The organism is Thermus sp. KWY1 (assembly GCF_057547025.1).
The window spans coordinates 1,167-98,604 of record NZ_BAAJPG010000040.1; the positions used below are offsets into that span (position 1 = coordinate 1,167).

The 97,438-nt window shown below is 64.5% G+C and carries 99 protein-coding genes and 2 pseudogenes; 49 read left to right on the forward strand and 52 right to left on the reverse strand.

Annotated elements, in window-relative coordinates; all coding sequences use genetic code 11:
* Positions 1-14: 14 nt before the first annotated feature.
* Genes nadC through bfr form a run of 6 tightly spaced genes read left to right on the forward strand, consistent with a single transcriptional unit; the run spans position 15 to position 4,470 of the window.
* Positions 15-842, forward strand: coding sequence for a carboxylating nicotinate-nucleotide diphosphorylase (nadC, locus tag AC27GT_RS11090; protein WP_487224160.1), 828 nt, complete (start codon positions 15-17; stop codon positions 840-842).
* Between the two features lie 25 nt (positions 843-867).
* Entirely contained in the window at positions 868-1,107 is a 240-nt protein-coding gene (locus AC27GT_RS11095) for a ribbon-helix-helix domain-containing protein (RefSeq protein ID WP_015717122.1), read from the forward strand.
* Positions 1,104-1,517, forward strand: a complete 414-nt coding sequence (locus AC27GT_RS11100; RefSeq protein WP_019550933.1) for a type II toxin-antitoxin system VapC family toxin — start codon at positions 1,104-1,106, stop codon at positions 1,515-1,517. The genes AC27GT_RS11095 and AC27GT_RS11100 overlap by 4 nt, the downstream gene beginning before the upstream one ends.
* Positions 1,518-1,519: 2 nt before the next feature.
* Positions 1,520-2,443, forward strand: a complete 924-nt coding sequence (nadA, locus tag AC27GT_RS11105) for a quinolinate synthase NadA (protein ID WP_015717120.1) — start codon at positions 1,520-1,522, stop codon at positions 2,441-2,443.
* Entirely contained in the window at positions 2,443-3,975 is a 1,533-nt protein-coding gene (locus AC27GT_RS11110) for an L-aspartate oxidase (protein WP_015717119.1), read from the forward strand. Before nadA ends, AC27GT_RS11110 begins: the two co-directional genes overlap by 1 nt.
* Positions 3,976-3,993: 18 nt before the next feature.
* The gene (bfr, locus tag AC27GT_RS11115) at positions 3,994-4,470 is read left to right on the forward strand and encodes a bacterioferritin (protein WP_015717118.1); all 477 of its coding nucleotides are present in this window, start codon (positions 3,994-3,996) and stop codon (positions 4,468-4,470) included.
* A 57-nt stretch (positions 4,471-4,527) separates the two neighbouring features.
* Here bfr and AC27GT_RS11120 read toward each other — a convergent pair whose 3' ends face one another.
* From AC27GT_RS11120 to AC27GT_RS11170, 11 genes are all read right to left on the reverse strand, one after another.
* Positions 4,528-4,854, reverse strand: coding sequence for a winged helix-turn-helix transcriptional regulator (locus AC27GT_RS11120; protein ID WP_026329029.1), 327 nt, complete (start codon positions 4,852-4,854; stop codon positions 4,528-4,530).
* Positions 4,855-4,897: 43 nt separating this feature from the next.
* Positions 4,898-6,907: a phenylacetic acid degradation bifunctional protein PaaZ gene (paaZ, locus tag AC27GT_RS11125; RefSeq protein ID WP_015717116.1), complete on the reverse strand. Its 2,010-nt coding sequence runs from the start codon at positions 6,905-6,907 to the stop codon at positions 4,898-4,900.
* Positions 6,908-6,999: 92 nt separating this feature from the next.
* Positions 7,000-7,455, reverse strand: coding sequence for a 1,2-phenylacetyl-CoA epoxidase subunit PaaD (gene paaD, locus AC27GT_RS11130; protein WP_015717115.1), 456 nt, complete (start codon positions 7,453-7,455; stop codon positions 7,000-7,002).
* Positions 7,449-8,207 (reverse strand): 1,2-phenylacetyl-CoA epoxidase subunit PaaC, encoded by a 759-nt coding sequence (gene paaC / locus AC27GT_RS11135; protein ID WP_487224161.1) that lies wholly within the window; start codon positions 8,205-8,207, stop codon positions 7,449-7,451. Before paaC ends, paaD begins: the two co-directional genes overlap by 7 nt.
* Complete coding sequence (locus tag AC27GT_RS11140; RefSeq protein ID WP_015717113.1) at positions 8,200-8,721, reverse strand: phenylacetic acid degradation protein; 522 nt, start codon at positions 8,719-8,721, stop codon at positions 8,200-8,202. Before AC27GT_RS11140 ends, paaC begins: the two co-directional genes overlap by 8 nt.
* Positions 8,722-8,730: 9 nt before the next feature.
* A complete protein-coding gene (paaA, locus tag AC27GT_RS11145) occupies positions 8,731-9,702 on the reverse strand; it encodes a 1,2-phenylacetyl-CoA epoxidase subunit PaaA (protein WP_015717112.1) in 972 nt (323 codons plus the stop codon).
* A complete protein-coding gene (locus AC27GT_RS11150; RefSeq protein ID WP_015717111.1) occupies positions 9,695-10,282 on the reverse strand; it encodes a TetR/AcrR family transcriptional regulator in 588 nt (195 codons plus the stop codon). Before AC27GT_RS11150 ends, paaA begins: the two co-directional genes overlap by 8 nt.
* 92 nt (positions 10,283-10,374) lie before the next feature.
* Positions 10,375-10,689 (reverse strand): antibiotic biosynthesis monooxygenase family protein, encoded by a 315-nt coding sequence (locus AC27GT_RS11155; protein WP_015717110.1) that lies wholly within the window; start codon positions 10,687-10,689, stop codon positions 10,375-10,377.
* 32 nt (positions 10,690-10,721) lie between these two features.
* The gene (locus AC27GT_RS11160; protein WP_015717109.1) at positions 10,722-11,636 is read right to left on the reverse strand and encodes a tyrosine-type recombinase/integrase; all 915 of its coding nucleotides are present in this window, start codon (positions 11,634-11,636) and stop codon (positions 10,722-10,724) included.
* A gap of 234 nt (positions 11,637-11,870) precedes the next feature.
* On the reverse strand, positions 11,871-13,058 hold the full coding sequence (locus AC27GT_RS11165; protein ID WP_124105784.1) for a DUF1501 domain-containing protein: 1,188 nt from the start codon (positions 13,056-13,058) through the stop codon (positions 11,871-11,873).
* Between the two features lie 9 nt (positions 13,059-13,067).
* Positions 13,068-14,267 carry a DUF1800 domain-containing protein gene (locus tag AC27GT_RS11170; RefSeq protein WP_487224162.1) on the reverse strand — a complete coding sequence of 400 codons (1,200 nt, stop codon included), beginning with the start codon at positions 14,265-14,267 and terminating at the stop codon, positions 13,068-13,070.
* Between the two features lie 58 nt (positions 14,268-14,325).
* On the opposite strand from AC27GT_RS11170, the gene AC27GT_RS11175 reads away from it, so the two are divergent.
* Positions 14,326-14,832, forward strand: a complete 507-nt coding sequence (locus AC27GT_RS11175; protein WP_487224183.1) for an ATP-binding cassette domain-containing protein — start codon at positions 14,326-14,328, stop codon at positions 14,830-14,832.
* 19 nt (positions 14,833-14,851) lie between these two features.
* On the opposite strand, the gene AC27GT_RS11180 is transcribed toward AC27GT_RS11175, so the two are convergent.
* A complete protein-coding gene (locus AC27GT_RS11180; RefSeq protein WP_487224163.1) occupies positions 14,852-15,112 on the reverse strand; it encodes a hypothetical protein in 261 nt (86 codons plus the stop codon).
* 657 nt (positions 15,113-15,769) lie between these two features.
* Positions 15,770-16,513 (reverse strand): nuclear transport factor 2 family protein, encoded by a 744-nt coding sequence (locus AC27GT_RS11185; RefSeq protein WP_487224164.1) that lies wholly within the window; start codon positions 16,511-16,513, stop codon positions 15,770-15,772.
* A 243-nt stretch (positions 16,514-16,756) separates the two neighbouring features.
* Here AC27GT_RS11185 and AC27GT_RS11190 point away from each other — a divergent pair, with 243 nt between their 5' ends.
* Entirely contained in the window at positions 16,757-17,239 is a 483-nt protein-coding gene (locus tag AC27GT_RS11190; RefSeq protein ID WP_487224165.1) for a hypothetical protein, read from the forward strand.
* A 441-nt stretch (positions 17,240-17,680) separates the two neighbouring features.
* Here the strand turns inward: AC27GT_RS11190 and AC27GT_RS11195 are convergent, their stop codons facing one another.
* From AC27GT_RS11195 to AC27GT_RS11225, 7 genes are all read right to left on the reverse strand, one after another.
* Positions 17,681-18,130, reverse strand: coding sequence for a hypothetical protein (locus AC27GT_RS11195; protein WP_487224166.1), 450 nt, complete (start codon positions 18,128-18,130; stop codon positions 17,681-17,683).
* A 107-nt stretch (positions 18,131-18,237) separates the two neighbouring features.
* The gene (locus tag AC27GT_RS11200) at positions 18,238-18,423 is read right to left on the reverse strand and encodes a hypothetical protein (RefSeq protein WP_124105554.1); all 186 of its coding nucleotides are present in this window, start codon (positions 18,421-18,423) and stop codon (positions 18,238-18,240) included.
* Between the two features lie 617 nt (positions 18,424-19,040).
* The gene (locus AC27GT_RS11205; protein ID WP_124105555.1) at positions 19,041-19,490 is read right to left on the reverse strand and encodes an NUDIX domain-containing protein; all 450 of its coding nucleotides are present in this window, start codon (positions 19,488-19,490) and stop codon (positions 19,041-19,043) included.
* Between the two features lie 577 nt (positions 19,491-20,067).
* On the reverse strand, positions 20,068-20,838 hold the full coding sequence (locus tag AC27GT_RS11210; protein ID WP_126218401.1) for a cupin domain-containing protein: 771 nt from the start codon (positions 20,836-20,838) through the stop codon (positions 20,068-20,070).
* Positions 20,839-20,895: 57 nt separating this feature from the next.
* The gene (locus tag AC27GT_RS11215) at positions 20,896-22,305 is read right to left on the reverse strand and encodes a molybdopterin-dependent oxidoreductase (protein ID WP_124105557.1); all 1,410 of its coding nucleotides are present in this window, start codon (positions 22,303-22,305) and stop codon (positions 20,896-20,898) included.
* A 28-nt stretch (positions 22,306-22,333) separates the two neighbouring features.
* Entirely contained in the window at positions 22,334-22,999 is a 666-nt protein-coding gene (locus tag AC27GT_RS11220; protein ID WP_124105558.1) for an anti-sigma factor, read from the reverse strand.
* On the reverse strand, positions 22,996-23,514 hold the full coding sequence (locus AC27GT_RS11225) for a sigma-70 family RNA polymerase sigma factor (RefSeq protein ID WP_252973388.1): 519 nt from the start codon (positions 23,512-23,514) through the stop codon (positions 22,996-22,998). Before AC27GT_RS11225 ends, AC27GT_RS11220 begins: the two co-directional genes overlap by 4 nt.
* A 209-nt stretch (positions 23,515-23,723) precedes the next feature.
* Between AC27GT_RS11225 and AC27GT_RS11230 the strand changes: the two genes are divergently transcribed.
* From AC27GT_RS11230 to AC27GT_RS11370, 29 genes and pseudogenes are all read left to right on the forward strand, one after another.
* Complete coding sequence (locus AC27GT_RS11230) at positions 23,724-24,110, forward strand: YkvA family protein (protein WP_124105788.1); 387 nt, start codon at positions 23,724-23,726, stop codon at positions 24,108-24,110.
* A gap of 489 nt (positions 24,111-24,599) precedes the next feature.
* Positions 24,600-25,796, forward strand: a pseudogene (gene urtA, locus AC27GT_RS11235) (urea ABC transporter substrate-binding protein).
* A gap of 3 nt (positions 25,797-25,799) precedes the next feature.
* Positions 25,800-26,708, forward strand: a complete 909-nt coding sequence (gene urtB / locus AC27GT_RS11240; protein WP_216640914.1) for an urea ABC transporter permease subunit UrtB — start codon at positions 25,800-25,802, stop codon at positions 26,706-26,708.
* Between the two features lies 1 nt (position 26,709).
* Positions 26,710-27,753 carry an urea ABC transporter permease subunit UrtC gene (gene urtC / locus AC27GT_RS11245; protein ID WP_172596985.1) on the forward strand — a complete coding sequence of 348 codons (1,044 nt, stop codon included), beginning with the start codon at positions 26,710-26,712 and terminating at the stop codon, positions 27,751-27,753.
* Positions 27,722-28,468, forward strand: a complete 747-nt coding sequence (locus AC27GT_RS11250; RefSeq protein ID WP_126200251.1) for an ABC transporter ATP-binding protein — start codon at positions 27,722-27,724, stop codon at positions 28,466-28,468. The genes urtC and AC27GT_RS11250 overlap by 32 nt, the downstream gene beginning before the upstream one ends.
* Positions 28,461-29,168 carry an urea ABC transporter ATP-binding subunit UrtE gene (urtE, locus tag AC27GT_RS11255; RefSeq protein ID WP_124105561.1) on the forward strand — a complete coding sequence of 236 codons (708 nt, stop codon included), beginning with the start codon at positions 28,461-28,463 and terminating at the stop codon, positions 29,166-29,168. Before AC27GT_RS11250 ends, urtE begins: the two co-directional genes overlap by 8 nt.
* 11 nt (positions 29,169-29,179) lie before the next feature.
* A complete protein-coding gene (locus AC27GT_RS11260; protein ID WP_124105562.1) occupies positions 29,180-29,479 on the forward strand; it encodes an urease subunit gamma in 300 nt (99 codons plus the stop codon).
* 125 nt (positions 29,480-29,604) lie between these two features.
* Positions 29,605-30,234 carry a hypothetical protein gene (locus AC27GT_RS11265; protein ID WP_124105563.1) on the forward strand — a complete coding sequence of 210 codons (630 nt, stop codon included), beginning with the start codon at positions 29,605-29,607 and terminating at the stop codon, positions 30,232-30,234.
* Positions 30,231-30,587 carry an urease subunit beta gene (locus AC27GT_RS11270; RefSeq protein ID WP_124105564.1) on the forward strand — a complete coding sequence of 119 codons (357 nt, stop codon included), beginning with the start codon at positions 30,231-30,233 and terminating at the stop codon, positions 30,585-30,587. Before AC27GT_RS11265 ends, AC27GT_RS11270 begins: the two co-directional genes overlap by 4 nt.
* Positions 30,584-32,290, forward strand: a complete 1,707-nt coding sequence (gene ureC / locus AC27GT_RS11275; protein ID WP_124105565.1) for an urease subunit alpha — start codon at positions 30,584-30,586, stop codon at positions 32,288-32,290. The genes AC27GT_RS11270 and ureC overlap by 4 nt, the downstream gene beginning before the upstream one ends.
* 9 nt (positions 32,291-32,299) lie before the next feature.
* Complete coding sequence (locus tag AC27GT_RS11280; protein ID WP_126200252.1) at positions 32,300-32,578, forward strand: urease accessory protein UreE; 279 nt, start codon at positions 32,300-32,302, stop codon at positions 32,576-32,578.
* 172 nt (positions 32,579-32,750) lie between these two features.
* Complete coding sequence (locus tag AC27GT_RS11285) at positions 32,751-33,407, forward strand: urease accessory protein UreF (protein WP_487224167.1); 657 nt, start codon at positions 32,751-32,753, stop codon at positions 33,405-33,407.
* 22 nt (positions 33,408-33,429) lie between these two features.
* Positions 33,430-33,927: pseudogene (ureG, locus tag AC27GT_RS11290) on the forward strand (urease accessory protein UreG).
* A 52-nt stretch (positions 33,928-33,979) separates the two neighbouring features.
* Entirely contained in the window at positions 33,980-34,915 is a 936-nt protein-coding gene (locus AC27GT_RS11295) for an urease accessory protein UreD (RefSeq protein WP_172958210.1), read from the forward strand.
* A 53-nt stretch (positions 34,916-34,968) separates the two neighbouring features.
* The gene (locus AC27GT_RS11300) at positions 34,969-35,994 is read left to right on the forward strand and encodes an amino acid ABC transporter substrate-binding protein (RefSeq protein WP_126200255.1); all 1,026 of its coding nucleotides are present in this window, start codon (positions 34,969-34,971) and stop codon (positions 35,992-35,994) included.
* A 3-nt stretch (positions 35,995-35,997) separates the two neighbouring features.
* Positions 35,998-37,101, forward strand: coding sequence for an amino acid ABC transporter permease (locus AC27GT_RS11305; protein WP_126200256.1), 1,104 nt, complete (start codon positions 35,998-36,000; stop codon positions 37,099-37,101).
* The gene (locus AC27GT_RS11310; RefSeq protein ID WP_487224168.1) at positions 37,098-38,060 is read left to right on the forward strand and encodes an amino acid ABC transporter permease; all 963 of its coding nucleotides are present in this window, start codon (positions 37,098-37,100) and stop codon (positions 38,058-38,060) included. Before AC27GT_RS11305 ends, AC27GT_RS11310 begins: the two co-directional genes overlap by 4 nt.
* A 3-nt stretch (positions 38,061-38,063) precedes the next feature.
* Positions 38,064-38,798, forward strand: coding sequence for an amino acid ABC transporter ATP-binding protein (locus AC27GT_RS11315; protein ID WP_126200258.1), 735 nt, complete (start codon positions 38,064-38,066; stop codon positions 38,796-38,798).
* A gap of 484 nt (positions 38,799-39,282) precedes the next feature.
* Positions 39,283-41,037, forward strand: a complete 1,755-nt coding sequence (locus AC27GT_RS11320; protein ID WP_124105574.1) for an alkaline phosphatase — start codon at positions 39,283-39,285, stop codon at positions 41,035-41,037.
* Between the two features lie 27 nt (positions 41,038-41,064).
* A complete protein-coding gene (locus tag AC27GT_RS11325) occupies positions 41,065-41,532 on the forward strand; it encodes a hypothetical protein (RefSeq protein WP_253665199.1) in 468 nt (155 codons plus the stop codon).
* Positions 41,532-42,170 carry an ABC transporter ATP-binding protein gene (locus AC27GT_RS11330; RefSeq protein ID WP_124105575.1) on the forward strand — a complete coding sequence of 213 codons (639 nt, stop codon included), beginning with the start codon at positions 41,532-41,534 and terminating at the stop codon, positions 42,168-42,170. Before AC27GT_RS11325 ends, AC27GT_RS11330 begins: the two co-directional genes overlap by 1 nt.
* A 20-nt stretch (positions 42,171-42,190) precedes the next feature.
* Entirely contained in the window at positions 42,191-43,390 is a 1,200-nt protein-coding gene (locus tag AC27GT_RS11335; RefSeq protein WP_124105576.1) for an ABC transporter permease, read from the forward strand.
* Positions 43,391-43,477: 87 nt separating this feature from the next.
* Positions 43,478-44,227, forward strand: coding sequence for a sugar phosphate isomerase/epimerase family protein (locus AC27GT_RS11340; protein ID WP_015717559.1), 750 nt, complete (start codon positions 43,478-43,480; stop codon positions 44,225-44,227).
* A 13-nt stretch (positions 44,228-44,240) separates the two neighbouring features.
* A complete protein-coding gene (locus AC27GT_RS11345; protein ID WP_015717560.1) occupies positions 44,241-45,149 on the forward strand; it encodes a carbohydrate ABC transporter permease in 909 nt (302 codons plus the stop codon).
* Positions 45,142-45,957 carry a carbohydrate ABC transporter permease gene (locus AC27GT_RS11350; RefSeq protein WP_015717561.1) on the forward strand — a complete coding sequence of 272 codons (816 nt, stop codon included), beginning with the start codon at positions 45,142-45,144 and terminating at the stop codon, positions 45,955-45,957. Before AC27GT_RS11345 ends, AC27GT_RS11350 begins: the two co-directional genes overlap by 8 nt.
* 11 nt (positions 45,958-45,968) lie before the next feature.
* Positions 45,969-47,291 (forward strand): ABC transporter substrate-binding protein, encoded by a 1,323-nt coding sequence (locus tag AC27GT_RS11355; RefSeq protein ID WP_015717562.1) that lies wholly within the window; start codon positions 45,969-45,971, stop codon positions 47,289-47,291.
* Between the two features lie 89 nt (positions 47,292-47,380).
* The gene (surE, locus tag AC27GT_RS11360; RefSeq protein ID WP_015717563.1) at positions 47,381-48,115 is read left to right on the forward strand and encodes a 5'/3'-nucleotidase SurE; all 735 of its coding nucleotides are present in this window, start codon (positions 47,381-47,383) and stop codon (positions 48,113-48,115) included.
* Positions 48,108-48,863: a glycosyltransferase family 2 protein gene (locus AC27GT_RS11365; protein WP_015717564.1), complete on the forward strand. Its 756-nt coding sequence runs from the start codon at positions 48,108-48,110 to the stop codon at positions 48,861-48,863. The genes surE and AC27GT_RS11365 overlap by 8 nt, the downstream gene beginning before the upstream one ends.
* 96 nt (positions 48,864-48,959) lie before the next feature.
* A complete protein-coding gene (locus AC27GT_RS11370) occupies positions 48,960-49,553 on the forward strand; it encodes a hypothetical protein (protein WP_126200308.1) in 594 nt (197 codons plus the stop codon).
* 78 nt (positions 49,554-49,631) lie between these two features.
* On the opposite strand, the gene AC27GT_RS11375 is transcribed toward AC27GT_RS11370, so the two are convergent.
* Positions 49,632-49,775: a hypothetical protein gene (locus AC27GT_RS11375; protein WP_015717566.1), complete on the reverse strand. Its 144-nt coding sequence runs from the start codon at positions 49,773-49,775 to the stop codon at positions 49,632-49,634.
* Positions 49,776-49,805: 30 nt separating this feature from the next.
* Positions 49,806-50,411: a metal ABC transporter substrate-binding protein gene (locus tag AC27GT_RS11380; protein ID WP_158305233.1), complete on the reverse strand. Its 606-nt coding sequence runs from the start codon at positions 50,409-50,411 to the stop codon at positions 49,806-49,808.
* 260 nt (positions 50,412-50,671) lie between these two features.
* On the opposite strand from AC27GT_RS11380, the gene AC27GT_RS11385 reads away from it, so the two are divergent.
* The 11 genes from AC27GT_RS11385 (at position 50,672) to AC27GT_RS11435 (ending at position 62,328) form a co-directional block, all read left to right on the forward strand.
* Positions 50,672-51,967 (forward strand): esterase-like activity of phytase family protein, encoded by a 1,296-nt coding sequence (locus tag AC27GT_RS11385; RefSeq protein ID WP_126188053.1) that lies wholly within the window; start codon positions 50,672-50,674, stop codon positions 51,965-51,967.
* A 169-nt stretch (positions 51,968-52,136) separates the two neighbouring features.
* Entirely contained in the window at positions 52,137-52,940 is an 804-nt protein-coding gene (locus tag AC27GT_RS11390; RefSeq protein ID WP_126188054.1) for a carbohydrate ABC transporter permease, read from the forward strand.
* Positions 52,930-53,787 (forward strand): carbohydrate ABC transporter permease, encoded by an 858-nt coding sequence (locus AC27GT_RS11395; protein WP_126188055.1) that lies wholly within the window; start codon positions 52,930-52,932, stop codon positions 53,785-53,787. The genes AC27GT_RS11390 and AC27GT_RS11395 overlap by 11 nt, the downstream gene beginning before the upstream one ends.
* Positions 53,788-53,807: 20 nt before the next feature.
* The gene (locus AC27GT_RS11400) at positions 53,808-55,085 is read left to right on the forward strand and encodes an ABC transporter substrate-binding protein (RefSeq protein ID WP_172957958.1); all 1,278 of its coding nucleotides are present in this window, start codon (positions 53,808-53,810) and stop codon (positions 55,083-55,085) included.
* A gap of 79 nt (positions 55,086-55,164) precedes the next feature.
* Positions 55,165-56,109, forward strand: coding sequence for an ABC transporter substrate-binding protein (locus AC27GT_RS11405; RefSeq protein WP_126188056.1), 945 nt, complete (start codon positions 55,165-55,167; stop codon positions 56,107-56,109).
* On the forward strand, positions 56,106-57,572 hold the full coding sequence (locus AC27GT_RS11410; protein ID WP_487224169.1) for an ABC transporter permease: 1,467 nt from the start codon (positions 56,106-56,108) through the stop codon (positions 57,570-57,572). The genes AC27GT_RS11405 and AC27GT_RS11410 overlap by 4 nt, the downstream gene beginning before the upstream one ends.
* Positions 57,569-58,507, forward strand: a complete 939-nt coding sequence (locus tag AC27GT_RS11415) for an ABC transporter ATP-binding protein (protein ID WP_487224170.1) — start codon at positions 57,569-57,571, stop codon at positions 58,505-58,507. Before AC27GT_RS11410 ends, AC27GT_RS11415 begins: the two co-directional genes overlap by 4 nt.
* Before the next feature lie 21 nt (positions 58,508-58,528).
* The gene (locus tag AC27GT_RS11420; protein WP_487224171.1) at positions 58,529-59,803 is read left to right on the forward strand and encodes an ABC transporter substrate-binding protein; all 1,275 of its coding nucleotides are present in this window, start codon (positions 58,529-58,531) and stop codon (positions 59,801-59,803) included.
* Entirely contained in the window at positions 59,791-60,699 is a 909-nt protein-coding gene (locus AC27GT_RS11425; RefSeq protein ID WP_487224172.1) for a carbohydrate ABC transporter permease, read from the forward strand. Before AC27GT_RS11420 ends, AC27GT_RS11425 begins: the two co-directional genes overlap by 13 nt.
* Complete coding sequence (locus AC27GT_RS11430) at positions 60,692-61,504, forward strand: carbohydrate ABC transporter permease (protein WP_487224173.1); 813 nt, start codon at positions 60,692-60,694, stop codon at positions 61,502-61,504. Before AC27GT_RS11425 ends, AC27GT_RS11430 begins: the two co-directional genes overlap by 8 nt.
* Positions 61,504-62,328, forward strand: a complete 825-nt coding sequence (locus tag AC27GT_RS11435) for a TIGR00282 family metallophosphoesterase (RefSeq protein ID WP_487224174.1) — start codon at positions 61,504-61,506, stop codon at positions 62,326-62,328. Before AC27GT_RS11430 ends, AC27GT_RS11435 begins: the two co-directional genes overlap by 1 nt.
* A 31-nt stretch (positions 62,329-62,359) precedes the next feature.
* On the opposite strand, the gene AC27GT_RS11440 is transcribed toward AC27GT_RS11435, so the two are convergent.
* From AC27GT_RS11440 to AC27GT_RS11580, 29 genes are all read right to left on the reverse strand, one after another.
* Complete coding sequence (locus AC27GT_RS11440; RefSeq protein WP_487224175.1) at positions 62,360-65,095, reverse strand: DUF4832 domain-containing protein; 2,736 nt, start codon at positions 65,093-65,095, stop codon at positions 62,360-62,362.
* Between the two features lie 666 nt (positions 65,096-65,761).
* Entirely contained in the window at positions 65,762-66,529 is a 768-nt protein-coding gene (locus AC27GT_RS11445; protein WP_370534101.1) for an ABC transporter permease, read from the reverse strand.
* Positions 66,526-67,332: an ABC transporter permease gene (locus AC27GT_RS11450; protein ID WP_370534102.1), complete on the reverse strand. Its 807-nt coding sequence runs from the start codon at positions 67,330-67,332 to the stop codon at positions 66,526-66,528. The genes AC27GT_RS11445 and AC27GT_RS11450 overlap by 4 nt, the downstream gene beginning before the upstream one ends.
* Positions 67,333-67,342: 10 nt before the next feature.
* Positions 67,343-68,449: an extracellular solute-binding protein gene (locus AC27GT_RS11455; protein ID WP_370534103.1), complete on the reverse strand. Its 1,107-nt coding sequence runs from the start codon at positions 68,447-68,449 to the stop codon at positions 67,343-67,345.
* Positions 68,446-69,258: a sugar phosphate isomerase/epimerase family protein gene (locus tag AC27GT_RS11460; protein WP_487224176.1), complete on the reverse strand. Its 813-nt coding sequence runs from the start codon at positions 69,256-69,258 to the stop codon at positions 68,446-68,448. The genes AC27GT_RS11455 and AC27GT_RS11460 overlap by 4 nt, the downstream gene beginning before the upstream one ends.
* On the reverse strand, positions 69,255-70,274 hold the full coding sequence (locus tag AC27GT_RS11465) for an ABC transporter ATP-binding protein (protein ID WP_252973392.1): 1,020 nt from the start codon (positions 70,272-70,274) through the stop codon (positions 69,255-69,257). Before AC27GT_RS11465 ends, AC27GT_RS11460 begins: the two co-directional genes overlap by 4 nt.
* Positions 70,275-70,299: 25 nt before the next feature.
* The gene (locus AC27GT_RS11470; protein WP_487224177.1) at positions 70,300-71,124 is read right to left on the reverse strand and encodes a carbohydrate ABC transporter permease; all 825 of its coding nucleotides are present in this window, start codon (positions 71,122-71,124) and stop codon (positions 70,300-70,302) included.
* A 26-nt stretch (positions 71,125-71,150) separates the two neighbouring features.
* Positions 71,151-72,416: an extracellular solute-binding protein gene (locus AC27GT_RS11475; protein WP_126187447.1), complete on the reverse strand. Its 1,266-nt coding sequence runs from the start codon at positions 72,414-72,416 to the stop codon at positions 71,151-71,153.
* Between the two features lie 19 nt (positions 72,417-72,435).
* Positions 72,436-73,233, reverse strand: a complete 798-nt coding sequence (locus AC27GT_RS11480) for a carbohydrate ABC transporter permease (protein WP_253665263.1) — start codon at positions 73,231-73,233, stop codon at positions 72,436-72,438.
* Position 73,234: 1 nt separating this feature from the next.
* Positions 73,235-74,005 (reverse strand): SDR family NAD(P)-dependent oxidoreductase, encoded by a 771-nt coding sequence (locus AC27GT_RS11485; protein WP_126187445.1) that lies wholly within the window; start codon positions 74,003-74,005, stop codon positions 73,235-73,237.
* Entirely contained in the window at positions 73,998-75,470 is a 1,473-nt protein-coding gene (locus AC27GT_RS11490) for an FGGY-family carbohydrate kinase (RefSeq protein ID WP_253665262.1), read from the reverse strand. Before AC27GT_RS11490 ends, AC27GT_RS11485 begins: the two co-directional genes overlap by 8 nt.
* A complete protein-coding gene (locus tag AC27GT_RS11495; protein ID WP_124105595.1) occupies positions 75,470-76,270 on the reverse strand; it encodes a BtpA/SgcQ family protein in 801 nt (266 codons plus the stop codon). The genes AC27GT_RS11490 and AC27GT_RS11495 overlap by 1 nt, the downstream gene beginning before the upstream one ends.
* A complete protein-coding gene (locus AC27GT_RS11500; protein WP_124105596.1) occupies positions 76,257-76,997 on the reverse strand; it encodes a DeoR/GlpR family DNA-binding transcription regulator in 741 nt (246 codons plus the stop codon). The genes AC27GT_RS11495 and AC27GT_RS11500 overlap by 14 nt, the downstream gene beginning before the upstream one ends.
* Before the next feature lie 166 nt (positions 76,998-77,163).
* Positions 77,164-78,381, reverse strand: a complete 1,218-nt coding sequence (locus AC27GT_RS11505) for an MFS transporter (protein ID WP_172596991.1) — start codon at positions 78,379-78,381, stop codon at positions 77,164-77,166.
* Entirely contained in the window at positions 78,369-79,637 is a 1,269-nt protein-coding gene (locus AC27GT_RS11510) for a TRAP transporter large permease (RefSeq protein WP_126187442.1), read from the reverse strand. The genes AC27GT_RS11505 and AC27GT_RS11510 overlap by 13 nt, the downstream gene beginning before the upstream one ends.
* A 4-nt stretch (positions 79,638-79,641) precedes the next feature.
* The gene (locus tag AC27GT_RS11515) at positions 79,642-80,100 is read right to left on the reverse strand and encodes a TRAP transporter small permease (RefSeq protein WP_126187441.1); all 459 of its coding nucleotides are present in this window, start codon (positions 80,098-80,100) and stop codon (positions 79,642-79,644) included.
* On the reverse strand, positions 80,100-81,146 hold the full coding sequence (locus AC27GT_RS11520) for a DctP family TRAP transporter solute-binding subunit (RefSeq protein ID WP_126187440.1): 1,047 nt from the start codon (positions 81,144-81,146) through the stop codon (positions 80,100-80,102). The genes AC27GT_RS11515 and AC27GT_RS11520 overlap by 1 nt, the downstream gene beginning before the upstream one ends.
* 1 nt (position 81,147) lies before the next feature.
* A complete protein-coding gene (locus AC27GT_RS11525; RefSeq protein ID WP_028494456.1) occupies positions 81,148-81,390 on the reverse strand; it encodes a lipoyl domain-containing protein in 243 nt (80 codons plus the stop codon).
* Positions 81,381-82,361: an alpha-ketoacid dehydrogenase subunit beta gene (locus tag AC27GT_RS11530; RefSeq protein ID WP_126200109.1), complete on the reverse strand. Its 981-nt coding sequence runs from the start codon at positions 82,359-82,361 to the stop codon at positions 81,381-81,383. The genes AC27GT_RS11525 and AC27GT_RS11530 overlap by 10 nt, the downstream gene beginning before the upstream one ends.
* Positions 82,358-83,329: a thiamine pyrophosphate-dependent dehydrogenase E1 component subunit alpha gene (locus AC27GT_RS11535; RefSeq protein WP_126187438.1), complete on the reverse strand. Its 972-nt coding sequence runs from the start codon at positions 83,327-83,329 to the stop codon at positions 82,358-82,360. The genes AC27GT_RS11530 and AC27GT_RS11535 overlap by 4 nt, the downstream gene beginning before the upstream one ends.
* Positions 83,316-84,152 carry a TrmB family transcriptional regulator gene (locus tag AC27GT_RS11540; RefSeq protein ID WP_126187437.1) on the reverse strand — a complete coding sequence of 279 codons (837 nt, stop codon included), beginning with the start codon at positions 84,150-84,152 and terminating at the stop codon, positions 83,316-83,318. The genes AC27GT_RS11535 and AC27GT_RS11540 overlap by 14 nt, the downstream gene beginning before the upstream one ends.
* 446 nt (positions 84,153-84,598) lie before the next feature.
* The gene (locus AC27GT_RS11545; RefSeq protein WP_126200110.1) at positions 84,599-85,543 is read right to left on the reverse strand and encodes a WD40/YVTN/BNR-like repeat-containing protein; all 945 of its coding nucleotides are present in this window, start codon (positions 85,541-85,543) and stop codon (positions 84,599-84,601) included.
* Positions 85,536-85,778 carry a hypothetical protein gene (locus AC27GT_RS11550; RefSeq protein WP_126200111.1) on the reverse strand — a complete coding sequence of 81 codons (243 nt, stop codon included), beginning with the start codon at positions 85,776-85,778 and terminating at the stop codon, positions 85,536-85,538. The genes AC27GT_RS11545 and AC27GT_RS11550 overlap by 8 nt, the downstream gene beginning before the upstream one ends.
* A 25-nt stretch (positions 85,779-85,803) precedes the next feature.
* Positions 85,804-88,779 carry an ATP-binding protein gene (locus AC27GT_RS11555; RefSeq protein WP_487224178.1) on the reverse strand — a complete coding sequence of 992 codons (2,976 nt, stop codon included), beginning with the start codon at positions 88,777-88,779 and terminating at the stop codon, positions 85,804-85,806.
* Positions 88,780-88,898: 119 nt separating this feature from the next.
* Complete coding sequence (locus AC27GT_RS11560) at positions 88,899-89,357, reverse strand: hypothetical protein (protein WP_126208752.1); 459 nt, start codon at positions 89,355-89,357, stop codon at positions 88,899-88,901.
* A 51-nt stretch (positions 89,358-89,408) separates the two neighbouring features.
* Positions 89,409-89,792, reverse strand: coding sequence for a hypothetical protein (locus AC27GT_RS11565; RefSeq protein WP_126199888.1), 384 nt, complete (start codon positions 89,790-89,792; stop codon positions 89,409-89,411).
* Between the two features lie 7 nt (positions 89,793-89,799).
* Positions 89,800-90,444, reverse strand: coding sequence for a hypothetical protein (locus AC27GT_RS11570; RefSeq protein WP_487224179.1), 645 nt, complete (start codon positions 90,442-90,444; stop codon positions 89,800-89,802).
* A gap of 463 nt (positions 90,445-90,907) precedes the next feature.
* Positions 90,908-93,400: a hypothetical protein gene (locus tag AC27GT_RS11575; RefSeq protein WP_487224180.1), complete on the reverse strand. Its 2,493-nt coding sequence runs from the start codon at positions 93,398-93,400 to the stop codon at positions 90,908-90,910.
* The gene (locus AC27GT_RS11580) at positions 93,393-93,635 is read right to left on the reverse strand and encodes a hypothetical protein (RefSeq protein WP_172959913.1); all 243 of its coding nucleotides are present in this window, start codon (positions 93,633-93,635) and stop codon (positions 93,393-93,395) included. The genes AC27GT_RS11575 and AC27GT_RS11580 overlap by 8 nt, the downstream gene beginning before the upstream one ends.
* A 1,497-nt stretch (positions 93,636-95,132) precedes the next feature.
* Here AC27GT_RS11580 and AC27GT_RS11585 point away from each other — a divergent pair.
* Positions 95,133-96,251 carry a hypothetical protein gene (locus tag AC27GT_RS11585; RefSeq protein WP_487224181.1) on the forward strand — a complete coding sequence of 373 codons (1,119 nt, stop codon included), beginning with the start codon at positions 95,133-95,135 and terminating at the stop codon, positions 96,249-96,251.
* A gap of 661 nt (positions 96,252-96,912) precedes the next feature.
* Here the strand turns inward: AC27GT_RS11585 and AC27GT_RS11590 are convergent.
* Complete coding sequence (locus tag AC27GT_RS11590) at positions 96,913-97,077, reverse strand: hypothetical protein (protein WP_487224182.1); 165 nt, start codon at positions 97,075-97,077, stop codon at positions 96,913-96,915.
* Between the last annotated feature and the right edge of the window lie 361 nt (positions 97,078-97,438).

The following is a 97,438-nucleotide window of genomic DNA, read 5'->3' on the forward strand; positions in this document are numbered from 1 at the left end:
CTAGAATAGGGCCCATGGTGCCCTTGGAAACCTTAAAGGCCTGGCTCCTCGAGGACCTCGGCCACGGGGACCTCACCACGGCCCTCACGGTGCCGGAGGACCTCATGGGCGAGGCCGTCATCCTCGCCAAGGAGGAGGGGGTCTTGGCCGGGCTTCCCGTGGCTAGGGAGGTCTTTACCCTAGTAGACCACCGCATCGCCTTCACGCCCCTGGTGGAGGAGGGGACGAAGGTGGACCCCGGCCACGAGGTGGCCCGCCTCGAGGGTCCCCTAAGGGGCATCCTGGCCGGGGAACGTCTTGCCCTAAACCTCCTCCAGCGCCTTTCCGGCATCGCTACCCTCACCCGAGCCTACGTGGAGGCCCTGAAGGGCACCAAGGCCCAGGTCCTGGACACCCGCAAGACCACCCCGGGGCTGAGGGCCCTGGAGAAGTACGCGGTGCGGGTGGGGGAAGGGAAAAACCACCGCTTTGGACTCTTTGACGGCATCCTCATCAAGGAAAACCACATCCGGGCCGCAGGGGGCGTGGCCCAGGCGGTGCGCAAGGCCAAGGCAAAAGCCCCCCACTACCTCAAGGTGGAGGTGGAGGTGACCCGCCTGGCTGAGCTGGAAGAGGCCTTGGAGGCGGGGGCAGACCTGATCCTTTTGGATAACTTCTCCTTGGAGGAGATGCGCGAGGCGGTGCGCCGGGTGGGGGGACGGGTTCCCCTCGAGGCCAGCGGCAACATGACCTTAGAAAGAGCCCGGGCGGCGGCCGAGGCTGGGGTGGACTATGTGAGCGTGGGGGCCCTGACCCACTCCGCCAAGGCCTTGGACCTCTCCCTTCTGGTGGTGCAGCCCTGATGGCATGGTGTGCTACCGTATAGGCATGGTGCGGACCCAGGTGCAGCTCACCGAGGAGCAAGCCCGGCGCCTGAGAGCCCTGGCCCGGGAGGAGGGGGTATCCCTGGCGGAGATGGTACGGCGGGCGGTGGAAGGCTATCTCCAAGAGAAGGAGAATGGGGGCTTTGCCGAGCGGGCAGAGAGGGCCTTAGCCGCAGTGGGCCGGTTCGCCTCGGGCCTTAGGGACGTGAGCCAGGAGCACGACCGCTACCTGGCCATGGAGTGAGGAGAACCTTGGCGGTCTTCGTGGACACCTCAGCCCTCTACGCCCTTTTGGACCGGGACGACGCCCATCACGAAGAGGCCGCGGAAGCGTTTCGCCGCCTTCTTGCCGACCGGGTGCGCCTGGTAACCCATAGCTATGTGGTGGTGGAAAGCGTGGCCCTGGTGCAAAGGCGGCTGGGCCTCGAGGCCGTGCGGGCCCTCTGCCACGACCTTTTGGGGGTGGTCCTGAGCATCCCGGTGGATGGGGATCTACACCAGGTAGCCCTAACCGCCCTGCTGGCCTCTGGGCGAAAGGACATCAGCCTGGTGGACTGGACCAGCTTCTTCTTCATGCAAGGAAAAGGCTTGCGGAAAGCCTTAGCCTTTGACGAGCACTTTTGGGAACAGGGCTTTAGCCCAGCAAGAGCGTGAACATGGAACGGGAGGCGCTTAGAGAAGAGGTGCTCCGCCTTAAAGCGGAGCGGCAGGCGGTCATTCTGGCCCATTCCTACCAACTTCCCGAGGTGCAGGAGGTGGCGGACTTCGTGGGGGACTCCTTGGGCCTGGCCCGGGAGGCCCAGCGAACCCGGGCCAAGGTCATCGTCTTCGCCGGGGTGCACTTTATGGCGGAGACCGCCGCCATCTTGAATCCGGAAAAGACCGTCCTCCTCCCCGATCTGGAGGCGGGCTGCTCCTTGGCGGACAGCATCCGGCCCGAGGACATCCGGGCCTGGAAGGAAGCCCATCCCCACGGGATCGTGGTGGCCTACGTGAACACCAAGGCCGAGGTGAAGGCCCTGGCGGACGTCTGCGTCACCAGCGCCAACGCGGTGGAGGTGGTGGCGCGGCTACCGGAGGGGAGGCCCATCTTCTTCGTGCCCGACATGTTCCTGGGGGCCCATGTGGCCCGGGCAACGGGAAGGAGGCTGGACCTTTTCCCCGGGGAATGCCACGTGCATGCGGGAATCCGGGAGGAGCACCTGAAGGCCCTTATGGAGGCCCATCCAGGGGCGGAGTTCATGATCCACCCGGAGTGCGGTTGTGGCTCCAGTTGCCTCTTCCTCAAACCCGATGCCAAGATGCTCTCCACCGAGGGGATGGTGCGCCACGCCAAAAAGGCCGAGGCCAAGGAGTTCGTGGTGGCCACGGAGGTGGGCATCCTCCACCGCCTCGCTAAGGAAGCCCCGGGGAAGACCTTCATCCCGGTGAAGCCGGACGCCATCTGCGAGTACATGAAGAAGATAACCCTAAAGAAGGTCTACTGGTCCTTGAAGGAGATGCGCCACGTGATCCGGGTGCCCGAGGAGGTGGCCAAGAAGGCCAGGAGGGCCCTCGAGGCCATGGTGGCGGTGGGTTGATGCCAAGGGTTGACCTCCTCATCCTGGGAGCCGGGGTGGCTGGGGTATACGCCGCCTTGGCGGCGGAGGAAAGGGGGGCCAAGGTCCTCCTCTTGAGCAAGGACCCCTTGCCTTCCGGCTCCACCCCCTGGGCCCAAGGGGGGGTGGCCTTTCCCCTTGACGAGGAGGACCTGGAGGCCCATCTCCGGGATACCCTAAGGGCGGGCCGGGGCCTGGTGGAGGAGGCCGTGGCCCGCTCCATCCTCCAGGAAGCCCCCCGCCACCTGGAGAAGCTTCTTTCCCTGGGGCTTCCCTTCCATCCCGAACCCACCCGGGAAGGCGGGCACTCCAGGGCCCGGGTGCGGCACTTGGGCGGGGATAAAAGCGGCCTCCTTCTCCTTAAGGGCTTGCTTTCCCGGCTAAGGGCTCAGGTCCTCGAGGGGTACATGGCGGTGAGCCTCTTGGTGGGCGAGGGGCGGGTGGCGGGGGCCTTGGTCCTTTCGCCCCACGGCTCGGGTCAGCCCGGTAGGGCTAACCTTGTGGAGGTGCGGGCCGGGGCGGTGCTCCTCGCCACCGGGGGCCTCTCGAGGCTTTTCCCCGTGACCACCAACCCCCCCTCGTCCACGGGGGACGGGATGGCCTTGGCCTACCGGGCGGGGGCTACCTTGAGGGATTTGGAGTTCGTCCAGTTCCATCCCACGGCCCTCCCCGATGGCAGCCTGGTGAGCGAGGCCTGCCGGGGGGAGGGGGCCCTCCTCCTCAACGCCCATGGGGAGCGGTTCATGCCCCGCTACGATCCCTTGGCCGAGCTGGCCCCCCGGGACGTGGTGGCCCGCTTCACGCACTGGGAGCGGGAGAGAACCGGGGCCGTTTACCTGGACCTGAGGCCCATCCCCCACCTGGAACGCCGTTTTCCCACGGTGGTGGCCCAAGCCCGGGCCTTGGGGTTGGACCCCTTGAAGGAGCCTGTGCCCGTGGCCCCGGCGGCCCACTACGCCATGGGGGGTGTGAAGACCGACCTTCAAGGCTTTACCGGGATCCCCGGCCTTTATGTCGCTGGGGAGGTGGCCTCCACGGGCTTCCACGGAGCCAACCGCCTGGCCTCCAATAGCCTTCTGGAGGGCCTGGTGATGGGAGAAAGGGCGGCCTTGGCGGCCCTCGAGGACCTGGCCTACCCCAAGGCCTTGGAACCCTTACCCGCTTACCTCCTTGATCCCGTGCACCTTAAGGCGCTACAAGACCGCATGGGCCAGGCGGCGGGGGTGGTGCGCCGGGGAAAGGACCTGGCCCAGGCCTTAGCCCATGTGGCCCATCTACCCCTAGAGGAGGTAACCCCAGGCGCGCTGGAAAGGTCCGGGTGGGGGGCCCACCTGCGCCAGGCCTTGGAAGCTTCGAATCTCGCCCTCCTTGGCCGGCTTCTCCTCAGGATGGCCCTGCTGCGGGAGGAAAGCCGCGGGGCCCACTTCCGCGAGGACTTCCCCCAGGAAGGGAAGGAAGCCTACCATCTGGAGGCACAAGGTTCAGAGCTCCGCCGGGTCCCGACGGTGGTATAATGCCCTTGGAGGTTCTTTATGAAAGGGCACCCGGACGTGATCCAGAGCCTTCAGGAAAGGCTTTCCGAGGAACTGGCCGCCATCTTGCAATACATGGTCCATGCGGAGATGGCGGAGAACTGGGGCTTTAAAGCCCTGGCCCGCCACCTCAAGGCCCACGCCATCACCGAGATGCGCCATGCGGAGAGGCACATCGAGCGCATCCTTTTCCTGGAGGGTTTTCCGGAGGTGAGCCGGATCGGGGAGATCCGGATCGGCAAAAGCGTGGAGGAGATCCTCTTCAAGGACTACGAGGGGGAGCTTCAGGCGGTGAAGGGCTACAACGAAACCATGAACCTGGCCCAAAGCCTGGGGGATAACGGCACCCGGGACATGGTGGCGGAGATCCTCAAGGACGAGGAAGGCCACGTGGACTGGCTGGAGGCCCAGCGGGAACTCCTGAACCAGATGGGGTTGCCCAACTACCTCCAGTACCTGGCCGGGGAAGCGGAATAGGCTCCGTAAAGGGGTTCGGGCTCACGGGCACGCCAGATCGCCCTCGGCCCCGAAACCTCAGCCCACGGGGACCTTGAGGTTCCTGCGGGCCCAGCGGTCTATGGCGGCGATGACCGCCTCCAGCTCCCGCCCGGCCTCGGTGAGGCCGTACCGGGTGCGGGGGGGCATGAAGGATTCCACCTTCTTTTCCACCACGCCGAGATCCACCAGGTGCTCCAGGCGTTGGGAAAGGGTAGCGGGGTTTACCCCCCCGATGGCCCGGGACAGCTCGTTGAACCCCTTGGGGCCTTCCAGGAGAGCCCTGATGATGTGCAGGGTCCACTTCTCCTGGAGGAGGTTCAAGGCGGCATAGACAGGGCAGAAGGCCGGTTCGCGCTCGGCCATACCCCCATGGTAGCACAGGTTAAGAGCAAGCTCCAAAATGTGTTTACCCGGAGGGCAAAGCATCCGTGGGCTTTCGGGCCACCAGGGTAAGGAGGGTATAGGCGGCCACGGTTTGGCCCTCCTGGTTCACCACCTCCACCGCCCACTCCACCACCCCGGATTTCTCGTCCCTGGGCCGCTTGGCCTTCACCGTGAGCCGGGCTTGCAAGGTATCCCCGATGCCCACGGGTTCGGTGAAGCGCAGGCCCTCGAGGCCGTAGTTGGCCAGGACTGGACCCGGGGCTGGATCCACGAAGAGCCCCGCCGCAGCGGAGAGGACGAAGTATCCGTGGGCCACCCGCTTCCCGAAAAGGCTCTTTTGGGCGGCGATCTCGTCGGTGTGGGCGTAGAAGTGGTCCCAGGAAAGGTGGGCGAAGAGGGCGATGTCCGCCTCCGTGACCGTGCGGCGATGGGTCCAGAGGGTTTCCCCAACCTCCAGTTCCTCGTAGTGCTTGCGGAAGGGGTGGGTGCTGGCGGGTTTTTCCGCTCCCCTGGCGTACTCCCCGGTGAGAGCCTGCAGGGTGTGGGGATCGGCCTGGAGGGCCAGGCGGGCCAGGTGCCGCTTTACGGAAAGAAGCCCTCCCAGCTCCTCCCCGCCCCCTGCCCGTCCGGGTCCCCCGTGGAGGAGGCGGGGCAAGGGGGAGCCGTGGCCGGTGGAGCTATGGGCGTTGAAGCGGTTCAGAATGTGGAGCCGGCCCACCTCTCCGGAAAGCCCAAGGAGGTAGAAGCGGGCCTCCTCGGGATCGGGGGTGGCCAGGGTGGCCGCCAGCATCCCTCCTCCCAACCGGGCCAGGCGCAGGGCTTCCTCCCGGTCCCGGTAGGGAAAGAAGGTAGCCACCGGGCCGAAGGGTTCCACCTGGTGGAGGGTTTCCGCCCAGGGATCCTCCGCCAGGAGCAGGGTAGGGGGAAAGAAGGCGCCATCCCGCCTGCCCGGGTGCTGCCAGTACACCCTGGCCCCGGCGGCCAGGAGGGCTTCCACGGCCCTTTCCACCTCCTCCTTTTGCCCTAAGGAGGCCAGGGGCCCCAGGTCCACGCCCTCCTCCCTGGGGTCGCCCAGCTTAAGGCCCTCCAGGTGCTTACGGGTGGCCTCGAGGAGGACCTCGAGGCGGCCTTGGGGTACCAGGACCCGGCGGATGGCCGTGCACCGCTGCCCGGTTTTGATGGAAAGCTCCTGGGCGATCTCCCGGGCCAGCCTCTCCACCTCCTCCTCCCCTACCTTTTCCCCCAGGATGGCGGCGTTTAGGGAGTCGGTTTCGGCATTGAAGAGAACGCCCCGCTCCAGAAAGGCGGGGTGGCGCCTTAACCGGTCTGCCGTGGCCTTGGAACCCGTGAAGTAGACGCTATCCCGGTGGTCCAGGGCCTCCAGGGCATCCCCCAGGCTTCCCGCCACGAACTGGAGGCTTCCCTCCGGCAGAAGCCCGGACTCCACCATGAGGCGCACCAACCCCTCGGCCACGTGGGCGGTGGGGGTGGCCGGCTTGGCCAGGGTGGGCACCCCCGCCAGGAAGGCAGGGGCGAACTTCTCCAAAAGGCCCCAGACCGGGAAGTTGAAGGCGTTGATCTGAACCGTGATCCCGCCCTTGGGACCCAGAAGGTGCCTTCCCTGGAAGGAAAAGTCCTTGCTTAAGGGAAGGCTTTCCTCCTCGGGAAGGAGGTTTCCCTCGGGAAGCGTCCGGGCCAGGGAGCTGTAGGTGAAGAGTACCCCAATACCCCCGTCCACGTCGTACCAGGCATCCCGACGGGTGCCCCCGGTGGTGGCGTAGAGCCGGTAGAGTTCCTCCTTCCGCTCGGAAAGGTACTGTGCCAGGGCCCGAAGCCTTCGGCCCCGCTCCTGGAAGCCCATGGCAAGGAGGGCCTTCCCCCCTACCTCCCTTCCCCAGGCCACCGCCTCCTTGAGGGGCAGGCCCTCCGAGGTCACGTGGCCCAGCACCTCGAGGGTGGCGGCATCCTGCACCGGCACCCCTTCTCCTGCGCCCGTCAACCATTGGCCCATGAGGTAGCTTTTTACCTTCAAGGTGTCCTCCTTGAAACCGATCTGTGTTCGCTCTAGGTCTTCCAGGAAAAAGGCCCGGTACGCCTCCTAGTCCCGGGCCTTATGTTTCCTCTTCAGACGGTCTTAAAGGCCTCAAAAACCTCCCCGCAGGCAGCGCACTGGTAGAGCATCTTGCACAGGGTGGCCCCGAAGGTGTTCTTGAGGACCACCTCCCGGCTTCCGCACCGGGGGCAGGGGGGATCCTTCCCCGCCAGGGGGAGGGGAAGGGGTGGGGCCACGCCGTAACCCAGAAGCTTCCTTCGGGCTTCCTCGGCCATGTCCTCGGTGCTCCAGGGGGTCCTGGCCTCCACCACCTCCACCTCCTTGGCTCCTGCCTCCCGCAGGGCCTTTTCGATCTCCTCGCGGATGAGCCGTAGGGCAGGGCAGCCGGAAAAGGTGGGGCGGAAGCGGACCCTGACCTTTTCCCCTTCCGCCTCCACCCCCAGGACCATCCCCATCTCCACGATGTTGAGGACGGGGATCTCCGGGTCCTTAACCCCTTTTAGGGCTTCCCAGTACCGCTCTACCATGCCTTGGCCTCCGGGTCCCAGCGGGCCACGGACTGCATCTCCGCCAGGAGGGACCAGAAGTACTCCGTGTGCTCCTGGCGGCTTTTGGGCACGTACCCTCCCTCAGGTGGCCTTAGGCCCGAGCGCACCAGGTGGGCGGTCACCTCCTCCAGGTAGGGGGCTTCAAGGGCCTTGAGATCCGGTACCACCCCTGCCTCCACCAGGGCCTCGTCCCCGGGGAGAGGCTGGAAGAGCTGGCGCACGTAGGGGAAGAGGGTTTCCAGGGCCTCCTGCGTCCGGTGGTGGGATTCCTCCGTGCCCTGGCCCAGGCGCTCCACCCAGAGGGAAGAGTGCTTCAGGTGGAACCTTTCCTCCTTCAGGATGCGGCTTGCCGCCTCGGCCAGGGGGGCGTAGACGCTCCGGGTTGCCTCCTTCAGCCAGAGGTTCTCGTAGGCGTCAAAGAGGTACTGCCGCACCATGGTGAAGGCCCAGTCCCCCTTGGGGAGCTCCACCAGGACGGCGTTTTGGAACTCCAGGGGATCGCGGAAGTAGACCAGGCGGTCGGGGTCGGAGCCGTCCAGCTCCTGCCGGAGCTCCAACCAGACCTTGGCATGGCCCAGCTCGTCTTGGGCCAGGTTGGCGATGGCGATATCCTCCTCGAGGATGGGGGCATGCCCCACCCACTCGGAAAGCCGCTGGGCCAGGACCACCTCATCGTCGGCCCAGGCGGTGAGCCGGGCCACCAGGGCGTCCTTCAGGTAGGCCTCAATCATTCTCCACCCCCTTGGCGGTGATGAGCCCGTAGTAGCTTTGCAGCCGGTAGGTCTTCTCCTTGGCCGGGGCAAACCAGCTTTCCACCACTTCCTCCGTGGGCTCGGTCCCCACCACCAAGCGCTCGGGAACCGCCCAGAAGGCCACCCCCTGGGCCTGCAGGAGGGCTTGGGCTATGGCATCCTCCGGGCCTTGCGCCAGGAAGCGGCCCACCAGGTCCCCGTAGACCATGCTCCGGCGGTGGCTCCGCTTGGCGAAGACCCAGTAAGGTTCTTCGCTTCCTCCCTCCCTCCTGGTGGGCTTCAGATCCTTTAGGCCCTCCTGGGAAACGTGAAAGAAGGCCTCGGCCGGGGCCACGAAGAGGGCGTAGGCGGCGGGGCGCCGCACGAACACGTGCCGGGCCACCAAGAGGGCGTGCTCCGGGTCAGCGGCGTGTACCGAACCCACCATCTGCGGGGGGCCATGCTTGGTGTCCTGCTTGATCACCTCAAACCGGGGCCACTCGGTTCCCCACATGGTGCCCTCCTAATCCGCGGCCTGGGCCAGGCGGCGCTTGCCGTAGGCCTCGAGGGCCTCCCGCACCCAGCGTCCCTCCTCGTGGGCCCTCCTTCTGGCCATGAGCCGGTGCCGGTTCATGGGGCCTTCCCCGTTGATCACCTTCCAGAAGTCGTCCCAGGGGATGGGCCCGTGGATCCAGTTGCCCGTCTTCTCGTCGTAGCGGAGGTCGGGGTCGGGGATGGTGAGCCCAGCGTCCAAGAGTTCCGGGACGTGTTCGTTCAGGAACTCCTGGCGCACCTGGTCGTTGGTCTTGGTCTTGATGCCCCACCGCAGAAGGAGGGGGGTGTGGGGGGAGTCGGTGTCGTGGGGCCCGGCCATCATCAGGGTGGGCCACCACCAGCGGTTCAGGGCATCCTGCACCATCTGGCGCTGCTTCTTGGAGCCCCTGGCGTAGAGGAGGACGGCCTCCTTCCCCTGCTTGTGGTGGAAGGTTTCCTCGGCGCAGATGCGCACCATGGCCCGGGAGTAGGGCCCGTAGGAGCACTGGGCCAGCATGGTCTGGTTCTTGATGGCCATCCCGTCCACCAGCCAGCCGATGATGCCCACATCCGCCCAGGTGAGGGTGGGGTAGTTGAAGATGTTGGAGTACTTGGCCTTGCCGGAAAGAAGGGCTTCCACCATCTCCTCCCGGGTGATCCCCAGGGTTTCGGCGGCGTGGTAGAGGTACTGCCCGTGCCCGGCCTCGTCCTGAACCTTGGCCAGCAGGATGAGCTTCCGCCGGATGGAAGGAGCCCGGGTGATCCAGGCACCCTCGGGAAGCATCCCCACCCACTCGCTATGGGCGTGCTGGGAGATCATACGGATGAGCTGGCGCCGGTACTCGGCGGGCATCCAGTCCCCGGGCTCGATCTTTTCCCCCCGGGCAATACGGGCCTCAAACTCCTCTAGCCTCTCCTGGTAGTCGGGATCCTCTGGGTAGCCGAGCTTAAGCTTAACCATCCTCGCCTCCTTTCTCCTCATTAGCCTCTACGCCCAAAGCCCTCAGGATGAGGGTGGCGTAGGCTTCCGAAAGTTCTTCCAAGGAAAGGGGCCCTTCGGGCCGGTACCACTGGTAGGTCCAGTTCAGGGCGGAAAGGACAAAGAGGGTGGCCAGGCGGAGGTTTTCCACCTGGAAAACTCCTTGTTCCATTCCCTCCTGGATCACCGCCTGGACGCCTTCCTCGTAACGGCGCCTTAAGGCCTTGGCCTCCTCCAGAAGGGGAGGGGAGAGGTGTTTCCACTCGTGGAAGAAGACCGTGGCCCGGGGCAGCTCCTGGGCGATGACCTCGAGGTGGCCCCGTACCAAGCCCTTCAGCTTGGCCACGGGGTCGCCCTTAAGTCCCTCCAGAACTTTAAGGAAGCGCTCGGCGGCCTGGCGCACCACCTCAAGGAGGAGCTCCTCCTTGGAGGTAATGTGGGCGTATAGGCTTCCCCCCTGGAGGTTTAGGTGCTTGGCCAGCTCCCGCATGCTGGTGGCGTGGTAGCCCCGCTGGCTGAAGAGGTGGCCTGCTATGGTGAGGATTTGCTCGCGCCGCTCCATGGCTAACGGTCGTTTGTTAGGGTAGCACACCTGAGGCGAAGGGACAAGTGTCCCGCATCACCTTTTGCGGGTCCCGGTAGGTCAAGGGGGGCCTAGCCGGCTTCCGAGTCCAGGAAGGCCGTGAAGGTTTCCAGCTTGCTGGGTCCCAGGAAAGCCTCCTTGGGAAGGGTGCCGCTTCGGGCGTGGCCTTCGCGGAACTCCGGGCTTTCCGTCCAGGCCCGGAAGGCGGCCTCGCTTTCCCAGAAGGTCATCACCACATAGGGGTCTCCTGGGTTCTTTGGACGAAGGACCAGGTTCCGGATGAAGCCCGGCATGCGGTCCACCAGGCGGGCCCGGGTGCGGAAGGCCTCCTCGAACTGGTCGGCGTACTCGGGTTTGACGGGGATGCGGTTCATCACCACAAACATGGGTACCTCCTACGGGAGTCAGTGTACCCGGCTTAAAGCTCGGGCAACCTCGAGGCCGCCTCCCTGAGCCGTTCCCTCGAGGCGTGCAGGTAGATCTGGGTAGTGGCGATGGACTCGTGGCCCAGAAGGTCCTTTACGGCATCCAGCTCCACGCCGTTTTCCACCAGCAGGGTGGCGTAGGCGTGGCGGAGCTTGTGCGGGGTGAAGCGCCTGGGGTCCAGGCCCGCCCTCAGGGCCGCCTCCCGGAACCTGGCCTCCACGTACCGGGCGGAAGGAACACTGCCCCGGTGCCTTCCATGAGTAAACGTGAAAATACTCACATTACCCTGGGGTGGCCCCAACTCTAAAAGAACTTCCCGGGCGGTCCTGGAAAGGGGCACCAGCCTTTCCTTGTTCCCCTTACCCACCACCCGGATGGCCACGGGAACCGAGCCCTCGAGGATCACGTTCCGGCCCTTCAGGGAAAGGGCCTCGGAGATGCGAAGCCCCGTGCCGTAGAGGAACCGGGCCAGGCGGCTGAGGAGCCTGGCCTCCTTTTCGGCTTCCAGGGCCTCGAGGAAACGCCTGAGCTCCTCCGGAGCGGGGTGCAGGGGAAGCCTGCGCCCGGCCTTGGGGCGGCCTATGCCCTCCGTGGGGTCGGACACGGCCTCTCCCTTGACCTGGGACAGGTAGCGGTAGTAGCTGCGGAGGGCCGCCAGGAACCCCTGCACCCTCCTTGGGGCCCAACGCTCCTTGAGGAGGAGCGCCCGGACCGCCTCGGGGCCCGGGGTGAAACCCTCTTCCTGGAGGAAGCGAAACCAGAGGGCCAGGTCCTGAAGGTAGCGGCGCACCCCCCTGGGGGAGTATCCCCGCTCCAAAAGGAGGTATTCGGCATAGGGGGCCAGGGGTTGAAGGGCCTTCTCGGGCTTTTTAATGCCGATGGATTTCCAAATAAGAGCGGGTTCCACGGGGGTAGTATAACATATGCGCGAAATGTACCTTTCGCGAACGAGCGAGCTCACTTGGGCGGGGAGCTGAGTGGCCTCCCTCGGTTGCTTCCCTGCAGTTTTCCAGAGCTCCTTCCCGCTAGTACAACCCGCACCCGTCAAGCATCCTCGCAGTCCAGAGGCGTACAGAATGATGCCCCCGGGTAGCAAGAGCAACCCCCTCTACGGGCCTTCGCCCAAAAGGGACCGGCCGGATCACGACCCTGCGTTCCGCAGGAGCGCCATCGGCGTAAACTCCGCCCCCAGCACGACCCTGGGGTCGGCGCCAATCCACTGCAGGGCCGTGGCGTACACATGGCGGAAGTCTGTTCGGTACTTGAGGGCATTCAGGCTGAGGTCCTCGAGGTCCGGTTCGTCCCCATAGAGCCCCCCGTTTACCCCGGGCCCCAGGGCCAGCATCAGCCCTCCCTCGCCGTGGTCCGTGCCCAGAGAGGCGTTCTCGGCCACCTGGCGGCCGAACTCGCTGAAGATCAGGATCAGCACGTCCCCGCCCCGTCCTATGGCCCGGAGGTCTTCCCGCAAGGCCGCCAGCCCTTGGGCCAACTGCCCCAGAAGCTCCTCATGGCGGGGTGGCTGGTTGGCATGGGTGTCCCATCCGCCCAGGGTGGTGTAGTAGACGCTGCTCTCCAGGCCCCCTGCGATCATCCGGGCGATATCCGCCAGGCTCCGGCCGAAGGCACCCTCCGGGTACTGGGCCCGGTTCTTCACCGTGCGCAGCCGGCCCACGCGGTCCAGCGCCCCCCGGAGGGAAAGCATCGCCCGCCGAACCTCCTCCGCCGTGCCCTGGCGCGGGCGGCGGGCCTCCTCCTCAAAGGCACGCTGGAGGGCCGGGGTGAGCCGCAGGGTGAAGGCATCGATGCTGGCGATGGCCGGGGCGGTACCCCGCTCGCCCCTGAGGGCCAGGGGGGCGGCACCCCCCAGGAAGGTTTCGCAGAAGGGGTCCTCCTGCCCGTCCGCCCAGCGGCCCAGCCAGCCGGTCTGGGCCCGCCGATCAGGGTTAGCGGTGTGCCAGATGGCCGTGGAGATGAAGTGGCTGCGGTTGGGGTTGGGGTACCCCACCTGGGGTATGAGGGCCAGCTCCCCCTTTTCCCACATGGCCATCAAGGGTCGCAAGGCCGGGTGCAGCCCCAGCCATTTGCCCCGCACCCCGAGATCCAGCACCTCTTTCCCCTTCAGGGCCAGGTTGGGCCTGAGGCGATGGTAGAGCTCGTTGCGGTAGGGCACCAGGGTGTTGAGCTGATCGTTGCCCCCGAAGAGATTGACCACCACCAGGATCCTTCCCCGGGTTTGGGCGGCCAGGGCAGTACGCACCAACAGGGAGGGTGCCCCTTGGCCCAGGGCCAGGGCAAGCAGGGATTTTCGCAAAAACTCGCGCCGATCCATCCTCCACCCCTACAAGAGCTGGGCTTCCGGCTTCACCAGATCCGCCAGTACCTTTCCGCCCTCCATGAAGACGGAAAGATCCAGGCTCTTCTCCTGGTTGGCCACCGCGGAGATCAGGTTGAGCCGTGCCAAATAGGGCGTTTCCGCCAGCCAGGCGGGGCCCCCCTCCCACCCCGCCACCGTGGGGGGATCGAAGGGGATCTGGCCCATGGCAGCCAGGGCCTGGTACACCCCCTTCCCTAACGAGGAGTCCGCGGGCAATTCCCTGATCCCGGCGGCGTAAAGGAGCCCCACCAGGTATTCCAGAGGGCCTTTGATCAAGCTATTCCGGAACGAAGGATGGTAAAAGGCCTCGTGGGTGAAAAGCCACCGCAGGAAACCCCTCGTTCCTTCCGATCGCAGAACCCTCGCCCCCTCCTCCACCATAGCCTCCGGGGGCTCCGGGGAAAGATAAAACCGGAGAAGCTTTCGGGAGAGGAAGCGGTAGGTCTGAGGGTGGGCGATAAGCACCTCCAGCACCTCTTCCCCACCCTCAACCCTCTGGCCCAGGAAGGTTTTCGGCCCCGGGTCGTGCCAGGCGGGCCGGACGGTGAACTCCCACGGCACGTTGGCGTCGGCCTCGCGCGGGTTCAGGCCCCCCTTCAGGCGTACAGTCCAGCCGGTAAAGGCCCGGGCCGCCTCGAGGATGTCCGCCTCGGAATAGTGGCCGGGGCCCAGGGTGTAGAGCTCCAGAAGCTCGCGGGCCCAGTTCTGGTTCGGGTGCTCCTTGCGGCTTTCCGCATTGTTCAGGTACAGGAGCATGACGGGATCCCGGGCCACCGCCTTAAGGAGGTCGCCAAAAGTCCCGTACCCTAGCCGCCGGAACATCGCAAACTGATTCCAAAAGTCAACGCCCTGGGCCCCCATGGTGGCTTGGAAGGCGGAGGTGAAATGGCCGTGCCAAAAGAGCACAAGCCGTTCCGCAGCTGGGGTGGGTGTGGTGAGCCAGTGCTCGATCCAGAGCAGGCTGATCTCGCGGTGTTGCTGGGACCGCTGGTTGCGGGCGAAGCGGGTGGCGTAGGGGGGTGCGGGGGCAGGGTCCCTAAGGAGACGATCCACCGCCTCCTCGAGGCCCATGGCCGAAAGCTCCTCCGCTTCCTCCCGGGTCCCCCGGGCCGCTGCCCGGCGCAATAGGTGTTGGGCGTCCGATAAGGAGAGGGGCCGGGACATGTTCTGCCTCCTACTGCCTACTTTAACCCTGGCCCCTGAAGGCCAAATGAAAGCGTGGATGATCCGGGCTTCACTCAGGCATTGCCCGGCAGGGCGCTCCCACGGTTCTTTTTCACGAGCTGATAACGAACGGTCTTCAAACTCCCTTAGTCCCAGGTTCCCTTACCGGGTTCACACCCTGGGTGCCTCGAGGGAAGCCCTGCGTGGTAGGCCTGCTCTCCTGACCGGGAGAGCGCTGGGAATAGGAGTGGCTAGAGGCCCTTTTCCTTCCCTACCCACAGGAGCAGATGGAATATCTTTCACTGTGGAGAGAGGCGAGGCTCTCATCCTAGTGGGACCCAACGGGGCGGGCAAGACCAGCGTGAAATGTCGTTTGGGGTTGCGATATCCTACCTCCTCATCCGAAGGGCAGCCCTACAAACTCGATGGTATAGATCCGGGCAACCTTCGTAGCCCGCCTCATTTCGCCAGGGGTAGGCGGGCCGGCGGAAGGAGGCAGAACCCTCCACTCCGCCGGCCAGCCTATAGCCCCGCACAAAGCGCTCAAAGCCCCAGTGGACGGTGATCGTCACCCAGCGGCCCCCTCACTCTTTTATGCGGGGCATTCCTTTGGGGACGGGCTTGGGGGCAGGGCAGTTCCCCAGGTGCTCCTGGTGGGATACGAAGTAGGCGTGGATGTCGTAGTGGGGAACCTCGTAGCCCTCATGGCCCTTGGGCAAGAACTCCAGGTCCACATGGTCTACAGCATGGCCCGTCAAGGGCTTCAGCGCCTCGGTCCAGGATTTGCCAGCGGCAAAGTCGGCCTGGGAAACCATGATCTCCACGAACACCACCTTCTCCTTCATGACCCCATAGATAGGTCCGAAGGGAAGGTTTTGCGGCTGAGCCCAGTGCTCACCCATGCCCGGTACACATGAACCTACCGGAACCGTGCCTTCTGGCAACCCCAGGACTTTGGCGTGTTCCGCCGGAGGATGCGCCCACACAACCGCCAATACTCCCAATAGCCCAACTACCCATCCGAGAACTGCCATTCTAGCCATCGCTTACCTCCTTACCCAGCTGGCAATCCAGCCAGGCAGGGTCAAGTTAGCAAGGGTAGGATGACCGAAGCGTGACGGGGACGGGTTCAAGGGGCTCCTGAACCGATTGACTCCTTAGCCTCCATGCGTGCCCTTTTGGCAACATGTCTGGGCCGATAGCGCACACCTTGTGCTCCGATGCGCACTTCAGCCAGGGGTTTGGCCTCCGCCGGGTAAACCGGGCCGCCCCAGCTTTGACCCGCCTCCATCCCCGCTCAAAGGGCGGCCAAGGTGCATTACATCGATGCCTGCACCCATGACCGCCCCATCGACGGTCAAGCCGCCACCCTCGAAATCTTGTTACACACCCGACTGCGCCGCAAAGCGCACCGGGGCAACGTCGCATATTGGGCAACGCTGTTCATCGAATGGCGCCCTGGATTTAGGCCATGCGGGGGACCGTCTGAAGGAGTCACCAACCTAACCTTTGACGTAGGAGAACTTCTCCGCTACCTTCCCATCCCGCACACGAAACACATCCACGCCGCGCAGATACCAGGGCCTTCCTTCTTTTGTCTTTCTGTAAATCCATCGAACAACACAGCGATCAGCGACAGCAAACATCTCTTCAACCTCAAAGTGCGCATCTGGGTTGGCCGCAAAGAATCGCTCCCACACAGATCGGACGGCCGCCTGGCCCTCATAGCGTGCGCCATCCGGGGGTGGGTAGGTGTTTTCGAACACACAGTCCTCGGTCATGGCTGCCATCACCGCATCAACGTCGTGCCTATTGATGGCGTCGTTGAAGCGCTGAACCGCCTCGAGGGTGATCTCGGTCAGCGTTTCTTCGGGCACGTCGGCGGGCATCTTGACGATATCTGCCAGCTCGATCAACACGTTCGCTTCATCACCCACTACCCAGGCGTCATGCCCAGGATGCATGATCGCCACGTCCCCCGGACCGAATTCCATCTCGGTACCGTCATCCATCCGGACCCGTTGCCGTCCTGCGAGAAAGATCTTCACATGGAACCGCTGGCAGCTGTTGCCACCCACGACCGGTTTCACGTGCCTGGACCACTGCCAGCCCGGCGCAAGGGTTTCACGGTAGAATGGCAGCCCCCCGACAGTGATCACGTCAATCTTGCCTTTTTCGAACGGCCGCCGGGTTTCATCTGGGGTGTCGAAGCTCTTGCCCGTGATCTTCTCGACTTTCTCTTCCATGTGTATCCTCCTTAAGCTAGACTGGCCCGACAACTACGGCGATGTGCCGCCTTTTTCTTCCCTCCGTGCCCTACCCAGCGGTCAACCCAGCCGGGTAAAGCTAGCCTAGGTAGCCCAAGATGACTCGAGGATGACAGGTTCAGGAGGACTCGATGCGAAGACCAAGTCAAGCTCCTCGAGGCTTCCGTGTAAGACTGGGCAGTGGGGAGTGTGTGCTACGATAACTGCATACCGGGGTAGGAAATGTACAAGTTGCCAGACCAAACCGTGGGCAAGAGGATGATGCTGGAGGTCTCCGGCCCCGTGCTGGGCCTCGGGTTCCGGCTTCCCATGGAGAATCTGGACCGGTACACCAAGAACTACCGGGCGCACAACCCCCAGGAGCCCGCTGCCTTCGGCGAGTTCATCGAGCAGATTCCTCTGGGCGGCCCCGTTTCCGGGGTCGGGGTGGTGTTGAGGGATCTGGGTCGGGGACCCCAAGGGGGCCGTACCGTGGAGGCGCTGGTTTACACAGAAAACTCCTTTGAAGGGGCACGGGCCGAGGCCCTCGAGGCCCTCCTCGCCTACGCGGTGACCCGCACCGCCGAGGCCAGCTCCTACCTCCTCATGGAGGTGCTGCCCCAGGAAGAGGTGGAAAGGATCCGCCGCCTCTTTCGGGAGGAAAGGGAGGAGGAGCTTATGGACCTCATGGAAGCCCTCTTCCAGAAGCACGGCCTCAGCGTCTAAGCCCAATCCTCTTCAGGCCGCCCAGGGTTAAAGCCCAGCCAGCAGACCACGGAGGTGCAGGCGAAGCTGGCATCTTCCGGGTGGGCCGCAAGGAGAGCGTGGGGCTTACCCTCCAGGAAGTGGCGGGCCAGGGCGGTCCTGCCGATCCGACCTCCTCCCGGTGCAGACCACCGCCTGGGACTTCAATCGCCCTTCCTGTGCCTCAAGGGGACCTGCCCACACCAGGAGCGTGTTCCTGGTCGGCAATAGCCCCGAAGTCTCCCCGTGGGGTGGTCGCACAAGGGACTCACTCCTGCGGTTAAGCTCCGCCAGGAATGATCGTGGCGCAGGCCCCTCCAGGGACGGATTACCCTGGAGGTAATCCGTTCAGTACCAGAGGTGAGGACGACAAGCCTGAGCTGGCCTACAGCTCAAGTGCGTACGTTTCCGAATCCACGCGTGTCACGGTTTTATGCGTCCTAGAGCCTTCTTCGCAAGCTTAATGGCCATATCCTTGTTTTGTACCGAGATCATCAGGAGCCCTCCCTTGAATTTGCAGACGAAAAATCCGTAGGTGGGGGACCAAACGGCCCCATCGCCAAGTCCCTTGATGGTTTCGCTCTTCGGCATGGAGGACCAGGAGTTCCACCGTTCCTGAACATCGCTCCGCGTGTAACCAACTGTAACGACCGGAATCTTCAGAATCTCGTCAAGGAGTTTCTCCTTGGTATAGTAGATGCAATTCCCGTACCCTGGCTGGACCTCCACAATATCGATCTTTTGGCCGATAACCTCCTCCACCTCCTCCTTGGTCACAAGATCACAGGCATTGCCCCCGCTACCGGCTTTGCCGAAAGGCAAGAGCACCGGGCACAGGCCTAACGCCAAAGCGACCACGAGCTTTCCTTTCATGCTTCGCACCTCCCGTTATCCCAGACCGGAGCGCGCTCCGAAAATCTCCAAAGCGGCGACCCTAAGCCTGAAAGCCAATGCCTTAAACCTTCCCATCCACCACCCCCTTAGCGGATCCGCCCCGTTGCCAGCTTCGCCAGATGGATGGACAGCTCCTTCTGGTTAGCCCTGAACCCATGGTCGATGACGAGGAGCCCGCCCTTGACCCAGACGTACAGGAGTGCGTTGTCTATCCAATAGGCCTCCTCGCCCAGGCCACGGAGGGCCTCCCCGGAATAAAAGGTCGTGCGCACGTTGCTTTTAACTCCCCGGAGTGGTTGCAGGGCTCCCGGGTCCCGCCGGTAGGAGACGGAAACGGCGCACCCACTTGGAAGCACCCGCAGCGCGCCGAAAAAACGACCCAACCTGCGTCAAATGGTCTTTCCTATGCAGCTTCCTCACCTCCAGAACCAGCGTGCCTCATGATCCGTCAAAGGTCCGTCAACACCGGGTGGAAGGCCTGACAGCCTTCCGGTCGAGGTGGCACGGCCTCCGGGCGGCCAGGGTTGCACCTGGGGTCCTCGAGGTCCCTTGCCCTTTCTCTTCTGGTTGCGTCCTACCCGAGGCAACCCGAGGGCCGTGAGACTCCTATAGGCTGATGTGAGATGAGCAATGCCGCGGGACTACCGTCGGGGAACGAGAGTGGCTTCTTCTGGATCGCCAGAGGGTTTCCAGAACACGCCCCCTCGAGGAAGCGGATAGCCTGACAGGTCCTCGGGGGAACTCGGTGATGGGGCCGTTCTTTGCCCCGAGGCAAGGTACCGGCTACGCCCGTCACCAGGGAGGAGAAAGGAAGCCTTAGCGGAGGCTGGAAAAGCCTCACATGGAGGAGAAGGGTAGAGTACAAAATCGGGGCGTAAGCCCGGTGGCCCTACTTTCTAACTTGTGATCGGAGGCAGCTGAGCACAGCCTTCCACGTGCGTCGATTGGATTCCCAGTGGAGCTCCGACTCCACGGCGGAGATGGGCACCCACTTCCAGTCGTCATGCTCCTCAGGGGCAATACGAATGGCGGTTTCAGAAACCTCCACCCAATACAGATCTTTCCGGATGACCTGATGGGGTAGCTGAACCTCCCAGTGCCCGGGAACCTGGTGGAGATCCTCGGCCCGTACCCTCAGGGATGTTTCCTGATAGACCTCCCGAACACAAGCTACGTGCGAGGTTTCACCCTCCTTGATTCCTCCCGTAACAGGTTGCCAGAAGCCGCCCGGGATATCAGGCTCCCCCACCACGTGTAAGAGAAGAATGGCACCCTCTGCTCCCACCCTGCCACAAATGATCCAGCACTCTATGCTATGCCGGATGGGTTTGCTCGCCATGTGACTTGGTCCTTCGATAGTATTCTAGCCCAAACCCCTACCCATTTCCGCCAGAACCCAGGACGCTGGAACAGGGCTTTGCCCGAGTCCCCCGGTAACCGCTGTACTAAACTAGCTCCCTTGTGCAAGCGTGCAACCGCGGGCACCGACAACTCCGCGGCACGCTTCGTAATTTCCGCCCCAAGCCTTATGTCCTTCTAGCTCTTCCTTTGCGATCCCTTCCTTTTTTCAAGGACCGACAACAATCTGGAACGCCATGTAGGGATGGAGCGCTTGCAGTAAACCGAATATTCCCGAGGGAGGGCAAAGGTGTAACGGAAACGCTCACCCGGGGCTAAGACCCCACTATCGAAGAGGCCCCCACTTTCCGTGGCGGTATGGGGATACCGACCCTGATTGGCAAAGACCACGGTGGTTCCCGGAGGAATCCGCAGCGTGTCCGGCCGAAAGGCAAGATCCTCTATCAATACCACCACCTCCCGAGAGGGAGGGGCATGAGGCTCCAAGTCCGCTGAGGGCACTCCTTCCCGGGGAAAGCAGCCTGCCACAACAAGGGCGAGGCTTAGGACCGCCAACCTCACAAAAAGACCACATCCCCCATGAGGGCAGGTCCGAACACGGAGACAAACTGGAGGCTTCCCTGGAACTGGTGGATGGCCCCGGCGGGTACCAGGACCAGGCTCCCCGGTCCCACCCTCTTACGGGTTAACTCCACCTGGGCCACTCCCTCCCCAGCGACCACGTAAATCTGCTCGTCCTTGGACCGGTGGTAGTGCCAGGGCTGGCCCAGGCGCGTGGCCACCGCCACCACGGTTCCCAGGGGAGCATTGGCCAAGGGAGTGGCAGCAAAAGGGCGGTCCTGCGGGATCTCGGGGGGTCGATAGTCCAGAATCAGAGGCGTGCCCTCGTTGGGGCCGGAGCCTGCCTGAACAAAGACCACATCCCCCATGAGCTTTGGGCTGAAACGGGAGAGGATGTCCATCTGCCCCACGAAGGCGTGGGCGGTCATAGGGGGTATCACCACCAGTTGGCCGGGACGAAGGGTGGCCTCCCTGCCTCCCACCACGAGACGTCCCTCCCCCTGGAGCACCAGGGCCACCTCCAGCCTCTCCCGGTGGTAATGGAGGGGTTGTTCCGTGCGGGTGCGGATTAGAACCGAAGTGCCCAAGGGGGTTTCCCCCAAACCCTTGACCCCAAAAGGGCGATCCGGGGCAACCGCTACGTCCGCTGCAAGTTCCGGATAACGCCGGAAGATGGGCTCCCCAGTAGCCCGGCCCAGGGCCAGGCCGCGGCCCAGGATCCAAAGCGCCGTGCTGCCCACCACCCTTAACGCTTCCCTTCGCCTCATATCGTAACCTCCCACCTGGGTATATCCCCTATTGGGGTCGTTTGGATTCCTGGCCCCCTACCTGACCCTCACCCGAACCGTGTGGTAGCCGCTCGCCCCCTCAGGCAAGGGTTCCCGGTCCACGGGATCCTGGACCCGTCCACCCACCTCCACGGCCCGCACCTTTAGGGTGTAGTTGCCCTGGAGGGGCCTCCAGGGCAAAGCCCATAGCTGCCAGGCAAACTGGCCGTGGGGTGGCTTGAGCTCGGCCCTTTGCCACGTAAGGCCCCCATCCGTGGAGATCTCTACCCGTTCCAGCGGACGCCCGCCCGCATAGGCCACCCCGGCGACAAGCACCTCTTCCCCCTCCTTCAGTTGCGCGCCAGGTCTGGGGACGTCGATCCGGCTTAGGGTGCGGATCACTGCTTGCCGGCTCCAACCCCGCTGGGCCCAGTAGCCCACCTCTTCCCTCTCCAGCACCAGGATACGCGTAAGCCACTTGGGTTGTTTCATCCCATACCGGCCAGGCAGGATCAGGCGCGTCGGGTAGCCATGGCGGGGCTCAAGCTCCTCATCGTTGATGGCGTAGGCGATCAGGGCCTGAGCGGGAAGCTCCACTAGGGGCAGGGATTCCCGGTACCCATCCGCAGCCTCAAAGACCAGCCATCTGGCCTGAGGCTTCATACCAGCCCTGTCCAGCAGGAACTTTAGGGGCACCCCCGTCCACCGGGCGCAACCGATGAGATCACCCCCAACCGGGTTGGAGATGCAGACCAGGGTGTTCCAAAGGTGGCTGGCAGGCAGGGACTTTAGCTCCTCCAGGCCGAGCTTAAGGGGCTTTTCCACAAGTCCGCCCACCTCTAGGCTGTAGGGCCTCCCCTTAAGGTTGGGGTTGAAGATGGCGGGATTTTTGGACACGATGTAGAGTTTTCCCTGGGGCGTAACCTCCAGGGAGAGGCCGGGAACCCTGTCCCACGCGATCCTAGAGGGTGTAGCAGACCGGGCCTTGGCCCCTTGTCTCCCGTTCCTGGTAGCCAGCACGCCCAGTACCGCCAAGAGCTTTCGGCGGCTAACCCCTCCCCTGCCCCCTGCGGCTCTAAAGTGGGTTCGGCCTCGCTTCCTCCACCAAAAGAGCGCCAGCAGACCCGTGTAGATCAGTCCGGCAAGCCATCCGCTCAGCAGGAGATAGAGCACCAGGGCGGTCGGGAGGGCCACACGGCCCCGAGTCCGCCAAAGCCAGGTCAATGCCATGTGCAGGAAAAGCCAGAGCCCCACCGTGCCGAAAAAGGCCAGGTTCTTGCCCAACTCCCCGTAGCCGAAGACCCTGTGAGCGAACTGGAACACGCTCGGGACCCCAAGCCAGAAGGTGATCCAGCCGTACAGGTTGAGCAAGGGATGGCTTAGACCCCACCCCTGGTACAAACCCCAGCCGATGGCCGCCAGTCCTGCTCCCGTCAAGGCACCCCGGACCACGTCCTTCCCAACCATGTTCCCCCCTCCTCCCTCCCCCAAAAAGTTAAAGTTGAGCCCTCCCCACCGATGGGGTGGTGGGTGATGGACTTCCACCAGGGGGTTCCACGGAAACGCCCAGCCAGCTGCCTTCCGGCAGGGGAACCCCAACCTCCAGCATCCGGCCCGGCGTGGTTCCCAGGCTCTTGCGTCCCTCCCCCTGGATCCACCACGCCTGATACACCCGGCCCGGAGGAGGCGGCTTCTTAAGGTAGAGCACCACTCCCCCGTCCGCAGTGCGCAAGGCCCATCCCGTCTGGTACCCTGCGGGATCCACCAGGGGCATAAGCCTTGCCCCGGGTTGGGAAGAAAGGGCCATGAAACGCCTCCAGGCCAGGATGTCTTGGTACTTGGGATACGCCCAAAGGGCTACCAGACCCAGAAGGGCTCCTCCTAAAACCAACAGGAAGGCGCGGCGTTGCGCGCGGAAACGGGAAGGCAGCGATGCTGGAGCGGATGTCCTGAGGCGTTCCTTGAGCTCCTGCTCCCATTCCACCGGTACAGGCAAGGGTTCCTGGGACTGGGCCAGGTGGGCGAGGGCCTCGAGGTGGCGCCGGTAGGTCTCGCGGCAAGAAGAGCACCGCCGGATATGGGCCATAAGGTTCTTCCGCTGAGCTTCGGGAAGGGTATCCAGGGCCAGGGCAATCAAGCTATCCGGGTCCGGATGGATCATCTCAACTCCACCTCCAGCTTTTTCAAGGCCCGCCGCAGGCGGCTTTTCACCGTGCCCAGGGGCCAGCCCAGGATCAGGGCCAGATCGCTGTGGCTGTAGCCGTAGAAGTAGGCCAGCTCCAAGAGCCTCCGCTCCTCGCCATCCAGAGCCTCCAGGGCCCTAGCCACCCGGATTCGGTCAAGGTGTTCCTCCGTGCCCACGCTCTCCACAGGAGCATCCCAGTCCTCGAGGGGAAGGGTATCCGGGCGCCGCTTCAGGGCCTTTAGGGCCAAGCGGTGAGCGATGGTGAGGATCCAGGTACGGGGCGTTCCCAGCTCGGGGTCAAAGTACTCGGCCTTGTTCCAGATGCGCAAGAACGTTTCCTGGACGACGTTTTTAGCCTCGTCTTTATCCCTAAGGATCCGCCTGGCCAAAGCATGGACGTAGGAGGCATGGCGGCGGTACAGGGCCAGCAGGGCCTCCTCGTTCCCCAGGGTCACCTGCCGGAGGAGCTCCGCGTCCTCGGTATCCCCCATCATCTAGGTATACCCCTTCTTTCAGTACCTTGGATGTCGTTCCCACCCTTTTCCGGACAGCGCCTTCCGCTGAATGCCACGCCCCTTTCAGCCGCCAGGGGTTTAGGTGCCGCTAGGGTTGCCCCCTTCAGGACCCCAGCCTCACGGCTGGCAGGCGTTGCCTTATACTTCACCTCGTGCCCAGGTTCCTCGGAGAAGACCCGTGGGTGATGCACCGCCTCATCAGTGGCTGGAAGACCAGGGCCAGGGCATTTAAACGGGAAGTCAGCGCTCTCTACTTGGCCCTTCACCATCCCCGGCTACCCTGGCATGCTCGCCTCCTGGCCTCTTTGGTGGTGGCTTACGCCCTGAGCCCCGTTGACTTGATCCCTGACTTTGTGCCCATCCTAGGCCACCTCGATGACCTTGTGCTGATCCCTCTTGGAGTCGCCCTGGTACTCCACCTTATTCCCGAGGAAATTCTGCGAGAGGCCAGGGAGAAGGCCGAAAAGTTAGATTCCCTTCCACGAAGCTGGCTAGCGGCCGCCGTCATCCTAGCCCTTTGGCTTGTCCTAACAGGCTATTTCGCCTGGGTGGGGATCCGTTACCTTCTGTGAATCCCTATCGGCATAGGCCTACCATCTCCAGACGGGCAGGGATCTACGGGGCCCGGTGACCTTACCGGGTAGATTAAGGTTTTCGCTTGACCGCAAGGACCCAGCCGGTGTTCCCCTGGTGCCTCATTGCGGTACACCCTTCCTACCCTCGGGGGGCCGCGTGGCCGGTACGTGGGGGCGATCCCGCTCCCCATGAGTAATCTAGCCTGGATTTCCTCCCTGGAACCCCGGCTCCTCGATTGATGCCTTGGTTACTTTCCCACCACTCATCTAAAGGGCTGTAGGAAGACCCAGGTGTGCATATCGTTAACCTAAAGACAAACACTGGTCCACTCCTACCATTACATAAAGTCCCTTACTTCGAAGAGTTCATACCTATCGTTAACGCCACTCAGTTCAATCGTCCATTCCTTACTTGACATTCTATGTCTGCACATTTATACTGCCTAGCCAAGGGTGGGCCCACCCGACCGCCAGAGGAGGTGAACCATGTTGAGCAGCCTCAGGAGGTCACGATTATGGCTTGCCCTCGCAGGACTTGCGACCTTTCTGCATGCTTATGCACAGGAAACGGTTAGAGTGGGCGTTCTTCACTCCCTTTCCGGTACTATGGCCATCAGTGAGGTAACCGTAAAGAACGCCACGCTCCTGGCCATTGAGGAGATCAACGCCAAAGGTGGTGTTTAGGGACGCAAGGTCGCGCCGATCGTGGAGGACGGCGCCTCGGATCCTGCCGTTTTCGCCCAGAAGGCCCAGAAGCTCCTGCAACAGGACAAGGTGGCTACTGTTTTCGGAGGCTGGACTTCGGCAAGCCGAAAGGCCATGCTTCCGGTCTTTGAGCGGCTGGGAGGCCTCCTCTGGTATCCCGGTCAGTTCGAGGGCAACGAATGTTCCCCGAACATCATGTACACGGGGGCCCAGGCCAACCAGCAGATCCTCCCCGCTTTGGAGTGGGCCTGGAGCAAGGGATACCGGCGCTACTTCCTAGTAGGGTCGGACTATGTCTTTCCGCGCACCGCCAACCTAATCCTGAAAAAGCACATCGAAAGCCGGAAGGGCGTGGTCGTGGGGGAAGAGTACGTTCCCCTCGGCGGCACAGACTTCAGTAGCGTGGTAACCAAAATCAAGGCTTCGGGTGCGGACATCGTTCTGAACACCATTAACGGGGATTCCAATGTGGCTTTCTTCAAGCAGATGGCTGCCTCCGGCCTTTCGCCAGCGAAGCTTCCGGTCATGTCCTTCAGCATCGCAGAGCAGGAGGCCAAAGCCATAGGCCCCTCTCTTCTTAAGGGAAGCCTGGCCACGTGGAACTACTTCATGACCTTGGATTCACCGGCGAACAAGCGGTTTCTACAGGCCTACCAGGCCCGGTATGGCAAGGAGGCGGTGGTCACGGATCCCATGGTCCACGGGTACGTGGGGGTCTACCTGTGGAAGGCGGCGGTGGAAAAAGCCGGGTCCTTTGACGTGGACAAGGTCCGCAAGGCGGCAGTTTCCATGGGTTGGGTGGAAACCCCACTGGGGAGTGTGCGTCTGGATGTCAACCAGAGCCTCTACCAAACCGCCTACGTGGGAGAGCTACAGGACAACGGCCAGTTCAAGATTCTCTGGGCCTCCAAGGAACCCATTAAGCCGGAACCCTACGACCCGCTAGCCTTCCCAGGCAAGACCTGCAAGCTTCATTAGGAGGTGAAGAACATCATGGGGGAGTGGGCGTTTTTTGCAAACCAAACCTTTAACGGGCTTAGCGTCGCCTCCATTCTAGCCCTGGTGGCGGTGGGTCTGGCCATGAGCTTTGGGCTCCAACGGGTCATCAATATGGCCCATGGGGAATGGCTGATGCTGGGAGGTTATATGGCCTACCTGGCGTACCAGGCCCTGCCCCTCCCCCTTTGCCTCCTGGCAGCGTTACCCCTTGGCTTCGTTGTAGGAGCCCTTGCCGCCCTCCTACTGGAGGTTGCCGTGATACGCCACCTGTATGGGCGGCCCCTGGAGACCCTCCTGGCCACCTGGGGTGTATCCCTCATCCTTCAACAAGCCGCACGGAACGCCTTCGGCCCCGTGGGGGTGGAGGTGGCAGCACCCCCTTGGCTGGCTGGAACGATCCACCTGGCCGAGATAAGCCTCCCCTGGGTGCGGCTCTTTGTCATCGCTCTGGCCGCGGCTGCCCTCCTGGGCCTCGCTGCTTTCCTGCGCCACACCACCCTAGGCCTACAGCTAAGGGCCGTGAGCCAGAACCGGGAAATGGCTGCTTCGTTGGGCATCTACACCCGGGGGGTGGACGCCGTGGCCTTTGCCCTGGGAGGAGGACTGGCAGGACTGGCCGGGGCGGCGCTGGCCTTGATCGCCCCGGTGACCCCCACCGTGGGGCAAAGCTACATTGTGGATGCCTTCCTGGTGGTCATCCTCGGGGGTGTGGGCAGTCTGGGCGGCGCCGCCTTGGCTGCCCTCCTCCTGGGGTTAACCTCGGCCACCTTGCAAGGGCTGACCAGCGTGAGCTTGGCCAAGGTTATCCTTCTTTTCCTCGTGGTCCTCTTCCTACAGCTCAGGCCCCGGGGGCTCCTACCCTCGCGCACGCGGGCCCTCGAGGAGGTGTGACATGCAGAGAAGCCTTGTGGCCCTCCTGCTCATGGCGGTGATACTTACCGTTTTGCCCTTCCTGGTGTCCCCTTACGACCTCTCCCTCATGGGCAGATTTTTGGCGGTGGGTTTGGTTGCTCTCGGCCTGGTTTGGGCCTGGGGCTACGCAGGGATCCTAAGCCTGGGCCAGGGCATTTTCTTCGGACTCGGAGGGTACGCCATCGCCATGCACCTGAAACTGAGTGCCCTCTCCCCTGGGGAGCTCCCTGACTTTATGGTCTGGAACGGCATCGAGGCCCTACCCTGGTGGTGGGCTCCCTTCAGGAACCCGGTCTTCGCCATCTTGATGGCTGTCCTCCTGCCTGCCGCCCTAGCCTTTACCCTGGGTATTCTCCTCTTCCGCCGGCGGGTAACCTGGGTGTACTTCTCCCTGATCACCCAGGCCCTAGCCCTGGCCTTTTCCACGCTGCTGATAAGCCAGCAGGGTCTGACAGGAGGATTCAACGGTTTAACCAATTTCGCCTCCTTTCTCGGGCAGTCCTTCGCCGACCCCATTTTCCAGCGGGGCCTCTACTGGGCCACGGCCCTCCTGGTCCTGCTGGTTATAGGGGGCTCCCTAGCCCTCCGGTCCACCCACTTTGGCCTGGTACTTCGTGCCCTTCGGGAAGGAGAAAACCGCACCCGCTTCCTGGGTTACGACGTGGCCCTCTACAAGGCAGCGGCCTTTTCCCTGGCAGGCTTTCTAGCGGGTCTTGGGGGAGCCCTCTTCACCCTGCATGCGGGTGTGGTCTCTCCGGCCTTCGTGGGGGTCCAGCCCTCCATCGAATTTGTCATCTGGACGGTCTTGGGGGGTAAAGAGAGCTTCTTCGGAGCGGTGTTGGCCTCCTTGCTAGGAGGATTTGTACGGGATCGGGTAAGCAGCCTCTTCCCCGATCTTTGGCTCTACCTGGTGGGAGGGCTGTTCGTGTTGGTGGTCTTACTTCCGGCTCTCCGGTCCACCTACAGGAAAGGGGCAGAAGGGGTGGAAGGCCATGGAAGACTTGCTCAGGGTAGAAGGGCTTGAGGTAACCTACGAAGGCGGTTTTAAAGCCCTGGACGGGGTGGACCTGAAGGTTACGAAGGGAGAGCTTAGGGTCCTCCTTGGTCCCAACGGTGCAGGAAAGACCACCCTTTTGGACGCCATAAGTGGAAGGGTGCGCCCATCCCGCGGACGCATCCTGTTCAGGGCAAAGGAAATCGGGGGAACCCCCGAACACGTCCTGGCCTGGAAGGGAGTGGGACGCAAGTTCCAGAACCCAGGAGTCCTCAACGGGCTTACGGTGTTGGAAAACCTCGTGGTGGCCACCCGCAGGCGAAAAGGGCTCCTCACATCCCTAGGACCAGGCCTTAGCGCCGAGGAATGGGAGGTATTGGAGAGCACCCTAGGGCTCGTGGGGCTACAGGATAAGCGGTACGTGAAGGCTGCCGCCCTCAGCCACGGGGAACGCCAGCGGCTCGAGCTGGCCATGGTGCTCTCCACCGGAGCGGAGCTCGTACTTCTGGACGAGCCCACCGCTGGCCTGACCCGGAGCGAAACGGAGGCCGTCGCCGACCTTTTGAACCGTTTAAGGGGTGCAAAAACCGTGGTAGTGGTGGAGCACGACATGAACTTCGTGGGGAAACTCGCAGCAAGCGTTACGGTCCTGCATTTGGGCAAGGTGCTTCGGGAAGGAACCTTTGAGGAAGTGCGCCAGGATCCCAAAGTACGGGCGGTTTACCTGGGGAGGGCCTATGCTTGAAGTCCTGGACGTGGAGACAGGCTACGGCGATGGCCAGGTCCTCTGGGGCGTGAGCCTAGCTGTGGACCGGGCAGAGGCGGTAGCCCTCCTGGGGCGCAATGGGGTGGGGAAAACCACGCTTCTGAAAACCGTTCTCGGCCATCTTTCCCTGAAATCGGGCCGCGTGGTGTACAGGGGTCGGGACATCACCCGCTTAGCCCCCCACCACCGCGCACGGCTGGGTATAGGGTACGTGCCCCAAGGACGGGGTATCTTCCCCTTCCTCACGGTGGAGGAGAACCTTAAGACGGGTTTGGCAGCCCTAGCGGGCCGCCTTCATCCGCGGGCCCAGCGGATACCCGAGGCGGTATTCGAACTGTTCCCCATCCTCTGGGTGCTGCGGGCTAAGAGGGCGGGTGCCCTCTCCGGAGGGCAGCAGCAGCAGCTGGCCATCGCCCGGGCCCTCGTGGGCCTTCCCGATCTGCTTCTGCTCGACGAACCCACGGAGGGCATCCAGCCCACTGTGGTGGAGAAGATCCAGGAGGCTTTGCTCTGGATCCGTAGCGAGCTGCGCATCGCCCTCCTGGTTGTGGAGCAAAACCTGGACTTCGTTTGGGGCTTTGCCCAACGCTTCTACGTCATGGATCGGGGCCAAGTGGTCATGGGTGGCAAGGTCCGGGAGGCCAATCCGGAAACCGTGGCCCAGATGGTGAGCCTCTAGGAGGTGGGAAGATGCGCCTTACCCCACGGGAGATAGATAAGCTCCTGATTTTCCTGGCGGGAGAAGTGGCCCGCCGGCGCCGAGCCCGCGGCTTAAAGCTTAACTACCCCGAGGCGGTGGCCTTGATCACGGCCGAGATCCTGGAGGGGATAAGGGATGGAAAGAGCGTTGCCGAGCTAATGGAGCTTGGGACACAGGTCCTCACGCGCGACGAGGTGATGGAGGGGGTTGCGGAGATGATCCAGGAGATCCAGGTGGAGGGCACTTTTCCGGATGGCACCAAGCTGGTCACTATCCACAACCCCATCTGATAGGAGGCAGAGCAAGGAGGCCCAGGATGCAAGTGAAAAGACGGCTTCTGATTTTCGTAGCCTCTAGCAGGCCAGACCCGCTAGCCCACGCACAGGCAACCAAGCCTTTCCTGAGGAGGTAGCTCGTGGACGCTGGATCGTTCCTTTCCCTCTTAGCCGTGGGGGTGCTTTTAGGCCTGCGCCATGCCTTGGAACCCGACCACGTGGCAGCGGTGGTCAACCTGGTGACCCAGCAAAACAACCCCTGGAAAGCAGCAGGGGTCGGCGCCCTTTGGGGCCTGGGGCACCTCCTGATCCTGGCGGCGGTAGGGGGCGTGATCCTTGCCTTGCACCTGCCCCTACCCCGGGGACTCTCGGCAGCCATGGAGCTCGTAGTGGCTCTGGCTCTAGCCTGGCTAGGCCTGGGAACCTTGAGAACCTGGAAGCGGAGCTCCTTTGTGGGTCGTTCTCCAAGAAGCTCCCTACTCTCCCCCCCCTTCTGGGGGGTTATCCACGGCCTGTCCGGTTCGGCCGCTTTGGTTCTCCTGGCTTCCAGCCAAATGCCCAGCCCTCTCTGGGCCTTCCTCTATGTGCTCGTCTTCGGCGCAGGTGCCCTCTTGGGAATGTTCCTTATGAGCCTGGCCGTGGGGGCGCCCTTTGTGCTGGTGGCGGGACGGGTCCGGTACCTGCAACGCCTGGCCTCGGTAGGGGTTGCCCTCGGCAGTCTGGCTGCGGCCTCGGCCATCGTGTGGGACTTTTTACGGGGGGCAGCATGATCCCGGGAGAGTACATGTTGGAGGAGACACCCATAGAAATCAACTCAGGCCGCAGGGTTATCCGCATCCTGGTGGCCAACACGGGGGACCGGCCCGTCCAGGTAGGTTCCCATGCCCATGTCTTCGAGGTGAACCGGGCCCTTCGGTTCGATCGGGAGAAAGCCTACGGGTTCCGGCTCAACATCCCTGCTGGCACGGCGGTGCGGTTTGAACCTGGGGAAACGCGAGAAGTGGAGCTGGTCGAATTGGGAGGTAAGCGAACGGTTTTCGGCATGAATGCCCTGGTTACGGGATCGTTGGAGGAAAACCGAGGAGTGGCTCTAAGGAAAGCCCATGAGAGGGGGTTCCTATGAGGCTTCGGCGAGAAGACTATGCCAGGCTTTACGGCCCTACCAAGGGTGACCGCATAAGACTGGGGGATACCAACCTCCTGCTGGAAATCGAGGAGCACCGGACTGTTCCGGGGGAGGAGGTGGTCTTCGGCGGGGGCAAGGTGATTAGGGATGGGATAGGCCAGTCCCAGCTGAGCCGGGAGCAAGGAGCCCTGGATTCGGTGATCACGAACGTGATCGTCCTGGATTACTGGGGCGTGGTCAAAGCGGATGTGGGGATCAAGGATGGCCGCATCGTGGTCCTGGGTAAGGCGGGCAATCCCGATGTCCAGGAGGGCGTAACCCCCGGTCTAGTTATCGGTCCCGGCACCGAGGTGATATCCGGGGAAGGAAAGATCCTCACGGCCGGCGGAATCGACGCCCATATCCACTTCGTCTCCCCTCAACAGGCATGGGAAGCCCTTTACAGCGGCATCACCACAATGATCGGCGGGGGTACCGGTCCTGCGGAGGGGACCAAGGCCACCACCTGCACCCCAGGCCCCTGGAATCTCCACCGCATGCTGGAAGCCCTCGAGGGGCTACCCGTCAACTTCGGGCTCCTGGGTAAAGGCAACGCTTCCCTAGAAGGCGCACTGGAGGAACAGATCCTCGCCGGGGCCATCGGATTGAAGATCCACGAGGACTGGGGCGCCACACCCGCGGTCATCGACGCCGCATTGCGGGTCGCGGACCTCTACGACGTACAGGTGGCCATCCACACTGACACCTTGAACAAAAGCGGCTTTGTCGAAGATACCCTGCGGGCCATCGGCGGCCGCACCATCCACGCTTACCACTCCGAGGGGGCAGGCGGTGGGCATGCTCCGGACATCCTGAAGGTGGTAGGCCACGCCAATGTGCTTCCTTCCAGCACCAACCCCACCATGCCCTACACGGAGAACACCCTGGCGGAGCACCTGGACATGGTGATGGTCTGCCATCACCTCTCCCCCCGGATCCCCGAGGACGTGGCCTTTGCCGAGTCCCGAATACGGCCAGAAACCATGGCGGCCGAAGACGTCCTGCGCGACATAGGCGCCATCAGCATGATGTCCAGCGATTCCCAGGCCATGGGGCGTGTGGGGGAAACCATCCTCCGCACCTGGCAAACAGCCCACAAGATGAAGGAGCAACGTGGGCCCTTGCCGGAGGACTCCGAGAGGAACGACAACTTCCGCATCCGGCGCTACCTGGCCAAGTACACCATCAACCCAGCGATCGCCCACGGGATCGCACAGTACGTGGGTTCTGTGGAACCCGGCAAGTACGCCGACCTCGTCCTCTGGGATCCCCGTTTTTTCGGGGTAAAACCCGATCTCGTCATTAAGGCGGGCTTTATTGTGGCCGCCCCCATGGGGGATCCCAACGCCTCCATCCCCACCCCGGAACCGGTTTACTACCGGCCCATGTTCGCCGCCTTTGGCCGGGCCTTGGAAGAGGTGGCCTTCACCTTCGTGTCCAGGGCCTCCTTGGAATCAGGGAACCTGCCGGCACGCCTGCGGCGCAGGCTCCTTCCCGTGGGGGGCGTCCGAAACCTGAGCAAAAGGGACATGCGATTAAACGACGTCCTTCCCTCCATCGAGGTGGATCCGGAAACCTACGAGGTGCGGGTGGACGGCCAACCCATTACCAGCCATCCGGCCGGGCGTCTACCCTTGGCCCGGCGCTACTTTCTCTTTTAGGAGGATGTCATGGAACCGATTCTAATCACAAGGCTACCCGATGCCGGCAACCGTGAGGAAGGCCTTGAAACCGTACCGATTCCCTTGACCGTAGCCGACCGCAGAAGGGTACGCCGCCTCTTGACTGCTCCGGACGGTCAGGCCTTCTACCTCGCCCTGCCGACGGGAACCGTGTTGCGCCCGGGCACCGTGCTCTGGGCTGGTGGGGGCAGAGCGTATATGGTAACGGCGGCGGAAGAGGATCTCCTCCGGTCAGGCCGCGAACCCTTAGGGAGGCGGCCCAGGTAGGCCACCTCCTGGGCAACCTCCACAGGGACATAGTGGCGGAGGGAAGGTTTATCTACGCCCTCTGGGACGAAGGCCTTTACCATCGGCTTAGGCAAAAGGGCTTTGCGGTTGAGCGGGTCCAAGGGCCATTTGTGGGGAACACCCCAGGGGAGCACGCCTACTAGGAGGAGGCATGGGGGGAACGCTCTCGCTCCTGCGCTTGCAGCAGATCCTTGACTCCCAGTTCCCCATCGGAGCTTTCGCCCACTCGTGGGGTCTGGAGGCCTATAGTCAAGGAGGAAACCTGTCCCAACGGGCCCTGTATGACCTGCTCCATGCCAGCTTAACCCGAGGCAGCGTGGGCCTCGAGGGGGCAGCTTGCGCCCTGGCCCACTTCCGAGCAGGTAGTCCCAAAGAGCTATTGGAGTTTGCCCACCAGTTCGCAGCTTGGACACCCATAGCGGGCCCCAGGGAAACCAGCTTGCGGCTAGGTGGACGACTCCTCCGCATTCTCAGCCGCCTTTACGGTTTGGCCTGGTCCCCTTCCGTTCCTCCCCACCAACCTCTGGTCACAGGCTGGGCCCTCGCCCGGTTGGGCCTGCCCCTATCCCTCGCCTTGCCCGTCTACCTGCAAAGCAGCCTGATGGCCTTATTGGCCGCAGCCATACGGAGCATCGCCCTTTCACCCGAAGCCGCCCAAGAAATCCTTACCCAGCTTCAGCCACACATCGCCACCAAGGCTAGGGCCATCCTCGAAGACCCTGATGCCCACTTCTACACGGCCACGCCGGGTTGGGATTTCTGGGCGGCGGTGCAGCCCCATTTGGAAACCCGTCTCTTCTTGTCGTAAGGAGGTGAGATGCGTGGGACCGGTGAAGATTGGCATCGCTGGGCCTGTGGGATCAGGAAAAACCGCCTTGATCGACCGTTTGTGCAAGGCCATGCGGGACCGCTACTCCCTGGCGGTCATAACCAATGACATTTACACGTACGAGGACGCGGAGCTCCTGGTGCGTTCAGGCGCCCTACCGCCCGAACGCATCAAAGGTGTCCAGACGGGAGGCTGCCCCCACACGGCCATCCGCGAGGACCCCTCTGTCAACCAGTAAGCGGTGGAGGAAATGCTGACCCGCTTCCCCGACCTGGACATTCTATTCCTGGAATCCGGGGGGGACAACCTCGCCGCCGCCTTCAGCCCCGAGCTTGTGGATGTGTTCATCTATGTGATCGATGTGGCCGGGGGGGATAAGATCCCACGCAAGGGAGGTCCCGGTATCGTGCGCAGCGACCTCTTGGTCATCAACAAAATCGACCTTGCCCCCCTCGTGGGGGCCGATCTCGCCGTGATGGCACGGGATGCCAAGAGGTAGCGTGGAGAGCGTCCCTTCGTTTTCACCAACCTCCAAACGGGAAAGGGACTGGATGAAACCGTGGCTTGGATTCGCCGAGAGTTCCTTTTTGAAGAGGCCTGAGCCCAAGAGGGTCCATTCCCTGGAGATCCACATGGTTTACCGTGGTGGAAGGACCCTGGTGCAACGGGCCCATTCCTCAGGAGCCCTCCGCATCCTCCGTCCCTTTGACCTGGGGGATAGGATCCTTCTTCAGCTCATCACCCTGGGCCCTGGCCTCCTGGACGGCGACCTTTTCCGCATCGAGGTGCACGTGGGGCCAGGAGCTAAGGCGCTTTTGGTGAACCAGTCCGCAGGGAAGGTCCATCCAGGACTTGCGCGTCAAGAGGTGGTGATCCAAGCCGCCCAGGAAAGCGAATTGGAGTTCTACCCAGGGCTCTCCATCCTGTTCCCCCAAGCATCCCTGGAACAACGAACAAGGGTCTGGCTGGAACCCGGTGCCCGCTTTGGCCTTTTGGAAACCTGGGCCTTGGGCCGGATGGCGAGAGGCGAGGCATGGGACTTCGTCTTCCTCGACACGCGCACAGAGGTGGACCAAGGCTCCATCCCCCTGTTCCGGGACGCCCTCCTGCTCAGTCCCCTCAACGCCAGCCGGCCCGGGTTCATGGAAGGACGCCCCTACCTGGCGAGCGGGTTCTGGACCTGGCCTGCCCCCGACCCGGGCATGGAACTTGGAGGAACCTGGGCACTGGCCTGGAGTTCCACCGCCCAGGCACACCTGGTGCTTCGCGGCACAGCCAGCGAAGGTGCGGGCCTACTCGGGGCGCTCACGGACCGTCTCTATGTGTGCCGTCAGAGCTGGGGATTGGTGAGGCTGGACCTTGGCCGGTACTCCAGCGCTTGGGCGGGGTCGGGAGCCACCCCTATCTCGTTCCCGGGTCAACCACGAACGTCCTGCGGCAAAACCGGGTGCGAGCTTCCATCCCCGAGAACCCCAAGCCCCTGTTGACAGGGCAAAACACAGGGTGATATGTTGTCGCGGAACCAGAAGGAGGTTTTGGCATGAAGCGTTGGTTGGTTGGTTTGTTGGTTCTAGCCCTCCTGGCCATGGCCCCATCCTGGGCCCAGCAATCCCGCATGGATCTGGTCAAGTCCCGGGGAAAGCTCATCTGCGGCGTGAACGCCGTACTGCCCGGGTTCGGCTTCCTGGACCAGAAAACCGGCAAGTACACGGGCTTTGACGTGGAGTTTTGCCGGGCGGTGGCCGCCGCCATCTTCGGGGACCCGGACAAGGTGGACTACGTTCCCTTGGACGCCCGAGTCCGCTTCCAGGCGGTCCAGAACGGTGAGGTGGACGTGGCCTTCCGCAACACCACCGTCACCGCCAACCGGGACGGGGCCTTGGGGGTGGACTTCCTCCCCGTCACTTTCTACGATGGCCAGGGCGTCATGGTGCGCAAGGGCCGGGCCAACAGCCTGAGGGAGCTGGAAGGGGCCACCTTCTGCACCACCCAGGGCACCACCAACGAGAAGAACATCTCCGACTACATCCGGGCCAAGCGTTGGCGGAACACCAAGCTGCTCACCTTTGAAGACGGAGCCAAGGTAATGGCCGCTTTCCTCCAGGGCAGGTGCGACGCCTTCACCGCCGACAAGTCGCAGCTGGTGGGGTTCCGGGCCACGGCCCCCAACCCGGAGGAGCTGGTCATCCTTAAGGAAACCATCTCCAAGGAGCCCTTGGCGGGCTTCGTGCGCGAGAACGACTCCCGTTGGCGGGATGCCCTCACCTGGATCGTGTACGCCACCATCCAGGCGGAGGAATACGGCATCACCAGCAAGAACCTGGATAGCTTCTTGAAATCCGATGTGCCCGAGATCCGGCGGTTCCTGGGCCTCGAGGGGACCCTGGGCCAGGACCTCGGGCTCCCCAAGGACTTCACCGTGCGGGTGATCCGGGCCGTGGGGAACTACGGGGAGATCTACGACCGGTTCTTCGGCGCCAAGAGCCCCTTCTACATACCCCGCACCGGCACCCTGAACGCCTTACAGCGCTTTGGCGGCCTCATGTACAGCCCTCCCTTCCGCTAAGGCATGCCTCGCCTAAGGGACCTGGTCCTCCAGGCGCTGGTCCTCGGGCTGGTGGCCTGGGGGCTGGCTTACCTGGTGGGGACGGCCAAGGCCCGCATGGCCGCCCAGGGCATCCCCTTCAATTTCGGCTTCCTCTCCCAGGAGGCGGGCTTCTCCCTCTCCGAGGGGGTCACCTGGTCGCAGGGGGAGGGCCTTAGGCCCTACTACCCCTCGGACACCTACTGGCAGGCCTTGCTGGCGGGCTTTTTCAACACCCTTAGGGTAACGGTTCTGGGGCTTGTGGCTGCAAGCCTCCTGGGCCTCCTGGTGGCCATGGGCCGCTTATCCGGCAACCCCTTGGCCCGGGGACTGGCCTTCGGCTACGTGGAGCTGGTGCGCAATACCCCTCTCCTCCTCCAGCTTTTCGTGTGGTACTTCGGCCTCCTCCTCAAGCTTCCCCCTTGGGAGAAGGGGCTGGCCCTTGGAGGGGCCTACCTATCCCAGCGGGGCTTGGTTCTGCCCGAGGTTACCCTGGCTCCCGGAGCCCTTGGGCTCCTCGGGGCGGTCCTCTTGGGGTATGCCCTGCGTAAGGCCGGGAGGTGGGCATGGATCGGGCCCCTCCTGGTCCTTGTTGCGGCCTGGCTGGTCCTGGGGCCGCCCATCCGGCTCGTCCCGGTGGAGGTGGGGCCCTTCGGCCCCAGGGGTGGAACCTCCCTGACCCCGGAGTTCGCCGCCCTCCTCTTTGGCCTCACGGTGTACACCTCGGCCTTCATCGCCGAGGTGATCCGCGGGGCCATCCTGGCGGTGCCCAGGGGGCAGTGGGAGGCGGGTTTAAGCCTGGGGCTTTCCCCCAGGGATACCTTCTTCCTCGTGATCCTCCCCCAGGCGGTGCGCGTCGCCGTCCCCCCCCTGGCCAACCAGTACCTGAACCTGGCCAAGAACACCTCCCTGGGGGTGGGGGTGGGGTATCCCGACCTCTTCTCCGTCTACTCCACGGTGGCCAACCAGTCCGGGAGGAGCCTCGAGGCCATCCTCCTGGTCATGGGGGTGTACCTGAGCCTGAGCCTGGGCATCAGTGCCCTGGTCAACGCCTATAACCGCCGCGTGGCCCTGAGGTGGAAGCTATGAGGCTCATCCGCGCCCTTTTCGGTTCCCCCGGCAACGCCCTGCTCACCCTTTTCCTCCTGGCTCTCCTGTACGCCTTGGGCAAGGCCCTCCTCCTTTGGGCCCTGGGGGCCCAGTGGTGGGTGGTGACGGAAAACCTCCGCTACTTCTTCGTGGGCCAGCTGCCCACAGAGCTCACCTGGAGGGCCTGGGTTACCCTGTTGGCCGGGCTTGTTGCCCTGGCGGGATGGCTGGGAAGGCTGGGGATCCTGCCCCTGCCCAAGGCGGGCTGGGTGCTGGTGGTAGGGATAGGGGCAGGGGTTCTGGCCCTGCCCCTCCCCGTAACCCTCTGGAGCGGGCTTTTTCTCTCCCTCCTCCTCTCCCTCAGCGCCATGGCCCTGGCCTTCCCCTTGGGGGTGGCTCTGGCCTTTGCCCGGCAAAGCCGGCTCGTGGGGCTCCGGCTCCTGGCCATTGCCTACATCGAGGCTGTGAGGGGGGTGCCCCTGGTTTCCCTCCTTTTCCTGGCCTTCGTGACCCTTCCCCTCTTCCTTCCTGAGGGCTTCCGGCTTCCCCAGGTGGTCAGGGCCCTCCTGGCCTTTACCCTCTTCGCTGCCGCCTATCTGGCGGAAAATGTGCGGGGCGGTTTGCAAGCGGTGCCCAAGGGGCAGTGGGAGGCGGCCTACAGCCTGGGCCTGAGCTCCTTCCAGGCAGCCCTTTACGTGGTCCTGCCCCAGGCTCTCAGGGCGGTGGTCCCTGCCCTGGTGGGCCAGTTCATCTCCCTCTTCAAGGACACCTCCCTGGTGGCCCTCATCGGCATCCTGGACCTCATGGGGGTTGCCAGGGCGGTGCTGGCCAATCCGAGAAACGTGGGTCTGGAGCGGGAGGTTTACCTGTTTTTGGCGGTGGTCTACCTGGTGGTGTCGGGCGCCTTCTCCTACGTGGGAAGGCTGGTGGAACGGCGCATGGGACTCGGCGTGAGGTAGAGGATGGACCCCATCATCCGCATCCACAACCTGCACAAGTGGTTCGGTACCCTGCACGTGCTGAAGGGGATCCACCTGGAGGTGGCCCCTGGGGAGAAGCTGGTGATCATCGGTCCCTCGGGCTCGGGGAAGAGCACCCTGATCCGCTGCATCAACCGCTTGGAGGACTTCCAGGAGGGGGAGGTGGTGGTGGACGGCCACAACGTGAAGGAGGAGCGGGCCCTCAAGGAGGTGCGGCGGGAGGTGGGGATGGTCTTCCAGCAGTTCAACCTTTTCCCCCACATGACGGTGCTGGAGAACATCACCCTGGCCCCCATGCGGGTGCGGGGCTGGACCCGGGAGCGGGCGGAGCGGAAGGCCTTGGAGCTTTTGGAGCGGGTGGGGATTTTGGACCAGGCGAGGAAGTACCCGGGGCAGCTATCCGGGGGCCAGCAGCAGCGGGTGGCCATTGCCCGGGCCTTGGCCATGGAGCCCAAGGTGATGCTGTTTGACGAGCCCACCAGTGCGTTGGACCCGGAGATGGTGGGGGAGGTGTTGGACGTGATGCGGGACCTGGCCCGAGGGGGTATGACCATGCTGGTGGTGACCCACGAGATGGGGTTTGCCCGGGAGGTGGCGGACCGGGTGATCTTCATGGACGGGGGTCAGATTGTGGAGGAGGGGAGGCCGGAGGGGATCTTTTCCTCCCCCAGGGAGGAGAGGACCCGGGCCTTCCTGCAACGGGTCTTGCACCACTAGAAGGAATGGATGGGCAGAGACGTTTGGAAACGGACGTTTTCACGGCCTCGAGGTTCAGCGCCAGGGGGAAACGGTTCACCTGAAGAGGGTTTCCGGGCACTCACATGTTCACGCTAACTCTTCCTCAAGGGAACACGCGTGCTCAAGACCCGCTGTCCCCCTGGAAAGCACCTTGAGCTGGATCGCCCCCTGGTGGGAAAGAACACCTCGTTATTCGGGCCGCCACCACGCATCCCACCAGACCAAGTCCTTGGGGAACGCGTTCTCCAGATACCCAAGCCCAGAGGAACCCGGTATGCAGCCTCTCACCGATATGGGAAAACATGCCCACGTCCGCTCAACGGCCCCTACCGGTTCCAAGCCCTAGGGGGTTTCCACTTCCTCCGGGGAACCCTGACCCCAAAGAGGACACGCCACTTGACACGTGGAAGCACTGACATTCCCATGACCTACTCCCCTTAGGGTGCAAAGGGGAGGTAAGGCTATGAGAAAAACCTTCCGGGTTCTATTGGGACTGGCCTTAGCCTTGGGTTCGGCGTGGGCAGCTAAGCTGGCCGTTTTTCCCTACGACGGGGCAGCCCTGCTGGCTGGCCAACGCTTCGACCTCCGGGTGGAGGCCTCGGAGTTAAACGGTGCGCTAAAGGATTACCGCATCACCCTGGATGGGGTACCGCTTACGGGCTTGGAACAGACCTCCCAGGCAACGGGAACGGCCGAGTGGACCCTCCGTGGCCTCTCCTTGCGTCCAGGCAGCCACACCCTCGAGGTGAAGGTCAAGGACGAAGCCGGCGAAACCCAAAGGATCGTGCGTTGGGAGGCAAGGCAGTACCCCCGTCCTCTCCGTCCAGCCAAGAACGTCATCCTCTTTATCGGCGACGGGATGGGCTGGAACACCCTTAACGCCGCCCGCATCATCGCCAAAGGGTACAACCCGGAAAACGGGATGCCTAAGGGATTCCTCGCGATCGAAACCGGCTATGGCGGCATGGCCACGGTGGTGACCAGCAGCTTCGACAGCTTCATTGTCGATTCCGCAAACTCCGCTTCCTCCATCATGTCGGGGCTTAAGCTGCCGGTTAACGCCCTAAACGCCGGCCCGGCCAACCTCAAGGACACCCTGGCCCACCCCCGGGTGGAAACCCTGGCCGAGATGATGAAGCGGGTGCGCGGGGCCAGCCTCGGCGTGGTCACCACCACCTTCGGTACGGACGCCACCCCGGCCGCGGTCAACGCCCACACCCGCCGGCGTAGCGATTACCAGGCCATCGCTGACCAGTACTTCGGGCGCGGGGGATTCGGCATTCCCCTGGACGTCATGCTCTTCGGGGGTTCCCGCGACTTCATCCCCAAAAGCGCACCGGGCTCCCGCCGCAAGGACGATACCGACTGGATCAGCGAGGCCCAAAAGATGGGCTATACCTTCGTCAGCACCCGCACCGAGCTCCTGGCCGCCAAACCCCAGGGAAAGCTCTTTGGCCTCTTCCACCTGGACAACTTCCCCAGCTATCTGGACCGGGCGGTTTGGAAGCGGCCTGAGATGCTGGGTAGCTTCACCGACATGCCCTACCTGTGGGAAATGACCCAGAAGGCCGTGGAAACCCTCTCCCAAAACCCCAACGGGTTCTTTCTGCTCGTGGAAGCGGGAATGGTGGACAAGTACGAACACCCCCTGGACTGGCAACGGGCCCTGTGGGATGTGCTGGAGCTGGACCGGGCAGTGGCCTGGGCCAAGCAGTACGCTGCCGAGCACCCCGACACCCTGGTCATCGTGACCGCCGACCACGGGCACTCCATCTCCGTCTTTGGCGGCTACGACTACTCCAAGCAGGGTCGCGAGGGTGTCGGGGTCTATCAAGACGCGAAGTTCCCCACCTACGGCGATCGGAAGGACGCCAACGGGTTCCCCCTGCCCGAAACCAGCTGGGGTATTGCGGTGGGCTTTGCCGCCACCCCTGACTACTGCGAAACCTTCCGGGGCCGGGAAGTCTACAAGGACCCCACCATTTCCGACGGCAAGGGCGGTTACGTGGCCAACCCGGAGGTGTGCAAGGAACCCGGCGCCTATCTTCGCACCGGCAACCTCCCCGTCAACTCCAGCCAAGGGGTGCACACCGCCGATCCACTCCCCCTCTTTGCCTTCGGCGCCGGATCCCAGCTCTTCAACGGCCTGATTGACCAAACGGAGATCTTCTTCCGCGTGGCCCAGGCCCTGGGTCTCAACCCCTACCTGGGCCGCTAGCCCGTTTTCTAAAGAGGGTCATACCCCATGAGCCTTCCCCGCCCGACCTCAAACCCCTTGCCCTGGAATCCCGCGATCTGGGTCCTCTTGCTGGGGTTTTGGTTGGGCGGGGGAGGGCTCGCCCAGGTCACCCTGGACTTTGCCGACCTTTACAGCCAGGTGACCGTAAGGGGAATCGAGTTTTCACCCCGGTTGAAAGCCCTTAACGGTCAGCGGGTGAGCATGACGGGCTGGATGGCCCCACCCCTCAAACCCAAGCTGGACTTCTTTGTTCTGACCAAGGTCCCCCTGGCCACCTGCCCCTTCTGCTCCACGGCCGCCGACTGGCCCCCGGATATCGTGTTGGTGATCATGCCCAAAGGTCAGGAGGCCAAGCCCACCACCCGCTGCATCCGGGTAACGGGGCGCCTGGATATCGGGGTTAAGGAGGATTCCCAGACCGGCTTCGTGAGCCTGGTGCGGATCTACGCGGACCGGGTGGAGGAGGTGCCCTGATGGGGGAGGTGCGCCTCAAGGGGGTGGTGGTGCGCTACGGGGAGGAGGTGGCCCTGACGTTGCCGGACCTGGAGCTGGCCGCCGGGGAACAGGTGGTCCTGCTGGGTCCCTCCGGGAGCGGGAAAACCACCCTTTTACACCTCCTCGCTGGCCTGTTGGTGCCCAGCGAGGGAGAGGTCTGGGTTGCCGGGATGAACCTGGCTGCCTTGAACGAATCCCAGCGGGATGCCTATCGGAGAGGAAAGGTGGGCTATCTCTTCCAGGACTTTTACCTGGCCGAAGGCTATACCGTGCTGGAGAACGTGCTCCTGGGGCTGGGCCTTGCGGGCATAAGGGGGAGGGCGGCGGAAAACCGTGCCAAAGAGGTCCTTAAGACCCTGGGTCTGGAACATCGTCTGGGGCACACTCCCGAACGCCTTTCCACTGGGGAGCGGCAAAGGGTGGCCCTGGCCCGGGCGGTGGCCCACCGGCCAAGCCTCCTCCTGGCCGACGAGCCCACGGCCCACCTGGATCGTTCCAGGGCAAAGGTGGCCCTGGAGCTCTTGATCCACACGGCCATCGGCCTTAAGGCCACCCTGGTGCTGGCCACCCACGACCCGTGGGTGGTGGGCCATTTCCCCCGCCAGGTGGAGCTCTAGTCTCCCGCTTGGAGGCTTCCATGACCCTGTGGATCGTCGTCAGAAACCTAAGGGTGAGGGCTTTTTCCACTTTCCTCACCCTTGTCGGGATATCCCTGGCCACGGCCATGGCCTTGGTCGTTCCCCTGGTGCTCCAGTCCCTGGAAAGAGGGGCGGCCAATGCCGCCCAGGTCTTCGACCTCCTCATCGCCGCCAAAGGTAGCCCTACCCAGGCCGTGCTTTCGAGCCTGTATCTCCTGCAACCCCCCATCGCCAACCTGCCCTACGCCACCTACGAGCGACTGACCCGTGACCCCAGAGCAAGGCGGGTGGTCCCCCTGGCCTTTGGGGACAGTTATCGGGGCCTTCCCCTCATAGGGACCAGCACTCAGGTCTTTGAGCTCAGGCTTACGCCCACGGATCCCCCGTATTTCCGCCTGAAGCAGGGGCGGCCCTTCCTCCACACGTACGAGGCGGTGCTGGGGGCTAGGGCCGCACGGGAAACGGGCCTGGAGGTGGGCGCCGAGTTTCTAAGCGACCACGGGTTTTTCGCCAGCCAAGCGGAGGCTGCCAGCGCCCTTGCCCACCACCAGGAGGAAAAGTACCGGGTGGTGGGGATCCTCGAGCCCACGGGAGGCCCCTGGGACCGGGCCATCCTGGTGCCGATAGAGGCCTACTGGGAGGTCCACGGGGAAGGTGAGGGGAAGCGGGAAGTTACCGCCGTGCTCTTCACAGGCCGGCGCCTATCCGATGTGTACCAGGTGGCCCAGGAGGTTAACCGGAGCCCGGAAGCCCAGGCGGTCCTGCCCGGCCAGGTCTTTGCCCAGGTGAGGGAGGCGATGCTCCAGGGGCAGTCCGCCTACGGGGCCTTGTCCCTCCTGGTGCTCTTTCTGGCCGCCCTCCTCATCTGGCAAGGAATCTATGCCCAGGGCCTCGAGCGCCGCCGCCACAACGCCCTCCTGCGGGCCCTGGGAGCACCGCGGGGGCTGGTGTTTTCGGTGTTGCTCTGGGAGACGACCCTCGAGGTGGGGCTCGGAATCCTTCTCGGCGTCCTCTTGGGCTGGGGGCTCGCCGCCGCCGGCTCCGGGGCCTTGGGGGAGCGGCTTGGCTTCTACCTCCCCCCTCCGCAACTTAGCCTGGACCTCCTGGCCCGGGCCTTCGCCCTACTGCCCCTGGGCATACTGGCGGCCCTGCCCCCTGCGTTTCAGGCCATGCGGGAAAGCCCCCTCGAGTACCTCTAGGGAGGAGGATTTCCCTCTCGCTGGCGAACTCCTTGAATGGAAAGGGATGCTGACCGCGCTCTGACCCAAGGGGCTTACGGTGAACCCATGGACCTGCGCATCGCCATGGGCGTAGAAGATGCCCTTAGGTTTTCGGCACCTGAGGATCCCTGGCTGGGCCTCGAGGTCTACCTGGACCCCGCCCTCCTGGAGGAGGACGCCCTCTTCGCCAAACTGGCCACCGGCTACGAGGGGATTCTCTCCGTTCACCTCCCCTTCTGGAACCTGGACCTGGTCTCCCCGGACCCGGAGGTGCGCAACCTCACCCTCAGGCGGCTTCTCCTGGGCTTGGACCGGGCGGCGGAGCTCGGGGCGGAGCGGGCGGTCTTCCACTCGGGCATCCCCCACGGCCGCACCCTGGAGGAGGCCCTGGACCGGGCGGACCGGCTCATCCAGGCCCTGAAGCCGGTGGTGCGGCGGGCCGGTACCCTGGGGGTGGAGCTGGTCCTGGAGAACACCCACGAGCCGGAGCCCAGGGCCCTGGCCCCCATCCTGGAGGCCTACCCCGAGGTGGGATTTTGCTTCGATGCGGCCCATGCCCGGGTTTTCAGCCGGGTGCCGGAGCCGGGACCCTGGCTGGCCTTGGAGCCCGACCACCTGCACCTGAACGACACGGACGGCCTCTACGACCGGCACTGGAACCTGGGAACCGGGGTCCTCGGCCACCGGACCTGGCTTGGTCCCTACCTGGACCGCACCCTGGTCCTGGAGGTGCGGGTTGACCCGGCCCCCTCCGTCGCCTTCCTAAGAAGCCTGCGGGAAAGCCTCCCTGACCGAGCCCTGACCGAAGGGGCCTAGCCTTATCCCGAACATGGACGCCACCCTCAGCCGGGCCCAGCGCCTCCAAAGACACCTGAGGGGCCAGGGGGAGGCTTTGGTCTTCCTGCTCCCCGCCTACGCCCTTTTCCTCCTCTTCCTGGTCCTGCCCCTCCTCGAGGCCCTTTGGCTCTCCCTGCACCAGGAGGATCTCTTCGGCCGGGGACGGGTCTGGGCCGGGCTTGCCAACTACCAGGAGGCCCTAAGCCGCCCGGAGTTCTGGAAAAGCGCCTGGCTCACCCTGAAGTTCGCCCTGATCACCGCACCCCTGGAGCTCCTTCTGGGGCTCCTGGCGGCCCTCCTGGTCTACCGGCCCTACCCGGGGGTGGCCCTCTTGCGCACCCTCTTCTTCCTCACCACGGCGGTGCCCACCGCGGTGGCGGCGGTGGCCTGGGGTTGGTTCCTGCATCCCGTGGGGGGCCTTGCCAACCGCCTCCTGGCCTCCTTGGGCCTGCCGCCCCAGCCCTGGCTCACCAGCCCGGAGCTGGCCCTGCCCACCCTGGCGGTGATCACCGCCTGGGCCGGGGTGGGGTTCACCGCGGTCCTCCTCACCGCAGGCCTGCAGAACATCCCTGCGGAGATCCTGGAGGCGGCGGAGGTGGACGGGGCCGGCCCCTGGACCCGCTTCTGGCGGATCACCCTGCCCCTCCTCTCCCCCACCCTCTTCCTGGTGGGCCTCCTGGTGGTGTTGAAGAGCCTCACCGCCTTTGGCCAGATCCACCTCCTCACCCGCGGGGGGCCGGCGGAAAGCTCCATGGTCTGGATCTACCGGGTGTACCAGGATGCCTTCTTCAACTTCCGGGTGCCCCTGGCCGCCGCCGAGGCCTTGTTGCTCTTCCTGGTGCTTTTGCTCCTGGCGGCCTTGCAGTTTTGGCTTCTCGGTCGGAGGGTGCACTATGGGTAGGCGGAAAAGGCTGTGGCCCACCTACCTCCTGGCCGGGGGGTATGCCCTTCTCCTTCTCCTCCCCCTCCTCACCCTCCTCTCCGCAAGCCTCCGCCCGGAGGGGGACCTCTACGCCCCGGGCCTCCTCCCCCCGCGGCCGAGCCTCGAGGCCTACCAGGAGGCCCTCAGCAAGTTCCCCCTGGGGCGGTTCCTATTGAATAGCCTCCTGGTGTCCAGCCTCATCACCCTGGGCGTGCTCACCACCAGCCTCCTGGCCGCCTACGCCCTCGCCCGGCTCCGCTTCCTTGGAAGGGAGGCCCTCTTCGGGGTGGCGGTGGCCCTCCTTCTGGTGCCGGGGGAGGTCACCTTCCTGCCCCTTTACCTCCTGGTGGACCGCCTGGGCTGGCTGGACTCCTATCTGGCCCTGACGGTTCCCTTCCTGGCAAGCCCCCTGGGGGTTTTTCTCCTCAGGCAGTTCCTGCGCACCATCCCTGAGGACTACTTCGATGCCGCCCGGATCGACGGGGCCAACCACTGGCAGATGCTCCGCCACGTGGCCCTGCCCCTTTCCGCCCCCGCCCTGGGGGCCCTGGCGGCCCTCACCTTCATCGGGGCCTGGAACATGTACCTCTGGCCCCTGGTGGTGACCAAAAGCCGGGAGATGCAAACGGCCCAGATCGCCGTGAACTTCATCCTCAACGAGGAGGTAGCCCGCTGGAACGTGGTGGCCGCTGCGGCCATCCTGGTGCTCCTCCCCAGCCTTTTGGCCTTCCTGCTCGCCCAGCGGGCCTTTGTCCGGGGCATCGCCATGGGCGGGCTGAAGGGATAGGAGGTGTAGGTATGCGCATGTGGACGAGACGGGTTTGGGCACAGGCCATCCTCAGCACCCTGCTCCTTTTGGGCGGCGCTCAGGCCCAAAGGGTCACCCTGGAGTTCTGGCACTCCATGGGTGGGGTTCTGGGGGAAGCCACGGAAAAGCTGGTGCAGGACTTCAACAAAAGCCAGGACCGGATCCAGGTGAAAAGCCAGTACGTGGGCAGCTACGATGACGGCATCAACAAGCTTCTCGCCGCCTTGCGCGCGGGCCGGGGATACCCCCACGTGATCCAGGTCTACGACATCGGGGCCCGGATCATGGCGGACTCCGGGGCGGTGGTGCCCCTCGAGGACCTGGCCCGGAAGAGCGGGTTTGACCTGGGCCGCTTCCTCCCCCAGCCCCGCAACTACTACACGGTGGAGGGGAAGCTCTACGGGCTTCCCTTTAACTCCTCGAACCCCATCCTCTACCTCAACATGGCCGCCTTCCAGGAGGCGGGGATTCCCTTCAAGCCCACCTGGAGCCTTAAGGACCTGGAGGAAGCCGCCCGCAAGCTCACCAAGAAGGATGCCCAGGGCCGCACCGTCCGCTACGGGCTTTCCATTCCCATCGACTCCTGGTTCGTGGAGCAGATCTCCTATAACTCCGGGGAATACTTCTGCAACAACGAGAACGGCCGCAAGGCCAGGGCCACCGCGGTCACCTTTGACAACCCGGCCGCCGCGGCCTTCCTGGACATGTACGCCCGTTTGGTGCGGGAGGGGGTGGCCGCCAACACCGGGCGCAACTGGGCCGACTCGCAAAGCCTCTTCGCCCAGGGCCAGGCGGCCATCGCCGCCTACTCCACGGCCAGCCTCACGGGGGTGCTGCGGCAGGTGGGGAACCGCTTTCCCTTGCGCACCGCCTTCTACCCCTTCCTCCGGGAGCGGAATGGGGTAGCCATCGGGGGCGCTGCCCTTTATGTGCTGAAGGGCTTCCCCGAGGAACAGGTCCAGGCGGCCTGGGAGTTCGTGCGCTTCCTCCTGGAGCCGGAAACCCAGGCCCGCTGGCACCTGGCCACCGGTTACTTCCCCGTGGTGCGGGGCGTGACCGAGCTTCCCCAGGTACGCCAGGCCCACGTGAAGCAGCCCAACTACACCACCGCCATCCAGCAGCTAGCCACCAGCAAGGTTAACGCCTCCAGCGCCGGCTGCCTGATGGGGGCCTTCCCCGAAATACGCCAGTATGTGCAGACCGCCTGGGAGGAAACCCTGAAGGGGAAACCTGCCCTCGAGGCCCTCAGGGAGGCCAAGGCCCGGGCTGACCAGGCCCTGGAGCGCTACAACCGGAGCGTGGCCCAACCCTGACCCACCAGGCTCCTCCTTCCCGCTGGGGGTATCCCCCAGCGGTTTTTGCCGTTGATCTTGAGCTGACATTGGCCCCTTAGGGTAGGGGCATGCGGATCCTGGTGACCAACGACGACGGCGTCTTCAGCCCAGGGCTTTGGGCGCTGGCCGAAGCCGCAAGCCCCTTTGGCGAGGTCTTCGTGGTGGCCCCTGACGTGGAGCAGAGCGGGGTGGGCCACGCCATCACCATCGCCCACCCCGTGCGGGCCTTCCCCCATCCCTCCCCCCTGCCCGCTCCCCACTTCCCCTCCTACCGGGTGCGGGGCACCCCCGCCGACTGCGTGGCCCTGGGGCTCCACCTCTTCGGGCCTGTGGATCTCGTCCTTTCCGGCATCAACCTGGGGAGCGACCTGGGCCACGAGATCTGGCACTCGGGCACCGTGGCCGCGGCCAAGCAGGGCCGCCTCTTCGGGATCTCCGCGGCCGCCTTCAGCACCCCCATGAACGGAAGCGGACCGGACTTCGCCGCCTTGCGGCCCTGGGTGGAACGGGTGCTGGAGAACCTTCTGCGGCTGGAAAAGCCCTTTTTGGTCAACATCAACCTGCCTCACCGGCCCAAGGGGTTCCTCTGGACCCGGCAATCCGTGCGGGCCTATGAGGGGGTGGTGGTGGAAGGGGAAGATCCCATGGGAAGACCCCTTTACTGGTTCGCCGCCAAACCCCTTAAGGAGGCGGAGGAGGGCACGGACCGCTGGGCGGTGGAGCAGGGGTTTATTGCCGCCACCCCCCTCAGGCTGGACCTCACCGATGAGGCCCGCCTCCAACCGGCCCTGGCCCATGATTAGCGTCCTCATCCCCACCCGGAGCCGGCCGGACTCCCTGCGCCAAGCCCTGGCCTCCCTGCTCCGGCAGACCTTTACCCGGTTTGAGGCGGTGGTGGTGGACGACGGGGAGGGCGAGGGTATGGAAGTGGTGGCAGGCTTGGCAGATCCGCGGCTCCGGGCCCTTCCCAACCCGGGACGGGGCCAGGTGGAGGCCCGCATGCAGGCCCTGGCCCAGGCCCGGGGGGATGCGGTCCTTTTCCTGGACGACGACGACCTTCTCCTGGACCCCGCTTACCTGTACCGGGTATGGCGCATTCTGTCCAGGGAGGAGGCGGTGGTCTACGGGGAGGGGGTGCTGGACCTGGGCTCGTGGGAGATACCCTACCGCCCCGGCGAGCCGGGGGACTGGATCCTGGTGGATAACCGCATCCTGGCCTCGGGCACGGCCCTTCCCCTCCGGCTTGTAAGGGAACTCGGGGGCCTGGACCCGGAGGTGGGGGACTACTGGGACTGGGACCTCTGGCTCAGGGCCTATCGCAAGGGGGTTCCCTTCCGATACCTGAAGGGAAGGGGGGTGAGCATCGGAGTGCACGGCGCCAACCAAAGCCACGGCAACCGCCCGGATGAGCGCCGGTTCTTCCTCGAGCGGCTTCGGCAGAAGCACGGGCTTCCACCCTTAAGGCTAAAGGACCACCTGCTGCTGGCCCTGGAAGGCGCGGAGGATGGAAGTGTGCCAATGTTCACCTTCGGTCATACCTCACCGGGGTAAGGTAAGTGGGGGATAAAAAGCCCCCATGGGAGGTTTGGTCTGAACAAGGGCCTTTTGATTTCGGGAATCCTGTTTTTGGCCGCTGTAGAGGGAGGTATGGCGCAGAGCCTGAGCTTGGGTGAGCACCTGGTGCTCCGGGGCTACACGGGAAAGGCCTTTGGCCAGGTGCTGGCCCAGAACCAGGGGCTTAAGAGCCTGCACATCCTCACCAACAACACCAGCATCTGCGCGGGCCTGGTGGGAGCCATGGGGGCCAGCTACCTGGACCTCGAGGGCCAGCGCCAGCTCAAGGTGACCACCTTCGGCGCCCCCGAGGAAGTGCCTCCCTTGAAGCCCCAGGAGGAGGCCGTGGCCCTGATCTTCGGGGGACAGGCGACCCCCGAGGTGAACTACGGCCTTACCAAAAACGCCCTGAAGGCCCTGGCCGAGGCCAACTACCCAGGGGCCATCTTCTTCCACCTCAGGGTGTGGGGACCGGGCATGGTGGCCAAGGCCGCCCAGGAGGATCCGGCCATCGCCCGGTATCTACAGCAGAAGAAAAACCTCTTTTCCGCCACCTATGACTCCCAGGCCAACGTGGTCCGGGTATGGCGGGTGGCCGTGACGGAAGGCCGTCAGGTGAACGCCGAGGAGCTGGTGAAACTCAGCCCCACTCCCACCTGGGAAACCCTCCTGAAGCGTTCTCTCTAAGGCTCCCTAAAGCTTTCCCCTACCCCGGCCCTGGGGTAGGGGATTTGCCTTAACTCGCCCGTTCGGTTTGTGCTCTCTCTAGCGCATGGCCTGGGCAAACCCGGTCGCTATCTGGCGCACCAACTCCGGGTAGCTGGTGGCCTCCTCCCCCAGGATGTCCAGGAAGATCACCTCGAGGCCAAGGTTCCTGCCCAGGGGCAGGGCTTGAGTACGGGTGGCCAAGGGCGCCAGCAGGTAACGGATCTCCTTCTCCTAGGCGATCCTCCGGGCCTCGGCCACTGCCCTGGCACTGGCCTCAGGAGCCTCGGGGTTGGGGACCACGGTGTAAAGAATGGGAATGCTGTACCGCCGGGCAAAGTAACGAACCGGGTTCCTTAAGGCCAAGACTCCGGGCTTGGTCCGCTCGCCAAGAATAGCGCGCACCTCCCGGTCCAGCTTCAGGAGTTCCGCCTGAAGCCGGTCCCCGCGGGTTCGGTAGAGGACCCCGTGGGCGGGGTCAACCCTTTCCAATGCCGCCACCAGGGAGGGCACCGCCTTGGCCATCAACAGGGGATCCACCCATACGTGCGGATCAGGCCCGGTGGGGGTGGAAATGAGCTCCTCCTTAACCGCATCGGCCACCCAAAGGACCGGCGTGGCCAAGGCGTTGGGCCGGATCAGCTTGTCCACCACCCAGACGTCCAGGTGGGCACCACCCGCCACCCCCAACCTGGCTTGGGCCACCAACCGCACCTGCGACGGCGTGGGCTCGTACACATGGGGGTTGGCGGAAGGGGGAACCAGCACCGCCACCTCCCCTACTTCTCCCACCAGCTGAGACAGGAGAAGGCCATAGGGCTTTATGGTGGCAAGGAACACCGGCTTCTCGGCCACAGCCGCCGACACGATGAAGAGGGCCAGGGCTAATCATCGTTTCATCCTTACCTCCCTGCCCCTCCCGGGGCCGGGAGGGGCGGATTAATGATAGTGCTATTGCATTTGCAATCTCAACTCTCCTCCTAGCACCCCCGCCCGGGAGCCCCCGTAAGCCCCGCCAGGGACGGGCCGATGGCCGATCCAACCTCTGGCAACGGCGGGCTGACCGAAAGCTGATAATGCTTCCTTAGCCTTAAACCGCTATGGGATACTTGCAACCCAAGCGGAGCAGAGACCTCGTGGTGGCAGTGGCGGCCTTCGGGCTCCTGTCCTTGGCCAGCGCCCAGGAGGCCAAAGTGGTGGGGGTGTACACCCTTCCCCCCGTGGGCATCGCTACCCTGAACCCCCAGCTCTCCGCCGCCGATGTCCAGCAGGCCTACGCCCGCGGATGGCCAACCTCTGATCGGCCGGGAATCGGCTCTGGCCTCTATTACCTGGGGAACGGCCGCTTCCTCGGCCTTACCGACCGGGGACCCAACGGCGACTGCCCCGAGGGCAAGTCCGGGCTCTTCTTCCCCCTACCCGGTTATGCCCCCACCCTGGTGCCCTTCCGGCTCGACCAGGCCAATAGGCTCCTACGCCTCGAGGAACCCCTTCCCTTGAGGGCTCTCGGGGGCAGGCTCCTCTCCGGTCTCCCCTCCAGGGAGGACCAGCAGAACGGCTATTCAGACTCCTCCTGCACCGCGGTGCTGCCGAAGGATCCCGGCGGGGTGGATCCCGAGGACGTGGCCGTCCTCCCCGGCGGCCGGGGGTATTTGGTGGTGGAGGAAAACGCCCCCGCCCTTCTCTACTTGGACGCAAAGGGAACGGTCCAGATGGGGTATGTGCCCAAGGGCGTCCAGATCCAGGCTCCTTACCCCATCCGGGACACCCTGCCCAGGGTGCTGGCCCTGCGCCGCGAGAATCGGGGTTTGGAAAACCTGGCCCTTTCGGGTGACGGCAAAACCGCCTGGGTGGTTCTCCAAAGCCCCATCGGCTCCACCAAGGATTCCGCCTACGGGGATAGCCTGGTGGCGCGGGCGGTCCGTCTGGACGTGTCCAATCCCCTCGAGGTTCGCGTCACGGGCCTTTACCTGGTTCCCTTCTCCGATCCCAAGGAGTACCCCAAGCCCAACAAGCCCAAGGACATGAAGTACTCCGCAGCCGCCCGGGTCAGCGGGGAAAAGATCCTCCTTCTGGAAAGGGCGAGTGGCGGTGCTCGGATCTTCCTGGTGGACTTTTCCCAGGCCACCAACCTCCTGGACCATCCCCTGGGAGACACCCCGGAGCTGGACAAGGCGGGGACGGACTACGGGGCCTTGGGAATCCGCCTTCCCCAGCGCAACCTGGTTCTGGAAACCTGGAAGCTGCCCGAGTTCGATACGGACAAGCTGGAAGGCCTGACCCTGTTGGAAGACGGACGCACCCTGGCCATTGCCGACGATAACGACTTCGCCATCACCGGCAAGGAAGGACCCAGCCGCCTCTGGCTGGTCCTTCTCCCGCAAGCCTTGCGCTAGGAACAGGCCCCGCCGCGCCCTGGGCCAAAGGGCCCAGGGCGCCTTCTTCTTGCCAACCGGGCTCCTCAGGCAGGGGACACGCACCCGCCAAGGTAAGGGGCTTGCCCTTCTAGCCCCAGACCCTTGCCCTTGACTTTTACCTGACTGGCCCCGGGTAGCTTCAGCCTGGATGCGAAGCGTCGGGATCTTCCTCCTTCCCACCCTGGTCTTCCTGGTGGCCTTCACCTACCTGCCCTTTGGGGTCGCGGCCCTGGAGGGGATCAGCGCTTTAGGGTCCCTTTTCCAACGGGAAAACCTCAACGCCTTGCGGGTGACCGCCCTCTACACCCTGCTGGCCGTGCCCCTTTCCGTGGGCCTGGGCCTCCTGGCGGCCGTGGCCGTGGAGGGCACCTCCCGGCTCCGGCTTCTGGCCAGGGCCCTGATCTTCCACCCGGTGATCCTGCCCACGGTGGCCTTCGCCGCGGTCTTCCTCTACCTCCTGAACCCCCTGGGCCCCCTCCAGGGCCTTCTCCGCTGGCTGGGCCTGCAAAACCCCTTGGGGGACCCCATGGGGGCCTTTCTCGCCGTGGTCCTGGTGGGCGTGCTGAAGGATGCCGGCCTGTACATGCTCTACTACCTGGCCGGCCTCCAGGCCCTGCCCAAGGAGGTCCTCGAGGCGGCCCGGGTGGATGGGGCAGGCCGCCTGGCCACCTTCTTCCGCATCACCCTGCCCTTGCTCTCCCCCACCACCTTCTTCGTGGGGATCATGGCCACCCTGGGGGCTCTCCGCAACGTGGACCACATCTTCATCCTCACCAAGGGGGGCCCGGTGGGGGCCACGGACCACCTCCTCTACCGGGTCTACACCCTGGGCTTCGAGTACTTCGACTTCCCGCAGGCGGGGGCCTTGACCCTGGTTCTGCTCACGGCCCTGACCGCCCTGGCCCTTCTGGCCCTGCCCAGGTTGGAAAGGGGGGTGCACTATGACGGGTAGGCAAGCCCTGCCCCTGACCAGGACCAGGAAGCGGCTGGCCAGGGCCGCCTCCTTCCTCCGGGAGGTGCCCGCCCTTATCGTGTCCCTGCCCTTCCTCCTCATCGCCGCCTTTACCCTGATCGCCGCCTTCACCCCCACCGCCGACCTCAACCGGGGCCAGCTGGGCACCCTTACCCTGGAAAACTTCCGCCTGGCCTGGCAGGCGGCGGACTTTCCCCGGCTCTACGGGAACACGGTGTTGTTTACCTTTGGGCTTCTCCTCGTCCAGCTCGTCACCGTCACCACGGCGGGCTTCGCCCTAGCCCAGCTGAAGGCCCGGGGAAGGAATGGCCCCTTCTACCTAATCCTGGCCCAGCTTTTCCTGCCCGCCTCCGCCCTGATCCTCCCCAACTTCATCCTCATCCACAAGCTGGGGCTCAGCGATACCCTTACCGCCCTGGCCCTGCCCTACGTGGCCTCGGCCACAGGAGCCTTCCTTCTCCGCCAGGGATTCCTGCAGATCCCCAGGGAGCTCATCGAAGCAGCCCAGGTGGACGGGGCCACCTCCTGGCAGATCCTGTGGAGGGTCCTTCTGCCCCTGGTCCGGCCCCACCTGGCCGCCTTCTCCCTGGTGAGCCTGGTCTACCACTGGAATGAGTTCCTCTGGCCCCTGGTGGTGATCCAGAGCCCGGAAAAGCGGGTGCTTTCCCTGGGCTTCGCCAGCTTCGCCCGCTCAGCGGAAAGCGGTATGGAGTGGGGCGTTATCGCCGCCGGTGCCATTCTGGTGGCCCTGCCCATGGTCCTCGGATTCCTCCTCTTCCAGAGGGGTTTCGTGGAGGCCTTCACCCGAAGCGGGTTGAAAGGCTAAGGAGGTGAGGTCGCATGAACATGAAGAGGATCGGTATCGGATTGTTGGCGCTCCTAGGTCTGGGTCTCGGCCAGCAGACCACCATCACCTTCTATTACCCGGTGGGGGTGGCGGGTCCCTTGGCTAGGTTCATCGAAAGCTACGTCAGCGACTTCGAGAAGCAGAACCCCCAGATACGGGTGAACACTGTCTTCGGGGGCAACTACGAGGAGAACCAGGCCAAGGTGGTGGCGGCCATCCGGGCGGGGAACCCCCCGGACACCGCCATCCTCCTTTCCCAGCAGCTCCACACCCTCTTGGCCATGGACGCCATCGAGTCCTTCGACCCCTATATCGCCCGGGATCCCGAGCTGAAAAAGGCGGTTCAGGACTTCTTTCCCGCCTTCATGATGAACTCTACCCTGGACGGTAAGGTCTGGAGCCTCCCCTTCCAGCGCTCCACCCCGATTCTCTACTACAACAAGGAGGCCTTCCGGGAGGCCGGTCTGGACCCGGAAAAGCCCCCCACCACCTGGGAGGAGCTGGTGGAGTACGCCAAGCGCCTCACCAAGCGGGACGCCCAGGGCCGGGTGGTCCGCTACGGGGTGGCCATCCCCACGGAGGACCGCTCCACGTGGTTGCTGGAGGGGTTGGTTATCCAGGCGGGAGGCCTCCTCTACGACCCAGCTGGCAAGGGGTGCAAGGTCCTGGTGGACACCGAGCCCGTGCGCAAGGCCATGCAGTTCAAGGCGGACTTGGCGAGGAAGCACGGGGTGAGCCCGGAAGGGGTCATCGCCTGGGGTACCACCCCCGGGGACTTCGCCGCCGGCAAGGTGGCCATGATCTACCACTCCACGGGGTCCTTGGGCTTCATCCGCACCAACGCCCGCTTCGCCTTCGGCACCGCCTTCCAGCCCAAGCTGGTGCGCTACGGGGTGCCCACCGGAGGGGCCAACTTCTACCTCTTCAAGGGCTCGGACCCCGCCAAGCGGGAGGCCACCCTGCGCTTCATCAAGTTCATGACCAGCCCCGAGCTCCAGGCCCGCTGGTCCATCGACTCGGGTTATGTGGCGGCCCGGAGGTCCAGCTGGAACCTGCCCCTCATGCGGGATTACGTGCGGCAGTGGCCCCAGGCCCTCACCGCCCGGGAGCAGCTGGCCTACGCCAAGGCGGAGCTTCCCGTCTACAACCTGCAACAGGTGAAGGACATCATCGCCGAGGCGGAGCAGGCGGTGGTCCTGGGCCGCAAGGAGGTGCGGGAGGCCACCCGCGAGGCCCAGCGCCGGGTGGACGAGGCCCTGAAGCCCTTCTGTAGGTGATCCCTGCGTGGGTCTTTGGGAGGCCCACTGGGCCTCCCTTGACCTTTTCCTGACGTGGGCCCCTTAGGGTCAGGGTGCCATGAAGAGGCTCCTGATCCTGGCAGGTATGGCTCTAAGCGTGGGACTGGCCCAGGGGGGTACCCTCACCCTCTACACCTCCGAGATCCTGGCGGACGTGAACGCCCTGGTGGAGGCCTTCCGGGCCCAAAACCCAGGGGTGCAGGTCCAGGTGTTCCGCTCGGGCACCGGGGAGGTGGTGGCCAAGCTCCGGGCGGAGCTGGAGGCGGGAAACCCCCAGCCGGACCTGCTCTGGTTCGCCAACGAGGACTTCCTCCGGGAGCTGGCGGGCAAGGGTCTTTTGCGCCGCATTCCCCCCACGGTGCCGGGATATCCTGTGCAGTATGCCCACGGGGGCGGCCTCTACTACGAGGTGCGCCTCCTCTACAACGTGATCGCCGTGAACACCCAGCGGGTGCGGGAGGCCCCCACTTCCTGGAGGGACCTCCTCAAACCCCCCTTCCCGGGCCTCCTGGCCATGCCCGACCCCAACTTCTCCGGGGCGGCCCTGGCCACCCTTGGAACCCTTTCCCAACGTCTGGGCTTCGGCTTTTTTGAGGCCCTGAAGGCGGGGGGCATGCGCATCGAGCAGTCGAACCCCGTCCTGCAGCAGAAGCTGGCCCGCGGCGAGTACGGCCTCGCCATCACCACGGATTTCGGGGTGCGCCAGGAAGTGGCCAAGGGAGCGCCCCTGGCCACCGTATACCCCCGGGATGGGGCCATCCTGGTGCCCACCCCCATCGCCGTCACCTCCTGGAGCAAAAATCCGGAGCTGGCCACCCGCTTCCTCCTCTTCCTCCTCTCCCCGGAGGCCCAGCGCCTCTTTGCGGAAAGGGGGTACTACCCGGTGATGCCCGGCGCCCCCAAACCCAAGGGAAGCCCGGTCCAGGTGGTGGGCATCCGGGCCCGCTTTGCCGACCCCGAAACCCTGTCCCGGTTTAACGCCCTTTTCGGGCTCAGGCGATGACAGGACCCGGGTTTTCCCGCCCCCTCTCCTTCCCCTGGCACCTTCCCCTGGCCCTGGCCCTTGCCCTCCCCTTCCTGGTGCTCTTCGTCCGGGGGTTGCCTCATTTCCCCAGCACCGGGCGCGACCTGGACGTAATCCTTTTCAGCCTGGTCCTGGCAGGCCTGGGAACCCTCCTTACCCTGTTCCTGGCCCTGACCCTGGCCGTGCTGGGCCTGGCGGGGAGGGTGGTGGGGGGATGCGAGGCCCTTCTCCTTTTGGGGTACCTGGTCCCCCCCTTCGTGACCGGGATGGGGCTGCTCTTCAGCCTGGGGGCCCTGGGGGTGCGGATCCAGGGGGTGCCGGGAATCCTCCTGGCCTGGACCCTCCACTACGCCCCCCTGGCCTACCTTCGCCTCAAACCCCAGGTGGGCCTCGCCCTGGGGCTCCTGGCCACGGCCCGGGTCCACGGGGCCACGGGCATCCGGTCCCTGAAGGCCTTCCTCCCACCCCTCTTCCCACCCCTCCTGGTGGCAGGGGGCACCCTGTACCTCGCCCTCTTGGGGAACTTCGGGGTACCGGCGGTCCTGGGGCTACCCGAACGGGTGTACGTGCTTCCCACCCTGGCCTACGCCCGCCTCCTGAGCCCTGTGGCCCAGGACCCCCTAGGGGAGGCGGCCGCCCTGGGCCTATGGCTGGCGCTCCTGGCCCTGCCCGCTGTGCTCCTGGCGCGTAGCGCCCTCCTGGAGGCCAGGGAACCCCTCCTGCCCCCGCCCAAGCCCCTCTACCGGCTTCTCTTCGCCCTCTACGCCCTCACCGCCCTGGCCCTGGTGCTCCTGGGCCTCCTGCGGGAAGCCCTGCAGAACCCCTACACGGGTCGGTGGGACCCCGCCTTCACCCAGGCCCTGGGCCTGCCCCTGGTGCAGAAGGGGTTACGGAACTCCCTTCTCCTGGCCCTGGGGGCCACGGGCCTGCTCCTCCTCCTGGCCCTGGCCCTGAGGCCCTTTCCCCGCCTCCTGAAGGGGATACGTGGGGTGCTGGACATCCACTACCTCCTCCCGGGGACCCTCCTGGGGGTGAGCCTCATCCTCCTCCTGGCCCCCACCCCCCTCTACGGCACCCCCTGGCTCCTCCTCCTCGCCTACCTGCTCCACTTCGCCGCCCTGGCGTTGAGGGCCCTTGAGGGGGGACCCGCCGTGGAGGGGGCGGTCCTGGCGGGAAGGGTGCACGGCCTCTCCCCGGGGCGGGCCTGGTGGCGGCTCGGGTATCCCCTGCTCCTTCCTTCCCTCTACGCCGGGGCTTTTCTCATATTCCCCTTGGCCTTTTCCGAGATCACCCTCTCCGCCCTCCTCTACGCCCCGGGAGCGGAAACCGTGGGGGTGGCGGTGCTTTCCGCCCTGAATGGGGGTCTTTACCGGGAAGCCAGCGCTTTGGGCCTGGTCCTCATGGCCCTGGCCGCCTTGGCCCTTTTGGGGAGGCCCAGATGATCCGCCTCGAGGGCCTCAGCAAGCGCTTTCCCCAGGGGGGAGGGGTGGAGGGAGTGGACCTGGAGATCCTCGAGGGGGAGGTGTTCGCGCTCCTGGGGGCCTCGGGAAGCGGCAAGACCACCCTCCTCAACCTGGTGGCGGGCCTGCTTTCCCCGGACCGGGGCCGGATCCTCCTGGCGGGGAAGGAGATCACCCACCTGCCCCCGGAGAGGCGGGAGCTGGGCTACGTCTTCCAGGACCAGGGGCTTTGGCCCCACCTGACCGCCCTGGACCACCTCCTCCTGGTCATGCCAAGGCCCGACCGGAAGGAGGCCCTGGCCCTTTTGGAAAGGGTGGGCCTTCTGGACCACGCCCACAAGCGCCCCCACCAGCTTTCCGGCGGTCAAAGGCAACGGGTGGCCTTGGCCAGGGCCCTGGCCCGCAGGCCCCGGCTCCTCCTCCTGGACGAGCCCTACAGCGCCCTGGATCCGGTGCTGAGGGAGGAGCTTCGCCTCGAGGTGCGCACCCTGCTGAAGGAAAGGGGAACCACCGCCCTCCACGTGACCCACGACCCGGAGGAGGCCATGCTCCTGGCGGATCGGGTGGGGGTGATGAGCCAAGGGCGTCTCCTCCAGGTGGGGGCGCCCAAGGAGGTCTACCTGAGGCCCAACTCTCTGGAGAGCTTCCTGGCCTTCGGCCGGGCCAACGTGTTTTCCCGGGATGGGGAGGTGCTGGCCTTCCGGCAGGAGTGGGTGCGCCCGGGCGGGAGCCTGGAGGCCCTGGTTCTGGAGCGGCGGGAGCTCAGGGGGGAGGTTCTCTGCCGGGTCCAGCTGGAATGGGGGGAGGCCTGGGTGCGCCTCGAGGCGGGGGTGGGGGAGCGGGTGAGGCTGCAGATCCACCCCCTTCTCCGCTTTCCTCAGGACCTCCCTGACCCTGCCATGACGGCAGAGGTCTAGGCTTCTGGCGGAGGTGAGGCGATGAAGCGGGCATGGCTGGTCACGGCGCTAGGCCTGGGATTGGCCTTAGGGCAGGGAACCGTCACCCTGCAGTACTGGCACATCAACACGGAGGCCTTCGGCCTGCCGGCGGTAAGGGAGCTCATCCGGGAGTTCGAACGGAGGAACCCGGGTATCAAGGTGGAAGAGCGGTACCACCCCAACGCCTACACGGGCCTCCTCCAAAACCTGCAGGCCGCCCTCGCCGCCGGGAATCCACCCGACGTGGTCCAGATGGGGTACCTTTACACCCGGTACGCCGCCAAGAACCTGCCGTATGTGCCCATCACCGAGCTGGCGAGAAAGTACGGGAACGAAAGGCACCTGCGTCGCTTTGCCCCCAACATCCTGGCCTTGGGCCAGGTGGATGGCGTCCTGGTGGGCATGCCCTACTCCCTGTCCAACATCGTCGCCTACTACAACGCAGACCTGTTCCGCCGTGCAGGCCTGGATCCGGACCGCCCCCCCAGCACCTGGGAGGGATGGCGGAGGGCCGCCCGCCAGATCAAGGAGCGCACGGGAAAGTACGGAATCTATCTCATCCTCCTGGATGACAACTGGGCCATCGAGGCCCTCATCCGTTCCAACGGGGGCACCCTCCTGCGGTGCGAGAACGGGGTGTACCGCACCGGGATCGGGGACAAGGAGGCCATCGAGGCCCTGGCCATGTGGGCGGGCCTGGTCAAGGAGGGCCTGGCCCTTGGGGTCCCCCTTCAACAGGGTGAACAGGCCTTTCTGGCAGGGGAGGCGGCCAGCTTCATGACCACCATCGCCCGCAGGGCGGGCCTCCAAGAGCAGACGCGCGGCCGGTTTGAACTCCGGGCCGCCCGCTTCCCCACCTTTGGTGGCAAGCCTCCCGCCCTCCCCGGCGGAGGCAACGTCCTTATGGTCTTCAGCCAGGACCCCAGAAAGCAGGAGGCAGTCTGGAAGTTCATCCAGTTCCTCACCTCCCCGGAGGGATTCACCATCTGGACCAAGGGAACGGGGTATGTACCCCTCCTTCCCGAGCTCATCCGCGACCCCCGGTACCTCAAGGACTTCGTGGAGAAGAATCCCATCCAAAAGGTGGCGGTGGAGCAGCTTCCCTTCACGGTTCCCTGGACGAGCTTCCCCGGGCCCAACGGGTTGGCGGCCAGCCAAGCCCTCTTCCGGGCCACCCAGAAGGCCCTGTCTGGCCAGGCCACAGCCGAGGCAGCCCTTAGGGAAGCCGCCCAGGAGATCCATCGCCTCATCGGAACAGAGCGGTGCAGCGAGTAGCCGTGCGCCAACGAACCCCGGGGATGGGGAGGCGGCCTGACCTCGAGGGCATCCTACTGGTGGCCCCGGGGTTCGGCCTCCTTTTGGTCTTCGTCTACTGGCCCCTGGTCTACAACCTTTGGCTGAGCCTTCACGACTGGAACCTGGTGCGGCCCCAGGCTGAGTTTGTGGGCCTCGCCAACTACCAGGCCCTCCTGCAGGATCCGCTCTTCAGCCAAGTTCTCCGCCAAAGCCTCCTCTACATGGGCCTCGCCGCCCTTGGTAACTTCCTTCTCCCCCTGGGACTCGCCCTTCTCACCCTCCAGGTGGGGGGACGCTGGGCGGAGTTTTATCAATCCCTGCTGTTCGCCCCCACGGTGGTGGCGGTGTCGGTGGCGGCTTTGGTTTGGCTGTACCTCTACCTTCCCGCAGCCGGTCCCTTGGCCAAGCTGGCCGGGATGGTCGGTATAGAAGCTCCCAATTTCCTTTCTGACCCCCGGTACGCCCTCCTTTCGGTAAGCCTGGTGGTCAACTGGAAATTCCTGGGTTTCCACTACCTCATCGCCCTGGCCGCCCTTAAAAGCCTGCCCCGGGAGGTGCTGGAGGCGGCGCGGGTAGACGGGGCTGAAGGCTGGGTCTTTTTAAGAAGTGTCCTTTTCCCCCTCCTCGGACCCACCCTCCTGTTCCTCTTCCTGAGCGCCCTGGCCAGCGGCCTCGAGTACGCCTTTGTCCCCATCGACGTGATGACCCAGGGGGGGCCCTTCGGCCACACTTCCAACCTGTTGTACGCCGTGTACCAGGAGGCCTTCCGGTTCTTCCGGTCTGGGGTGGCAGCGGCCCAAGCGGTTCTCCTCACCCTTGGTCTCGGGCTCATCATCCTGGGCCAGCTCCACATGATGGGGAGAAAGCATGATTAGGAAGGCTCAGGTCCACCTACTCCTTTTTCTCTCCGCCCTCCTGCTCCTGGCTCCCTTCGGCTATCAGTTCAGCCTATCCCTCACCCCCCCGGAAGCCCTTTTCGCCTCCCCCTGGCCCTTCGCCCATCCCATAACCCTGGAGAACTATCGGATGGTGCTGGAGAAACTGCCCATGGCCCGTTACGTCCTCAACACCCTGGTCTTCGCTGGAGTTTCCGCCTTGGGGCAGCTCCTTGTGGGGCTTCTCGCAGCCTACGCCTTCGTCTTCCGCAGGCCACCCCTTTCGGGGCTCCTCTTCTCCCTCTTCGTGCTCAGCATGCTGGTTCCCTTCGTGGTCACCTACCTGCCCAACTACCTTTTGGTGGCTCGCCTTGGCCTCCTCAACACCTTCCCCGGCCTCATCCTTCCCATGCTCACAGCAGGGTACGCCACCTTCCTCCTGCGACAGCACCTCCTCAGCTTCCCCCGGGAGATCCTGGAGGCAGCCTGGGTAGACGGGGCTTCCACCAGGGACCTTTTCCTGCAAATCCTCATACCCGCCAATCTTCCTACCCTGGCCGCCTTGGCCATCACCCTCTTCATAGGAGCCTGGAACCAGTTCATATGGCCTTTGCTGGTGGCCAACCGGCCCGACATGTACGTGCTCACGGTGGCGGTGCAGCGGTTTGCCGGAGGGGAAGGGGCCAACGCCTGGGGGCCTCTCATGGCCGCCTCCGTCCTCGCCACCCTGCCCACCCTTCTCCTCTACCTGGCCTTCCACCGACGCATCCTGGAAACCCTAATGGAAGGGGGAGTGAGGGGATGATGCGCATCCTGTTCTTTGGCGACGTGGTGGCCGAACCTGGGTTAAAGGCCTTGGCCCAGGAACTCCCTGGCCTGCGCCAGGAGTTCCGGCCCGACTTCGTGGTGGTCAACGGGGAAAATCTGGACATCACGCTCCCCGAGGCGGGGAAGGCGGGTATGCATCCCAATACCCTAAAGGCCCTCCTCGCCCTCGGGGTGGACGCGGTCACCGGTGGCAACCACTCCTTCGATCCCCCCTGGGCCGAACAGGTTCTGGGCCACGCCCGGGTACTGCGTCCCCTAAACTATAGCCGCCACGCCCCGGGCAAGGGAAGCCTGCTCCTAAGGAAGGGGGAAAAGGAGCTCTTGGTGGTTAACCTGGCGGGTCGATCCGCCTTACCGCAAGCTGGGGATCCCATTGAGGCCTTTGAAAATCTTTTGTCCCAATGGCCCAGGGTACCCATCCTGGTGGATTTCCACTCGGAGTCCGTGTTCGAAAAGCTCGGCTTCGCCTACCTCTTTGATGGGAAGGCGGTTGCCGTGTTGGGGACCCACACCCATGTGGCCACCCAGGATGCCCGGATCCTGCCCAAGGGCACAGCCTATGTGTCCGACGTGGGCATGGTGGGCAACGACGGGGGTTACCAGGGGTACGACCCGGAGTTCCTGGTGGAGGCATTAAGGAAACGAATCCCCCCTAGAGGTTTTGTCCTACGGCCTGCGGAGGGCCCGCCCCGGGTGAGCTTTGTGTTCTTGGAAGTCGAGGAGGGTAGGGCTCGTAGCCTCCTCCACGCCTCCTACCTGTTGGCGACTCCACCCGTCTCTCAAGAGCGGCCTGTGGAATAGCAACCCGCGGACCCGCCAAGCAGGTTCCTGCTCATAGCACCTGCACGTAAAGGGCCAGATGGTTCCTCCCATCCCGGTACTCCAGCCGGCTGGCCAGACGCAGGTTGTACCGGCTGTCTCCGGGAAGGTCCGGGTCGTAGATCCTAAGCCAAAGCGCGTATACCCCCGGCTCCGAGGGTGCCTGCACCGTGTACGCGTACACCGCCTCCCCTCCCGGAACGGGGCCGTAGAAGCGGGTATCCAGCACACGCCCCACCTCCAGGCCATCCCCCTCCCTCTTGAACACCAGCTCCAGTCCCTTCGGGTTGTATAGGCCCCCGAACCCCTGGTTCTCCAGGTACAGGCGCAGGGTCAAGGCCTCCAAAGCCCTGAGCTGGTTAGCGCTCACCTCCACCCGCCGCAGGTAGAGCCGGTAGCCCAGGTCCCGCTTGAGGGCATCCAGCAGGGAGCCCGAACCAAAGGGGGTCTCCCGCAGCCACCGGATGAAGTCCGGGTGATAGTGCAGGTTCAGGTTGCTGAAGCGGAACCGCTGGAACTGCCGGTACACGTACCCCGCGGGGTCCTCCCCCGGCGGAATATAGGGGCCTGGGGTGCAGGTCTCGCCCCCCATCACCGTGTAGAGGGTGTCCCGGCTCCAGTACTCCCTCTCCAGGTCCTGCTGGGGACCCGGGTCGTAGTAGTAGGTGCCGTAGTCGTTCTCCGAGCTCATGAAACAGTCGTTGTGGGCCCCCAGCCGGGCCTTCAGGGTGTTCCCGTGGGCCTCGGCAGGGGTAAGGGGCGTGAAGTAGGTCGCGGCCGGGTAGGTCCCCACAGGGCCCCCAGCCTCCAGTTCCAGGAGTTTGGCCTTGGCCATGGGGTAGCGCACCGCCACCTTCCGCCCGGGGACCTCCTGCAACAGGGCCTGCACCATCTCCAGGGTCTTGGGGTTCGGAAGTTTCCGGTCGTAGTTCTGCCGGCCGCAAGGGGGCTGGCTTCCCTCCTGGTATCCCGGCAGGGGGTCCATGAGGGCCGCCTCCGGGCTGGCGGAGTGCCACTCCCCCCAGGGACCGATGAGGCCCGCCTCCAGGTAGGCGATGACCCCAAGGTGTTGCCGGAGCACGGGCCCTATCTGGGCCAGGTGGGACAGGATCCGCTCCTTGGGAGGGTCGCAGTAGCTGGGGCCGTTCGCCCGGTTCTCGTCCGGCCGGTAGGCGAAGCGCAGGATGAGCTTCACCCCCGCCGCCTGGGCATTGGCCAGGTCCTGGGCCAGGGTCTGGAGGAAGGTGGAGGGAAGCGTGTCCTGGCCCGCGAAGGCGTGCAGGTAGTAGGTCCTGCGGATGAGTCGCACCTCGAAGCCCTGGGACCGGGCCTCCGCCAGTTTGGCCTCCGCGTCCAGGCTGGGCTCATCCGGGTAGTAGGAATCTGAGGCAAACCCCCGTTCGGGGTTCACCACCTCCCCCTCCGCAGGCAGGAAGTCGAAGGCCAGGCCGGAAGGACCAGCCATGAGCCTCCTGAGAAGGTCCAGCTTCTCCTGCACCGGGGTCTTCCAGTCATCCTGAAGGATTCCCCCCGTATCCCCGGAGTTCGGGTTGAGGGCCCAGTAGAACCACACCCTCACCCCCTTCCCCCTCAGGTACTCCACAAACCGGTCCTGCCACACCCGGTCCTGTCCCGTGTACCATCCCCCAAACTCCCCGATCCCCCAGGGCAGGCCCCGGGTCGAGAGGTGGCCGAAGTGGGTGTCCCAGATAGCCGGCATGTTCTCGGGGAAGGTGGGATCCGAGAAGTAGGGTTGGCTGCTCACCGAGGGACCGTACACGTGGGGCAGGTAGAGGAGCCGGTCCCCCAGGCCGAGGTCGTCCCGGGCCTCCGTCAGGTTCTCCCCCCAGAAGGCAGGATACCCCCCGCTATCCGAAGCGTTCCCCACCCCCTCCACCGCCACCAGGATCCGCGGGTTCACCCGGAGCACCGCCTGCGCCCCCTCCTGGGCCAGGGCCTTCCACTCCGTCCAGGTGAGGGCGTGGGGCTCGTTGGCAAGGTCCACCCCGAACACGTTCGGAAACTCCAGGGAAAGCCGGGCCATCCGCTCCAGGTCCGCAAGCCAGTCCGCCTTGGTGTACCCCTGGGCCGGGTCAAAGGGCTTCCCGGGAAGCTGCCCACCCACCAGGTCGCAGCGGAAGGTGTGGAAGTCCAGGAGCACGTAGAACCCCAGGCCCTGGGCCTTCTCCAGCACGTACCGCAGCCCCGTTAAAGGGCTTTGCGGGTAGGCGGGGTCCCCTATCTGGGCCCAGGAGGCCACGCTCCCCTGGTCCCTCAGCACCGCCGGGGACACGGGCAGCCGCAGGGCGTTGAACCCGTATCCCCTCACCTGGGCCAGGATCTCCGTCACGCTCCGCCCGGACCAAAGCCCGTGGGGAGCCCGGTCGCAGGTCTCCAGGCCAAACCAGTTGAGGCCGTAGAGGGGTAGCGCAACACCATCCTTATACACCCCACCGGCCCCGGCGCTGTAAAGAGGGAGGTTGGGGGCAGGATTGCTCCTGGAGATCACCGTCAACCCAATAGGGTGGTATGCGGTGAAGTCCTTGCTCCAAACCTTAAGCCTCAGGGCATACTCTGCTGGAGGGGTGTCCGTGGCCACACCCAAGCTCAAGTTCGCCTCGAGGCGGGTCTGGCGATTGGCGGACAGGTTGGTGGGGGCCAGGCTGACGCCAGCAGGTGGCGGGCCTCCATCTGACCTTTCCAAGCTTAGGGTGATCTGGCCCGAGTAGCGTCGGTCAAAGCTCACCATCAAGGTAGTGGAACCGCTTTGCCCTGGTTCCAGCGTGAGATCGCTCGGATTAAGCGAAAGGGTTACCTTAACCGGGCGGCTAGCACCCTGACCCTCCAGTAGGCCCGCTCCTCCGCAGCCAGCGAGAACAAGGCTAAGTAAAACCAGACCGAAGAGAGGGGATTTCAGCCGCTTTTTTGCGCCGATGATTAGGGTGGATATTTTATCCATCATGTTCCAAACACCCCCTTTGACAAGAAAAATACCATACAGCGCCACGTGCATTCGGCTACCACCCCCGAGGTCAAGGAACTAGGGGCATGCCCAACGCGTGAGCTAGGCCCCGAGTACCCAAAACGAGTACACAAAAGAAGATTGCTTTTCACCTCCGGCCCAAAGCCCCACACCAGAAAGAAAACCGCCTGCCACCGAACCCTTCTCACTCCGAAGCCCACCGCGAGGTCACAAGCCCGTAGCGCCTATCACGCAATGGACGATCATGCGGCAGAAACCCATCGGGCATCAAACGTCGGTGCCTGGATGGGACACCAAGCGGAGAAAACCCCACACCCGCGGACGCCCATTCCCCTACCGCGCGACACCCTGACCATCTCGCCGGGTAACCCCCAAGGAGTCGACCCCCCTACACCCTTTCGTCACCCCTGTTCAGCCTTCACTGGGAATACCCTAACGCCGCCTCAGGAAAGTAAGGCCCAGGAGGGCGAGAAGGGTGACGTAGAGAAGAACAGCCGCCACGGCGCTGGCCGCCCGAAAGTCCTCGCGCAGGCTCTGGAAAAGAAGGAGGGGCAGGGTGATGGTGCCAAACCCCGCCACCATGCTGGTGATCTCAAACTCCCCCATGGAGATGGCAAAGGCCACCAGGCTTCCCGAGAGCACGGCGGGCACCAGGTTCGGCACCAGCACGTACCGGAGCCTGGCCCAAAGCCCTGCCCCCGAGGCCCGCGCCGCCTCCATGAGGAGGCCCACCTCGAGGCCCGCCAACCCCGCGTACACCGTACGGAAGAAGAAGGGAAACCCCAAGGCCGCATGCCCCAGCACCACGATCCACAAGGTTCCCGACAGGGAAAGGGGTGGACGGTTGAAGGCCAGGAGAAACCCCAGGCCCACCACCAGGGGGGGCACCAGAAGGGGCAAAACCTGCAAAAGCCGCCTCAGCCCTTCCCCCGCCCGCCCCGCCCAGGTGTAGGCCGCGTAGGCGGTGGGCACCCCCACCAGGATGTTGATGGCCACGGCCATGAGGGCAATCCGCAGGGAGAGGAGGCCCGCCTCCACGTACCTGGGATCCCTGGCGATCCGGGCATACCAGTCCAGGGTGAATCCCTCGGGAAGCACGTCCAGCCACATGCGGCTGAAGGAGTAGACCACCGGGGCCAGCATGGGCAGAATGAGGTATAGAAGGAGGAAGGCAAAAAACAGCCAGCCCAAAGCCCTCATCGCCGGAACCTCCTTTCCCAAAGGGCGAGCAGATACAGCCCCACCCCCGTGGAGGCCATGAGGACCACGGACAGGGCGGCGGCCAGGGGCAGGTCAAAGGTGCTCTCCGCCACCAGGCTGTAGATCTGCAAGGAGAGGAGGTTCTTGGCAAAGCCCGTGAGGGCCAGGGCCGTGCCGAAGGCCCCCATCATCCCGGCGAAGACGATGCTGCTCCCCGCCAGGATCCCCGGCATCAGGGCGGGCAGGAGGACCCGTACCCAGGCCTGGAAAGGGGTGGCCCCCGAGGCCCGTGCGGCCTCCATCAGGCTCCGGCCCACGCTCTCCAGGAGGGGCATGAGGGCAAGGGCGAAGAGGGGGATGTTGTAGAAGGGGAACACCGAGAACAAGCCCGCCCAGGAGTAGAGGTCAAACCGGGGCCATCCTAAGGAGGCAAAAATCTGGTTCAGCACCCCATTCCTTCCCAGAAGCACGATGAAGCCGAAGGCCACCACCAATCCAGAAAGGGAAACGGGGATGGCGTAGAGGCTCATCAAAAACCCCTTCCACCGAAGGGGAACCTTGCTAGTCCAGTAGGCGAGGAAAAGACCCCCCAGGGCGGCCACCAGGGTGGACAGGGTGGCAAAGACCACCGAGTTCCGCCAGGCCTCCAGGTAGGCGGGAGCCGTGAGGGCCTTGGCGTACCGGGCCAGGGTCAGGCCCTCGGGGGCGGCGAGGCTCCGCTCCAGGATGGAAAAGAGGGGATAGGCGAGGAAGAGGAGGAGAAAGAGAAGCCCGGGAAGGAGCAGAAAGCGCTCGCCGCGCACCCGTCACCCCCTAACGGATGGTCTCCCCGTAGTACTTCTGCAGGGCCTCGGAAACCGCCTCCTCCCGCTTGTAGTCCACGAACTTCACCTTGGCGTAAGCGCTTTTAGGCGGGTACTTGGCCGCTATGTCGTTGGGCAGCTCCACGTCGGGACGGATGGGGGACACGAAGGCCTTGGCGAACAGGCTCTGCCCGTACTTGGAGAAAATGAACTCCAGGAAGAGCCTGGCGGTGTTGGGGTGCGGGGCATTGCGGGCCGCCACGATCCCTCCTCCGTTGGCCAGGGTGCCGTCCTGGGGAATCACCACCTCCGTGGGGAAGGGGAAGCGCTCCTTCCAGGCCAGGAGGTTGTAGTCGTAGTTGATGAAGATCCCCACCTCGCCCCGCTCAAACTTGGCGGTGGTCACCTTGGCCTCCACCGCCCCGATCACCCCCAGCTTGTGAAGCCTGGCGAAGAAATCCACCCCCGCCTTGTAGTTGTAGGGATCCCCGCTGAGGGCGTAGGCGGCGCTCATGATGGTGGCCACCCCGGTGCCGGTGGCCCTCGGGTCCATGTACTGGATCAGGCCCTTGTACTCGGGGTTCTCCAGTTCCTTCCAGGTCCTGGGCACCTTTTTGACCAGCCGGGTGTTCACGATCCACCCCAGGGTGCCCTTGTACCCTGCGTACCAGGCGGAGCCATCCTTGCCCACGCCCTTCTGCCCTTCCGGAAGGGCATCCCAGGAGGTGACCTTGTAGGGCAAGGTGAGCCCTTCCTCCGCCAGGGTCATGGCGAAGGCCGGCTTCAGATCGGCCACGTCGTTTTTGCTGGCCTTCTCCTCCCGCATGCGGGCCAAGACCACGGCGCTACCCATGTCGATGTCCTGCTGGCGGATGCCGAAAAGCCGCTGGAACTCGGCATAGATGCCCCCGTAGTTAGCCCAGTCGTTGGGCATGCCGTAGCTGTTGATGACCCCGCCCTCCGCCCGGGCCTTCTGCGCCAGGTCGCGGATGTAAGGGGTGTCCAGTTCCGGGGGAAGCTGCGCACCCGCCTGGGCCAAGGCCCCACCCTTGAGGGCCAGGGAGCCCAGCACCAGGGCCCCTATACCAGCCAGAATCCAAACCGCTTGCCGCTTCATCCTTCACCTCCCATTGCCTCGGGGACCAGCCCCGTTGAGGCCAACCTGCCGTACACCTCCAGGTATTCCGATGCGTTCCTGGGGGGAAGCTCCACCAGCACCGTGCAGGGTTTCCCGGCAAAGGCCCTTAGGTCCTCCGGGTCCGGGGGCAGGTGCAGGTCGTACCGACCGTCGTTTGCGTGGGCGTGAACGTGGACCAATCGGGTTCCCAGGACTTCCACGAAGGCCGTGGGGTCCTGTCCCGCCATACGGGCGTGGCCCAGGTCCAGGCAGAACTCCAGCTGGGGCACCTGGAGGAAGAAGGCCATCTCCTCCGGGGTCCTGGGAACCTCCTGGGGAGCCGGAAGGTTCTCCAGGGTAAGCCTCAGGCCTAGGTCCGAAGCCAAAAGGGCAAGCTCCGCCAGACCCTCGAGGGCCCTTTCCAGATACTCCCGCCTAAGCTTTTCCTCCTGCTCCCTCAGGGCCTCGTGGGCCGGGGAGAGGCCGGGGGGCGGGTAGTCGGTCCAGGGAAGGTTGCCCGCATGCAGGTTGACCAGGAAGGCCCCCATTTGGGCGGCCCGCTCCAGATCCTCCCGGAGCACCCTTAAGGAGGCCTGGCGGATCTCGGGAACCGCAGAGCCGGGATACAGGTCCATGTAGCGGGCGTGGAAGGTAAGGGCGTAGCCCATGGACCGGGCCTCCTGCGCGGCGTCGAAGAGCTCCAACGCAGCAGAACCGGGAACCTCTATGAACTGGTAGCGGTTAAGCAACCCCCTGGCGTAGTCCAGGAAGGTCGCAGGATCCTTAGGGGGACGAAAACCCAGCCTCATCGCTCCTCCCGTACGAAGGGGGCCTCCTCGGGAAGCCCCAGGCGGACCCTTTCCCCCAGGGCGGGCACCCTGCCGGGGGGCAGGTCCACCTTCAGCACCAGGCCCTCCACCTCCACCTCCAGGCGCACCAGGCTCCCCAGGTAGGTGGCCAGCACCACCGTGCCCTCCAGGAACCCCCCCTCCTCATCTACCGCCAGGCGGAGCCGCTCGGGTCGCAGGAGCAGGAACCCCGGGCCCTCCCCCTTGACCCGCACGGGCCAGGGACGGTCCCGGTGGAACAGGCCCTCCCGGGCCTCCCCGGGCACCAGGACCCCGGTTCCCACAAAGGCAGCCACGAAGGGGGTGGCGGGCTCCTCGTAGATCTCCCTGGGGGTCCCCAGGTGCTCCACCCTGCCCTCCCGCATCACCGCAATACGGTCGGAAAGAGCCAGGGCCTCCTCCTGGTCGTGGGTCACGTACAGGGTGGTGAGGCCCGTTTCCCTCTGGAGGCGCTTAAGCTCCCCCCTCAGTTCCTCCCGGATCTTGGCGTCCAGAGCCGAGAGGGGCTCGTCCAAAAGGAGCACCTTGGGCTCCCGGGCCAGGGCCCGGGCCAGGGCCACCCGTTGCTGCTGGCCCCCGGAGAGCTCCTTGGGGTAGCGCCCCTCGAGGCCCACCAGGTGGACCATCTCCAGGAGCATCCCCACCTTGCGGCGCACCTCCTTCTCTGGAATCCCCTTCAACCTCAAGGGAAAGGCCACGTTCCCGAATACGGTCATGTTGGGAAAGAGGGCGTAGTTCTGGAACACCATGCCGATGGGCCTCCGCTCGGGGGGAAGGTCGTTGACCCGCTCCCCCCCGATGCGCACCTCCCCGGCATCGGGCGCCTCGAAGCCCGCCACCAGGCGCAGGGTGGTGGTCTTGCCGCACCCCGAGGGGCCCAGCAGGGTGAAGAACTCCCCCTCCCTCAGGCCCAGGTCCACCCCGTCCACGGCCACCACCTCGCCGTAGCGCTTTCGCACCCCCAAAAGCTCCACCACCGCACACCACCTTCCCAAGGACTTGTCAGCCCCGTGTCAGGAGCCGGTAGTAGGCCGCCACCAGGGCCAGGGTGAGGAGAAGGAGGAGGTAGCCCATGGCGCTGGCCCCCGAGAGGTCCAGGCCCAAAAAGGCCTTGCGGTAGATGTAGTAGCTCACCAGGTCCGTGGCGGAACCGGGCCCCCCGCGGGTCAGCACGTAGACCAGGTCGTAGGTGCGCACCTCCGCCAGGGTCTGCAGGATGAGGAGGACCACCAGCACGGGACGCAGGAGGGGTAGGGTCACCCGCAAAAAGGCCTGCCAGGGGGTGGCCCCGTCCACGTAGGCGGCCTCAAGGGGCTCCTTGGGCAGGCTCCTCAGGCCCGCCAGGAGCACCAGGGCGGCAAAGGACACCTGCTGCCACACGTCCACCAGGGCCAGGGAAAAGAGGGCGTAGCGGGCATCCCCAAAGAAATCCACCTTCCCGAAGAGGTAGGAGAGAATCCCCAGCTCCGGGTGCAGGATCATCTTCCATATGAGCCCCACCCCCACCGGGGCGATGAGCATGGGCAGGCTCACCACGAAGTAGTGAAACCCCTTCCAGGGCAGGTTCTGCTGCAGGAGGAGCGCCAGGACCAGGGCCAGCACCAGGGTGAGGCCCACGGTAACAGCCACGTACAAGGCGGTGAGGCCCAGGGCATGGAGGAAATAGGGGTCGCGGAAGGCCTCCTGGTACCGGGCGGGCCCCACCCAGTGGTAGCTCGGCCTGAGGAAGCTGTACCCGGTCAGGGAGAGGAAGAGGGCGTACAGAAGGGGGAGGCCCACCACCCCACCCAGGACCGCCAGACCCGGAAGGGCCAGCAACCAGGCCACCCCCCTCTGCCCCATCTCCCGCTTCCTCAGCGGAGAAGCCCCGCTTTCCGCAAGAGCCCCTCGAGGCCCTTGGCCGCATCCTGTAGGGCCTGCTTAACCGCCTTCTGTCCGGCCGCCGCCAGGCTGATCTCCCGGCCCACCACGTCCTCCATCTCCGCCGTGTAGGCGAAGATGGGCACCTTCCTGGCCTTGGCGATGATGGCCTCCGCCTGGCGGTAGTAGGGGTACTTCCTCAGCACCTCCGGATCCTGGAAGGCATCCTTGCGGGTGGGAGCGTGGCCCATCAGGGCACGCTTCTTGACGATCTCCTTGGACTCCACCCAGGAGATGAACTTCCAGGCCGCCTCCTTGTTGCGGCTGTTTTTGGGAATGGCCCAGCCCCACCCCCCGTTCACCCCTGCTCCTCCGGGCATGGGGGCCAGGGCCACCTTGCCCGCCACCTTGGGGCACTGCTTGGCGTCGTCCAGCTGGGGAAGCATCCACCAGTAGGTGACCATGCTGAAGGCCTGGCCCTGGCACATGACCCGGAAGGTGTCGTCCAGGTTGAAGTTCAGGGCCCCCTTGGGCGCCGCCTCCCGGATGTTCCTCACGTACAGGCTCAGGGCCTTCTCCCCCTGGGGGCTATTCAGGGTCACCCGCCAGTTGCGGTCCACGTAATCCCCCCCGGCGGCGAAGAGGTAGTTGGAGAACTCCATGAAGTTGGGGTCCCCCCGCTGCCCCTGCATGGCGGCCCCGGAAACCCCGGCGTTTTTGGCCATGAAGAGGGAGAGCTCCACGTATTCCTCCAGGGTGCGGGGCAGGGCCAGGGGGCGCTTGTGCTGCGCCTGGAAGCGGTCCTTGAGGTCCTTGCGCTCCAGCAGGTCCTTGCGGTAGATGAGCCCCATAGCGTAGTTGTACATGGGGATCATGTAGAGCTTCCCCTGGTAGTACCCCACCAGGTCCAGCATGGAGGGGTAGTAGACGGAGAGGTCGAAGCCCGAGGCCTTCACATAAGGCTCCAGGGGCTCAAGCCACCCGGCAGCGGGAAACTCCCCCGCCCAGAGGAAGTCCACCTCCAGGAAGTCGTAGGCGTTTTCCGGAGCCAGGAACTGGGCCACCAGCTTGTCGTGCATGGCCCCGTACTGGACCTTCTCGAACTCCACCCGGATGCCCGTGGCCCGCTCGAACTCGGGGAGGAGCGCCTCGATGATCCGGGTTTCCGGCACGTCCTCCATCAGGGCCCGAAGCACCACCCCCTGGGCCAGGGAGGCCCCAAGCCCGAGAGCCAACCACACCGCCAGCCACCTTTTCATGCCAGCCCACCTCCTTCGTTCACTTCACCGCCCCCAGGGTGAGACCCTCCACCAGATACCGGTCCACCATGCGGGCGAGAAGGGCCACGGGAAGAACGGAAAGCACCACCCCCGCCGCCACCTGGGCGAAGAGCACCCCCCGCTGGGTGACGAAGGTGGACAGGGCCACGGGTACCGTCTGGGTGTCCCGGCCCGAAAGGAGCAGGGCGAAGAGGAACTCGTTCCACGAGAGCAAGAAGCCCAGGATGCCGGCGGCGAAGAGCCCGGGGGTGGCCAGGGGCAGCACCACGCGGAAGAACACCTGGAAGGGCGTGGCCCCGTCCACGTAGGCCGCCTCCTCCAGCTCCCGGGGAAGGTTCTGGAAAAACCCCAGGAGCAACCAGGCCATGAAGGGAAGGGCGAAGGCCAGGTAGGAGAGCACCAGGGCCCAAAGGGTCCCTGAGAGGCCGAAAAGCCGCATGAGGGCGAAGAGGGGCAGGGCCAGGACGATGGGGGGAAGCATCTGGGTGGCCAGCACGGCGAAGCGCAGCCCGTGCCCTCCCACCCGGTAACGGGCTAGGGCATACCCCAGGCCCGCCGCCAGGGGCAGGCCCAGGAGCACCACGGAGATGGCCACCAGGAAGCTGTTGCGAAAGGCCTTTCCAAAAGGCCCCTCGAGGACATTCCGGAAGTTCTCCAGGGTCCAGGGTCCGAAGGCGGGGGGCAGGGCGTAGGCCAGCCCCTCGGGGAGGAGGGCACTCCGCAGGGTCCAGAGCAGGGGCAGGAGGAAGACGAGGCTGAAAAGCCACAGGCCCCCGTGGGCCAGCCACCTGATCACCCTAGAAGATCCAGGCACCGCCGTTCACCTCCACCGCCTCCCCGGTGATGAAGTCCGAGTCCGGACCCGCCAGGAAGCTCACCACCTTGGCCACGTCCTCGGGCAGCTCCAGCCGGCCCAAGGGGGTCTGGCGGATGTACTCCTGGACCACCTCCTCCGGGGAGATGCCGCGAAGCTGGCTTTCCCAGAGGACCTCCCTCTCCTGCATGGAGGTGCGCACAAAGCCCGGGTTGACGGCATTGGCCGTGATCCGGTAGGGGGCGAGCTCCTTGGCCACCGCCTGCACCAGGCCCAAGACGGCGAACTTGCTGGCGGTGTAGTGGGCCAGGAGGGGGGCCGCCTGCCGGGCGGCCATGGAAGCCGTGGCGATGATCTTTCCCCTAAGCTCGCGTCCCGGCATCAAGGGTTGGTGCACCATGGCCCGGGCAAAGGTCTGCAGGGTGAGGAAGGTGCCCTTAGCGTTCACGATGAGGTTGAAGTCCCACTCCTCCTCCGTCAGGTCCAGAAAGCGGTTCATGGTGGACACCCCGGCGTTGGCCACCAGGACGTCCAGCCGGCCGTCCTCCCGGAACACCCTGTCCCGGGCGGCCTCCAGGTCCTTCCTCGAGGTCACGTCCAGGGGCAGATGGGGCATCCCCAAGGCCTCCCCCACCGCCTTGGCCCGTTCCCCATCCAGGTCCGTGACCCACACCTTGAAGCCATCCCGGGCCAGCCGCTCGGCGATGGCCTTGCCGATGCCGGTACCCGCACCCGTCACCAAGGCGTTAGGCATACCCACCTCCCAGGCGCGGGTAGAGGTCCTTGAGGCGGCCGTAGAGTTCCCGGTAGATCCCGTAACGTTCCCGGTAAACAGGGACCCACTCCCCCACGGGCTCCGTCACCTCCTCTACCCTGCGCCTTACATCCCCGTACCCCCAAAGCCCTACGGCCACCCCCGCCAGGAAGGCGGTGCCGAAGGCGCTACCCAGGTTCGCTTCAGAAAGCCTCTCCAGGGGCCTTTCCAGGACGCTGGCCAGGATCCTCCGCCAAAGCCGGCTCCTGGCACCCCCGTCCATGACGAAAAGGCGCTCCACCCGGTGCCCCCTGGCCTCGAGGACCTCCACATGGTGGCGGAAGGCGTAAGCCACCGCCTCCAACAGGGCCCGCCAGAGATGGGCAGGGGTGTGGGTGAGGGTGAGGCCCACCACGGTGCCCCGGGCCTCGGGGTCATGGATGGGGGTCTTCTCCCCCAGGAAGTAGGGCAGGACCACCAGGCCCTGGGCCCCCGCGGGCACGGCCTCCGCCTCCTGGTCCAGCTGGGCAAACCCCACCCCGGGCCGGAACCCATCCCTAAACCACCGGAGGAGGCTTCCCGTGGTGGCCATGCACCCGTTGATCACGTACAGGCCGGGAATGTCGTGGAAGTCGATGAAGAGCTCGGGCACGGGGGCGAACCGGTCCACCGCATAGAGGAAATCCCCCGCCCCTCCCAGCTTGACCACCGCCTCCCCTTCCTCCTTGAGGCCGGAGGCCAAGGCGGCGGCGATGTGGTCGGCGCTCCCGGCGATGACGGGAAGGCCTTGGGGAAGGCCCACCTCCTGGGCCACCTGGGCATCCACCTCCCCCACCACCTCCCAGGGCCGCCGCACGGGACCCAAAAGCCACGCCTCTAAGCCTATGTACTCCAGCACCTCCCCAAGCCAGGCCTCGCTGGAGGGGTTCCAGAGCCCCGACTCCAGGGCCCAGTTAGCCTCCTGGTACCGGGCCCCCGTGAGCCGGAAGACCATGTGCTCGTAGGACCCCGAGATCCAGGCCACCCCTGCCCAAACCTCGGGCTCCCGCCTTTTGAGCCAGAGGAGCTTCGGGGCTAGGACCTGCTGGTTCCAGGTGGCCCCGGTGCGGGCGAAGAGCCAATCGTCGCCGAAGCGCTCCTTAAGTTCCCGGATCTCCTCCACGGCCCGGGCGTCGTTCTGCTGGATGGAGGGCCTCAGGGTACGTCCCCGGGCATCGTGGAGGACCAGGGCCGGCACCATGCCGGAGATGCCCAGGGCCTTTAAGCCCAGGGGATCCCGGCCCTGGAGCACCTGGCGGACCGTGGCCTTAAGGCCTTGCCACCAGTCCTCCGGGTCCTCCTCGGCGAAGCCGGGATGGGGGGAGTGCAGGGCGTGGGGGTGTTCCGCCTCCGCCAGCACCTCCCCCTCCCCCGACAGGAGGACCGCTTTCACCGAGGTCGTGCCCAGATCCACCCCGAGGATCATCACCGCCCCCTTGCCCGCCGCACGATCTCCATGAACTCCCGGGCCCGCTTGGGGTCCACGGGGTTCCAGGTGATCCCCTCCTCCTTGAGGGCCGTGCCCACGATGACCCCATCCGCCAACCTAAGGATCTCCTCCACGGTCTCGTGCCGGACGCCGGTGTTGGCCAGCACCGGCACCTGGGGCAAGGCTTCCTTCACCGCCCGCAGATGCTCCAGGTTCACCCCCTCCCCGGTCATGGGGCCGGAAACCAGGATGGCATCCGCCAGGCTGGAAAACACCGCGCTTTTAGCCCTTTCCACCAGTGAGCGGGAGTCCAAGGGAGAGGCGAACTCGGCGGAAACGTTGTACAGGAGGAAGAGGTCATCCCGCCCAAGCCGCCTCTGGTAGCGCAGGGCCTCCGCTGCCCTTCCCTGCCAAAGGCCCATGTCCGATCCGTAGAGGCCGGTGAAAATCTCCCGCACGAAGCGAGCCCCCGTGGCGGCCGCCAGGGCCATGGTGGCCATGGGGTCCCAGAGCACGTCCACCCCGAAGGGAACCCGGATCTCCTGCTTCAGGCGGCCGATCACGTAGGCCATGGTGGCGGTGCTGGCGGGGTCCACCTGGAGCTCGTAGGGCCGGTCGTTCTCGTTCCCGAACATCACCGCATCCACCCCGGCCTGTTGCAGGGCCAGGAGGTCATGCCGCGCCGCGCTCACGATCCCCTCCAGGTCCCCGTCGTAAAGGGGAGCGCCCGGAAGGGCCTTGAGGTGCACCATGGCGATGACCGGCTTGTGTCCGAAAAGGGCTTCAAAGCGTTTCACCTACCACCTCCACCGGTACCAGGGCCTCGAGGGTAGGGTCCTCGAGGTCCGTGATCACGAGATGCAGGGCGTTCAGAGGGGCCACGAAGGCAGGGGCTCTTTTCCCCCACTTGCTGCGGTCCGCCAGGAGGACGGTGCGCTGGCTCACCGCCATGGCCTTCCTCTTCACCGCCGCCTCCTCGAAGGTGTGGTTGGTTATGCCCTCGGGATTGAAGGCATCGGCCCCCAGGAAGAAGAGGTCCGCCCGCACCTGGCTTAGAAGCTCCTCGGTCCAGGAGCCCACCAGGCTGTAAAACCCATTCCGAACCCTTCCGCCCGGGAGCAGGACCTCCGTCTCCCCCTGGGCCAGGGCCTGGGCCAGGGCCACGTCCAGGACCACCACCCTTAAGGGCCTCCCTGCCAGCAGGCGGGCCAGGGCCAGGGTGGTGGTGCCGGAGTCCAGGATCACCGTGGCCCCATCCGGGACCATGGCGCTGGCTCTGCGGGCAATGGCCTCCTTCTGGCTGGGATTCTGGGTGAGCTTCACGGCGTAGGGGGGCTCCGCCTCGGGGAGAAAGGCCCCGCCGTGGTCCCGCTGCAGGAGGCCCTGCCTGGCCAAGGCAGCCAGGTCGCGCCTTACCGTGGCCTCGGAAACCCCCAGGTGCCGGGCCAGGTCCTTGGTGCTCAAACCCCCGTGCTGGCGGAGGAGCTCAAGCAGGTTTTGCCGTCTTAAGCTGGCTAGGGGCATCGTTTGCGCGATTCTAAGCGAACCTGCGCGATTATGTCAAGACCTGCCCCGGAGGTTCCCGAAGAACCCCGGGGAGAAACGAGCTCCCGGGACGCCCGGCTTTTTCCTGAGGCGCCCCTAGGTTGGTGTGGAAACCCTAGCCCACCAAGAAAAGGAGGGGTGGGGGTTAGGGCCGGCTCCCCCTCCCGAGGGCTTCCCGGTGAATGCGCATGGCGCCCACCAGGGCAAGGCCTTGAAACAGGGCCAGCCCCAGGAGCGCGACGGGGTACCCCACCCGCTCCACGGCCAGGCCAAAGGAGGTCTGGATGGCAAAGATGCCCGAAACCCCCGTGACGTTGACGAGGGCCATGGCACGGCCAGCGGAATCCGCAGCCAGGGAGGCCGTTTGCGCAAGGACCATGGCGTTGAAACCACCCCCCAGGCCCACCAGGGCGTAGGCCAGGGGCAAGGGAGCGCCTAACGCCCAAAGCACCAGGCCCAGGCTGAATAGAGCCACCCCCATTCCCAGGGAGCGCCCGGTACCCAACAGGCCAGCCAGCACCCCGGCCAGCACGCCTCCCCCAATGGAGGCAGCGTTTAGGACCAGAAGCCACCGACCTACCCAGGAACCCTCGAGGCCCATCTCGTAGGCATAGGCTCCAGCCCACAGGCTCTGCACGGCAAAAAAGCCGCCGATGTAGGCGAAGGCCACCAGGCCCATGGCGGCCACAACCCCGTTCCCCCGCCAGCTGCCCGCACCTCTCCTCAAGGAACCCTTCCCTTGGAAAGCCCGCGAAGCCATACCCGCCGGGCCGCCTCGAGGGCCCCTTCCCAAGCGGTCCTCTCCTGCCAACGGGTCCCGCGGGGCTACCCCCAGGCCCAGAAGGGCCAGGGCCATGGCCAGCAGGGCCAGCAGCAAAAAGGCTCCCCGCCAGCCCAGGTTCTCGCCGGCGTAGGCCAACGGGCTCGTGGCCAGCAACCCACCCAGGCCCCCCAGGGCCACGGTAAACCCGCTCAGAGCCCCCATGCGCTGGGGGCTGTGGAGCTGGTACGCCCGGATGGCCCCCACCAGGGCCAGGGCCACGCCGGCCCCCATCAGGCCCCGTCCCACCAGCAACAGGGTGAAGCCCCTTCCCAGGGCGAAGAGGAGGGACCCAAGGCCTGCAACAAGGAGAAGGGGGAAAAGCACCCGGCGCGGCCCGTACCGGTCCAGGAGGCCTCCCAGGGGGAGCTGGCCCAGGGCGAAGGCCAGGTAGAAGGAGGCGGTCAGGCCTCCCAGGGCCGCCGGGGAGAGCCCAAGGTCCCGGGCCAGGGGATCCGCCAGCACGGCGTTAGCGGAGCGCAACAGGTAGGAGAGGGCGTAGCCCAGGGCGTAGGGCAAGAGCCTCGCACCTAGCCGCCCCACAGCACCCGCCGCAAGAAAGGCCAGTAGGCCAGAAGGAGGAGGCCCACCGCCGAGGCCAGGACGAAAGGCCAGATCTCCCGCCAGATCTTCTCGATGGGCAGTCCGCTAATCCGGGCGCTCACGAAGAGGTTCACCGCCACCGGTGGGGTGATCTGCCCGATGGCCATGTTCACGGTCATGACGATGCCCATCCACACCGGATCCCAACCCATGTGGAGCATGACCGGAAGCAGGATGGGGAGGGTCAGGTAGTAGATGCTCACGGCATCCAAAAGCATCCCCAGCACCAGCCAGAAGAGGTTGAGGACGAGCATCAGGACCAGGGGATTCCCGGCCCACTCCAGAAGGACCTGGGAAGCCCTTCCCACCAGGCCCACGGTGTCCGCAGCCCAGGCGAAGATCCCCGCCCAGGCCACGATGGCCATGACCACGGCGCTGGATACCCCTGCCTCCACCAGGAGAGGAACGAGATGGGTGGGACGCAGGGTCCGGTAGACGAAGAAGCCCACAAATAGCCCCCAAAACACCCCCACGGCGGCCGCCTCCGTGGGGGTGAAGATCCCACCGTAGATGCCCCCCAGGATGACCAGTGGGGTCAGGAGCCCGGGCACCGCCTCGAGGAAGAGGCGGAACCGGGGCACCCCCACCTCCACCGCTTCTCCCCAGCCCCGGGCCCGGACCACCAGAACCGCAGCCAGGCCCAGAAGCCCCCCTATGAGGATCCCCGGCAGGATCCCCGCCCAAAACTGCTGGGCCACTGAGGTGCTGGCCAAGGTAGCGTAGACGATCAGGGCAATGGAAGGAGGGATGATGATGGAGAGCTCCGCCGAGGCGGCCACCAAGCCAGCGGCGAACCCCGGGGCATACCCTTGGCGCACCATCATGGGGATGAGAATCCCACCCAAAGCGGCCACGGTGGCGGGGCCTGAACCGGACACGGCACCCCAGAACATCCCGGCCAGAACCGTGGTTATCGCCGCCCCCGCCCGCCATCCCCCCATGAGGGCCAGCAGAAGGCGCACGATCCTCTCGGCGATGCCGGCCCGGTCCATCACCGCGCCAGCCAGGATGAAGAAGGGGATGGCCAGCAGGGGAAACTTGGCAATCCCCGCCTGGAAGTTGAAGGAAACCACCTGAAGCCCAAGCCCCCCGGCCGCAATCACGCAAACGGCGCTGGCCCCCAGGGCAGCGGCCACGGGGACGCGCAACAGGAGGAGGGCAAGAAAGAGCCCTATGAGGAGGATCCCAAGCCCCATCCACCTACCCCCGGAGGCTCCGCCACACCCCCTCTAAGGCGCGAAAGGCCACCCAGAGGGCCAGGAAGGGGGTGGGCAGGGTGAAGACCGCATTGGGCAGGCCCAGGGAGGGGGAGGTGGTCTTGAGGAGGAGGTCGTCCTGGGCCTGCCTCCAGGCCAGAAGGGCCAAGAGCAGGAAGAGGAGGGCAAACACGGCAAAGCCCAGGGCGACGAAACCCCGGCGCCAGGGCCCTGGAAGAATCTCCGTGAGGGCCACAAAGCGGATGTGGGCACCCTCCTGGCCCTCGCGCAAACCGATAGCCACGCCCAGCAGGGTGGCCCAGACAAAGGCGTTCACCAGGAGTTCCTCCGTGAAGGCCAGGGGATAGCGCAGGAAGTAGCGGGTAAGCACGTTGGCGAAGGCCAAGGTGGCCATGCCGCCCAGGAGCAGGGCCAAGAGGGTTTCCTCTACCTTGCGCAGCATCACTTGGCCCGCTTCTTGTCCGCCTCCGCCTGGACGATCAGGGTCCCCCCAATCTCCCCCATCCACCGCTGGACCACGCCCGACACCCGCTCCCGGAAGCGGCCGATCTCCAGGGGCGTTAGGACCGTGACCTGCACGCCCTGGGACCGGAGATAGGCCAGCGGATCCGTGATCTCCACCTTCACCCCCAGGGAGGAAAGGTAGCGGAGGGCGGTGCCGTCGTCCATTCCCGCGCGGGCCAGGGCCTTCTGGTAACGGGCCGCCTCGAGGGCAGCCTCCTGGATGGCCTTCTGCACATCGCTGGGGAAGGTGCGCCAGGTCTGGGCGCTGGCGGCGAAGATCAGGGGATCGATCACGTAGTTCCACACCGTGAGGTAACGCTGCCCAAGCTCCCAGAGCTTATAGGGAATGATCACTCCCACGATGGGGTTCTCCTGGCCCTCGATGACCCCTTGCTGCAGGGCGGTCAGCACCTCCGCCCAGCTCATGGAGGTGGGGTTAGCCCCAAGGGCACGGAAGGTATCGATGAAGATAGGGGCCCCCACCACCCGGATCTTCAGCCCCTGGAGGTCCTCCGGGGTGCGGACGGGCCGCTTGGAGTTGGTGAGCTGCCGGTATCCGTTCTCCCCCCAGGCAAGGGGCTCGGCGCCAAGCTGCCGGAGCCTTTGCAAGATGGCCTTGCCCGCCTGGCCCTCCTCCACCGCGTCCAGCTCTTTATAGCTGGGGAAGAAGAAGGGCAGGTTGAAGAGGTTCAGCTCCTTCACCTGGGGCGACCAGTTGATGGTGGAGCCGATGGCGAAATCCGCCACGCCGGTGCGCAGAAGCTGGAACTCGTTGGTCTGCTGTCCGGCAAAGAGCTGGCCCGAGAAGTACACCTTGATATTGACCCGGCCCCCCGTCTTTTCCTTGACCAGATCGGCGAACCTCTGGGCCCCCATGCCCCAGGCGGTGTTGGGAGCCACCACCACGGAGAGCTTGTACTCGCTCTTGAACTGGGCGAAAGCAAGTCCCAAGAGCACCAGGATGCCGGTCAGGATCCTCTTCATCTCACACCTCCTCGTAGTACCCGAGAATTGCGCCCACGGGGTAGGTTCTGCCTACCTCCGCCAAGGCCTCCCTCAAGACGCCATCCGCCTCCGCCTCCACCTCCACCAGGGCCTTGTCGCTTTCCACCTGAAAGAGGGGTTCCCCACGGCGAAACCGCTCACCCACCTCCTTGAGGAAACCCTGGAAGGTTCCCTCCTGCATGGTGAGGCCGAGCTGGGGCATCAGGATGGGTTTTAGCGCCACGCCAACACCTCCTTTGCCGCTTTGAGGATGTCCTCCACCTGGGGAAGAACCCGGCGCTCCAGGGGAGGGCTGAAGGGAATGGGCACATGGGCCGCTCCCACCCGCCCCACGGGGGCCTTGAGCTTTCCCCAAAGCCTTTCCTCCAAGGTGGCGGCGATCTCGGCACCCGGACCCAGGAAGCGCCACCCCTCGTGGGCCACCACCGCCCTGCCCGTCCTTTCCACGGAGGCCAGCAGGGTATCCCAGTCCAGGGGATAGAGGGTCTTAAGGTCCACCACCTCCGCCTGCACGCCCTCCCCGGCCAGGAGTTCGGCAGCTTCCACAGCCTTGTGCAGGGTCAGGGAGTAGCTGATGAGGGTGAGGTCCCTCCCCGGGCGGACCACCTCCGCCCGGCCCAAGGGGACCAGGTACTCCTCCTCGGGAACGGGTCCTTTTCGCGGATAAAGGGCCTTGTGCTCAAGATAAAGCACGGGATCCTCAGACCGAATGGCGCTTTTTAATAGGCCCTTGGCATCCTTGGGGGTGGCAGGGGCCACCACCTTGAAGCCCGGAAGATGAAGGAAAAGAGCCTCGAGGCTCTTGGAATGATGGGCCCCAGCGGAACGGATGGCCCCATCCGGGGCCCGGATCACCAGGGGAACCCGGAGCTTGCCCCCGGACATGTAGCGGATGCTGGCCGCCTGGTTGGCCAGCTCATCCATGGCCAGGAGGAGGAAGTCTGCGAAGTGGATGTCCAAGACGGGCCGGGCACCCACCAGCGCCGCCCCCAGGGCCGCCCCCACCAGGGTGGGCTCGCTGATCGGGGTATCCCGAACCCTCTCCAGACCGAACCGCTCCGGCAACCCCTTGAACTGCCCGAAAATGCCCCCCTGCTTGGCGATGTCTTCCCCCATGAGAAAGACCCGGGGATCCCGGGCCATCTCCTCCTCCATCGCCTCCCGGGTGGCCTCGGCAAAGGTGATCTCCCTCATCCCTCCCCCCACGGGTAGTCGCTCACCGGCTCGGCGAATAGGTCTGTCAGGGCTTCCTCCGGGTCCGGCCAGGGACTGCCTTCCGCAAAGGCCACCGCCTCCTCCAGAAGCTCCTCCTCTTCCCTTTCCAGGTCCTCGAGTTCTTTCTGGGCCACGCCTGAGGCCAGGAGCTTACCCCGGGCGATGGACAAGGGGTCCCTTCTTCGGGCTTCCTCCACCTCCTGGCGGCTCCGGTACCGCTCGGGATCACCCACATAATGCCCCTTGAAGCGATAGGTGTGCACCTCCAGGAAGGCTGGCCCCCGGCCCATGCGAATGCCGGAGAGGAGTTCGGCCGTAGCCCCATGGACCTCCTCCACCTCGGTCCCATCCGCTTCCAGATACGGCACCCCGTAGGCGGCGACCAAGGAGGGAACACGGAAGGCATGGCTGTCCGCAAATCCGGTGGTGGAAGCATACCGGTTGTTTTCCAGAACAAAGAGCACGGGAAGCTTCCACAGGGCCGCCAGGTTCAGTCCCTCGTGGAGCACCCCGCGGCCCAAGGCCCCATCCCCAAAGAAGCAGAAGACCACCCCCTCCCGCCCCAAAACCCGGAGCCCGAGCCCGGCACCCACGGCAATGGGGATACCGCCAGCCACGATGCCGTTGGCCCCCAGCATCCCGCGGTCAGCGTCAAAGAGGTGCATGCTCCCCCCCTTTCCCCGGCAGATCCCCATCTTACGGCCGAAGAGCTCCGCCATCATGGCCCTCGGTTCGACCCCCACCGCCAGGGCGTGGCCGTGGCCCCGGTGCGTGCTGGTGAGGTAGTCCCCCGGACGGTAGTGGGCCAAGACTCCAGCCGCCACGGCTTCCTGCCCGATGTAGAGGTGGACGAAGCCAGGGATCTTTCCCGCAAGAAAGAGTCGCTCCACCCGCTCCTCGAAGCGGCGGATCCGGTACATGAGCCGGTAGAGGTCAAGGAGCCCCATAAACCTCCTCCCCCGTCACCATTTGCCTGAGATCCTCCCGTCCCGTCCACAGGGCGGTGAGCTTGTCCACCCCGTACGCAAGGGTCATCTCCGCCAGCACCACGTCGTGGCGCACGTACTCCTCCGCCACCAGGACCAGTGCCGGGTCCCTGGTCCGCACCGCCCAGCTCTCCCCTTCCCCAACCAGGTTTCCCACCACCACTTCCTCGTGATCCCGCACCACGACAAAAAGCCGAGCCCGAAGCCTTCCCTCCACCACCCTGGGGTCAACGAAGTGGTGGTAGTAGATCTTCCCCAGTTCGGGATCAGCCCGGTTTCCGAAAAGGACAAGGCGGATGCGCACACCGCGCCTCCGTGCCTCTAACAGGGCATCCTGAAGAATGTCCAGCTGTTCCTGCCACAGGGAAAGGGTGAGGGCCCGGTGCGCCTGTTCCACCAGGGTCTGGGCCTCGCCCACGGTTCTTTCAGGGCCTCGCACGCGCCAGATGGCCTCGGCGGGACGCTCCGGCCCTATGCGGCTCAGGCTCTCCCTGGCGCGGGCTATCTTTCGCACCAGATCCCTTTCATACCGGGAGAGAAGCTCTTCAGGAGGAACGGCTCCGTAAAAAACCCCTTCCTTATCCTCTGTCCGGTACGCAGCTCCTCGGGCCACCAGGCGCTCCAGGGCCTGGTAGACCATCGAGCGGGGTACCCCACTTTCCTTTGCAACTTCATACCCCTTCTGGCGCCCGCCCCGAAGGAGGGCAAGATAAGCTTTGGCCTCGTACTGGCTGAAGCCTAGGGCTTGCAAATCCGCAATGGCAGGGGTAGCCGTGTCGGTCATGGGCGTAGTTAGTTTCCTAACCTCGTTTGGCCCAGTGTATCCTGCGGCATCATCCGTGTCAAGATCGGCTGGCGTGCCTGGTATATCGGCCAGTAAACGTCTGGAGAGGCGAAAGGGGAATAACAACCTCAGGCCGTGTGCGATCAGCTCCATATACGCTGCCGAATGGCCGCGATGGGCTTCCCCTCCTGCAGCATTCAGCGGTGTATACGCTTCGCCAGTTCCTCCCCTACACGGAAAGAGCGGGCTCGAGTCCATCGGCCACCAGATAACGGCCAGTGCCGGGCTGGGACCACCGACCGTCTCCCTTTCCCTTCCCCCCCGGCAACGTCGAATTCAGCGGGTAAGGCCCAGGCCCTGTATCGGGTAAAAAGGGGGTGCTCCCGGTCGTGGAAAGACTTCTGAGTATGGGCTTGGGTAAAAACGACGTGACGGCGTTCGAGGAGTTACCGCGAGGTGACGATAGTCCCACTTGCTCCCACGCCCACAAACCGGCCGCCACCGTGGGCCACGTCATAAAGCCACTCAGTGGTTCCCGAGGCTTGGCGTGTCCAGGTGATGCCATCCGTAGAGGTGAGGATGAGGCCGGAACTTCCCACAGCTACAAGCTGGTTGTCACCAAAAGCAACGCCGTACAAATTGTTCCCGGTCCCCGAGACCCGGCTTGTCCAAGTGATGCCGTCCGCGGAGGTAAGAACGACACCATCCTCCCCCACGGCCACAAACAGGTTTTTACCGTGGGCAACGCCGTAAAGGCGCGAACTGGTGGCCGGGGTCTGGCTAGACCAGGTCAGCCCGTTATCTGACGTGAAGACACTCCCACCGTCCCCTACAGCTACAAAGCGGCTGTTGCCAAAGATGACAGAGTACAGCGTATCCGTCAGGCCCCAGGTCCTTTCCGTCCAGTTTACCCCATCGGGGGAGGTGAGCACGAGACCGCTATTCCCAACCACCACAAAGATGCTGTTGCCGTAGATGACCCCGTTAAGCGAGTAGGGCAGCTCCGTAAAGTAGCGTCTCCAAAAGACCCCATCGCTGGAACTGAGAATCGCCCCACCATTGCCCGCCGCCACGAACAGGTTGTTAGCGTAGGTGACGGCCTGAAGCCATCGATCCACGCCCGAGTTCTGGCTCCTCCAGTTCATCCCGTCAGTCGAGGTAAGGATCGTGGGATTCTCCCCCACCGCCACGTACCGGTCACCGCCAAAGACAACGCCTTTGAGTTCGTGGGTCGTCCCCGAGTCCCGAACCGTCCAAGTCCCTCCAGGGGACGTACCGGGGGATCCATTGCAAGCGCCCAGGAGCAAAGAGAGCCCCAGGGCCAGCCAGCGCATCCCTATGGGGAGGCCCCTGGAGCCAGAGTTTTTGCCGTCGCCATCCTTTCTAAACATCGCTCCCTCCTCGCTTCCCGTGTCGAACCCGCCGGCACAAATCGGGAGGCTGGCCACCGGAAACCCGGCACAGCCTCACCAGGTAGAGCAAAAAGGCCGTGGCCGTGGTGAACTCCCTGCGCTGGCCTCCCTTGCGGTGCACCACCACCGCCCGCCACGGACCGCCCTCCCGGGAAGCCCCAAGGCGCACCAAAAGCTCCACCACTTCCGCTTGCGCCCGCTTAGCTTCCGACACAAAAGGTAGGTTAGGAAAGGAAGTGTCAACGGTGCGTCAACGCCAGGCGCGCCTCTACCCACCGGGTGGGCACCGCCCGAAAACGTGGCCTGGAAGCCAGCCGCAGGGCTGCCTCTAAATCCCTCCTGGCCTGGCCCCTATCCCCCAGGAAAAGCCAGGCTCCCCCCCGGCTGTAAAGGGCGTTGGTCCGGTCCGCGGGCACCTCGCGGGCCAGGGTCAGGGCCTTCTCCGCGGCCGTCAAGGCCTTATGGTCGCCCTGCAACAGGGCCAGCTCCGCCCGCAGGTGCCAGACCTCGGAGGCAAACACTCCCAAATGCTCAGCCAGCTGGGCTGCTACCTCCAGCTCCTCCTCCGCCTGGTCGGACCGATTCATCCCCAGCCAGCACCGGAGGCGTATCAAGCGGGTGACCAGTTCCTGACGCTTCACTCCACCCCGGCGGCACTTCTCCAAGGCGGGCTCGGTGCACGGCAGGGCCTCAGCAAAACGCTCTTGATGGTTTAATACCCGGGCGCGCACCAGGGAAAGCCTCTCCGGAAGGAGCCAGAAGGCCGAATCGGGCACCCCGCTGGAGGCGAGAAGGCCTTCCGCCTCGTCCAGGGTAGAAAGGGCCTCCTGGCATTGCCCCAGGAGCATCCGAGTAGTGGCCAGGGCCATCAGAGCCTCCACCCGGTGGAAGGGTGTCAGACCCTGGGCAAGGGAAAGCGCCTCCAGGTCCGTGCTAAGGGCCTCCGTAAGGAATCCCAGATCCCTCTGGTAACTCCCAGAGTAGACCAGGGGGTAAAACGCTTCCGCAGGTGCCAGGGGCAGGGCCAGCCGGTAGGCGGCCTGGGCAGCTTCCAGGGCGGCTTCCAGCTTTCCCTCGTCCTCGGAAAGCATGGCCTGCCAGAAACACACCCGGCTTTCCTGCAAGGGCGAGCGCGAGGCCTGTCGCATGGCCTCGAGCTGGGACCGCTGCTCCGCAGGCGAAGCGCAACCCACCTGCCGGGTGAGGTAGAAGCGCCGGCAGAGCGTTTCGAACCGCTCCGGATCATCCTCGGGCATGCGTTCAAGGGCTTTCAGGTAGTAGGCGTCCGCCTCCGCATAGGCTCCCTGGGCACGCACGTGGTCTGCCGCCCGGAGAAAATGCGTCCGGGCCGCCATGTCCTCGCCCGCGAGGGCGTAGAGATCCGCAATCCGGCCCGGGGGGGCTCCGGCGTCCTCCAGGGCCTGCGCCAGCCGCAAGGCCGTGATCCGGATGCGCTCGGGCCGCATGGCCTCCCGTACCACCTGGGCGATGGTATCGTGGCTGAAGCGGTAGCCCTGGCCTGTGCTTTCCAGGAGCCGGGCGTCCAGGGCTTCCTCGAGGCCGTCCAGCACCTCCCAAGCCGAAAGGGCCAGCACCCTTTCCAACACCTCTGGGCTTAAGGCCTCCCCCGCCATGGCCACCACCTCAAGCGTCCGCCGGGCCAGGGAACTCCGGCGTTCCAGGCGGTGGAGAAGCGTCCTGCGCACGCTGGGGGCCACGGGAAGCTCCCGGTAGTCCTCGGTGCTGGCGTCGTAGGGTGTTTCCCAGAGGCCTCCCTCACCCTTCCACAGTTCCCCCGCCTCGAGGAGGCTCCGCAGGGTTTCCAGGATGAAAAGGGGATTCCCCCCCGTGGCCCGGTGGAGGCGCCGGGGAAAGAGTTTGGCCGGTTGACCGAAAAGGGCGAGGACCAGGTCCACCACGCCTTCCTCGTCCAAGGGGTCCACGGCCAGGGGATCGTCCAGGCCCGCCCCCACAGGATACGGAAGGCCCCTGGCCACTGGCGGTAACTCATCGTGGCGGGCGGTGATGAGGAGGCGGGAATCGGGGCTTTTCTCCCACATTCGGGCGAAGGCGAAGGCCAAAGCCTCGAGGCTCCGGGCATCGGCGAAGTGGGCATCTTCCAGCCACCAGATACCCGGGCAACCAGGGGAAGCCAGGGTCATGGCAATGGCCTGCCAGAGGCGGAGCTGGCTCCCCTCCTCCCAGGGAGGGGCCTCCCCCAGCTCCGGGAGCAGGCGGGCCAGCTCCCCCCGTGCCCAGCCTTCGGGCAGGGGCCGGCCGGAAAGCCACCGGACTATGGAGGCGTAGGGAATGCTGGCATCCTCCGGGCGGGCCACCATGAGCACATGGGGCCTCCCCTCCAGGAAGTGACGCACCAGGGCGGTCTTACCGATCCCCGCCTCCCCCAGGATCCAGACCACCGCCTGGGACTTCAACCGCCCTTCCAGTGCCTCGAGGAGGCTTGCCCGCCCCACCAGCACGTTCCTGATCGGCAGTGTTCCCGAAGCCACCCCGTGAGGTGAAGTTGCACAGGCCTCGCCCTTGCGGATCCGCTCCGCCAGGGCAACGATCTCCGGAAGGGGTTCCAGGCCGAGCTCCCGACGCAGCAGCGATCTTAGCCTTTCAAAAAGCCTCAAAGCCTCCTCCCCTCGCCCCATGGCGACCAGGAGGCGCATGGCTTGAAGGTACGGCTTCTCCGCCAGCTCGTCCTGGCGGATCAGGGTGTAACAATGCGCCAGGGCTTCCTCGTAGCGGCCGTCTTTGCTAAGGGCCTCCGAAAGCTGCTCCAGGGCCTGCCGAAGGATCCCGGCAAACCGGTCCCGCTGGTATTCCAGCCAAGCCTGGAGCTCGCCGGTGAGCTCGAAGCCCTCCAGAAAGGAACCCCTGCCCAGGGCCAGGACCCGTGTCCAATCCTGGGTCCTGGAGGCCTCCAAAATCTCCGCCACATCGCTGGACAGGGGTTCCCGAAGGCGAAGCTGGGCCTCCTCGAGGTCAATCACCCCACCTACGGGCGTCTTCCGCACCAGGTACAGGAGCTGGCGCAGGCTGTGGCCCGCATCGGCCTGCTCTGGCCAGAGGAACTCCGCCAGGAAGGACCTTTGAGCGGGCCCCTCCAGCGACAGGTAGGCCAGGAGGAGGAGACCTTTCCGGGGAATGCTCAGAACCTCTCCCTGCCAGAGAACACGCCCCGGACCCAGGAGCTCCAGCCGGAGCATAGCTGCATTGTAGGGGCAATTGGTTGTTTTTACCAGTACCTGATCTCGTCCTATCTATCCCGCTTCCTGGAACGAAACGGACGTTGGACCCACGTAAACAGGTGATGGAAGCGATGCCGTTACGGTCGTACCCTGGGCACGGCGATCTTTGCCAAACTCACGGCAATCCGCTTCTTCTTAGTCTTTTCGTCACTTCCCCAGACGGAAATCATCAACAATCCGCCCTTGATCCGGCAGACCAGAAAGGCATCACCCGGTGACCACACGGCACCATCTCCAAGCCCATGGACCACCTCCTTATCCGGCCTGGAATTCCAATAATTCCAACGGGCCTGGACATCGCTTTTTGTGTAACCAACGGTAACCAGGGGAGCCTGTACCCTCTGCCCGAAGATGTTCACGTTTCTGTGGTAGAGGCAGTTGCCATAGCCGGACTGAACCTCGACTTTATCGATCCTTTCACCGGTGATCTTTTCCACCTCTTCCTTTGTCACCAGATCGCACCCCTTGCCGTTCTCGGCAGCATGGCTCCAGTGCGCCGTTGCTGAGAACAGCGCCACAACCAGGATCGCGAGCATTTGTAGCCTCATCGGACAACTCCCCATCCGCGCCAACCGGTTTCTCTTGCATCACCGTTTTAGCCGGGCCACCGCCTTCTTTGCCCGCTTTAGGGCCGCCGCTTTCTGGTTGGTTTTGAGACCCTTTGGGGGCAACGACAGCTGGATCTCCAAACTGGAGCCCCTCACCCGCACGGGCAGGCATTTGGAAACGGGGTACCAGTACGCCTCCTCCCCAAGTCCGGCGACGACTCCAACCCTGTCCACTGCCTTCACGTAGGCAAACCAGCTGGTACCCGTTCGCAATCTCACAAAGATGCGGTTTTCCTCATACTGGAACATGCACTCGGAGATGCCTCCTCCGTGTCGTAAGACCTCGCCTCGACCCCACATCTCTTCGCCGACGGCGGCTTCCAGCTCCTCACCGGTCAGGAGGCTAAAGACCTTCCCATCCACTACCCCCTTAGCGGATCCGTCCCATTGCCAGCTTCGCCAGCTGGATGGACAGCTCCTTCTGGTTAGCCCTGAACCCATGGTCAATGACCAGGAGCCCGCCCTTGACCCAAACGTAGAGGCGTACGTTGTCCACCCAATAGGCCTCCTCGCCCAGACCACGGAGGGGCTCCACGGAATAAAAGGTCTTGCGCACGTTGCTTTTAACCTCCCGTAGTAGTTGCGGGGCTCCCGGGTCCCGCTGGTAGGAAACGCGGATTCCATAGCTCCACTTGTCACCCTTGGCCCACTCAAGGCTGTAGCTGTAGATGCACCACCTTACGCCCTCCGGGAACTCATCCTGACCCGCCCCCTCCCATGTTATGGCGGGTGGTTTCCCCGGCTTCTTCGCCTCCGAAGCCTTGATGGCCTCGAGGACCTCCTGCTTGCTGAGGAGGCTGCAGGGCCCTACCGTGGGCCCCGCGGTCGGCTGGTTCGCCTGGGCAAGGCCGAGCGTCAGGACGAGGGCCACGAGAAAGCGAGCGGCCCCTCCCCTAGGCCTAGCCATGGCCTTGCCCGGAAAACGGGTTACCCACCCAAATGCACCTCTACCGCACCGGAAAAGCCACACGACCGGCCTCAAAAGATCTTTCCTATGCACCCTCTTCACCCCCATAAAAACAGTGCCTCCTGATGCGTCATGAGAGCGTCAATACCGGGTGGAAGGCCCGAAAGGCTTCCGGCAGAAGCGCCGTGTCCCCCGGGTGGCAAGGGTTGGAGCGGGGACCCCGGGGCTGCTATCCCTTTCCTCCGAGGGGGTCCTGCCCGATGCAACGCGACGCAACCCCAGGACCGTAAGCCCTCCTAAACGCTGATGTGAGGTGAACAATGCCGCTGCGCCACGATGAAGGCTATAAAGGACAACCCAGAAATCCTACCGCCAAGGGAAGGTTACCGAACACTTTCTGGTGCTAGTACAGGATGATCACCAATGGGGCCGGGCGGTTCCGGGAACACGTGTTAGGAAGGGTTCAACCTTGACTACGCTCATTGGGCCTGGGAACCTCGAGGGCAGACCGAGGCCCCGCAACCCTAGTTTCGATCTGGGGTTGCGGGGCCTACGTGTTCAAAGCAGCGCCTTATCCAGGAGGGCACACTACCTGGATGGTTCTGCTATCGGTTGGCGAATTGTAATTGCCACGACTGTCTATAACCTCAAGCTCGATCAAGACCGTCTGTCCGCGTTCGGAGGACTCGCACATGGAACCCGGTTCCGTTAAGAAGCTGTGTGCGGTCCCGAGGTCCCAGGTAACAGTCTGGGTAGTTCCCAGATTAAGCACACTCCCAAAGCGCTCACCCCTATCGTTAACCTTAACCGCCCGCCACCGGTAGGAGAGGGGAGTGTCGGGCGGATTGTCAGGGTCACGAGCGTCAAGAGTAGTCAGCGTTAGCGTTTGATTCCAGTCATAAAGCGACCGGTTCGGATCTATCGTAATTGAGGCTGTGGGAGCGTAGTTGGCAGGTGGATCCGAAATGGTGATATCCACCGTGGCCGGTGCCGAGGTCAACCCCTGGCTATCCCGTACCACCAGGGTCACGGTGCGCCGTCCAGAGGTGCTGAAGGTAAAGGATGTAGTACACGTATTGGCCGTTAATCTATCTGTCTCCACGGTCCATTCGCAACGGAGAGCCGCAGGGTTGTCCTCGTTGATATCTTCTCCCCGACCCACTACCTCCACAGTGACGCTCCCGGTGTCTCTATCCCTGTAATACGTCTGGGGCCCACCCGGGCGAGTAATGTAGGCCCTGGGCGGACTGTTCACCACATTCACCTGGATGGACGCCTGGTTGCGCCTCCCGTCTCCCGTTGTACCGGTGACCGTGATCCGTTGCGGACCTTCACGGGTGAACCGGTAGCTTGCGCTTGTGCCCGAGCTGCTCAGAGGCGCCGGGTCCCAGGTCAGGGTCACGGGCTGACCCATAGGGTCTGTGGCGTTAACAACGACCGTAAAGTTCCGGTTCAGGTCAACGCTGGCGCCATCCCCGGGGCTGGTGATCTGCACCGTGGGCGGGCAAGCGCTGAAGCCGCCGGTAAGGCGCAGGTCGAAGATGTTGATGTCGTAGCGCACGGCGGGTAGGCCTATGGCGGTGGTCACGTCCAGGCCTACCGAAGCATCGATTCCGGCATGAAGACCGTATTCCAGCGCCGCAAGGCAGGAAGGGTTCGATTGTGCCCGCCCCCAAAGCCGCGCGTAAGCGCTCAGCCCCACGCTGGCGGTCGGAACTCCGTAGACGTCGAGGCCTAACCCAGCCCGTGCGTAGCCCCTTACCTCCAGGGCACCGGTGAGATCCGGCCCGAGCCAACTGATGTTCCGTCGGAATTCCTGAATCGGCTGCCACCCACGACCATCCACGTACTCAATACCGGCGGCAGCGTAGTTTTCGATTACCGTGCCCATGTACAGGCTAACCGAGACTTCGCCGCTGGCCCCCACGGAGAAGACCATCGAGGGGACCACCACCACCGGCACCGGCCCAATGGTGAAGGTGATCGTGCTGAAGGGTACCCGGGCGATGGGAATTTCCCGGCTGATGCTACCGCGGGCCTCGCCCGAAACCTCAAATCTACCGTTCAGTTGGGCCCTTCCTTGAGCCAAGAAGCGGTGCAGGTACACGGGGGGAATACCCACGCGCGTGCGAATGTCCACCACGAGGTCCAGGCCCACAGTTGCGGTCACGCTGCCGTTCATCACCAACCGAGCACTCACCCCGCCTTCGTTGAAATCGTAGAGCACTGCGTTGGTGATTTGAAAGGTGATACTGCGCTCAAACTGGGGAGAAATCCGGCTAACGCGCACCCCGTTGGCTAGATACTCCACCGGACCCGCTGGGGTAAGCGGTTGGTCATTCACCATAAGCTGGCCCTGGTGGATGGCCTCCTCTATCCGGGCCTGGGTGCCGGTGACCACCACCCCCCCTCCCTCCTGCCGCACCGCGGTAACCTTGACCAGATATCCCCCCGGAGCCCTCTCGCTGGGGGCACTCACCAGAACATCTCCGGGCTGCAGGTTGAGGAGAACCGGGGTCGCCTGGCTGAAGCGCAGGGTGTAGTTCCCCCCAGCATTGGTGAACTCGCTCAGGGCCTGCCGGCTGGCCTGGTCCGTCACCTTGGTGGTGGCGGGAATCTCAGGACAAACCCCGTCAGGGCTTGCGGCCTGGACCGTCAGCCTCACCGTCCCGGTACGGGTTTCGCTTCCCAGGGTGGCCGTAACCGTCAGATTGGCGGTCCCTGGGGCGGCTGTGCCCAGGCGGAGGGTAAGGGTGCCCCCACCCGCCCCTGCGGGGATGGTAAGGGTATCGGCCACCGCTCCTGCCGGCAGACCGGTTATGCTCACCGTCACCGGGCCCGTGGTTCCTGGCGGCCGGGTGATATAGGTCTGGAAGGAAACGTTGCACCCCTGCGGCCCGGAAACCGCCTCGGGCACGCTGAGCTGGAAGGTTTGCGGCGCACCTCCCCCCGTGCCGCAGGCGGCCAGGAGGAAAACCGCCGCCAACCCCAGGGCCAGCCAGCGCATCCCAATGGAGAGGCCCCTGGAGCCAGAGCTCTTGCCTTGGCCATCCTTTCTAAACATCGCTCCCTCCTCGCTTCCCGTGTCGAACCCGCCGGCACAAGCTGGGTGCCCGGCCGCCGGAAACCCGGCAAAGCCTCTCCAGGTAGAGCAAAAAGGCCGTGGCCGTGGTGAACTCCCTGCGCTGGCCTCCCTTGCGGTGCACCACCACCGCCCGCCACGGACCTCCCTCCCGGGAAGCCCCAAGGCGCACCAAAAGCTCCACCCCTTCCGCTTGCGCCCGCTTAGCTTCCGACACGAAAGCTAGGCTAGGAAAGGAAGTGTCAACGGTGCGTCAACGCCAGGCGCACCTCAAGGCTTTGCTGAAGCCTAAGAAGCAAGGGGAGCAAGCTTACCCTAATTGCGCGCCCGAAAACAAGGCGGAATACTTGGGCCTCCAAGGGTGTAGAGCATGGTCAATTGCTACAGATTTGGGAGGAAACGAAAGGGACAAGGGTTGTGCTCGAAGGGATCGGCCAGGTCCTAAGGCAAGCACTTCGTGTAGCGACGGACACCCTAGGACGCATCCCTCTTAGGCGCAGTGGAGGAATGCTGGTCGAGGCAGAGGACTTGGTATGTGCCAAGCACACTTTTAGCGAGCGCGCGGTGAGGCCCTGGAAGCGCTTTGGGCCTCGTGCATAACCCGGGACGCCGAGGCCAGCAACCACTCGCTCATGAGATGTATCTAAGAGGAGGAAGTTCGTGAACCGCTTACGCGAAGTGGGGGGCGAGGAAGACCTGCTGGATCATCGGGCTTTGCGTCACCTGCAGAAGAAAGGGGTGTTCTTTGCCACTGGAATCCGCACGACTAGCATGACCGATGCACGGTGCTTCCTCAGCGTACGTCGAGATGAGAAGCATTGCGCCGGGGGTCAGGATTGAGGTTGCCTGATGTGCAGGTGACGTACATGGGTATCCGGCCAGTACGCCCTCGGGAATGGGGCAGGCCACATTGACGCTGCGTTGACGCCAGCCACCACAACCTAAACCCATGCATTGCCAAAGAGTGTCCCGTTTGCGGTGGGCAGTCCTGGCGGCCCTTCTGGCCGCCTGCTCCCAGCCTGGTCCGGATTTCACCGTGGCCCTTGGGGAATCCAGTGTCAGCGCACCAGCTGGCGGAACTGCTACCCTGTCCCTGACCCTTACGCCCCGGGGTGGTTTCACGGGCAATGTGGACCTGACCTTAGAGGCAAGGGACGGCACCCAGGCCCCTGCTGGTCTAAGCCTCTCCCCCACCACCGTTGGGTTGACAAGCGGAAGCACCACCCAGACCCTAACCCTCCGGGTCGGGGGAAGCGTGGCGGTGGGGACCTATCCCCTTAGGGTAAGGGCTACCGCGGGCAGTCTCAGTAGCACCGCCGACTTTACCTTGACGGTGGGGGCCAGCCCTGGTTTTGAGATTAACGTTAGCCCCAATAGCCTAAGCGTACGTCAGGGGGGCAGTGCTACCCTCGAGCTCACGGTCACCCCACAAAACGGTTTCGGAGGAAGTGTAAACCTGGCCTTGGAACAGCGGGACGGCTCCCCGGTGCCAAGCCGCCTCACTTACACGCCTACCAGCGTCACGGTTAACGCAAATCCCACCCGCGTCTTCCTGACACTAAACGCCGCAACCGACTTGGCACCCGGTCCCTACCGCCTGCGCCTGCGGGCCAGCCAGGGTAGCCTCACGCGCACGGCTGACTTTGACCTGACGGTCGAGGCCAGTGCCAGAGTTTCGCTCACTGTGGTGGACGGTTCCCGCCGCGGGTATGCGGTGGCCTACCAGGTGGGCACCGGGGGTTGGAGGACCTTTGAGCCCAATACGGACCACATATACGTGTTTGATCTCGGGGCCGCAACGACCTACGGGGTGGCCGTGCGCTGTGGTAGTGGCTCAGAAACCCAAATCTTCATCATCCAGGCCCACTACCGAGAACTTCCCAACCCCCGGGTGGTGTGCAGCACCCTGACCCCTACCCTCGTAAACTACAGTGTTGAGGTGGACGTTTCGTCTGTCATGGTGGATGGGAGCGTGGTAGAAGGAGATGCGGTGACGGTCCACGACTGGCAGGGTGGCAGTAACAGGGGAGTTGTCCCTCTAGATGGCCGGGTTACGGTCCCCCTATCCTTACCCCAGGGATCGCGGGACCTCTTGGTCACAGTGGGGACCCCTGGCAACGCTCTACCGAAACTGGCGAGGGCGTTGCGAAGTGTGGACGTACGCAACGGTGCCACCGATTCTTGGGAGCTCAAAGCAAGCGACATCGAGCCTGCTTACAAGGTAACCGTGGGATACCCTGCGGGGTGCACCCCCCTCTTTTCGGTGGTCTATTGGCTTAGTCGGGATAACCAAGGAGGAGGCCTGGTGGGGGCTACCACGCTTGCGGACCCCTACGACTACCGTTCCGTGGCGGGGAACGGGCCAGGGGACCGGTACCTAGCCCTGGCGGTTGCCCGCAATGACACAGGTAACGCAATCCTAGGCGTGAAGGGAAGTGGCGTGGCCATGAACCTCAGCCTTCACCTGCCCCCACCCTGGTCAACCGCGCCAGTGTTTACCGACGAGGCCCATCCCTATGTCCAGGGGCTTTCCTACAGCCATAGTGATCTATATGCTTATTACCTGGACCTTACGGGCCCAAGTTTGAACTACCGGATAACCATAACCAGGCGATGGCTAGGAGGGGGTGACGAGTACAAGGTCCCTAACCTGGCGGCTACGCTGGGCTACACCCCATTTGCCCCTGGGGACACCATTACCACCTCGGTCGAAGCTCTTCTTTCTCCCAACGATCCCCCGCCGCTTACGTTTTCTTTTCGAGATCTTGCCACGGTAATGGCGGATACAGAAGTCTACGCGGTCGAATACAGGGGTACCTACACCGTTCGGTGACCAGGAGGCGGTTCCGGAGGTCACGGGAGCAGGGGATCCTAATAAGCTCGGTACTGGTTTGCGATTCGGAGCTCTGCAGGCCTACATTCGTTGTTCCCTAGGACGCGGACCTCGGGGAAACGGAGGACACATGGAAGCAATGCATGTCGAAGTCTCGCAGAATATCTACGGGATTGTCGCAGATTTTCGACGAGACTGTGCTCGGGAAAGTCCCTTCCCGAAGGGCAACGCTAAGTAAGTAGGCTTCCCGGTCCCCGCTAAGGCCGAAGCGGACATGGGGCAAGGAACCCCCGGCCGTCGCCTCGTAATCCCTGGTTCTAGCGCATTCTTTATCTTTCCGGCGGCAACGGGAGGCAGGGGGAATCGCAAGCGAATGGCGCAGATAATGCCAAACCCTGGTTGGGTAAAGAAATCGGCAGCGATGTCGCCACCGGGAATATTGGGAAAGACACTAGCGCACAACTCGAGGAAGTCCAATAAGGACCCCAAGAGTGACAAGAATTGCATCAGCCAGCCCAGAGGTAGACTGATGTTGATCTTGGGTCCGAGAGTGGGTACCTCGGCTCACCAACCGTTAAAAGTCCAAAGCCCCCTCGCGAAGTCGACCACACACCGGTCCTCACCAGGTCCCCCAAGGACCAGATCCGAGCATACACGCCGGTCATTTCACTTCGTCATCCTTGCCAGACCGTTGCCGTTTTTGAATTTCGTCCACCACGTCAACAATGAACCTTTTAAGGAGAAAGCCCAGTCCCTTTAGCACCATGTATGCAAACAAGGCAAGGAGAAGGAAAAGCAGAAGAGCTCCCCAACCAGTTACGTTCATCCCCTTCCTCCTTTCTTCTCTTCACACTCGCTTCTCCCTAACGGTAAGCACTGGAATGAACAGGGCGCAGTCCGAGATGTCTCGAAATCCTAACCATCCACTGGAGAACTTCCGTCCCTAAACCTACAGATCACGTTCTGTCCTGAGCCATAGGGTCGTGTAAGGAATTATGTGTAGGGGTTTGTGTATAAAAGGGGGGTACCAGGATTAGGAAGGAGGTACCCCGTGGACCAGGATACCTTGCAGGTGATGCTAAGGGAAGCGGTGAGGCAGACGGTGACCGAGGTCTTGCAGATTCTCCTGGACGCCGACCGGGAAGCCTTCTTGCGCCAGCACGGGGGACGCAAGAACGGCTACTACC

Coding starts and splice junctions, on each gene's coding strand:
- nadC (WP_487224160.1), top strand. CDS start 15: ATGGTGCCCTTGGAAACCTTAAAGGCCTGGCTCCTCGAGGACCTCGGC.
- AC27GT_RS11095 (WP_015717122.1), top strand. CDS start 868: ATGGTGCGGACCCAGGTGCAGCTCACCGAGGAGCAAGCCCGGCGCCTG.
- nadA (WP_015717120.1), top strand. CDS start 1,520: ATGGAACGGGAGGCGCTTAGAGAAGAGGTGCTCCGCCTTAAAGCGGAG.
- AC27GT_RS11110 (WP_015717119.1), top strand. CDS start 2,443: ATGCCAAGGGTTGACCTCCTCATCCTGGGAGCCGGGGTGGCTGGGGTA.
- bfr (WP_015717118.1), top strand. CDS start 3,994: ATGAAAGGGCACCCGGACGTGATCCAGAGCCTTCAGGAAAGGCTTTCC.
- AC27GT_RS11120 (WP_026329029.1), bottom strand. CDS start 4,854: ATGGCCGAGCGCGAACCGGCCTTCTGCCCTGTCTATGCCGCCTTGAAC.
- paaD (WP_015717115.1), bottom strand. CDS start 7,455: ATGGTAGAGCGGTACTGGGAAGCCCTAAAAGGGGTTAAGGACCCGGAG.
- paaC (WP_487224161.1), bottom strand. CDS start 8,207: ATGATTGAGGCCTACCTGAAGGACGCCCTGGTGGCCCGGCTCACCGCC.
- AC27GT_RS11140 (WP_015717113.1), bottom strand. CDS start 8,721: ATGTGGGGAACCGAGTGGCCCCGGTTTGAGGTGATCAAGCAGGACACC.
- paaA (WP_015717112.1), bottom strand. CDS start 9,702: ATGGTTAAGCTTAAGCTCGGCTACCCAGAGGATCCCGACTACCAGGAG.
- AC27GT_RS11150 (WP_015717111.1), bottom strand. CDS start 10,282: ATGGAGCGGCGCGAGCAAATCCTCACCATAGCAGGCCACCTCTTCAGC.
- AC27GT_RS11155 (WP_015717110.1), bottom strand. CDS start 10,689: ATGTTTGTGGTGATGAACCGCATCCCCGTCAAACCCGAGTACGCCGAC.
- AC27GT_RS11165 (WP_124105784.1), bottom strand. CDS start 13,058: ATGGATCGGCGCGAGTTTTTGCGAAAATCCCTGCTTGCCCTGGCCCTG.
- AC27GT_RS11170 (WP_487224162.1), bottom strand. CDS start 14,267: ATGTCCCGGCCCCTCTCCTTATCGGACGCCCAACACCTATTGCGCCGG.
- AC27GT_RS11175 (WP_487224183.1), top strand. CDS start 14,326: ATGATCCGGGCTTCACTCAGGCATTGCCCGGCAGGGCGCTCCCACGGT.
- AC27GT_RS11180 (WP_487224163.1), bottom strand. CDS start 15,112: ATGAAGGAGAAGGTGGTGTTCGTGGAGATCATGGTTTCCCAGGCCGAC.
- AC27GT_RS11185 (WP_487224164.1), bottom strand. CDS start 16,513: ATGGAAGAGAAAGTCGAGAAGATCACGGGCAAGAGCTTCGACACCCCA.
- AC27GT_RS11190 (WP_487224165.1), top strand. CDS start 16,757: ATGTACAAGTTGCCAGACCAAACCGTGGGCAAGAGGATGATGCTGGAG.
- AC27GT_RS11195 (WP_487224166.1), bottom strand. CDS start 18,130: ATGAAAGGAAAGCTCGTGGTCGCTTTGGCGTTAGGCCTGTGCCCGGTG.
- AC27GT_RS11205 (WP_124105555.1), bottom strand. CDS start 19,490: ATGGCGAGCAAACCCATCCGGCATAGCATAGAGTGCTGGATCATTTGT.
- AC27GT_RS11210 (WP_126218401.1), bottom strand. CDS start 20,838: ATGAGGCGAAGGGAAGCGTTAAGGGTGGTGGGCAGCACGGCGCTTTGG.
- AC27GT_RS11215 (WP_124105557.1), bottom strand. CDS start 22,305: ATGGTTGGGAAGGACGTGGTCCGGGGTGCCTTGACGGGAGCAGGACTG.
- AC27GT_RS11220 (WP_124105558.1), bottom strand. CDS start 22,999: ATGATCCATCCGGACCCGGATAGCTTGATTGCCCTGGCCCTGGATACC.
- AC27GT_RS11225 (WP_252973388.1), bottom strand. CDS start 23,514: ATGGGGGATACCGAGGACGCGGAGCTCCTCCGGCAGGTGACCCTGGGG.
- AC27GT_RS11230 (WP_124105788.1), top strand. CDS start 23,724: ATGCACCGCCTCATCAGTGGCTGGAAGACCAGGGCCAGGGCATTTAAA.
- urtC (WP_172596985.1), top strand. CDS start 26,710: ATGCAGAGAAGCCTTGTGGCCCTCCTGCTCATGGCGGTGATACTTACC.
- AC27GT_RS11250 (WP_126200251.1), top strand. CDS start 27,722: ATGGAAGACTTGCTCAGGGTAGAAGGGCTTGAGGTAACCTACGAAGGC.
- urtE (WP_124105561.1), top strand. CDS start 28,461: ATGCTTGAAGTCCTGGACGTGGAGACAGGCTACGGCGATGGCCAGGTC.
- AC27GT_RS11260 (WP_124105562.1), top strand. CDS start 29,180: ATGCGCCTTACCCCACGGGAGATAGATAAGCTCCTGATTTTCCTGGCG.
- AC27GT_RS11270 (WP_124105564.1), top strand. CDS start 30,231: ATGATCCCGGGAGAGTACATGTTGGAGGAGACACCCATAGAAATCAAC.
- ureC (WP_124105565.1), top strand. CDS start 30,584: ATGAGGCTTCGGCGAGAAGACTATGCCAGGCTTTACGGCCCTACCAAG.
- AC27GT_RS11280 (WP_126200252.1), top strand. CDS start 32,300: ATGGAACCGATTCTAATCACAAGGCTACCCGATGCCGGCAACCGTGAG.
- AC27GT_RS11285 (WP_487224167.1), top strand. CDS start 32,751: ATGGGGGGAACGCTCTCGCTCCTGCGCTTGCAGCAGATCCTTGACTCC.
- AC27GT_RS11295 (WP_172958210.1), top strand. CDS start 33,980: ATGAAACCGTGGCTTGGATTCGCCGAGAGTTCCTTTTTGAAGAGGCCT.
- AC27GT_RS11300 (WP_126200255.1), top strand. CDS start 34,969: ATGAAGCGTTGGTTGGTTGGTTTGTTGGTTCTAGCCCTCCTGGCCATG.
- AC27GT_RS11305 (WP_126200256.1), top strand. CDS start 35,998: ATGCCTCGCCTAAGGGACCTGGTCCTCCAGGCGCTGGTCCTCGGGCTG.
- AC27GT_RS11310 (WP_487224168.1), top strand. CDS start 37,098: ATGAGGCTCATCCGCGCCCTTTTCGGTTCCCCCGGCAACGCCCTGCTC.
- AC27GT_RS11315 (WP_126200258.1), top strand. CDS start 38,064: ATGGACCCCATCATCCGCATCCACAACCTGCACAAGTGGTTCGGTACC.
- AC27GT_RS11320 (WP_124105574.1), top strand. CDS start 39,283: ATGAGAAAAACCTTCCGGGTTCTATTGGGACTGGCCTTAGCCTTGGGT.
- AC27GT_RS11325 (WP_253665199.1), top strand. CDS start 41,065: ATGAGCCTTCCCCGCCCGACCTCAAACCCCTTGCCCTGGAATCCCGCG.
- AC27GT_RS11330 (WP_124105575.1), top strand. CDS start 41,532: ATGGGGGAGGTGCGCCTCAAGGGGGTGGTGGTGCGCTACGGGGAGGAG.
- AC27GT_RS11335 (WP_124105576.1), top strand. CDS start 42,191: ATGACCCTGTGGATCGTCGTCAGAAACCTAAGGGTGAGGGCTTTTTCC.
- AC27GT_RS11340 (WP_015717559.1), top strand. CDS start 43,478: ATGGACCTGCGCATCGCCATGGGCGTAGAAGATGCCCTTAGGTTTTCG.
- AC27GT_RS11345 (WP_015717560.1), top strand. CDS start 44,241: ATGGACGCCACCCTCAGCCGGGCCCAGCGCCTCCAAAGACACCTGAGG.
- AC27GT_RS11350 (WP_015717561.1), top strand. CDS start 45,142: ATGGGTAGGCGGAAAAGGCTGTGGCCCACCTACCTCCTGGCCGGGGGG.
- AC27GT_RS11355 (WP_015717562.1), top strand. CDS start 45,969: ATGCGCATGTGGACGAGACGGGTTTGGGCACAGGCCATCCTCAGCACC.
- surE (WP_015717563.1), top strand. CDS start 47,381: ATGCGGATCCTGGTGACCAACGACGACGGCGTCTTCAGCCCAGGGCTT.
- AC27GT_RS11365 (WP_015717564.1), top strand. CDS start 48,108: ATGATTAGCGTCCTCATCCCCACCCGGAGCCGGCCGGACTCCCTGCGC.
- AC27GT_RS11370 (WP_126200308.1), top strand. CDS start 48,960: ATGGCGCAGAGCCTGAGCTTGGGTGAGCACCTGGTGCTCCGGGGCTAC.
- AC27GT_RS11385 (WP_126188053.1), top strand. CDS start 50,672: ATGGGATACTTGCAACCCAAGCGGAGCAGAGACCTCGTGGTGGCAGTG.
- AC27GT_RS11390 (WP_126188054.1), top strand. CDS start 52,137: ATGCGAAGCGTCGGGATCTTCCTCCTTCCCACCCTGGTCTTCCTGGTG.
- AC27GT_RS11395 (WP_126188055.1), top strand. CDS start 52,930: ATGACGGGTAGGCAAGCCCTGCCCCTGACCAGGACCAGGAAGCGGCTG.
- AC27GT_RS11400 (WP_172957958.1), top strand. CDS start 53,808: ATGAAGAGGATCGGTATCGGATTGTTGGCGCTCCTAGGTCTGGGTCTC.
- AC27GT_RS11405 (WP_126188056.1), top strand. CDS start 55,165: ATGAAGAGGCTCCTGATCCTGGCAGGTATGGCTCTAAGCGTGGGACTG.
- AC27GT_RS11410 (WP_487224169.1), top strand. CDS start 56,106: ATGACAGGACCCGGGTTTTCCCGCCCCCTCTCCTTCCCCTGGCACCTT.
- AC27GT_RS11415 (WP_487224170.1), top strand. CDS start 57,569: ATGATCCGCCTCGAGGGCCTCAGCAAGCGCTTTCCCCAGGGGGGAGGG.
- AC27GT_RS11420 (WP_487224171.1), top strand. CDS start 58,529: ATGAAGCGGGCATGGCTGGTCACGGCGCTAGGCCTGGGATTGGCCTTA.
- AC27GT_RS11430 (WP_487224173.1), top strand. CDS start 60,692: ATGATTAGGAAGGCTCAGGTCCACCTACTCCTTTTTCTCTCCGCCCTC.
- AC27GT_RS11435 (WP_487224174.1), top strand. CDS start 61,504: ATGCGCATCCTGTTCTTTGGCGACGTGGTGGCCGAACCTGGGTTAAAG.
- AC27GT_RS11440 (WP_487224175.1), bottom strand. CDS start 65,095: ATGGTGAGCTTTGACCGACGCTACTCGGGCCAGATCACCCTAAGCTTG.
- AC27GT_RS11445 (WP_370534101.1), bottom strand. CDS start 66,529: ATGAGGGCTTTGGGCTGGCTGTTTTTTGCCTTCCTCCTTCTATACCTC.
- AC27GT_RS11455 (WP_370534103.1), bottom strand. CDS start 68,449: ATGAAGCGGCAAGCGGTTTGGATTCTGGCTGGTATAGGGGCCCTGGTG.
- AC27GT_RS11460 (WP_487224176.1), bottom strand. CDS start 69,258: ATGAGGCTGGGTTTTCGTCCCCCTAAGGATCCTGCGACCTTCCTGGAC.
- AC27GT_RS11475 (WP_126187447.1), bottom strand. CDS start 72,416: ATGAAAAGGTGGCTGGCGGTGTGGTTGGCTCTCGGGCTTGGGGCCTCC.
- AC27GT_RS11485 (WP_126187445.1), bottom strand. CDS start 74,005: ATGCCTAACGCCTTGGTGACGGGTGCGGGTACCGGCATCGGCAAGGCC.
- AC27GT_RS11490 (WP_253665262.1), bottom strand. CDS start 75,470: ATGATCCTCGGGGTGGATCTGGGCACGACCTCGGTGAAAGCGGTCCTC.
- AC27GT_RS11500 (WP_124105596.1), bottom strand. CDS start 76,997: ATGCCCCTAGCCAGCTTAAGACGGCAAAACCTGCTTGAGCTCCTCCGC.
- AC27GT_RS11510 (WP_126187442.1), bottom strand. CDS start 79,637: ATGGGGCTTGGGATCCTCCTCATAGGGCTCTTTCTTGCCCTCCTCCTG.
- AC27GT_RS11515 (WP_126187441.1), bottom strand. CDS start 80,100: ATGCTGCGCAAGGTAGAGGAAACCCTCTTGGCCCTGCTCCTGGGCGGC.
- AC27GT_RS11520 (WP_126187440.1), bottom strand. CDS start 81,146: ATGAAGAGGATCCTGACCGGCATCCTGGTGCTCTTGGGACTTGCTTTC.
- AC27GT_RS11530 (WP_126200109.1), bottom strand. CDS start 82,361: ATGAGGGAGATCACCTTTGCCGAGGCCACCCGGGAGGCGATGGAGGAG.
- AC27GT_RS11535 (WP_126187438.1), bottom strand. CDS start 83,329: ATGGGGCTCCTTGACCTCTACCGGCTCATGTACCGGATCCGCCGCTTC.
- AC27GT_RS11540 (WP_126187437.1), bottom strand. CDS start 84,152: ATGACCGACACGGCTACCCCTGCCATTGCGGATTTGCAAGCCCTAGGC.
- AC27GT_RS11545 (WP_126200110.1), bottom strand. CDS start 85,543: ATGTTTAGAAAGGATGGCGACGGCAAAAACTCTGGCTCCAGGGGCCTC.
- AC27GT_RS11555 (WP_487224178.1), bottom strand. CDS start 88,779: ATGCTCCGGCTGGAGCTCCTGGGTCCGGGGCGTGTTCTCTGGCAGGGA.
- AC27GT_RS11560 (WP_126208752.1), bottom strand. CDS start 89,357: ATGCTCGCGATCCTGGTTGTGGCGCTGTTCTCAGCAACGGCGCACTGG.
- AC27GT_RS11570 (WP_487224179.1), bottom strand. CDS start 90,444: ATGGGGGTGAAGAGGGTGCATAGGAAAGATCTTTTGAGGCCGGTCGTG.
- AC27GT_RS11575 (WP_487224180.1), bottom strand. CDS start 93,400: ATGTTTAGAAAGGATGGCCAAGGCAAGAGCTCTGGCTCCAGGGGCCTC.
- AC27GT_RS11590 (WP_487224182.1), bottom strand. CDS start 97,077: ATGAACGTAACTGGTTGGGGAGCTCTTCTGCTTTTCCTTCTCCTTGCC.